The organism is Streptomyces sp. NPDC007971, from assembly GCF_042958635.1.
Classification (GTDB): domain Bacteria; phylum Actinomycetota; class Actinomycetes; order Streptomycetales; family Streptomycetaceae; genus Streptomyces.
Genome location: NZ_JBIBJK010000032.1, coordinates 1 through 88,248, shown reverse-complemented (window position 1 = coordinate 88,248; position 88,248 = coordinate 1). Strand labels below are relative to the sequence as shown.

The following is an 88,248-nucleotide window of genomic DNA, read 5'->3' as shown; positions in this document are numbered from 1 at the left end:
AAGCCCGAGCTGCCCATGAAGCCCGAGCGTCCGGTGAAGCCGGAGTACCCGAGGAAGCCGATGAGGCCTGAGCTTCCGATGAAGCCGGTGAAGCCGGAGTACCCGATGAAGCCGGTGAAGCCCGAGCTGCCCATGAAGCCCGAGCGTCCGGTGAAGCCGGAGTACCCGAGGAAGCCGATGAGGCCTGAGCTTCCGATGAAGCCGGTGAAGCCCGAGTACCCGATGAAGCCGGTGAAGCCCGAGTACCCGATGAAGCCGGTCAAGCCCGAGCACCCGATGAAGCCCGAGTATCCGATGAAGCCCGAGCACCCCATGAAGCCGGAGTACCCGGAGCACCCGATGAAGCCCCACCACCAGGGGTACGAGAAGCCGGAGCACGGGCGCGAGGAGGGATAGTTGCCTTCACGCACGTCGTCGGTGGCGACAAGGTGATGCCGAGCCTGGGAGTGTGCCCTTCAGTGGCGCTCCCAGGCCGGCCCCGAAGCCCGCCCCGGCCCCGGACGCGGGTCGGAAGGCTTCGAACTCTTCCCCTGACGAGCTGTCAGGTCATTGGCCATGTGGGAGGCGCAGCGCTTTGGGGGCAGCCGTTGCGCCGTCCCGGTGGGGGCACGGTCGCCCGGTGCGTGAACGGCCGGTGAAGAAATCGCCACGGATAATTCTTGACCATCTCTTGGTGATTCAACCAGGGCGACAGGCTGCACGTTTGCAGTCGGGTTGCTTCGTGTGTGCGCAAATCCTGTGGAGATCGCGAGTCTGCGAGGCCGCGTCCCCCCAGGTAGGGGATTGATCTGCCCGCGACAAGTCGGCACGCTCCTGAGCGCGAGCAGATCACTGCCGCTTGAACGCAAATCCCCCCACACGACGAGGAGACCCCTCTTGACGGCGCATCACAAACGCATAGGCAAGGCCAGGACCGTCACCGCGGTCGCGGCCGTTGCAACCGTCGTCGGCACCGCCCTGTACGTGTCCCCTGCCGCCCAGGCCAAGCCGCCTGCGGAAGGGACGGTCTACGGCCTGAACGCCGAGGGAGCCGTGGCCGGCAGCTATGTCGTCCTCATGGACCAGAAGGCTTCCCAGACCGAGAAGAAGGACCTCGCCGCGGAGTACGGCGGCCGGCTCGGCCGCACCTACGGCTCGGCGGTCAACGGCTTCTCCGCCAGCGGACTTTCCGAGACGGAGGCCAAGCGCCTGGCGGCCGACCCCGCGGTCGCCAAGGTGGTGCAGAACAAGAAGTTCCACATCGACGCCACCCAGGACAAACCGCCGTCCTGGGGCCTGGACCGCATCGACCAGGCGGACACCGCCGGAGACGGCAAGTACGCCTACCCGGACAAGGCCGGGGAGGGGGTGACCGCGTACGTCATCGACACCGGCGTACGCATCAGTCACAAGGACTTCGCGGGACGGGCCGCCTACGGGTTCGACGCCATCGACAACGACAGCAACGCCGACGACGGCAACGGCCACGGCACCCACGTGGCCGGCACCATCGCCGGAACCGCCCACGGTGTGGCCAAGAAGGCCAAGATCGTCGCGGTCAGGGTGCTCGACAACGAGGGCTCGGGAACCACCGAGCAGGTCGTCGCGGGTATCGACTGGGTGACCAAGAACCACAAGGGTCCGTCGGTGGCCAACATGAGCCTCGGCGGAGGCGCCGACCCCGCGCTGGACGCAGCGGTCGGCAAGGCCATCGCGTCGGGGGTCACGTTCGCGGTCGCCGCCGGCAACGAGTCGGCGGACGCGGGGCAGTCGTCACCGGCCCGGGTGCCCGAGGCCATCACCGTCGCGTCCAGCACCAAGGACGACGCCCAGTCGGACTTCTCCAACTTCGGCTCGGTGGTGGATCTGTACGCGCCGGGTTCGGACATCACCTCCGACTGGAACGACAGTGACGCGGGGACCAAGACGATCTCCGGCACCTCCATGGCCACGCCTCACGTCACCGGAGCCGCGGCCGTCTATCTGGCCGGACACCCGGACGCCACTCCCGCGCAGGTCGCCTCCGCGCTGACCGGCGCCGCAACCAGTGGCAAGATCACCGACCCGAGCGGCGGAACGCCCAACAAGCTGCTGAAGGTGACTGAGTAGGAATTCCCCCGTGCTCGTGCCCTGCACGAGAACACCGCGGCCCGGCCGTGCCGTCAGCGCTTGCAGCAGCGGCACGGCCGGGCCGCCGGTTCCTGCTCCCAGGAGGGCCGGTACGGCGGACGGCAGTCCCGGCGACGGCCTCGTCGAGCGATGCCCAGGCGTATCGCGGTGCGCGTCCCCCCCCCAGTGCGCGTCCCCCAGTGCACGCCCCGCGATGCGTGTCCCGCAGTGCGCATCCCCCAGGGCGTGTCCCGCAGTGCGCATCCCGCGGTACGCGTGTCGCGGTGCGAGTGCCGTATCGGCGGCGGGCGGAGCCGAAGTGCTCCGTGAGGTCGGCCGCGACGGCAGACCGGTGGTGGGCCGGTCCTACGTCGTCTTCTCGGGCTTCGCCGGGATGCAGAGCCATGCCAGGCCCGCGGCGGTCAGATAGGCGAGCGCGCCGATGGCCATGCTGGTGCGCAGCCCGACGCTGTAGCTGGCTGCTGTGGCGAGCAGGCTGCCGCCGAGTGCCACGCCGATGGCGCTGCCGAGCTGGCGGGTGGTGTTGAACAGCGCGGAGGAGGTTCCCGAGAACTGCGGGGGTGCGGCGGACATCATGGTGGCCGTCGAGCCGGTGAGGGCGAAGGACGTGCCGAAACCCGCGGCCATCATGGGTGCCACCAGCAGCGCGTAGGCGGGATCGGCTCCGGCGGCGGCCCAGGCGGCGAGGCCCAGGGCGGCCAGGAGCATGCCGGAGATCACCAGTGGACGATGGCCGGTGCGGCGGCTCAGGCGGCCGGACAGGACGGAGGCGAACGTCGTCATCGCCACCGCCGGGAACAGAGCCACCCCGGTGCGCAGAGCGCTGAAACCACGCTGGTGCTGGAATTCCAGGCTGGCGGTGAACACCATGCCGTAGAAGCCGAGATTGAACAGCATGCCGATGACCGCGCCGCCGCTCATCGCACGCGAACGCAACAGGCCCAGCGGCAGGGCGGGAGACCGGGCCAGCCGCTCGCGCAGTGCGAACGCCGCGACGGCCAGCAGTGCCAGGCCCGCTCCGGCGAGGACGGCCGGATCGGACCAGCCCCGCCGTCCGGCCTCGTTGAACGCGGCCGTCAGCAGCGCCACCGCCGCCACGACCGCGCACTGCGCCGGCCAGTCCACGGCCCGGTCGCCGTGCCTCGGGGAGCGTGCCACATGCCGCAGCGTCAGCACGAGGCAGGCGACACCGACGGGCAGATTGATGAGGAACACCCATCGCCAGCCCACCGTGGAGACCAGCAGCCCGCCCAGCAGTGGACCGGAGGAGGCGGCGATGCCCGCCATCGAGCCCCACAGCCCGAAAGCCCGCGACCGCGCGGCCGGCGCCGGGTAGGCCTGCTGGAGCAGTGCCAGCGAACCAGGGACGATCAGGGCCGCGCCGAGCCCCTCCGCCAACCGCGCTCCCACCAGGAAGGGGGCGGTCGGTGCGAGGGCGCACGCGGCCGACGCCACCGTGAACACCGCCACGCCCGAGCAGAAGACCCGCCGGTTGCCCAGCCGGTCGCCCAGCGCGCCGGCGGTCAGCAGAAATCCGGCGAAGACCAGGGTGTACCCGTCGGTGATCCACTGGATACCGGTGAGGGAGGCCCGGAACTCCCGGCCGATCACCGGGACGGCGACATTGATGACCGTCACGTCCAGGATCACCATGAAATACCCGGCGCACACTGCCAGCAGCGGTGCGAAGGGCGGCTGATCGGACCCCGTGCCCGAGACCGGAGGGGGCGGGGCCTCACCGGCACCGCCCGACCCTGCGAACGCCACGTCCCCCACTCCATCCCGTCCACAAGGCTTCTGTGCAGAACGTCACAATAGGGGACGTATGATCTGCGGAGCGGGAACGGGGCTGAGGGTCATCTCCTCCGGGCTCGCCCCACCGTGCAGGAGCCGGACCTGGACGACCATGGTGTGGATACGGTCGGCACGCCGGAACTCCCCGGACAGCTGCTGTTTCTCGTCTCCGCCGAGGCGGAAGCCACAGCCGTGTGGGACGCCGCCCGCAGTGGCAGCGGGAACCTGCCGGGGAACGCGGTGCGAGATACGACCGCACCGCGGCGCCGGGGAAGGGCGCTCGATCACCGGCCGGTACGGGTGGCCCGTGGCGAAGGCGGTGGTCCCATCCGCGCGTGGGATCCCGGCGAACGCGCACCTCTCACGGAGTTCGGCACCGAGATGGAAAGCGGCGCCGGTGAGGAGACACTGACGCCGTGCGCCCCGCCGAACGTGAGCGGCCGTCGTCGCGTGGCCGCCGCCGGCGGCTGCGGCAGTCTCGCCCTGGGGGACATCGACCGCGGCGCGTGGAGCCGTCCGTTCGCCGGGAACGAACCGCCCGACGAGACCGACCCCATGGTGGCCGTCGGCGCCGCGGACGGCGTGCCGATCGCCGTCACCGGTACCGGCGGCCCCCGCCCCGCCCCCGCTTCACCCGCCCGCGCGCCCGCGCGCCCGAGCAACCGATGCCTGCCTGCGGACACTCTTACCGGCTGGGCCGGCACCGGGCAGGCCCCGCTTCGGAGGCAGACGGGCCGACGCCCCCAGGTCGGCGCACAGGAAGGCCTCAGGGCCGCTGTCAGTCCGTGTGCCCATAGTCGAAGAGCGTCGGGCGAACGTGCGCAAAAGGGGTGGGCATGACGGGGGTTCGCGGGGAGCTGGTCCGTCCGCTGGCCGAAACGGTACGGGCACATGCGGCACGGATGGGGGAGAGGACCGCCTTCCGGGACGGGCGCAGGGCCGTGACCTGGACGGAGCTGGACGACCGGACGGCGCGCATCGCGGGGCACCTTGCGCGACAGGGGGTGCGTCGCGGGGACCGGGTGGCGTTGTGGCTGTCCAACCGTGTGGAGGTGGTGGAGAGCTGCCTGGCGGCCGTGCGCGCGGGCGCGGTGGGAGTGCCGCTCGACGCGGCGGCGACCGATGCCGAGGTGTCCCAGGCCCTCCGCGACAGCGGGGCGGCGGCGGTCGTCGTCGAAGCCTCGCTGCTGGAGCGGGCGGTACGGGCCCTGGCCGGGCAGCCGACGCCGTTCATGGTGGTCGTGGGTGCGCAGGCACTGCTGTCCGGTGTGCCCGCGGGCGCGGTGTCGTACGAGGAAGTGGCCCGGACCGATCCCGGCCGTCCGCCGCGTGACGATCTCGGCCTGGACGAACCGGCCTGGATTCTCTACACCTCCGGGACCACCGGCGAGCGCAAAGGCGTCGTGGCGAGCCAGAGGGCCATGCTGTGGTCCACCGCCGCCGCCTATGCACCGCTGTTCGGCCTGTCCGAGGACGACCGGCTGCTGTGGCCGCTGCCGATGCACCACGCCTACGCCTACTCGCTGTGCGTCGTCGCAGTGGTGGCCGCGGGTGCGAGCGCCCACCTCCTGGACAGGGGAGTGGACGTCGCGGAGGCACTGCAACAGCACCCGTTGCAGGAGCCGTTCACCGTGCTCGGCGGGGTGCCGGCCACCTACCACCTGCTGGTCGGCGCGTTGCGCGATGCCCCGCGTCCGCCGGGCGGGCTTCGGCTGTGCGTCAGTGCGGGGGCACCCTGTCCGGCGGAACTGCGCCTGGACGTCGAGGCGTTGCTGGGCGCACCCCTGCTGGACGGCTACGGCGCCACCGAGACCTGCGGCAAGATCGCGGTCGACCGGCTCGGTGTGCCGGCGCCGGAGCGTGTGCCGCGGCCGGTGCCCGGAGTCGAGGTCCGGGTGAGAGACCCGGCCTCCGCAGACAGCGCAGCGGACGGTGACGAGGGCGAGATCTGGGTCCGCGGCCCCGGCCTGATGCTCGGCTACCACAACCGCCCCGAGGACACGGCGCGCGCCCTTCGGGACGGCTGGTACCGCACGGGTGACCTCGGCCGCCGCGAACCGGACGGCGGGCTGCGCGTCACCGGCCGGGTGAGCGACCTGATCATCCGCGGCGGGCAGAACGTCAACCCCGTCGAGGTGGAGCAGGTGCTGCTGTCCTGCCCCGGTGTCGCGGACGCGGCGGTCGTGGGCAGGCCGCACGACATCCTCGGAGAGGTCCCGGTCGCGTTCGTCGTCCCCGGGCCGGACGGCGTCGACCCGGCCAGGCCGCGGGCCACGTGCCGGGAGCGGCTGTCCGCCTTCAAGGTGCCGGACGAGATCCTGCTGGGCACCTCCGTGCCCCGTACCTCCTCCGGCAAGATCCAACGGGGCGTTCTTGCCCGGCAGTTGAACGAGGCCGTCGTCGATGCTCGCAGGGAGGCCTCCGCCGGGCTGCGGGCCCGGCTCCTGGCGCTGCCCGCCCCGGAGCGACGTCACGTCCTGCTGAGTCTCGTCCTCGACGCCACGGCCGAGGCGTGCGGCGGCGAGGACACCGCACCGGACCCGGTCAGGGCCTTCACCGAGCTGGGGGTCGGCTCCCTGCACGGCGTGCTGCTGCGCGACCGGCTCGGGGCGCTGACCGGCCTGGAGCTGCCCGCGACCCTCGTGTTCGACCGCCCCACGCCGGACGCGGTCGCCGAATTCCTGTACGGCGCGCTGCTCGGCGCCCCGACCCGGCCGGCCCCCGGAGCCCGGCCCGGCACGCGCGACGGTACGCCGGCGCCCGACGAACCGCTGGCCATCGTGGCCATGGCCTGCCGCTATCCGGGACTCGTGGACGACGTCTCCTCACCCGAGGAGCTGTGGCGGCTGATCGCACAGGGCACGGACGCCACCTCCGCCTTCCCCACGGACCGCGGCTGGGATCTGACGGAACTGTTCGACCCCGACCCGGACCGGCCGGGCACCTCGGTCACCCGGCGGGGCGGCTTCCTGCGCCGTGCCGCCGACTTCGACGCCGACTTCTTCGGCATGTCCCCGCGTGAGGCACTGGCCACCGACCCGCAGCAGCGGCTGCTGCTGGAAACCGCCTGGGAGGTCGCGGAACGGGCGGGCATCGCCCCGGCCGCCCTGCGCGGCAGCGACACGGGAGTCTTCGTCGGCATCATGCACGGCGACTACGCGGGCCGACTGCTGCACCGCGGAGGCCACCCCTACGAGGCTCACCTCGCGCTCGGTTCCGCGGGCAGCGTGGCCTCCGGGCGCATCGCCTACACCCTGGGGCTGGAGGGGCCCGCGGTGACGGTGGACACGGCCTGCTCCTCGTCGCTGGTGGCACTGGACTGGGCGGCGCGGGCACTGCGCTCCGGCCAGTGCTCCCTGGCCATCGCCGGCGGGGCCACCGTCATGGCCGGCCCGGTGCCGTTCGTCGCCTTCAGCAGGCTGCGGGGCCTGGCACCCGACGGGCGGTGCAAGCCGTTCTCCGCCGCGGCCGACGGCACCGCCTGGGGCGAGGGGACCGGCCTTGTGCTGCTGGAGCGGCTCGCCGACGCCCGGCGTCACGGCCATCCGGTACTGGCCGTGCTCCGGGGCTCCGCGGTCAACGGCGACGGCGCGTCCAACGGTCTGACCGCGCCCAGCGGCCCCGCACAGGAGCGGGTGATCGCCGACGCCCTGGCCTCGGCCGGGCTCACCCCCGCCGACATCGACGCCGTCGAGGCCCACGGCACCGGCACCCCGCTGGGCGATCCCATCGAGGCCCGGGCCCTCCTCGCCGCGTACGGGCACGACCGCCCCGCCGAACGGCCGCTGTGGCTGGGCTCGCTGAAGTCGAACATCGGCCACACCCAGGCCGCGGCCGGCATCGCCGGCGTCATCAAGACCGTACAGGCGATGCGGCACGGACTGCTCCCGCGCACCCTGCACGCCGACGAGCCGTCACCGGGGGTCGACTGGTCCTCGGGCGCCGTACGCCTGCTCACCCGGGAGCAGCCGTGGACCCCTGCTCCCGGGAGCCCCCGTCGCGCTGCCGTGTCCGCCTTCGGCATCGGCGGAACCAACGCCCATGTGATCCTCGAAGAAGCGGTCCCGGCGCGGGAAGACCCCGACCGCGGGACCGCCCGGGCCGCTCCGCAGCCGCCGATCCTGCTGTCCGGCGCGAGCCCCGAGGCGCTGCGCGCCCAGGCGCGGCGCACGGCCAAGTTCCTGCGTGAACGGCCCGAACTGCCTCTCCAGGACGTGTCGTTCACGCTGGCGACCTCCCGCGCGGTGCTCCGCCACCGGGCGGCGGTACCCGTCCAGGACCGCGCCGCCCTGCTGAGCGACCTGGACCGGCTCTCGGCCGGGGCGACGACCGTCATGCCGTCCCCGGCCCGGACGGGCGGACGGCTGGCGCTGCTCTTCACCGGTCAGGGCGCCGGATGGGCGGGGCTGGGCAGGGACCTGCACGCCGCGTATCCCGTCTTCGCCGACGCCTTCGAGGGGCTGTGCGACCGGTTCGACTCCGTCGGCGTCGGGGACCGGTCCCTGCGCGAGGCCCTGTGGGCCGCGCCGGACACCGAGGCCGCCGATCTGCACAGCCGTACCGATGTCGCACAGGCCGGCTTGTTCGCGTTCGAGGTCGCCCTGTTCCGGCTGCTCGCATCGTGGGGGCTGCGACCGGACGTCCTGGCCGGCCACTCCGTCGGCGAGCTGGCCGCGGCGCACGTCGCCGGGATCCTCTCCGAAGAGGACGCCGTCGAACTGGTCGCCGCACGGGGGCGGTTGATGCAGCAACTCCCGGCAGGCGGCGCCATGGTGTCGCTGGACGCCACCGAGGAGGAGACCAGAGCGGCGCTGACGGAACGGACGCAGGAGGCCGGACCGGTGGCGATCGCGGCCGTGAACGCGCCACGGTCGGTCGTCGTCTCCGGGGCCGAACAGGCGGTGCTGGCGGTGGCCGCGTACTTCGAGGCCCGGGGGCGACGCGCCGTACGACTGCGTACCGGCCACGCCTTCCACTCGCCGCTGGTCGAGCCGGCGCTCGCGGAGTTCGGCCGGGCAGCATCGCGCGCCACCTACCGCGAGCCCCGCATCCCGGTCGTCCCGGCGACGACCGGGCGTCCGGCCGGCGGAGAGGACCTGCGTTCGGCGGCCTACTGGGTGCGCCATGCCCGCGCAACGGTGCGGTTCGCGGACGTCGTACGACACCTGGTGCGCGAGGCGGGGGTGACCGCCTTCGCCGAAGTCGGCCCCGGCGCGCACCTCACCTCGGCCGCAATGGCCACCGTCGGGGAGCCCGCGGACCTGGTCCTCACCCCGACGGTACGGCCCGGCCGGCCGGAGCCCGCAACGGTCCTGTCGGCACTCGCGCGGCTGCACGAGCACGGCACGCAGATCGACTGGGAGGCCGTGCACCGGGCGCCCACGGGAAGGCGCGCCCGGCGGGTGGACCTGCCCACCTATCCCTTCCAACGCGATCGCTACTGGCTGGCCGAGCCTCCCCGGGCCACGCCCGCCGCACCGCAGACCACCGCACCGCGCACCACTGGACCACGGACCACCGTCGGCCATCCGGTGCTGACCTCCTCGACCAGCCTCCCGGACACGGACCGCCTGCTCTGCACCGGCCACCTGTCGGACGCGGACCAGCCCTGGCTGCAAGACCACGTCGTCGACGGACGACTGCTCGTGCCCGCCGCCGCCCTCGCCGAGCTGGCGCTCCACGCCGGCGGCACCTGCGGGCTGGACCTCCTGGAGGAGCTGACACTGCTGCTCCCCCTGCAACTGCCCGGCTCCGGCGGGCGAGTCGAGGTGCAGGTGGCGCTCGGCGAGCCGGACCCGTCCGGCCGCCGCAGCGTCGACATCCACGCACGCCCCGAGGACTTGGGCCCGGTCGGTCCGTGGACCCGGCACGCGACCGGACGGCTGGGAGAAGGACCGGCCGCCGACCGCGGCCCACAGGAATCCTGGCTGCCCCCGGACGCGGTCCCGGTCGACCTGACAGACGCCTACGACCGGCTCGCCGACGCGGGCTACGCCTACGGCCCGGCCTTCCGGTGTGTGCAGGCCGTGTGGCGGCAGGGCGACGACCTGCTCGCCGACGTGCGGCTCCCCGACACGGCCCTGGGAGAGGCCCAGCACTACGGCATCCATCCCGCGCTGCTCGACGCCGCCGTACACGTCCCGCTGCTGGTCGCGGAGGGCACGGGTGAGCGTGCACGCCCCGCCACGACCCGGCTGCCGTTCTCCTGGCGGGGCGTCGGCCGCTGGACCACGGGCGTCGGTGCGCTGCGCGTCCGGGTGCGCTCCACCGGTGCGGACACGCTTACCGCCGACCTCACGGACCCGGCCGGCAGGCCGGTGCTGCGAGTGGAGGCGCTGACCACCCGAGTGGTCCCGGGCGTCGCCGGTGCCGCCGAACAGGCGGCGAGGCCACGGCCGTTGTACCGCCCGGAGTGGATCGCCGCAGCCCCGGCCGGCCCGTCCACGCCCGCGCTCACCGTGATCCACCCGGACGACCTCGGCCTGGCGGCAGCGTTCGCGGGTTCCGTGGGGGCCGGGACACCCGCCACCGCTTCCGCGCTCGGGGCGGCGGCTCAGCGAGCTACGACACCCGCCTCTTCGCCCCCCGCCCCACGCATCGCAGGTCCCGCGGCAGCCGGCACCCCGGCCCTCATCGCCTCCCTGAACGCACCGGCCCCGTCCACCGCCCCGGCCGCCGACACCCGAGACCTGGTCACGCGTTCCCTGGAACTGCTGCACCACCGGCTGCCCACCCTGGCCGTGGGATCGCGCCTGATCCTGGTGACCCGTGGTGCCACCGGTCCGGACCCGGACCTGCCCGCCGCAGCGGTCTGGGGGCTGGTGCGCAGCGCACAGGCCGAGTACCCCGGCCGCATCACCCTCGTCGACGTCGACGCAAGCCCGGAGTCACTGCACCGTCTGACGGCAGCACTGGCGACGGACGAGCCCCAACTCGCCCTCCGCGCAGGCGAAGTACTCGTCCCCCGGCTGGGCCGGCCGGCCACCGCACCTGCCCTCCCGGCCGCGTTCGCACAGGACGGCACCGTGCTGATCACCGGTGGTACGGGAGCTCTCGGCGCGCTGCTGGCCGTTCACCTGACGGAGCGGCACAAGGTCCGTCGGCTGGTGCTCACCAGCCGAACCGGCCCGAATGCACCCGGCGCACGGCGTCTGCGGGAGGAGATCGAGCGGGCCGGTGGCCGGGTGGAGATGCTCACCTGCGACGCCGCCGACCGGGCCGCACTGGCCGCGGTGATCGACCGGTACGCGGGCGAACTGACCGGCGTGGTGCATGCGGCAGGTGTCCTCGACGACGGTGTGCTGGAGGCACAGACACCCGAACGGCTCGCGGCCGTCCTGCGACCGAAGGCGGACGCGGCCTGGCACCTCCACGAGCTGACGAAGGACCTGCCCCTGTCGCAGTTCGTGCTCTTCTCGTCGGCAGCCGGTCTGCTCGGCAACCCCGGCCAGGCGGGCTATGCCGCGGCGAACGCGTTCCTGGACGCCCTCGCGCTGCACAGGACCGCCCTGGGGATGCCCGCGCTCTCCCTGGCGTGGGGACCGTGGGCAGGAGCCCACGGGATGGCGGCCCGGACGGGCCGCACCAGTGACGGCGTGCTGCGCGCCGTCACCCCTGCCGAAGGCCTGGCGTTGTTCGACGCCGCGCTGGAAACGGGCGAGCCGGTCCTCGCCCCGCTGCCTCTGGATCCGGGGACCGGTCCGGCGCGACGACGGGTTCCGCCACCGCTGCAAGGGCTGCTGCCCCCGCCCGGTCCTGTGGCGGGCCCGGAGGGCGCCCTCGGCCACGGCGGGTCCGGGTCCGGCACAGGCCGGGCGTCAGAGCCTGACTCGCCGGGCGCGTGGCGCGAACGGCTGGCGCAGCTGCCCGCCGCCGAACGCGCTCCCGCGCTGCTCATGCTCGTCCGGGAAACGGTGGCCGACGTGTTCGGCCATCCCGACGCGGCCGCGGTGAGGGCCGACCGTGACTTCACGGAACTGGGCGTCGACTCCCTCACCGCCGTTCTGCTGCGCAACCGCCTGAGTCTGCTCACCGGCCTGGAACTGCCCGCCACCCTCACCTTCGACCTGCCCACCACCGAGCGTGTCGCCGCCCACCTGCTCGAAGAACTGCGCGGGACGCTGCCCCACCCGGAGGGTGCCGTCGGCTCACCGTCACGCCCCACGACAGCGCGTTCCCCCCAGACGCTGGCCTCTCTCTACCGCCGAGTCTGCGGCACGGGTGACGTCGTATCGGCGATGCACCTGCTCGTGACCGCTTCGCTGGCCGTCCCCGGCTTCGGTCCCGAGGACGCCGCGGTGCACGCCCTGCCCCCACTTCACCTGGCCACGGGTCCGGACGACCGGCCGCCCCTGGTGTGCTTTCCCGGGTTTTCCCCCGCCTTCGGCAGACCCTGGTACGCCGAGCTGGCGCGTCACTTCGACGGGGACCGGGACGTGGTGGAGATGCGGCATCCCGGAGTCACCTCCGGTGCCGTGCTGCCGAACGACTGGCAGACGCTGGTGGATCTGCATGCGGCGACGCTGAGGGAGCAACTCGGCGATCGCCGGCCCGTCCTGCTGGGCTGGTCGATGGGCGGCTGCCCGGCGCACGCCGTGGCGGCGCGGCTGGCGGCGACCGGCACCCCGCCCGCGGGCCTGGTCCTCGTCGACACCTACCACGTGACACCCGAGCGGGAGGCCGAGCCATGGCTGCTCGCCCTGCCCGCCCGCGCGGCCCTGGCCATGGGGGAGGGGTTCGACACCGCGGTGGACGACATGGCGCTGGCCGCGCTCGGGGCCTACACCCGGCTGCTCCGGGGCTGGCGTCCCGAACCGGCGGACCTACCGGCCCTTCTCGTCCGCGCCACCGAGCGGCTCCCGGAGATGCTCACCCACGGCGACGGAGGGCCGGAGCCGCTCGCACACCGCGACAAGGAGCCGGAGACGCTCGGTGTCGGCAGCCGAGAGCCGCAGACGCTCACCCTCGGCGGCCGAGAGCCGAACATGTCGGCTCACGGCGACGGCAGACCGGAGGCGTCGGCCGGCGGCGGCCGAGGGACGGGGCGTCACGACTGGCGGGCCTCCTGGCCACAGCCGTCCGACATCGTGGACGTCCCGGGCGACCACTGGACCATGACCGAGGAGCACGCACCCACCACGGCACAGGCGATCCGCGCCTGGCTCAACGGCCTTGAGGGGCAATCCGGTTGAGCTACTCCTCGCGAGGACCGGCTGAGGTTCTCCTCGCGAGAACCGCGTGAGCAGACCGCGCCCCGCGATCCGTGAGGACATCGCCCCCCTCCGCACCGCCTCTCCGCACGGCCCCTGCGTACCGCCCTCCACCTCCCCTCAGCCCCTCATGGCGGAGCACCACGTCACGAGGGCGGTGCGGAGGGATCGTCGGACTCGGAGTCGAGTGCCGCGGTGCTGAGGGCTGCCGCCACACGGGTGACCTGCTCGCTGGGCGGCTGGGGAGGACGGGCCAGGAGCAGGCGCCGCTGCTCCTGGGGCCCGCCGCGGACGGGAAGGATGCGTACACCCGGTGGCGCTGCGGGCGGAGCGCGGCGGGCACGGTGGTCAGCCCGAGCCCGGCGGCGACGAGGTGCAGCTTGGCCAGCCAGTCACGAGTGGTGTGAGCGATCTCGGGCCGCTCGTCCAGGCCCGGCCACACACCCATCAGCCGGTCCTCCCCGGACGAGGAGCCGGCGATCCAGCGCTGCCCGCGCAGGTCGGCCACGTCGATGCAGTCGCCGCGGGCGAGGGGGTGAGCGGCGGGCGCCGCGAGGCACAGGGCGCGCTCGGTGAGCGTCTGCAGCGCGAGCGCGGGCGACTCCGTGTCCGGCGGGCGGAACGGCGGCGCCGACGCGAGCAGAGCACGTCGAGACTGCCGGCTCGCAGGGCGCGCACCAGCGCCGGGGTGCCGCCCTCCCGGCCGACCACGGTCAGGCCGGGAGGGACACGTCGTGGACGTGACGGACACCGACTCCGTCGCGCACCTGGCCGAGGACCTCTGGTCCCGGCACGGCGGCGTCCACATCGTCATCTCCAACGCCGTCGCCCGGCTGGTGCCGGGCGAGTCCCAGGCCGCGCGCGCCGACGAATTCATCGACGTCTCCAACTCCGCCGCCCACGCGGTCCTGCGCTCCTTCGGCCCGGTCCTGCGCCCGCGCGGCCTGCTGATCGTCGTGGCCAGCAGCCTGGGCACCCTCGGCCATCTCGACCCGCGGCTGCACCACCTCTTCGACGGGGCGAGCCTCGACCAGGTGGAATACGCCGTCGAGTCCTGGCGCAGCGCCGTCCACCACGGGACCGCCGAAGAAGCGGGCCGGCCGCGCTGGCTGAACGTGCCCTCGAAGGTGGCCCAGGTCGCCGCCGTCCGGGCGGTCGCGGCGGAACGCCGTGAGCACGATCTCGCCGACGGCACCCTGATCGCCTCCGTGTGCCCGGGCATGGTCGACACCGCCACCTCGCGTCCCTGGTTCAGCGACCACAGCGGGGCCCGGCCGCCCGCCGAGGCCGTGCTCGACCTGGTCCTCGCCAACCACGTCGATCCCGCCCTCTACGGCGAACTGGTCCGCTTCGGCAAGGTCCTGCCCTGGCACGACGGCACGCCCCGGTGGAACAGGACCGGATCCTCACGCCCTGACGTACGGCCGTCACACAGCCATCAGCACACCGCAAGGAGTTCACCCATGAATGCCCTCACCACCCCGTTCGGTTTCTCCAGCACGGCCGCCGAGGTCGCCGACGGGATCGACCTCTCCGGCCGCCGCGCGGTGGTCACCGGCGCCTCCTCGGGCCTCGGGGCCGAGACGGCCCGCGCCCTGGCCGGTACCGGAGCGGCCGTCACCCTCGCCGTACGGGACGTGGAGGCGGGCGAACGCGCCGCCAAGGACATCGCCGGGTCGACCGGAAACCAGGAGGTGCACGTCGCACATCTGGACCTGACCGACCTCGCGTCCGTCACCGCCTTCACCACCGCATGGCAGGGCCCCCTTGCACATCCTGGTGAACAACGCCGGCGTCATGGCCTGTCCCGAGCGGTACACCGCACAGGGCCGGGAGTGGCAGTTCGCCACCAACCACCTCGGCCACTTCGCCCTCTCCCAAGGCCTGCACCACGCCCTGGCCGCCGACGGCGCCGCGCGCATCGTCGTCGTGAGTTCCACGGGCCACCAGCGGTCCCCGATCGTCTGGGACGACGTCGACTTCGCCTTCCGCCCGTACGACCCCTGGCTCGCCTGCGCCCAGTCCAAGACCGCCAGCGTCCTCTTCGCGGTGGAGGCGAACCGCCGCTGGGCCGGGGACGGCATCACCGCCAACGCCCTGATGCCCGGCGCCATCTACACCTGTCGGAGGAACTGCTCGCCCACGCCGGCTGAAGCGCGCGGCCGCACTCCTGCCCCTCGGGCCGCACTCCTGCCGCTCGGGCGGTCGGTTGCGCCGGAGCGGCAGGAGTGCGGCGTTCGCCGGAGGTCAGTGAGATGTCGAGTGATCGGCCGCCGTCGGTGACAGGACCTTCAACGCCACGGCGGGATGGAACAGCAGGGCCGGAGAGGCCACCATGTTCACCACCCGTACGAACCGGGCCCACACGGCCGGGTCCTTCACCGCCACGCGGAACAGACGCCTGTTGTACCAGTGGGCGAAGCGCGCGGCGAGAGGCCTGCGGCCGGGGTCCCACATGAGGTCCGAGTTGGTCGACAGCGTCCAGGGGGCCAGCAGAAGGCGGCCCATCCTCTTCTGGAAGTCACCCGACAGGCCGTCCAGTCGCGCGGAAGCCCTGTACCGGGCCAGCATCCCCTGCAGCAGTTCCGCCTCCATCGCGGCCACGGTCAGACCCTGGCCGTAGACGGGGTTGAAGACGCAGACGGCGTCGCCGAGGGCGATGAGCCGGTCCGGCCAGTTCCTGATGGTGTGGTAGGGCTGCCACCGGTTCTCGACGTTGGTGTAGCTGTGGGTCGGCTCCTGGACGGTGCGCCGGCCGATCTGCTCGGCCAGGTGCGGGTTGTTCAGGCTCTCGGCGAAGGCCAGGTAGCCCTTGTCGTCCGTCGGCGGCCGGTCCTGGTGGGCGAAGAGCGAGCACGTCCACCGGTTGCGTTCCACGGCCAGCAGGACCCCGGCCCGGGACACGTGGGGAGCGAACGGCATCTGGTAGGCGATGTAGTAGTCCGGATGGGCGGGGTGGTCCTCCTCGGGCCGGTCGAAGTTCATCGACGTGTACGTGACCTTGGCCTTCACGGTCCGCTTCGGTGGCACGGCGACGCCCATCCCGCCCAGCCAGTCCGCCAGGGAACTGGACCGCCCGGAGGCGTCGACGACCAGATCCGCGGCCAGCTCGACGGGTTCCGTGTCCTGCGGGCGGCAGGTCACTCCGCTCACCCGGCCCGAGGCATCCCGGGTCAGACCCGTGCACCGGGTGGACGGCATGAGCGTGACCTGGGGAAGCGCGAGCACCTTGCGCCGCAGCCGGCGTTCCAGTTCGTCCCGGGTGAAGGTCTGGATGCGCACGCCGGTGCGCTTGCGGGGCGCGAGCCCGACGGGCAGCAGGAAGTCGATGCCTTCCCCGTAGTCGAAGACCGGAGCCCCCGCGGCCCTCAACTCCTCGCGCAGGCCCGGGAACAGCCGCTCCAGGATCTCCCCGCCCTTGGCCAGCATCGCGTGTGCGTGGTAGCCCTGCGGGGCGCCCGGATGAACGCCGGTGTCCTCGTCGACGTCGTCCCGTTCCACGAGGACGACCTGTGTGAAGAAGTCGCTCAGTACCCTCGCAGTCACCAGTCCCGCGTAGCTGCCACCGATGACAACGGCCTTGCCCCAAGGGCGATCTGCACTCAAGTCGTCTCCCATGTGTGATCGGACCAGCGCGTTCAAGCAGGTCAACGACCCCGCCGTGAGGCGGGACACGGGGCTCGGGAAGCACTCGGGGAGCGCGATGCGACTCTGCGATCCTCCCTCCGCTTCGGCCCGTCGGGCCGTGTTCCGTTGCGTACCCGCGTCGACGTACGCGGCCGGACCGGCGCCCGCAAGGCTGTGCCACGGTGGCATGGGCAGGAGGCGCGGGCAGGAACAGAGCCCGGCGCCCGGCCGTGGCCGGGGTACGTCGGACAGCCGTACGCCCGCCGTCGACGGGCAGGACGGCGCCCTGCACGAAGCTCGCCCTGTCCCCCGCCAGGCAGGCGATCGCCTCCGCGATCTTTCTGGCACGGCCGGGGTGACCGGCTTGATCTCGGCCCCGGCGTCAGCGAGCTGCTGCACTCGGCCACCGTCGCGGTAGCGGGCGAGGTACCGCTCAAGCGGCTCAGGCACGCGATCGCCTGCTTCCCGACCGTCAACGAGATCTGGCTCTTCCTCCTTGCCGCCTGCCGGCGGGCTCGGGAGACCCCGCGGACCACCTCGGCGTAGCGCCCTCACCCCGCGGCGACGCAGCCCGGCCACGGCCCGGCGACGGTACCGGTTGCGCCTACGACACCGACGAATCGGGTGCACCCGACAGGGACCGTGGCCTTGGCGCCTCGACGTCCTGCCCTGCCGTGACGACCGGTCGAGGGCACCGACTAGGCTCGTGACCTCGGCCGAGAGCTTGGGGGGAGACGCGTGGGCAGGTGGGAGCGGGCGCTGGACGCGGCGGCGGTGCACACGCCGGAGCTACGGGCGGACTACAGCCGACAGCGCCGGCAGGTCGTCCGGTACAAGCGGGAAGTGGCGGTGGCGGCCGGACTGCTGCTTCCGCCGGCCATGGTCCCGCATGTGATGGCCGCCGCAGCCTTCATGCACCGCACCGACGACCTGCTCGACAGCGGCCCCCTGGCGGACCGCCGGGCGGCGTCCGCCCGTTGGGAGCGCGAGGTCGCCGAGAGCCTCGCCGCAGGCCGTACCGACCACCCCGAACTGCGCCCCCTCCTCCACAGCATCGATGCGCATCCCGTCCTGCACGACCGCGTCCTCGACTACCTCCGCGCGGCGGCCTCGGACCTCGACTTCACCGGGTTCGCCACCGAGGACGACTACCAGGACTACGTGGACGGATACTCGCTGCCCGGCTTCATGGTCGTCGCCGCGCTGCTCGGCCCCGAGGACCAGACGGCGTACCGGGCCGCCTGCCGCACCTACATCGACGCCGGCCAGCGCCTCGACTTCGTCAACGACCTGGCGGAGGACCTGGCGGACGGCCGTCTGACCATCCCCGAGCAGACCCTCAAGGAGCACGGAGTCGCCCGTGCCGACCTGGAACAGGCCCGTGATCTGCCGGCCGTGCGCTCGTTGATCGACGCCCTGCTCGACCGGGTGGACCTCACCCTCGCCGAAGGCAGGGCCGTCGTCGGCCTCGTGCCCGAGGAGCACCGGCCCATGGTTCGGTGCATCATCGCGGTGGACGAGCTGACCAGCCGCGCCGCGCGTGCCGACCGAGGCGCTCTGCTGCGCCGCTCGGCGAGCCCCGGCAAGATCGCTGCACTGCGGCTGCTCGGCCGCGAGTACGTCCGGGCCCGCCGGCTCCGCCGCTGACGACCGCGGGTACGGGAACGGCGTTACAGCGAGGCCAGGTTGTCGGCCAGGTCGGCCAGGCCGAGTGAGCCCTGGGCCAGCGCGTTTCCGTGCCAGGCCCGCAGGTCGAAGCCGGCCCCGAGGCGGCGACGGGAGGCTTCACGGCCCTGCAGCCAGGCGCGCTCTCCGAGCTTGTAGCCGATGGCCTGGCCGGGCCAGCCGAGGTAACGGTCGATCTCGCTGTTGCGGCGGGCGGTCTCACATCCGTGGTGGGTGGCCATGAACGCGGTGGCGAGGTCCGGGGTCCAGCGCTCGCCGGGGTGGAAGCCGGAGCCGGCGGGGATGGCGAGCTCCAGATGCATGCCGAGGTCGACGATCACGCGGATGATCCGGAGCATCTGCTTGTCCAGGTAGCCGAGGCGGCGGGCGGGGTCCGTGAGGAAGCCCCATTCGTCCATCAGCCGCTCGGCGTACAGGGCCCAGCCCTCCTTGTCGGCGCTGACCGCGCCGAGGGTGATCTGGTAGCGGCTCAGGCGGTCGACGGCGGCGGTCCACCGGGCGGTCTGCAAGTGGTGCCCGGGCACGCCCTCGTGGTACCAGGTGCTGACGATCTCCCAGGTGGGGAACGTCTGTTGGCCCAGGGTCGGCAGGTAGGTGCGCCCGGGACGGCCGAAGTCGAGACTGGGACCGGTGTAGTAGGGGGCGCCCGAACTGCCGGGAGGGGCGATCCTCGACTCGACCCGGCGGAGCGGGCCCGAGATGTCGAAGTGGGTGCCGTCCAGGGCGTCGATCGCCTCGTCCATGATGTCCTGGAGCCAGGCGCGGATGTTCTCCTCGCCCGTGATGGCGTGGCCGTGGCGGTTCAGGTGGTCCATGGTCTCCCGGACGCCGGCGCCCGGGAGGATCCGGCCGGCCTCGGCGTGCATCTCGGCAACCGTGCGGTGGAACTCCTCCCACGCCCAGGCGTAGGCCTCGGCGGGGTCCAGGGCGGCGCCGTTCGCCCAGCGGGCCGAGCGCAGGTAGCGTTCGCGGCCGACGGCGTCCGGAGTGCCGTCCACAGCGGGCAGGTAGGTGGCGGCGAGCCAGGAGCGGAACCCGGTCACCGCGGCCGCGGCCCGGTCGGCGGCGGCGTCCAGATCGGGCCTGAGCCGGTCCGGAGCGTCGGCCACGAACGCGGCGAACCAGCTCGCGCCGCCCGTGTCCTGGCCGGTCCAGGCGGCGAGCTGCCCGATCACGGCCCGGGCCTGGCGGGGTGCGCACACCAGCCCGCGGGCGATGCCCTCGGCAAGGGTCGCCCGGTAGCCGTCGAGCGCGCCCGGCAGGTTGCGCAGCCGCCCGCCCACCGTTGCCCAGTTCTCGTCGGTGTCGGTGGGCATCAGGGTGAGGCTGCTGAGCAGCCGGTGCACGGGCGAGCCGACGTTGCGCAGCTCACGGAAGTGGTCACCCGCCTCGTGCACGGCGAGTTCCGCGGTGAGCCGTTCCCGCAGCAGGCGGGCGCAGTTCCGGTCGGCGTCCTCCCACACCACGCCGTCCTTCTCGGCGTCCCGCTCGGCGGTGTCCAGCGCGCAGAGCGTCCGCCGGGCCAGTTCGGCGTGCGCCTCGAAGCCGTCCGGGGACAGATCCGGCTGGCGGTCGTCCCCGGGGTGCAGGCCGAGCCGGGTGGAGGTCAGGGGGTCGAGGGCTGCGACCCGGTCGACATGGTCGTCGGCGATCCGGCGCGGGGTGCTCGGCTTCTCAGGCATGGGCGCCATGCTGACGTACCGTCGCCGACGGTGTCAGGAACGCCCTGTCGGCTTTCGGCCGCTTGTGATCACTCGTCACCGGCTTGCTCACGGATCTCATACGTGCGGAATTCCGAGCGAGCCGGCCTGCCCATGCAACCCATACGTGCGCAATTCCGAGGCGGCTTGCGCATGGACCTGACACGTGAGGAATATCCGAGTCGGCGTGCTCACGGATCCCCTGCGTGCGGAATTCCGACCGGGCCGGTCTGCTGACGCACCTCGTGCGGAATTCCGAAGCGGGTTCACGACGGCACAACCGCCGGTATCGGCCGATGAGCCCCACCCCGAGCGCGGCGCCGAGGAACACCGTGGCGCACCGGCCCCGCGGCAGCGGTCCAGGACGGCGGACGGCGGGTTCAGGGGGTGGGGATGCCGGCCGGAGCGCGGGGCGGGCGTGCGAAACGGACCGGAACCCCGGGGGAGTAGAGCACACTGGCCGGGTCCCCGGCAGGATTGGGCAGCCCCGCGGCGGCCACCAGGTCCTCGTCGCAGCGGAGCAGTTCCGCGCGGTGCAGGGGCCAGCGCGGGTGGGCGTTCGGGAGATACAGGGGCCGGCCGAAGAAGGCACTGTGCATGCCCCAGCGGGCGGTCAGGAAGTGTTCCATCTCGCTCGGGTTCTCGACGCGTTCGCCGATCCGTATCGCGAGGCTGCTGTGCGCACCGCGGGGTCCGGGCCAGCGTCTGCTGCTGGTGTAGGAGATCGTCGTGCCCTCCTGACGAACCTTCATCCGCGACCACACGTAGGGGAGTCGGAACGCGGCCCGCCCGACGACGACCGGGACGAGGCGGGACGCGTCGAGGGAGCGGAAGACCACGCCCCGGCGGCCCCGGGCGTCCACGGAGTACAGACGGACGTTGGTCTCCGGGAAGGAACCGAGGTACGGGACACCGGGCAGGCGGAACCAGCCGACGCGGTGCATCCGGAAGGCCACGAGGCCGACGTAGGTGACGCCGTCCAGGGTGTCCGGGCGGGTACCGGCCGGCAGGAGCGGGGCGACGTCCGCCGGATCGGCGGCCCAGTGGAGGAAGGCCAGGTCGAGCCAGGACTGAGTGAGCAGAGGCGGGTTCGCGGCGTGGGGCGGGTCGGCCGATATCGGTTCGGGTTCCGCCTGGAGCGGTGACTGCGGCATCCAGCCAGTATCGCGAGGCACGTGTCCCGACGGAACGCGGCCCCACGGTGCCAGCGCCCCGCCCGGTGACCGCGCCGAGATGACAGGCCGGGCACCCGACCCGGTAGTGTTCAAGCAGCGCGACTTCCTGCTGAACCGGCGACGACCTGGGAAAACGCGGATGCCACTGACAGACAGTCATTTCTTTGGACCTGTGGTACCAGCCGATCTTCGGCCTCTGACGAGCTATCTCTTCGACAGGTCCCGCTCGGACGCTCCGGCGTTCACCTTCCTCGACCACGCCTCCGACCGCGACGGCATCGAGCACACGATGTCGTGGGCAGAGCTCGCGGACCAGGTCCGTGCGGTCGCCGCCGAACTGAGCAGACTCACCGGGCGCGGCGGGCGGGTGGCGATTCTCGCGCCTCAGCATCCGGCCTATGTGGTCGCCTTCCTCGGCGCCCTGCACGCGGGAACCGTCGCGGTGCCCCTGTTCGCGCCGGAGGCGAGCCGGCACGGCGGACGGCTGGTCCACATCCTGTCCGACTGCGCACCCGAGGTGTGGCTCACCTCGACCGACGTCGTCGACCAGGTACGCGCGCTCGCTCGGGACGACGCGGTCCCCGCACCGAAGCACATCGTCACGGTGGAAGAACTGGCAGCGCGGGGCGGTGACTTCACGGCCCCCGAGATCGCCCTCGACGAACCCGCCTACCTTCAGTACACCTCGGGATCCACCCGGGATCCGGCCGGTGCGGTGATCACGCACCGCGCCGTGGTCGCCAACTCGTGGCAGGCCGCGACCGCGTACCGGGCGGGCGCGCGGTGGACCGTCGTCGGATGGCTCCCGTTCTTCCACGACATGGGGCTGATCCAGTTGCTGGCCGCCCCGGTGTTCGCGGGGTGCCGCTCGGTGTTCATGGCCCCCTACGACTTCGTGAAGCGCCCGGTGCGCTGGCTGCGCGCCATGTCGGGAAGAACCGACGTCATGTCGTCCGCCCCGAACTTCGCCTTCGAGTACGCCGCCCGCAAGACCGCCGAGGCCGACCGCGCCGGGCTGGACCTGACCGGGGTCCGGGTGCTCATCACCGGGAGCGAACCGGTCCGGGCGGACACGATCGCCGAGTTCCAGCGGACGTTCGCTCCGCACGGTCTGGGAGCCAACGTGCTTCGCCCGTCCTACGGCCTGGCCGAGGCCACCGTGTTCGTCACGGCCACCGGCGAAGAAGGCCCCGTGGTGACCGCGTTCGACCGGGCCGCGCTCGCCGGCGACCGCGGAGTGCCGGCCGTGCCGGGATCGCCAGGAGCAGTGGACGTGGTGGCCGCCGGACGGCCGGTCAGCCAGAGAGTCCACATCGTCCACCCGGAACGGCTCGTCGCCCTCCCGGACGGGACGGTCGGTGAGATCTGGGTCGACGGCCCCAATGTGGCGGCCGGCTACTGGCAGCAGCCCGAACGCAGCGAGGAGACCTTCGGCGGGCGACGCGACGACGTCCCCGGGCGCTGGCTGCGCACCGGCGACCTCGGCATGATCCACGACGGGCTGCTCTACATCACCGGCCGGATGAAGGACCTCATCATCATCGACGGCAGGAACCACTACCCGCAGGACATCGAGGCCACCGTGTCCGACGCCCACCCCGCGATCCGGCGCGACGGCGTGGCCGCATTCCCCGTGCACGACGAGTCCGGCGCGGAGGGCGCCGCCGTCGTCGCCGAGTACCGACGCGGCGGCACCGCCGACGAGACCGAGATCGGCAGAGCGGTGCGGCGGGCGGTCTCCACCACGCACGACCTCAGACTGCGCCACCTCAAACTGGTCCAGGTCGGCGCGGTGGCGCGCACGTCCAGCGGAAAGGTGGCCCGGTCCGCCACCAAGCAGCGTCACTGGGAGCAGCCGTGAGCGGCGCCGACCGGCTGCGGCGACGGCTCATCGAGCGGATCGCCGAAGCCTGTTACCTGGACGAGGACGAGATCGACCCGAGCCGCCCGCTGCAGGAGTTCGGACTGTCCTCGCGCGACGCCGTGGAACTGTCCGGGGAACTTGAGGAGTTGCTCGGACGCCCCCTGCCCACGACCCTCCTGTGGGACCACCCGACCGTCGACCGGCTCGTCGACGCACTGAGCGATCCGGCCGCACCGGCGGGCGCAGGAACGGCCGGACCGGCAGGTCCTGAGGCGGCCGGACGGGCGGTCGGACAAGCGGGCACGGAAGCAGTCGGGCACGCGGGCGCAGGAGCGGTCGGACCGGCTGGCGCGGAAGCGGTCGGAGCCGCGGCCGCCAAGGCGGATGCTCCGGCAGGCGTACGGGCACAGGTACAGGTCCATGCGCAGGACGAGACGACCGCTGCTCCCGATCGGTCCGGGGGGCCGGATACCGATGTGCCCCCGGAGCCGATCGCCGTGGTCGGCCTCGGCTGCCGGCTGCCCGGCGGGGTGCACGGGCCTGAGCAGTTCTGGCGCCTGCTCACCGAGGGCCGGGACGCCGTGGCGCAGGTTCCGGACGGCCGTTGGGCCGAGTACGGCGCGGTGCCCGACCGTGTGACGCGCAGGGGCGGATTCCTGGACGACATCGCGGGATTCGACGCGGAGTTCTTCGATGTCACGCCGGACGAGGCGGCCCGCATGGACCCGCAGCAGCGCATGCTGCTGGAGGTCACCTGGGAGGCGCTGGAGCACGCCGGTGTCGCACCCCGGTCGCTGAGCGGCACCGGGGGCGGAGTGTTCGTCGGCATCAGCGGCACCGAGTACGGCGCGCGGTCGATCGGCGACGTCCGCGCCGCCGATCCCCGGGTGGCCACCGGCGCGGCGCTGTCGATCGCGGCGAACCGCCTGTCCTATGCGCTCGACCTGCGCGGACCCAGTCTCGCCGTGGACACGGCGTGTTCCTCCTCGCTGGTCGCGGTGCACCTCGCCGTCCAGAGCCTTCGCTCCGGTGAGTGCGGCCTTGCCCTGGTCGGCGGAGCGAACCTGCTGCTCGGACCGGGCGTGACGGCGTGCTTCGACGAGATGGGCGTCAGCTCGGCGGACGGGCGGTGCAAGCCGTTCGCGGCCGACGCCGACGGGATCGTACGCGCGGAGGGCGTGGGTGTCGTCGTACTCAAGCGGCTCTCGGACGCACAGGCGGCCGGCGATCGCGTGCTGGCACGGATCCGCGGGACCGCGGTCAACTCCGACGGCCGGTCCAACGGGCTGACCGCGCCCAACGGTGAGGCACAGCAGGCGCTTCTGCGTGCGGCCCACCGACAGGCCGGGGTCGATCCGTCCGCGGTGGACCATGTCGAGGCGCACGGTACGGGCACGCTGCTCGGCGACCCGATCGAGGCGCGCGCCCTCGGAGCCGTGCTGGGCGCCCGGCGCCGCCGGCCCCTCCTGATCGGATCGGTCAAGGGCAACCTCGGACACCTGGAGGCCGCCGCCGGCATCGTCGGGCTGATCAAGACGGTACTGGCGCTGCACCACGGACTGATCCCACCGAGCATCCACTGCTCGGCCCCCAACCCGCACATTCCGTTCGGCGACCTCGGCCTGTCCGTGGCGGACACGGTCCGGCCCTGGCCGACCGCCGGCCGTCCGGCGCTCGCCGGTGTCTCCGGCTTCGGCTTCGGCGGCACCAACGCCCACGCGGTCCTGGAACAGGAGAGCCGCGCAAAAGCCCCGGAAGGTGTCCGGCCGCCCCACACCCCGCGCAGGTTTCTGCTGGGCGCAGCCAGTGAGGGCCGGCTGCGCGAGAAGGCGACGGCGCTGGCCGGCTGGGTCGAGCACACCCAGGTCGACCTGGCGGACCTTGAGCACACCCTGGCCCGCCGGGCAGACGGACGGTGCAAGGAGGCGGTCGTGGCGAGGACCCGGGAGGAACTCGCCGCCCGGCTTCGCCGGCAGGACCCGGCGAACGTGCCCGTCCCGGCGCCCACGAACGTGTCCGTCCCGGACTGCGAGAACATCTCCGTGCCGTCTTCCGGGAACGTGTCCGTCCCGGCCCCCGCGCATGTGCCAGTCTCCCCGGTCCCAGGGCACCTGGATGCCCCGGCCTCAGGGAACCTGCATGTCCCGGCCCCAGGGAATCTGCATGTCCCGGCCCCCGGACCGGTGTTCGTGTTCTCCGGGCACGGATCGCAGTGGGCGGGCATGGCCCGGCGGCTGCTCGCGGACGAACCCGTGTTCGCCGCGGCCGTCGACCGGCTCGACCCGGTCATCCGGGCCGAAGCCGGCTTCTCCCTGCGGGAGGATCTGCTCGCCGCGGCAGACGCGACCACGATGGACCACGTCCAGCCGATGGTGTTCGGCATCCAGGTGGCGCTGGCCGAGCTGTGGCAGCACTACGGTGTCCGCCCGGCTGCGGTCATCGGCCACTCCTTCGGCGAGGTCGCGGCGGCGGTCGTCGCCCGGGCACTCACGGAGGCGGACGGAGCCAGGGTCGTCGCGCTGCGTTCAAGACTGCTGGCCTCGCTCGCCGGCGACGGCGCCATGGCGCTGCTGGAGGCCGACGCCCGGGAGGCGGCCGCCCTCCTGGCGGGCGAACCCGGCGTGAGCATCGCCGTCCTGTCCTCACCGGGACAGACCGTCATCGCGGGCAGCGCCGCACCGGTACGCCGCATCGTGTCCGCGGCAGAGGCCGGCGGAAGGCTCGCGCACCTGGTCAGGCTCGACGTCGCCGCCCACTCTCCCGCCGTCGACACGGTGACGCCCGCGCTGGTCGACGGCCTGGCAGGGCTCACCCCGCAGAACGCCGAGACGCCCGTGTACAGCACCGTGGCCGACGGCAGGCCCGCCTTCGACCCCGGATACTGGGCCCAGAACCTGCGCAGCCCCGTGCAGTTCGCGTCCGCCGTGGCAGCGGCCGTCCAGGACGGCTTCGGCACCTTCGTCGAGCTGTCACCGCATCCGGTGCTGCGGCACGCCTTGTCCGAGAACCTCGCCGGCCGTTCCGGCACGCTGGTGCTGTCGAGCCTGCGCAACTGCCCCGACGAGACAGCACACTTCCACTCCCAGCTCGCCACCCTCGAACTCGTGGGCCAGGCGCGGCCGCCGCGCGACGGTCGCATCGCCGACGTTCCCACGACCCCCTGGCGCCACACCCGGCACTGGTTCCCCGCCCCCGCGGCGCACCCGCCCGCGGACGACCGTGCGCTGCCCGGGGACCACCCCCTTCTCGGCGCCCACACCGAACTGCCCGACGACGGCGGGCACGTGTGGCGGGCGGACCTCGGCACGGCCGCGCACCCCTGGCTCGCGGACCATCGGCTCGACGACCGCCCCGCCCTGCCCGGCGCGGTCTTTCTGGAGACAGCGGCCGCGGCGGCGAGCGTGGCCTTCGGCGTCCCGGTCGAACGGATCGCGCTGCGCGCGGTCACCCTGCCCCGGCCGCTGGCCCTGGACGACCACACCACCGTCACGACGACCTGCACCGACGGCATGATCCGGATGCACACCCGGGCGAAGGACGGCACGTGGCGGCTGCACGCGAGCGCCGAGGCGGCCGTCGCCGGGCCCGAGCGGCCCGAGCCGCTGCCGCCGCTGGACGAGAGCGAGTTCGTGCCCCTCCCGGTCACCGATGTGCACCGCCGGCTTCGCCTCCTCGGTCTGAGTCATGGGCCTGCGTTCCGGGGCCTGCGCCGTCCACGGGTCCGCTCGCACGATCTCCGTGCCGTCGCCGAACTCGCCCCGCCGCAGGACGGCCCCCGGCACCGTGCCGCGCTGGTCGAGTCGTGCCTGCAACTCCTCGCCGCCGCACTGTACGACCCGGACGCCACGGTCCTGCGCATGCCCGTCGAGTTCGGCACCGTCCGGTTCCACGGCGACCTCACCCGCGGTGCACGGGCGCACGCCAGGATCGCGCAGGACGACCGCAGCGGCGGCCGGATCGCCGAACTGCTCCTTGCCGACGAGCAGGGACGGATCCTGCTGGACCTCACCGGCGTCGTCGTGCGCGCCGTCCCCTACGCCGAGTTCGCCGCCCCGCTGACGGCAGGGCTCCTGCAGGCCGTCTGGCGGCCGGCGCCGCTCCCCGTGCACGGCACGGAGCCGGGGCCGATCCTCGTGGTGAGCGAGCGGCCGACTCCGCTCGCCTCCGCGCTCGGGGCACGGCAGGGCGGCTGCGACACCATGCCGGACGCCGGTGCGGTGCTCTTCGTGCTGCCGTCCCAGGGCGGTCTGGCCGACGCCGAGAAGGCCGTGCTCGCCGTAGCGGACACGGTCCGTACGCTGGCCGAGTCGAGTCGCCCCCCGCGGCTGCTGCTGGTGACCACGGGCGCGTTCGCCGTCGGGCCGGACGAGCCGGGGAACCCGGCGTTCGCGTCGCTGCGCGGGCTGGTACGCGTCCTGGCCTGCGAACACCCGGAACTGCGCCCGGGGATCGTCGACCTGGATCCCCTGTGGTCCGCCGCTGAAGCGGCCACCGCTGTGCGGGGAGAGCTGTCCGCCGGAACCGACGACGAGGTGGCCTGGCGGTCGGGTGTGCGACATGCCGCCCGGCTGGACCGGCTGCCCGAACCAGGCCCGGCCGCTTCCCCGGTTGCCTCTGCTGCTGTGTCCCCGAGTGCTTCCCCGGTCGCCTCTTCGGGCGTGTCCCCGGCTGCTTCCCCGGCCGCCTCCGCTGCCGTCTCCCCGGCCTCTTCACCGGTCGTGCGCCCCAACGGCGGGTACGTCATCACCGGTGGTCTCGGCGGACTCGGCATCTTCCTCGCCGGCCGGCTCGCCCGCCAGGGCGCGAGCCGGATCATCCTCAACGGACGGTCCCCGGCAGGGCCGGCCGCGGCCGAGGCGATCGACGGGATCGTCGCATCCGGCACCGAGGTCGAGGTGGTCCTGGGGGACATCGCCGAACCCGGCGTCGCCGAACGGCTGGTGGCCGCCGCGGGCCGGGTGCGCGGCGTGATCCACGCGGCCGCGGTGTTCGACGACCACCCCACGATCCGCCTGGACCCCGAGACCCTGCACCGCTCCTGGCTGCCCAAGGCATACGGCGCGTGGCGGCTGCACGAGGTGACGCGCGGCCTCGAACTCGACTGGTGGGTCGGCTTCTCGTCCGTCGCCGCGCTGCACGGCATGCCCGGCCAGCCCGCCTACGCGACCGCCAACGCCTGCCTCGACGCGCTGGTCGCGATGCGCCGGGCGCAGGGCCTGCCCGGCACGTCCATCGCCTGGGGCGCGTGGGCGGAGATCGGAGCCGTGGCCGGCGTGGACATCCCGTGGCTGCACCCGATCAGCCCGGCCGAGGGCATGGACGTGCTCGCCGCGGCAGTGGGCCACGGCCCGGCACAGATCGGTGCGCTGCGCCTGAACACCCCCGCGCTGGTCAGCGCCTTCCCGCAGCTCGTGCAGCTGCCCTTCTTCGAGCCGCTGCTGGGCGCCCTCGCCGGCTCCGCGGACGACTGGGCGGGCGTCGACTGGCTGCGGAGGCTCTCCCCGCACCGGGCACGGGCGGCCGCCTCGGCGCAGCTGAGGTCGCGCATCGCGTCCGTCCTGGGGCTTTCCCCGGACCGGCTGGACCTCGGCGCACCGCTGACCCGGCTGGGGGTCGACTCGCTGCTGGCGGTGCGCATCCGGCACGCCGTCCAGCACGACTTCGGCCTGACGCTGCCGCTGTCCCTGCTCCTGCGCGGTGCGAGCGCGGCCGGGACCGAGCGGTGGCTGCTTAAGGCGTTGCGCCTGCACGACGACGGCGCACCGGCCGCCACGCTGATCCGGCCGCGGGACTCCGCCGAGTGGCTCGTCGACGCCGTCTGGCGCGACGTGCTCGGCGTGGATGCCGGTGTCACGAAGGACTTCTACGACGCCGGCGGTGACCGCAGTCAGGCCGAACGGGTCACTGTCCTGCTGGGCGAACGCACCGGCCGAGAGCTGACCGTCTCGGAACTCTTCGAGCATCCGACCATCGAGCGGATGGCCGCGTACGTGCGTGACGAGGAGCACCTCGGGACACGACCGCGGGTGCTGCGCGGCGAGGGAACGAGGACGCCGCTGTTCCTCTTCCACCCCGGCGGCGGCGACACGGGTGTCTACCGGCAGTTGACGCACCTGCTCGACCCGGCGATCCCGGTGTACGGGTTCGACCGGATCGACGGCGTCGCGACCGTGGAGGACCGGGTCCGGCAGTACCTGCCCGAGCTGCGGGCGGTGCAGCCCGCCGGCCCGTACCGGCTGGCGGGCTGGTCGTTCGGCGGATCCCTCGCCTTCGAAACGGCGCAACAGCTGCGGCGGGCCGGCGAGCGGGTCGACGCGCTGACTCTGATTGATTCGATCATCCCGCTGCCGGACGACACCGGGCTGTCCGAAAGGGACGCCGCCGAAAGGCGGTTCGCGCGCTTCGTCGAGCACCTGGAAGTCACCTACGCGCGCAGGATCGTGCTGCCCTACGAGCGGCTCGCCGGCCTGGACGACGAGGCACAGGCACAGCTGGTCGTCGATGCCATGCGGGCCTCGGGAATGGTCGACGGCGCCGTCAGCGACGCCATTCTGAAGCACCAGCGGACTTCTCTGCTGGACGCCCGCGCACTGGAGCGCTACACACCGCGCCCCTACGACGGGCCGGTGTCGTTCCTCAGCGCGGCCGACCCCACCCCGGGCGGCCTGCGCGACCCCCGGTTCGACCGGCGGGACCCGGCCCGCGGCTGGGACGCGGTGTGCGCGGACCTCGACGTGACCACCGTGCCCGGACACCACCTGGCGCTGCTGGACCCGCCGTACGTGGATGCCGTGGCCCGGCGGCTCGGCGCCGTCCTGGCGGGCGCGGTCCCGGGACGGCTCCGATGAAGGCTCCGCCACGGTGCCCCGCGCGACGGGAGGTGCGCGGGGCACAGGGACGTACGCGCTCTCAGGGCGTCGCGGCCGGATTGTTCACGCGCTCCACCGCCCGGCGGATCGCCGCGTCGATCTCCGGTGTCGCCAGGCCGATGTCCGTGTAGTGGACGAACTCGACCGTGGCGACGGAGCCCAGACCGCGCACGAGGAAGCCGTACTCCTCCTGCCTGCCCGCCTCCAGCAGCAGCACGACCGGTTTGTCGAAGGCGCTCGCCCAGCCGATCTCGACATGCGTGCCGGGGGAGGGCGGGATGCCCGGGATGGCGACGAAGACGTCCGCCTTGCGGATCTCCAGCTGGTCCAGGGGCGTGCACTCGTCGGGAGCCAGCACCTGGGCGCCCCAGGCCTCCCGGCGATGGGCGTTGTAGACCTCCAGACCCTGTTTCTCGAAGTGCTCGATGAGGGTGAGGAACGGTAACTGTTCGGCGGTCGGCATGCTGTTGGTCTCCGGATTGACCAGGCCCATGAAGGGGCCGGCGAGAAACACGCTGCGCACACCGTCGAGGACGGGTTCGGACGTACTGCTGATCAGGGTCACGAGGTTTCCTTCAGTCCTTGTAGAAGCACTGGATGTAGGCGTTGCCGCTGGTGCCGTAGGTGTATTCGGTGCTGTCGTAGGCCTGGTACGGATGCCGTTCCACATGGATCCGGCGGAAGTGCTCGACGTACTGCCAGCGCAGCTCGGGCTTGGTGCTGAAGAACGGGATGAAGACGCCTCCGGGCCGCAGCACCCGCACCACCTCGGGCACCGTCCTCGCCCACAGCTCCTGGTCCGTCCACACCTCCATGTCCAGGGCCGGGTCGAAGAACATGCCGTCGAAGCTCTCGCTCGGCAGTTCCTTGATCCGCTCGAAGAAGTCGCCGCGCTCGATGGAGAGGGACGGCGGCAACTCGGGGTTGGCGGCGCGGAACAACTCCTCGACCTCGCCGAAGAGTTCCAGGACGGTGTGGCTCCGGGTGGCCGGGTTGCCCGCGATCCGCAGCGCCGACAGACCGAGGCCGAGCCCGACCTCGTAGAAGTCCTGCCCGTGCCGGCACAGCAGGTCGGCGCTGGCCCACATAAGGTCGCGTTCCCACGCCTGCATGGCCTGCTCGCCGCCGATGCTGAGTGTCACCTCGCCGTCCTTCTCGATCAGCTCGATCTCGGGCCGGGCGCTGTGCGCGGCGGTCGAGCCGGTGCTCTGCTGCATTGCTGTCCTCCTGGGGAAGGAAAGAAGGCCGACGGCTGTCAGCCTCGCCGGGGAACGACTCCGAAGTGCCGCCGGGCGGTGGACACCGCCAGGTCCTGCACTGCGAAGACGGTGAAGTAGTAGGCCTGCGGAGCCGTCTGCTCGGCGAACCGCACCCGGAACGTCACGTCCCTGGTGCTCCGGTCGGTTCCCCTGACCTTGACGATCCCCGGTTCGACGACGGTGTCCTCGCGCAGGTACGTCGGCACGAACAGGCCGAGCCGCACCGGCCCCGGACGGGCCGCGGTCAGCTCGGCCCGCACCTCCAGCACCCCGCCCGCCGGGACCTCGTCCGCGGCGAAGGCGAGCAGCTGCGGCGAGTCGGGCACCCGGAAGGTGACGTCGCCGCAGCGCAGACACACCACGCACACCGTGTCCAGTACGTGGGGCAGCAGACCGCGTTTGGTGAACCGCTGCGCGGGCCGGCCGCAGTGACAGGTCACCTCGTCGAACCGGTCGTCCAGCCGGCTGCGGTCGCCGAAGTGGGCGGGATAGTTCATCAGCTCGGTCTCCGGGTTGTCGGCGACCTGCTCGGCGATGACGTGGTCCAGGGACTGCAGATCGGCTTCCAGCGAGGCACGGATCTCGCTGTTCGACCGGTCCGCGAAGTGGGTGGGACGGGCGACCCACAGGTCCACCTTGCGGGCGAGCTTGGCCAGCCGGGGACGCAGGGAGTGGTTGTGCGGCAGCAGCTCCCCGCTGAGCAGCGCGGTCAGTCGTGTTCCCGCCGTGAGGAGCAACGCGTCGGGATGGTGGTCCGACGGCTCGGGCGGGGCGCCCTCCTGCCGCCCGGGCAGCCCGAAACGCATGAAGGCGGGGTAGGGGTGCGAGCCGGCCAGGCTGGCGTTGAGGACGTCGACGGAATCGGCTCCGGTGGCGGCCGCCCGCATCCAGGCCGCGTTCTCGGGCCGGTCGGAGTCGTGCACGGAGACGGCCGACACCACGGTGCGGGCCGGCCCGTCCAGGGCGTTGAGCAGGACCTGGTACCGCGGGTCGTACAGCGCGAGGTCGGACAGCGGCCCGCTGTTGCAGGCGCTGAGGACGACTTCGGCGGCCGTCACCTCGTTCATGGGAACGAGCTTGTCCTCCGGCTTGTAGCAGGGCAGGCCGTAGGCGCAGCGCGGGCCGAGGAGCCCTGCGTCCCTGGGAGCGGTGCCGTTGAGCCCGCAGATGGTGAACTCGCCCAGGTTGATGCTGTCGTCCTTGCCGTGCCCCTGGAAGACGACCTTGCGCCAGGCACTGCCGAGGATCTCCGCCTGGATGTCGACGCGCTCGAAGTCCCGGTCGTCGTAGACGCGTACCCGGTCGGTGGAGGCGGGCCGGTCGGTGTCGGTGAACAGCCCGAGACGGGTCAGGGACTTCCGCGTCCGCGCATACTGCTTGGCCGTGTTCCACAGCAGGGAGAGAGGGTCGCGGCCGCTCAGGAAGGACAGGCCGAGTCCCGCGGCCCGGTACGTGCTCTGCAGCAGATCACGCACCGGGTCGAGACACAGCCGGTCGTAGGTGCCGACGACGAGGAGGGTGCCGCGCAGGTCGCGTCCGAACCTGCGCAGGTCCTGCGGGGCCAGCCAGGTCCGGGCCAGCGGCGCGACCAGGTCGGCGAGACCCTCCGGCAGGTCGTCAGCGCCCAGCACGACTCCGTGGTCGAGCGGCGCGGGCAGGCCCGTACCGTCGTACAGGCGGTCCGCCAGCTCGACGGAGCGCACCAGGTCGGCGCGGCCGTCGGTGAGAACGGGCACCGGTGTGCCGACGGGGGCCGCGAGGAACTCCTTCACCGCGGCGCTGAGATGGCTCGGCGGCACCGGCCGGAAGAGCGGCGCACGTGGGGACGCGCTCTGCTCGGTGGTACGCGCATCGGTGTGGGCGGACTGCATCTGGGTCGACCTCTGTCCTTGGTTTCACTTGCTGGGTGTGCGAACGGGCTGTGGGAGGCAGTGGGCGGTCGGGTGCGGGGGCGTCGTCCCGTCGGGCGTGCGGCGGGGTCAGCCGGTGCCCGCCGCGCCGGCGGTGGCGGGTACGGCCGTCGTCCGGGCGAACAGGCCCCGGCCGGCGAACGCCCCCACCGCGGCGAGCAGCGCCGCGCCCACCGCGACGGCGAAGACACCGTGCGGGCCGAGCGGGCCGGCCAGCAGGCCGCCCGTCTGCTGGCCGATCGCCTCTCCCAGCACGGTGGCCAGGGACGCCCAGGTGAACGCCTCGGTCAGCAGGCGCTCGTCGGCGAGTGAGCCGACCAGGGTCATCTCGGCGGCGGAGACGAGCGCGATGGGTGCGCCGCCCACCGCCAGCGCGACGCCGAGAGTGATCTCCGAAGTGGCCAGTAGCGGCACGGCCGTACCTGCCGCGAAGGCGAGCACCAGCCAGGGGAAGCGGCGGTGGACGGGCCGCTCGGTCTGTGTGTCCCCGAGCCACAGCGCCCCGACCGCGCTGCCGATGCCCCAGCAGGCGTAGACGAATCCGGTCCGCCCGGCCGTGCCATGGGCGTCGACGAAGGCCGGGATGGCGAGCGTCATCAGGCCGATCGGCACGGCCGAGGCGGCCATCACCGCGAGCAGTGCGAGCAGGCCCCGATGGTGCAGCGGACCCAGCAGACCACCGGGTGAGCCGGCCTGCCCGGCTGCCGCCCGGTCCTTCGCGGCCGTCGCCCGGTCCTTCTCGGTCACTTCGGGCGGCAGCGGGGTGAGCGCCAGCCCGACCGCGCCGATGCCGCCGAGCACGGCGACCGCGGTCAGGGCTGAGGCGGCAGAGCCGGTGGCCATCAGGGCCGCGAGCATGACGGGGGTGCCGATGACGAGGAGTTCGGTGAGCAGTGCCTCCCACAGATAGGCGGTGGCCCGCTCGTCCTCGGCGAGCGGCAGCCGCGCCCACAGGCCGCGCATGCAGGCGTTGGCCGGGGGCAGGGCGGCACCGGCGAGTACCGCCAGCACGAGCTGTGCCGGGTCGGCCGGTCCCGTGGCCCACACCAGGAGGATGAGCGCGGCCGGGAACGTCAGTCCCGTCGCGAGCAGCACGGTCCGCCGCCCGACCCGGTCGACCCGGCGGGCGACGAGCGGGCTGCCCAGAGCCATGCCCACGGTGTAGAGAGCGGAGACCAGGCCCGCCTGCGGGTAACCGCCGCCCTGCTCGCGCACCACGAGGACCATGGCGAGCGACATCAGGTAGACGGGCAGCCGGGAGACCACGCTCCACCCGGCGAGCCCGGCGATGTGCGGGCGCGCCAGCAGGCGCAGGAACCTCCGTGGCATCCCTGTCATCGTGGGTCGTTCCTCCGTGGGTCGTGGGTCGTGGGTCGTGGGTCGGGTGGGGGCGGAGCCGGGTCGGGTTCGGGGCGCCGGGCGGCGTCGGCGGCGCGCGGGTCAGGGGGAGGGCGCCGGTGCCGCCTCGGCATGTGTGGCGACCTCGATGCGGAAGACGTCCAGCACATGTCTCATACGGCGTTCCACCTCGGCGGAGGTCGCGCCCTCGACGTGGACGTGTCCGCAGGAGTTGTGCGAGGCCCGGCGGGCGGCGACCCGCTCGCCGGGCGAGGTGCGCAGGGCGGCCGCGATCACGCCGGGCAGGCGCAGCAGTTCCTCCTCGGAGGTGAGCGCGGTGACCGTGCCGGTTACGGGCAGCGGCAGCAGCAGATCGCCGACGCAACGGCGCTCGCCGTACTCCAGGGCCGGGCGCCGGCCGGCGTACACGTCGAGGGTCGCGCCGAAGACGTCGAACCCGTAGGCGTGCCCGTGGTTGGCGGCGATCTCGCAGCCTGCCATCCGGACCCCGACCTCACCGGCGTACATCCGGCCGTCGATCTCGAAGAACTCCATGTGCAGATATCCGTGGTCCAGGCCCATCCCACGGACGATCCGCCGGACCGCGCCGCGCACGTCGCAGGCCGGTCCGGGGCCGGAGGCGACGCTGATGTTCGCGTTCATGGCCCCCTCGACGATGTCCAGGGGCCGGCACGGCATGGCACTGGGCCAGACGTCCAGCACCTCGCCGTCCAGGATCAGCGCGCACGCCTCCCACTCGGTGCCGCCGAGGTGTTCCTCCACCATCCAGTGGCGCGCGGCGAGATCGACCCGGCCGAAGTCGGAGGGCTCGCGCAGGAGATAGGTGTCCACGCAGGCGAAGGAGTCGACGGGCTTGAGCACCACCGGCCAGCCGTGGGCGGCGGCGAAACGGGTCACGTCGCCGGCGGCCCTGACATGGGCGTAGGCGGCGGTGCGCAGCCCCAGCTCCCGGAACTTGTCCTTCATGTCGGCCTTGTTGCGCACCCACCGCACCTGCCAGGGCGCGAGGTGGGGCAGGCCCACGAGTCCCGCGAAGCGCTGCGCGATCTCCTGGCGGGGCTCGGACGGGTTGCAGAAGCGGGTCGGCCGGAGCGGCTGCCGGTGGATCCAGTCGAGATAGCGGCGGGCCTCGGCCCGCAGCGGCGCGCCGCGGCGGATCCAGAAGGCCGGCAGGTGCGCGGTCTCGTTCAGGTACTGCGCCGACATGTCGGCACGCGCGTCCTCGAACCGCAGCAGGACCAGGCCGTCGGCGCGGTTGCGGGCGGCGTGGCGGGTGAAGGAGGAGGCCCGGTCGTCCGCCAGCAGCACGGCCTCCGCAGCCCCGGTCACAGCAACTCCAGCGTCTGCCGGAGCGTCTTGGCGGCAACCCGCTGTTCCGCCTCCGGCAGCTCGGGGGACAACGGCACGCACAGGGTGCGGTCGAGCAGCGAGCGGGTACGGGCGAAGCCGTCCCTGCTGAGCGCGTGGGGGATCCCGTCGGCGAGGTTCCAGGGGAAGCCGTCCGCGTACAGGGAGTTGCGCGAGGTGAGCACGGGGTGCTCCGGCAGGAGGTACTTGCCGAGCGTCCAGTGGGCGATGCCCCGGGCGCTGAGCAGGTCCACCGCCGCGTCCCGCAGTTCCCGGCTCTCCAGCTGCAGCCGCAGGCTGGTCTTCGCGTCGCCGGCCGACCGCGGCAGCAGCGCGATGTCCGCCCGGGCGGGCAGTTCCTGCGTCGTGATGGCGTAGTGGCGCTCCAGGCCCGCCAGGACGTCGTCGAGGTGCCGGAACTGCTGCAACTGGATGGCGGCGACCTCCTCGCTGGTGACGAAGTTCTCGCCGTAGTAGGCCCCTTCGTTCCAGGTGGGATAGCGGCCGGGCACCCGTGCGGAACCGTGGTCGTGGTAGCAGCGCATCACCTGCCAGGCGGCCGGGTCGTTGGTGACCAGGAGTCCGCCCTCGCCGGAGGTCAGGATCTTGTTGTGGTGGAAGCTGAAGGCACCGGCGTACCCGCGGGTGCCGGCGCGCCGGCCGTCGGGGAAGGCGGCGCCGAGCGCCTGGGCCGCGTCCTCGATGACATACGGGACGCCCTCGGGCAGCGGGGCGACGGCACCCTCCATGTGCGCGACGACGACCCGCTGTGCGTCCGGCGGCAGCAGGGACGCGTCCAGCGAGAACGACTCGTCGACGTCGACCGGCACCGGGATCAGCCCCGTCGACAGCACCGCACCGGCCACCGCCACGAAGGTGACGGCCGGGATGTACACGACGTCGCCCGTCCGCGGCCGGGTGGACACCAGGGCGAGCCGCAGCGCCTCGGTGCAGTTGTGCACGGCGAGGGCGTGGTCCGCGCCGAGCTGTTCGGTGACCCGGCGCTCCAGCCGGTCGGCCATGCTCTCCGTCTCGGTCTGGTAGCGGAACAGCACGCCCTGGTCGATGGCGTGGCGCAGTTCGCTCATGTCCGACCAGTCGAGGTAGTTGGCACCGTACGGCAGGAATCGCTGTCCCAGCCTCTTCTCGAGTGTCATCGTGCACCCTCTCCGGTGGCCGTCGTCCGGTTTTCGGTCATGCCGGGCGCGTGGCGGAAGGCGTGCGCCGCGGCGGATTCGGTGAGGGGGCAGATGCTGTCGTCGACGAGCATCTCCTCGCCCCGGAAGTTGCGCAGGGCCAGCCCGTCGGGCGTTTCACGGTAGTACGGGCGGGCCATGGGGATTTTCCCGAGGCGGGTGGTGAGGACGTACTGCGGTACGCCGAAGCCGGTGATGTGGCCCTGCAGGCCCTCCATGATCTCCCAGCCCTTCTCGATCGAGGTCATGAAGTGGGAGACACCGGTGACGTTGTCGCAGTGGTAGAGGTAGTAGGGGCGCACGCGGATCCGCAGCAGCTCGGTCATGAGGCGGCGCATGGTGGACAGGTCGTCGTTGATCCCGCGCAGGAGAACGGTCTGGTTGCCGACCGGGATGCCATGGCGCAGCAGCCGGTCGACGGCCCGCTCGGACTCCGGGGTGATCTCCTTGGGATGGTTGAAATGGGTGTTCAGCCAGACGGGGTGGTAGCGCGCGAGCATCTCGCACAGCTCCGGCGTGATGCGCTGCGGAAGCAGCACCGGGAACCGGCTCCCGATCCGGATGATCTCCACGCTCGGGATGGCCCTGAGGCCGGAGATGATCTCCTCCAGCTTTCCGTCCCGGTACGACAACGGGTCGCCGCCGGTGAGCAGGACGTCCCGGATCTCGGGATGCTCGGCGATGTAGCGCAGGTCCTCGCTGAAGTCCTCGCCCTCGTTGCGCTCGAAGTAGGTGCCGTCGACGTCGGTGGTGTGGAACTTGCGGGTGCAGTGCCGGCAATAGACCGGGCACGCCTCCGTGATCAGCATGATCACCCGGTCGGGGTACTTGTGCACGACGCGGTTGGTCCTGCGGTAGTACATGTCGCCGACCGGATCGACCTCCGCGCCGCTGAACTCCATCAGCTCGCCGAGCGCGGGCACGGCCTGCTGGCGCACCGGGCAGCCGGGGTCGTACGGATCCATCAGCGAGGCGTAGTACGGCGTGACGGACCACCGGTACTTGCCCGCCGTCTCCGCTATCGCCTTCTCCTCCAGGGGAGTGGGCCGGATCCACTCCCGGGCCTTGTCGAGATTGGTGATGCGCTTGCGCATGTGCCAGCGCCAGTCGTTCCACTGTTCGTCGGGGATGTCTTGGCGACGGGTGAGGGAAGGCTCGATCCCGTCGGGGTCCGTGCTCATGTGGGACATCGCAACTCCGGTTAGGCGACTCGGGTCGGGAGTACACCTGCGTGGGTCGAATGCACCACCCGGCAGGGCCGGGCGTGCGGCTGCCCTGCGGACAGCGCGGTGGGTGGGTGCGGTCAGAAGGCGATCGGGGCCAGGGCGAGCTGACGGAGCGTCCGGGCGATCCGCTGGGCGCCGCGCAGGTCGTCCGGGCCCAGCCCCGACCATGCCGAGTGCGCGTCGGTGTCCGACGGGGCCCACAGGGCCGGGTCGGCGGGGTCGGTCACCGTCGTCAGCCGCACGGCCTGACCGGCGCGGCGGGCCAGGTCGTCCTGGTCGTGGTCGAGGGGCGGGAGGAGGGTGAGCGGGGCGCGGCGGGACTGCGCCAGGGTCAGGGACGTCAGCGTCGGGGAGGCGATGAACACCCGGGCCGCCGCGTGCAGGGCGTCCACGTCGGCCGTGCGGGCGTCGTGGACCTGGACACCGGTGGTGTGTGCCAGAGCGGCGGCCGTGATCGCCGCCTCGCCGTCGCACACCACGTCGCACCGGCCGGTGCGACGGACCGCCTCCTCGGCCACGGTGCGCAGCAGGCCTTCGGCGAAGGCGGCGAGGTCATGGCCGGGCGCCCGGTGTCCGGAGACGAGCAGCAGGCAGCCCGTCCGGGTTCTGTCGCGCGCCAGCCGGGACGGTGCGATCAGGCCCGCGGAACGGGCGCCGTCCGGACCCGTGGCCCGGGGTCCCGGCAGCCAAGCGGGGGCGTGCGCGCGCACGGCGGCGGCCGTGACGGCCGGCAGCCCCCGGGTCCGGTACCCGGAGTGCAGATACACCACCGGCACCGATCGCTCGGTCAGTTCCCGCGCCACGGCGGGAAGGTCGCACACCAGAGCGGCGTCCGGACGGTCCGCGTCCTTGCGGATCCACTTCCGTCCGTCCGTCCCCCCGGTGTCCTCGACCAGGTCCATCTCGCGCAGTTGGGCGGCGATCCGGCGACGGGCGGTCACCGAGTCGAGCCGGCGGGGGGCGGCCACCAGCAGCAGGCGTCGCCGTACCGGTGCCGGCCCGTGCGCCGGGAACTCTCCTTCGCCGTTGGCGGGCATCTCTCTCCTGTCGCCTGGACCGATGCGGACCCGGGCCGGCCGGGGTGGGTCAGTACTGCCACGGCCGCGCGCCGCCGAGCCGGGCGACGTCGTCGCTGTACCCGGCCGCCGTCGCCGAACAGCCGTTGCACATGCGGGGCCCTTCGGTGCGGAAGAAATCCGCATGGGCATGGAAGGCCGGTGTGTCCAGCCGGATGACACCGTCCTCGCGCAGCGGAGCACCGCCCGGTTCGCCGTCCTCCTCGCGGTGCGGCAGGCAGCTGCAGGCGTACGCCCGGCCGTACTTGCCGTCGAGATAGATCACGTCGTCGACGACGTGGCACAGCGGTTCGCTCGCCCGCGGAGTGACCGAGTCCGAGAAGTACCGCTCCTGTTCCTCGGGGGTGTCCCCGTAGAACCGCTTGCCGAGGGGGACCAGCATCCGCTCGGGGTCCGCGTCGTAGATCGGGTCGCACAGCGTCCGCACATGGCCGGGATCGGGGTAGCGGATGGCGCGGTCGAGCTTCAGGGCGGACAGTTCCCACTGCTGCACGCCGGCCTCGGTGAGGACCTTCTGCAACGGGGGCATCTCGGTGTAGTTGTGCGGTCCCACCACGCTGTTGACACGCGGCAGCACGCCGAGCCGGGCGGCGGCGCGCAGCCCGCGCAGCCCGTTGTCGAACATGCCCGGGGAACGGCGGTAGACGTCGTGGGTCGCGGCCGAACCGCCGTCGAGGCTGACAATGACCTGGGCGAGGCCCGCGTCGGCCAGCCGCTCGACCTGCCGGGGCAGCATCATGCCGTTGGTGATGACCGACATCTTCATGCCCGCGTCGGTGCCACGGCGCACCAGCTCCGCGACGTCCGCGTGCATCAGCGGCTCGCCGCCCGTGAAGCGGATGTAGCCGACCCCGGCCTCCACGGCCCGCGGCAGCAACTCGTCGAAGTCCTCGACGGAGAACCGGAACGTGTCCCGGGAGAGGGCGAACTCGCACATGAAGCAGTCCGCGTTGCAGGCTTCCAGCAGGCGGATGAAGAGGTATCTCTCCCGCGTGCCGGCGCGTCGCTGCGGCCCGCTGGACCGGGGAACCGGGTGCAAGGTCATGGCGGAACCTTCCTGTGGTCCGATGACGGCCGATGGGTGGTCGTCCGCTCAGCCGCGGGCCGCGGTGGCCGTGCGCAGGGCCAGGTCCAGGACGTGGTCGGCAACCTGGGCGGCGCCGTTGCGGCCGACCGTGTCGGCGAGCGCGGTCCAGCCGGCCCCGGCCCCTGCGCGGCGCAGCGCGGCGAGGATGCCGTCGCGCACCTCGGCCCGGGTCCGTACGGCGTCCTCGTCGGCCGCGGTGGCGATGCCCGAGTAGATCAGCCTCAGAGCCGCTTCCTCGGCGGTCGTACGGTCGCGCAGGACGTCGGCCTCGGAGAAGACCCGGTCGGGCCAGGCGACCCGGACGTCCGCGCCGACCGCCCGGCTGTGGAAGCGGCCGTTGAAGATCTGGCTGAGGTTCTGCGGCGGGAGGCACACGGTGGGTGTGGCCCGCGCACCGGCCTCCAGCAAGGTGGTGAGCCCCGGCGAGGTGAGCAGGACGTCGGTGTCCGCCAGCCGCTGCAGAAAGGCCTGGTGCCCGAGAGGGCCGTAGGTGACGTGCATCGGCGAGGCATGGTCCGCGTCGGCGGAGTACTCGGCCGGGAGGTTGCCCGCGACGTGGACCTCCTGCACGCCGAGGGACTCCAGCGCCCTCAGCGCCGCGGGTACGACGAGGCGCGGGTAGGAGGTCCAGTCGGTGAGGGTCGGTGAACGCAGTCCGCCGACGCTGACCAGCGCACGGCGTGCGGGCCTGCCGTGGACGGGACCGGCCGGTGCATCGGCCGCCCGTACCCGGTCCGGCACCGCCGTGACCGCCTCCACCCAGCGCAGGTTCGTGATCGAGGCGAGCACGTCCCGGCACTCGTCGGGCAGATCCACACACCGCTGGGCGCAGTACACGGACACGTCCGTCGGGAGTGCGTCCCTATCGCCCTTGGTCCACAGGAAGGGCAGGCTGTCGACGAAGACCGTGGGGACCCCGGCGGCCTCCAGCGCGACGGCCGCCGGGCCTTCCAGCACGACCAGTCCGGCACGGACGTCCTCGCGGCGCGCCACGTCCGCGACCGCCTGCCGGTCGTCGGCGGACGCGTCGTACCAACGGTCGATCCCGTGCGCCGACAGGAGCGAACGACTCAGTGCGGAGGCGATGCCGACGAACCGCAACGGAACAGGTGACCGGTCACGGAGAGTTGCGATCAGGGCGCTGAGCTTGCCGGTGCTGCCCCAGCCGAACTCGGCACCCGTGAGGGCGATGGTGGGGGTGGGATGCGGTGACTGCGTCTGCATCAAGCGTGGGAGCCCTTCCTCGCGCACGGCCGAGTGTTCCGACCGATCACGGATTTCCGGACGACCCTCATGCTCAGCGAGGCCGGAAGCGGCACGCAAGGGCGTCGTGTCGACTTCTGGCCAACCCTTGGCAGTTACAACTCATGTGCATTACCGGGTGGTTGGCCTGCTTCTCCGGCCGCGTCGCCATGGACGGTCCACGACACCCCACGGCGACTGTGCGTGACCGAAGCCGAGCCATCGGCCTTGGCGTCACGGGCCTTCACGGCCCGGGCGCCACGCCGTGCGCAGCCCGGGTCCGCCGTTCCCCGGGGCCGGCGAACCTTGCCCGGACCGCCCCGGCTCGTGCGCGCCGCTGTACTTGAAGAGCGTAGAAGCGGGTGTGAGGTTGGCTCATATACCCGCACAGGATTCATCGTTGTGAGTGACACGTGCATGCTCGGCCGCGCCATCGGGCCGCCGGTGCGCTCACCGGTGCGCCCGCCGGGCCGCCGACGTGGCCGAGTTCGCCGAGGTCCTGGCCATGGTCGCGGCGGGCGGCACCGCAAAGGACAGGGCAGCCGCCCGGCCGGCCTGACGCAGGGATCCGGGCCGATCACGGGGACTTCTGGATCACCGGACCTCCCGATCACAGACCCTCACAGGCCCTCACCGATCACCGGAGGCCTCTGATCACCGGGTCCTCGCCCCGGAACCCCCGATCAGAGGGCTTTCCCGATCAGGAGGATTCTCCCGATCCCCTCACGCCGCATGCTCGCCGCACAGACATGCCACGCCGGTGTCGATCCACTCCCGGCCCGTCCACTCGGGGTGCCGCTCGATCAGGACCGCGCGGACCTCCTCGACGATCGTCTCCCGGCTCATTGCCGAGTCACGGCGTGCCCACGTCTCGTCGCGCAGTTCCCGCAGGTAGCCGAGGACGTCCTCGAGCACCTCGGTTCCGCCGATCCGGCCATGGCCGGGAACCACGGTCCGTGGCCCGGCCTCCGCGAGCCGGGCCATGACCTCGATCCACCGCAGGCCGCTCACATCGGTGTCGTGCGGCGGGAACCACGGGAAGATGGCGAACTGCCCGGTCTCGGCCAGGTCGCCGGTGAACAGCACATCGGCATCGGGAACGGTGATCACCTGGTCACCCCTGCTGTGCGCGCGGCCGACGGCCTGCAGGCGCACCACCCGGCCGCCGAGGTCGAGGTCGTGGGACTCCTCGTAGACGACGTCCGGCGTGGGCACCCGGGCGGCTTCCAGCCGTTGTGCGACGGTCGTGCTCAGAGCGCGGAACATCGAGAGGTACCCGGCGCCCTTGACGGCAAGGTCCTCGGCCTGCGCCCTGTTGACCAGGAACGTCGCCTCGTCGGCGAAGACGTCCGCGCCGAAGGCGTGCTCGGGGTGGAAGTGGGTCGACGTCAGATACAGCCTGCGTCCCTCGGCGTAGTCACGGGCGAACGCCAGTACGGCCCCGGCGTTCTCCGGCCCCAGGCCCGTGTCGACCACCAGTACCGAGTGCGTCCCGCCGATGACGCCGACGTTCGGGACCAACTGCACGCCCCGGTCGGGGACGACCACCAGGTCGCGGGCGACCTCCTGTGCGCCGGTGGTCCGCACCTCGGGGTCGGGCAGCTCAAAGTCGGCCATGACACATACTCCTCGCCTTGCCGGACGGGCCGGGATCCGAGATCCGGGATTCAGCGATCCGGGATCCGGGACTCAGGGGTCCTGGATTCAGGAATCCGGTCCGGGTCCGATGTCGATTGCCCTTCCACCCCACCTCCGCGCCGACACAGCGTCCAATACCTGTTGAGCAGGCATGATGCCGGTCGGGTATCACGGCTGGTGAGGGTGTTGCGGCGCCGCGCGCGGCTGACGCACACCGGGGAAGGCCGGCTGCTCGGCCGGCCTTAAATCGGGGGCCTGACGGGCCGCGGCCTCCGTGTCGTCACGCCCGTCGCTGCTGCCTGATCGGCTCTCCCACCCGGTGCATGTGCGCCAGGGCTTCGCGGTAGGACTGGATCAGTCCGGTCTCGTGGTACGGCACGTTGGTCTCCGCGCAGTACTCCCGCACGATCACCTGGGCCCGGCGCAGGTGGGGCGTGGGCATGCTCGGGAACAGATGGTGCTCGATCTGGTAGTTGAGCCCGCCGAGCATCACGTCGGTGAGCAGGCCGCCGCGCACGTTGCGGGACGTCAGGACCTGGCGCCGCAGGAAGTCGAGGTGCTGTGCGCCGGTGACCGTGGGCATCCCCTTGTGGTTGGGAGCGAAGGTGCAGCCCAGATAGACGCCGAACAGGCACTGGTTCACGGCGAGGAACGCCACCGCCTTGCCCGGCGAGAGCACCAGGAACAGGGCGGACAGGAGCCCCACGATGTGCACCAGGAGCAGAGCGGCCTCCAGCAGCCGGTTCTTCATGGACGGCGAGCGCAGCGCACGCAGACCGGCGACGTGCAGGTTGAAGCCTTCCAGGGTCAGCAACGGGAAGAACAGCAGCGCCTGGTGACCGCCTATGAGGCGGGCCGGACCGCTGCTCGCTCGGGCCTGTTCGGTGGACCACACGAGGATGTCCGGAGCGACGTCGGGATCGAGCTCCTCGTGGTTGGGATGGGCGTGGTGGCGGGTGTGCTTGTTCATCCACCAGCCGTAGCTCATGCCGACGCCGAGGTTGCCGAACAGCAGCCCTCCTATCTCGCTGTGCCGACGGCGCCGGAAGACCTGACCGTGGGCCAGGTCGTGCGCCACCAGGGCGATCTGTCCGAACACGAAGGCCAGGAAGGCGGCGACGGCCAGTTGCCACCAGGTGTCGCCGAGTGCGAGGAAGGCACCCCAGCCCGCCGTGAAGAGCGTGACCACCAGACCGAGCCGCGCCGTGTAGTAGCCGGGCCGCCGCTTGAGCAGCCCGGCCTCGGTGATGCGCTGGGACAGTCTTGCGAAGTCGCTTCCGGCGCGGCGGCCGGACGTGTCCGCGCCTACGGCCGGGGGACGGGTTGCCACAGAGGCATCGGGGGAAATCGTCATGCCCGAAATTCTCGGGAGGCGGGCCGTCCCGAAACAGCGTGCCAGCCACCGTGTGTGCCCGAGGGCTGGCCCGTGCACCGTCCGGGGGTTTTCCCCCGGTCGGGCCCCGCATCCGGCTCTGCCCGCCCCGGGCGCCACCGCCGCCGGGACCGGGGGAGTGGGGCGGCCCGGGGAGGGCGCGCGCGTCACCGTCCGTGGGCACGGTGCGCTCGCCCTGGTCGATCACCCGTTGCCGAGCAGTCGTGCCGCGGTCTGGGCAGGCGTCTCGTCCAGGGTGTAGACCGTCCGCGTCGCGACCGTGCGGGTGCCGGGGTCGTCGACCCAGCCGGCGAGGAAGTCGCGTCCGTCGATGATCCAGGACCGGCCCTTGCTCGCGGTGCAGCGCCGGCGCAGGACGGCCAGTGAGATGTCGCGGTCGGGATGAGGGAGGATCCGGATCACCTCCCGGCACGGTTCCAGGGCGGTGCGGACCGTGGCCAGGTGCTGGTGGTCCGAGTAGCTGGTGTGGCCTGCGCCCAGCGCGATCACGGCGCCCGGGTGGTCGATGACGACGCATGCCACGGCGTGCGCTCGGGCCGGCTCCCACTCGGCCTCGGCCGTCGGCCGCCCGACGGCGCCGATCCGCCCGCGAAGTCTTGCGATGCTCCATCCCACCTGCGCGTAGTACGAGTCCGCGGCAGCGTCCAGATCGACGAACGGTCTGTGCGCTCTCGCCGCGATCTCCCGGCCGAGGCTGGTCTTCCCGGCGCCGGCCGGGCCCACCAGAACCATCCACGGTGCCTCGGCGGCGGTGGACCGGCTCATGACGCGGTCGCCTCGTCCTGTTCGGCGAAGGTGCCGAGTCCGAAGCGGGTCGCGGCGCGGACGAGAGCGACCGGGCGGGAGCCGCCGGCCGCGCTGGCGCCGGAGGCGACTGCACTGAGCACGAGCACACCTTTCCGACCGGTGTCGCGAACACCGGCCCCCTCTCCTGTCTGTTCAACGACCACCTGTGAAGGTACGCCCTCGCACATCTTCCGGGCGATGATCCCGCCCCCGGCTGGCGCCCGCCGCCCGCCGGCCGGCGACCGGGCGATGGCCACCACGCCACCGTGCTCGGCGTTGCCCACCGGCCGGCACCCGCCGCACCGCAACACCGGGAGCGGATCCTCCGCCGGACGACGGCGGTTCCTTGCCCAGGGGCGTGTTCTCAACTCCGTTCGAGGGTTGCCAGGTTGGGGCACGCGACTCCGTGACCACGTGGCGGTGGGGCGGTATTGACGCGGGATCGCCCCGTGGCTACGTTGCGACAGTGCTCCGAGCCGGTGTGGCGTACGGCATCGGGAGAGGCGAGTGGGATTCCGAGCGTCCGGCGGCGCCCGCTCGATGGACAGACCCCAGCGGTGCCCGCTCGATGGAAAGAAATTCGGTCAAGGGTTGGACAACGTTGTCACCAGTGATCCAAAAATGCCATGCGACAACGTTGTCGCCATCCGCCTGCGTCCGTACGGCTCGGTGTGCTCCCCGACGCATCCCCCTCAGGAGGCAGATCGCGATGTTCTCGACTCCGGCCGGTGGCCACCGGCTTGGTACGCGCAGAAGACCGCCTCGCGGCCATCGGACCCGTACGGTCCTGGGTGTTGCCGCCGGCGCCACCCTTCTGGGCGCGTACGCCCTGCCCGCTCCCGTTGCCTGGGCGGCGCCCGCGCGGGCGGTCCACCTCGTGTCGTCACCGGCGGACCTGGTGAACCCCTTCATCGGCACGTCCAACGACGCCAACGACTTTCCCGGCGCGGACGTCCCCTTCGGCATGGTGCAGTGGAGCCCCGACACCTCCTCGCGCCCGCCCGGCGGCGGGTACGAGTACAAGGACTCCTCGATCACCGGCTTCAGCCTCACCCACATCGCGGGGCCGGGCTGCGGCGCCGCGGGTGATGTTCCCGTGCTGCCCACGGTCGGCGCCGTCAACAACGCGGCGACGGACTCCTTCTCGCACGCCGGCGAGTCCGCCTCGGCCGGCTCCTACAAGGTCGCCCTCGACAACAAGGTGACCACCGAGCTCACCACCACCCCGCGCAGCGGCATGGCCCGTTTCACCTTTCCCGCCACCTCCCAGGCCAACCTGATCCTCAAGCTGGCCGGCAGCCAGAACGGCGGGAGTTCCACACAGTTCAACGTCGTCTCCGGCACCGAGGTCAGCGGCCAGGTCACCAGCGGGAAGTTCTGCGGCGCCGGGAACACCTACACCGTCTACTTCGACATGGTCTTCGACCGGCCGTTCACCACCAGCGGCAGCACGCTCGCCCCTCGCAGGAAGCCGTCGTCGCCGCCCTCCGCGCACGCCGGCAAGAACGACCCGGACAAGCCGAACAAGCCGCGCCTGCACGGCACCATGCCCCAGCAGGGCGCCGACAAGGCCGTGGCCCACGGTGCGACCCCGGCCGCCGCGGCGTCGAACGCGCACGTCACGTTCGACACGACCACGAACCCGGTGGTCCAGGCCAAGGTGGGCATCTCCTACGTGTCCGGGGCGAACGCGGTCGCCAACCGGAGCGCCGAGAACGCCGGATGGAACTTCGACGACGTCCGCACCGCGGCCCACGCGGCCTGGGACGACGCGCTGGGCAAGGTGCGGATCGGCGGGGGCACGGCGGACCAGCAGAAGATCTTCTACACGGCGCTGTACCACTCGCTGCTGCACCCGAACGTCATCAGCGACAGCAACGGCCAGTACTACGGGTTCGACGGCAGGACCCACACCGTCGATGCCGGGCACAACGCCGCCTACGCGAACTACTCGGGCTGGGACATCTACCGGTCCCAGGCCCAGCTGGAAGCACTGGTGAGTCCTCAGGTCGCCTCCGACACCGCCCAGTCGATGACCGACGACTACGCCCAGACCGGGCTCTTCCCCAAGTGGTCGGAGAACAACGGCGAGTCCTACGTCATGGTCGGCGACCCGGCGGCGGCGATCATCGCCGACTACCACGCCTTCGGCGCACGCAACTTCGACACCGCAAAAGCGCTGGCCGGCCTGCTGAAACAGGCGAGCACGGCCAACAACGACCGGCCGGGCCTGAACTACCTCGACAACCCGGGCTACGAACCCCACAACGGCACGTACGGCTGCTGCAACTTCTACGGCCCGGTGGCCACGACCCTGGAGTACGACACCGCCGACTTCGCCCTGTCCGCCTTCGCCGGCGCCCTCGGCGACACCCGGAGCCGGCAGACGTACGCCCATCGCGCTCAGGACTGGCGCAATGTGCTCAACCCGGCCTCCGGCTTCGTCCAGCCGCGCAACGCCGACGGTTCCTGGACCGGCGGCTTCGGCCCCACCAGCGGCACCGACATGGTGGAGGCCGACTCGTGGATCTACTCCGGCATGGTGCCCTTCAACGTGGCCGGGCTCGCCGCCGCCAAGGGCGGCAACAAGGTGATGAGCGACTATCTCGACACGGTGCTCCGCAGCTACACCGGCGCCGACGGCTACGCCTGGGTCGGCAACGAACCGAGCATCGAACTGCCCTGGGAGTACGACTACATCGGTGAGCCCTACAAGACACAGGGAACGGTGCGCTCGGTCCAGGACCAGATCTGGTCGAACACCCCTGCCGGCCTCGCCGACGGCAACGACGACCTCGGGGCGATGAGCGCCTGGTACGTCTGGTCCGCACTGGGCATGTACCCCATGACGCCCGGCACGTCGGACCTCGCCCTGGGCTCACCCCTGTTCACCCAGGCCGTCGTCACCCTGCCCTCCGGGAAGACCCTGACGATCAACGGCGACGGCGCTGCGGACGACGCACCCTACGTGCAGTCCGCGACGTTCAACGGGTCCCCGTGGAACAGCGCCTACGCACCCACGAGCGCGATCACCTCCGGAGGAACGCTCGGCTACACGCTCGGCACGAGCCCGAACACCGGCTGGGCCACGAGTGCGTCGGCGGCCCCGCCCTCCTACCCCGGCGACACCACCGCGCCGACGAAACCACGGGTGGGTCCGGTCAAGTCCGGGGTCAACTCCGCGCTGTGCGTCGACGACGCCAACTCGGGCACCGACGACCGCACCGCGATCCGCCTGTGGACCTGCAACGGCACCTACGCCCAGGACTGGACGGTCGCCACCGACGGCACCCTGCGCACGCTGGGCAAATGCCTCGACGTGGCCGCCAGTGGGACGACCAACGGCACGCTCGTCCAGCTGTACACCTGCAACGGCACCGGAGCCCAGCAGTGGACGGCGGGCGCCGACGGCTCCCTGACGAACCCTCATTCCGGACTCTGCCTCGACGATCCCGGCTCGTCCGGCACGGAGGGCACCCGCCTGCAGATCTACACCTGCAACGGGACCGCGGCGCAGAAGTGGACCCTGCCGGCGGCCTGAGGTCCGCGGTTTCCCGCGCGCCCTCGGGCGCACACCACCAGTGGGCTCGCGGTCCCGTGCACCGCCGGGACCGCGAGCCCACTGGCGTCCTGTGCACCGCCGGGTCCCACTGGCTCCCGCGGTTCCCATGCCCGCGCTTCCCGTCCGCTGTGTGTCCCTGCCCTGTGCATCCGGGAGGGCTCCCACGTGTCCTGGAAGGTCCCCCACCCGTGACACGGCACGCGCCACGTTCCGGATGAGGGGAGGCGCGGGATCTTAAGGTGCGCATATGCCTCCATATCACCCTCATCCGGGCGCAGAGAGTACGGCCCGGGCCGGGTCCGCCAGGTTGTGGCGTGCGCCCCTGCGGCAGGGGTGGCTCTGGTGGCTGCCGTTGGTCGCCGTGGCGGCCGACATCGTCGTGGAGCTGGCCATCCACGGCAAGGAGCCCGTGAGCTTTCTGCTCATCGCCGTACCGCCGATCACCGCGGCGACACGCGGGCCGCGGGGCACCGCCCTGTCGACGGTGGTGTGTCTGGGCCTGCAGTTCTGGATGGCCGCACGGCGTCCCGGGCACTTCGCGGAGCAGCACCACATCGCGCTGTACGTGTCGACGCTGCTCATCGGGATCGCCAGTACGGTCCAGGCCTGGCAGCGGGAGCGGACGGAGCAGCACCTGACGCGTGCTCATTCGGTGGCCGCGGCCATGCAGCGCGCCCTGCTGCGACCGGTGCCGTACCGGCTGGGGCGGGTTCGGGCCGTCGGCTACTACGAGGCGGGCGAGGGAGGAACACTGGTCGGCGGAGACCTCTACGACGTGTGCGAGACCCCGTTCGGCGTACGGGCGATCATCGGCGACGTACGAGGCAAGGGACTGGACGCGGTGCAGACGGTGGCCGCGGTCCTGGGGAACTTCCGGGTGTCCGCGCACGAGTGGTCGAGCCTGGGGAGGCTGACGCAACGGCTGGAGCTGAGCATCACCCGCAACAGTCCGTCCGGGAACGTGGAGGACCCGGAACTCTTCGTGACCGCCCTGGTCGTGGAGATCCCCGACTCGGGTGACGTGGTGGAGATCGTGGACCGTGGACATCCGCCTCCGCTGGTCATCGGCCCGGGAGGCGTCCGGCAGCTGGCCACCGTCCCCGCGCTGCCCCTCGGGCTCGGAGCGCTGTGTCCGCAGAGCATCCGGACCACCGTCCACCCCCTGTCTCCCGGTGAGGTGCTCGTCGTGCACACCGATGGTCTCAGCGAGGCCCGCGATGCGAGCGGCGCCTTCTATCCCATCGCCGACCGCCTGGAGGACCGTTTCCGTGGCCATGGCCGGCCGGAGCCCGAGGCCGTGGTGTCCTTCCTCCGCGCCGACGTGGCACGCTGGTCTGCGGCCCCGGACGACGACGACCAGGCGGTGCTGGCCATCGCGCTGGGGCGAGCGGACAGCACGAGCTGAGGCGCCCCGGTGGGGAGATCCCGCCGACCGGCGCGCCGCGCCCGACGGCGTGCGGGACCGTACGACGACCCCGCCCGCCGCCTGCGTCTCACAGCCCCTTGGGGCACAGACGCCGGACCTTGCCGCCGTCGACGACCGCGTCGCTGCACCCGGCGGGCAGACCCTTGTAGGACGTCGTGGAGAAGTTGGCCGTCACGGTCAGCGCCCCGTCACCGAACGTCGTCCGCTGCACCAGGTGGTCCGGGGTCAGCCATCGGAAGCCGGTCATCGGCCGCGTCGCCGCGGCCTTGTGCAACGGCCCGAAGTACTTCTGGAGTTCGGCGATCTGCGCGCCGTGCCGGTCGAGTTCGGACTTGTCGAGCACCAGGTTGAGCGGCACGTTGTACAGCATCGCCAGCAGAGCGCGCGTGCGGCTCTGGTCGGGCAGCTTCGACCACGACAGCTCCCAGCGCTCGGTGCTGATGACCGAGTCGTGCAGCACCGTCTGGTAGAGCGGCACCCGGTACCTGGGGTCGTACATCGCCTTGGCGACGTCGGCCGGGAGACGGACCGGCTTGAAGAAGATCGCGGGTGCGCCGGCGGGCGCGTAGCCGCCCCAGGCCGTCCGGTCCCGCTCCAGCTTCCACAGCCGGTCGTCGACCGGTGTTCCGGATCCGTGGCTGAAGGACAGCACACCGTTCGCCCAGGAACCGGCGCTCTCCGAACCGAGGACCAGCTTGCGGTCGCCGGACAGCCACCCCATGCGGGCCAGCCGGTTGCGGCGGTCCTGCGCCTGGGTCATGGGGTGCGCGGGAGAGCGGTCGGTGAACAGCTCGCCGGCGGCGTCGACGTCGAGGAAGTAGCTGGTGGCGCCGTTCGCGGTCATCTCCCGGGTGCGGTCGGCCAGGTAGTGCCGGGAGGGCTCGGCCCGCCGGAGCGCCTCGGAGCTGACGTAGCAGCCGCGCCCGCCGAAGCCGGTGACGATCTTGCCGTCGGCCCCGTGCACGCACGCGTCCTGCCACACGGGGGCAGGCCACTTCGAGACCGAGGTGTCGGCCGACGCGGGGTCCTGCGCGTTCGCCCAGGAGTCGTACGGCCCGACGAGATAGCCGGACCGCTCGGCCAGGCTCACCGCCGCGCGGTCCATGGGGGAGTCGTCGGCGTCGTAGCCGATCCACATGCGGTCGACGCCGAGCTGCCGCAGCCGGCGTACGCCCTCGGAGGTGCGGGCCTGGCCCCATGTGTAGGCGTGGAAGGCGCCCACCAGCTTGCCGACTTCGGGATTCCGGGCGATCTTCTCGCGCAGGGTGGTGATGCCGCCGTGGTCCTGCAGCCAGGCGCGGTAGTCACGTGCCGCGGCCACCGGCGATCCGTCGGTGAGGGCGAAGGCCACCGTGTAGTCGGTCGTGGACTCCTGCGGCGAGAACCGGTGCTCGGTCTCGGTGTGCAGACGACCGCGGGCGGAGACGAACTTCAGTGTGGTCCCGATGTCGGACGGGACGAGGTAACTCGCGCCGTGCTCCGCCGACATGCTCGTGCCCCAGAACGGCATGGTCAGACCGTCGGACATGCCCGCCTCCGTGCCCGCGAGCCCTGCGGACGCCGAGTTCCACCACTGGTCGGCGACCGGTACGGACAGGCCTTCTCCCCGCGGTATCTGCAGTTCCCTGGTGGCCGGATCGGTGCCGGTGACCGGCCAGTTCAGCGTCGTCCGCCGGTCGGAGTGCACGGACACCACCAGCCGCCCGCCGCTCGTGGACGCGGTGACCGTGAGCCCCTGCCGCGCGTACCCCCATGTGGCCCTGCCCCCGTGCACCGAGACCCTTCCGGCAGGGCCGAGGCTGCCGGTCGCGGGGGCGGAGAGCTGCCAGCTGCGGCCGTCGTCGGCCCGGGCCCGCACGGCCAGTGACGTGAGGTCGACCACCGCACGTCCACCGGAGACGGGTACGGTCAGCCGGTCTTTGCTCGCTTCGATGCGCGGGCGGTCCTGTGCGCCCGTCCCGAATGCGGCGGCCGTGCCGATCACGCCGCCGACCACCGCGAGGGCACCGCTGAGCGCGATGACCTTCTTCCTGGTCTTCCTGATCTTCCGTGTTCCCATGGGCGGTCACTGTCGTGACGCCGTATAAGAACTTTGTGAGAAGTGAGAAGTGAGAACTGAGAAGTCAGCAGTCAGAACACTTCCATGCCGTCGTCGGCATCGCCGCGGCCCTCATCCGCTCCTGCAGTGTCACCGGATGACGACATCTCAGGACGGCTGATGCATCTCGGTGACGATGGTGTAGAGCTCGATGATGACGCCGTCCTTGATGCGAGCGACCGGCTCGCTGCGGTCGCCGACGTCGTCAGTGCCGTTCCGGAGAGCCGATCCCGCGCAGGATCCCGAGAGCCTGTTGCAAGGGTGCCGGGCCGGTGTCCGTGATGCCGGCCGCGCGGCGGGCCCGGCGCGTCCGCAGGACCGCGCGCACCGCGGACAGGGCCGCGCACGCGATGACGGCCGCCCTGAGGTCGGCGTCGGGCGTGTCGGGGGGCAGCCTGCGCCGGACCAGGGCGGTGAGCCGTTCCTCGAAGTCGGAGAAGGCCTGCACGAGGCGGGACGTGATGACGTTCTCGAGGTCCCCGACCGGATGGCTGAGGGCGGTCAGGGTGGAGGCCGAGAACGGCTTGGCCGCCGCCAGCAGCGCGTTGCACACCGCGTCCAGGGGCTCCTCGTCCGCAGGACGCTCGGACAGGGCCTTCTCGACGTAGGCGAAGATCTCGACGCCGTCCGGCAGCAGCAGGGCTTCCTTGCTCTCGAAGTACCTGAAGAACGTGCGGACGGAGACGTTCGCGTGTGCGGCGATGTCGGCGACGGTGGTGGCTTCGAAGCCCCGCTCCTTGAACAGGCGCGCGGCCCCTTCCAGTAGGAGGCGCCGCGTCTCCTCCTTCTTGCGTTCGCGCAGTCCAGCAGGGGTGATCTCACTCGGCATGGGGCGAAGCCTCCGCCATGGTGTCCTGAGTGTCAATTGGCACACATGTCACGCGGAGGGTCGCAGCCATGAATCTGTCAGGAGTGCCAATTGTCATTCGTGCCACTTTCGCTCTAGGGTTCCTGTCACTCGTGACACTTTTCCATGGGAGACCACGGTGCCCCGATCCACGCAGCAGCCTCCAGCGCCGAACGAGGCGCACAACGACACGCATCCCCCGTCCGCCCCCACCCGGGTGCACGGCGGACTCGGCCGCCTCGGCGCCTTCTGTGCCCGGCATCCGGCGGCGGTGATCGCCGTCTGGCTGCTGATCCTCGTCGCCGCTCTGGCCGGGCGGCACATCGCCGCGCCCACGTTCAGCGACCAGATCAGCCTGCCCGGCACCGCCTCGCACACCGGCTCCGGCCTGCTCGATGCCTCGATGCCCCAGGCGGGGCGGCCCAGCGGCAAGGTCGTCTTCCACACCGGCTCCGGCACCGTGGCCGGCCAGGGGCCCGCACTCGACCGGACCCTGGCCGACCTGCGCGGCCTGCCGCACGTCACCGCCGCCTCCGCGCTCGTGACCAGCGACGACGGACGCACCGCCTACACCACCGTCTCCTTCGACGAACAGCTGAAGAACCTCGGCCACGACTACACCACGCGACTCGACACGGCGACGGAGCCCGCCCGGGCCGCGGGGCTCGGCGTCGCCTACGGCGGCGACCTGGAACAGGTGGTCAGGCCGCCCGCCAACGACAAGCTGAGCGAGAGCGTCGGCGTCGTCACCGCCCTCCTCATCCTGCTGCTGGCCTTCGGCAGCGTCCTGGCCGCGTTGCTGCCCCTGGTCACCGCGCTGATCAGCGTCGGAGTCGGCCTCGGCATCGTGGGCATCGTGGCCGCCACCCTCTCCTTCGCGACCTCCGCCACGACCCTGGCAGGCATGATCGGCCTGGGCGTGGGCATCGACTACGCCCTGTTCCTGACCACACGCTTCCGGCAGGACCTCATCGACGGGCGCGATCCGATCGAGGCCGCCGCCCGCACGACACGCACCAGCGGACGCGCCGTCCTCATCGCCGCCCTCACCGTGGCCGTCGCCATGCTCAGCCTCTACGCGTGCGGACTGAGCTTCATCGGCAAGATCGGCCTGGCGGCCACCCTCGCCGTCGTCGTCACCGCGGCTGCGGCCCTCACCCTGGTGCCGGCAGCCCTGGGCCTGGTGGGCAGGCGCATCGACCGGCTGCGACTGCGCCGCCCCGTCGCCGAGAGCACGGGGGAGCGGGACGGCTGGCACCGCTACGCCGCACTCGTCGCCCGGCGCCCCTGGGCGTTCCTGGCCCTCGGCGTGACCGTCCTCGTCGTGTGCTCCGTACCGCTGCTGTCCATGCGCCTCGGCCACGTCGACGCCGGTGCGGACCGGCCCGGCAGCAGCACCCGCACCGCGTACGACTGGATCGCGGACGCCGACGGCCCGGGCTTCGGTACGGGGGCGAACGGCCCGGTCGTCACCGTGGTCGACGTGAGCCGTGCGCACACCTCCGCCGAGCGGATCTCCGACGACGTGAGCACAGCGCTGAAGAGCACCCACGGCATCGCTTCCTTCACCCCCGTCAAGCCGAGCCCCGACGGCCGGATCCTCGTCACCACGATCACCCCGACCACGGGCCCGCAGGACGCCGCCACCGGTGCCCTGCTCGACACCCTGTCCGGGCAGACGCTGCCGAAAGCCCTCGGCGGCACGGGCGCCGAGGCCTACCTCACCGGCAGCGTGGCCGGACAGTCCGACTTCCGTGCCACGGTCGGCGAGCGGCTGCCGATCGTCATCGGCATCGTCCTGGTGCTCGCCTTCCTGCTGCTCATGACCGTCTTCCGCAGCGTGGTGATCCCGCTCAAGGCCGTCGTCCTCAATCTGTTCACGACGGCCGCGTCCTACGGCGTGCTCGTCGCCGTCTTCCAGTGGGGCTGGGGCGACTCACTGCTCGGGCTGTCGGAGCCCGTGCCCATCGAGTCGTACGTCCCGATGATGATGTTCGCGATCGTCTTCGGACTGTCCATGGACTACGAGATCTTCCTGCTGTCCCGGATCGCCGAAGCCTGGCACCGCACCGGGGACAACCGGATCGCCGTGGGAGAGGGGCTGTCCGCGACGGCCCGGGTGATCTCCGCCGCGGCCTTCATCATGACCGCGGTCTTCCTGTCCTTCACCGCCTCGCCCACCGTGGTCGTGAAGATGCTCGCCCTGGGACTGGCGATCAGCGTGATCGTCGACGCCACGGTGGTCCGCCTGATCCTCGTGCCCTCCGCCATGTTCCTCCTGGGCAAAGCGAACTGGTGGATACCCCGCAGGCTCGACCGCGTCCTCCCGCACCTGCATGCCTGACCGGCACACCTCCATGGTTGACCCCCGCGCCTGTATGCCCGCCCCCCGCGCCTGCATGCTTGACCCCGGCACACCGCCCCCGACCCGACCGATCCGGAGTGAGTGACCACGTGACATCGAACCGGCGGACCATGATCCGCATCCTGGCCGGGGTGACCGTCGCCCTGGCCGGCCTAGCCTGCGGCGCCGACCTCCTCGTCGAGCACAGGACCGAGGCGCAGGTCGCCGCCCGCGCGTCTCACAGCCTGAAAGCACGGGGACCGGTGCACGTCGACCTCACCACCCCGCTCGCAGGGCTGCGCACCCTCGGCGGGGAGGTCGGCGACATCGACGTCAGCGCCGAGGGAGTGCGCCACCAGGACACCACGGCGGATGTGTCCGTCCGGCTGAAGGACGTCACGACGGACGGGGACAGCGCCGGCGGCACCGCGACCGCGACCGTCGGTTACGACCAGGTGACCCGGCGTCTGGATGCACTCGGCGACGGCCTGACGGCAGGCGCGGACAACGGCGACCTGATCCTGCGCGGCAGCGTCGGGCAGCTGGGACTGCCGGTCACCGTCCGGGCGAAGGTGTCCACGACCGCGCACGCGTTCACCATCACGCCCACGACCCTGGACATCCTCGGCCGCAGCATGTCGGTCGACGACCTCGCCTCCCTGCCGGCCGCCTCCGGGCTGCGGGACGAACTGGCGCCCCGGACCGTACCCGTCACCGGACTGCCCCAGGGAGTCGCCTTCACCTCGGCTCGGGCCGGCGACCACGGACTCGTCCTCGCCTTCTCGATAGCCGCAGGCCCCACTCCGGGACGGGACGGGGGAGCCGTGTGACCGCCGGGGCCGCGGGGCCGGCCCCGGACGCCCCGAAGGAATACCCGGGGGCGGTCATACGCTGATCACCGTGAGAACCGGCACGTCAGCAACCGTGCCGGACCACGGCCCGAGCACGAGGGAGCGACCGATGACAGCGGGAACCGAGCGAGCCGTACTGGCGGGCGGGTGTTTCTGGGGTATGCAGGACCTGATCCGCAAGCAGCCGGGTGTGGTGAGCACGCGCGTCGGTTACAGCGGCGGGGACACCCCGAACGCCACGTACCGCAACCACGGCGACCACGCCGAGGCCATCGAGATCCTCTTCGATCCCACGGCCACGAGCTACCGGGACGTCCTGGAGTTCTTCTTCCAGATCCACGACCCGACCACGAGGGACCGCCAGGGCAACGACATCGGGCGCAGCTACCGGTCCGCCATCTACTACACCGACGAGGAGCAGCACCGCATCGCCGTGGACACGATCGCGGACGTCGAGGCGAGCGGACTGTGGCCGGGGAAGGTCGTCACGGAGGTCGAGCCCGTGAGCGACTTCTGGGAGGCGGAGCCGGAGCACCAGGACTACCTGGAGCGCTACCCGAACGGCTACACCTGCCACTTCCCGCGCCCGAACTGGAAGCTGCCGCGCCGAGCCTCGTCCACGACGAATTAGTCGGCTCGCCGGCGACGAACTCGCTCGTCGCCGGCGAACTCGCTCGTCCGCGACGAAGCGCTCCTCCGTGGCGGACAGCAGGGCGGCTGAGTGCAGGACGACGAAGCGCTCGTCGGCGAATGACAGCAGGGCGAGGAAGCGGCTCGTCCGTGACTGCCCGCGGGGCGTGGCGGGGCGCAGCGCTTCGATGTACCTACCGACGGCCGGTCGGCGGCCCGCCGAATACGTGTGGCCCGCCGACCGGCCCGCTCAGTACGGTGAAATGGTGTGCCTCTACGCCATGACCTGCTACGAGCTGCACTACGCGTGCGCGTCGTGTCGGTTTCAAGCGGCATCCGCGCGGGAGCCGGCCGGCCGCTCGTGGAGCCCATCTGCCCTCTCCTGCACGGCGAGTTGAACGGCGGAGACCTGGCAGCGACGGTGCTCGCACCGTTGACTCCGCCGTCAGCTACTGGTTGAGTGGCTCATCCACTGAGCCACTGGGAGGACGGCGTGGAGGCACTGCCCCGCGAATCCATCGTCGATGTGCTGGAAAGCCGTCTGCGTGAGGACATTCTCGACGGAAGGCATCCGGCGGGCAGTTACCTGCCGCCCGAGCGCACGCTCGCCGACGGCTACGGCGTCACCCGCACCACCCTCAAGCATGCCTTCGGCCGCCTCATGCAGGCCGGACTGCTGGAGACCCGGCACGGCGTCGGCACTCGTGTGCGGGACTACCTGCGCCTGGGCGGCGCCGACCTGCTGCCCATGCTCGTACGGCACAGCCCCGACTGGATCGGCGAGGTCTTCGAAGTGCGGCGCAGCATCGGAGCGCTGATCGCCGAGCGCGCCGCGGCCCGAGCAACCGTCCGGCAACGGGCCGAGCTGCGCGTCCTGCTGGCAGCCGTCGGTGACGCGGCGGACGCCGACGCCGTACAGCTCGCGGACATCGAGGTCCACCGCGCTCTCGCCCGCGCCACCGGCAACAGGGTCTACGTCCTGCTGACCAACACCCTCTTCAACGCCTACCTGCCGGTGCGCGCCGCGCTCAGGGAGCCGTTCACCGACGCCCGGGTGGCCCGCGGGCGGCTGGAGCCGGTGGTCGACGCGGTGGAGGCCGGCGACGAGGCCGCGGCGCGGCGGGCGGCCGAGGAGTATCTGACGGCGACGGAGCGGATCATGCTGGAGGGCCTCGCATGACCGCGCCGACGAGCGCACACGACGCCACGCGCCCTGCCGCGCCCGCTCGCGGCACCGTCTTCCGCGAGACGATGCTCGGCACCCTGCGACGCGACGACGAGGACCATGCCCGCAGGGTCCGCATGGATCTCCGGGTGACGGCTGAGCGCCGTCTACGGGTCCTCGGTACCACCGAGGCCCGCGCCACCGGCCGGATACGGATCGCAGGGTGGGCCGACGACCCCGGTGCCGAGGGCGAGCTGGAGATCTCGCCGCTCGCACGGCACCGGATCCGCTACCGCATCACGTTCAGGGCCGACGGCCGCCGACTGACCCTCGACGGCTGGAAGTCCGTCACCCCGCGTCGGCCCGTGGCCTCGATGACAGTGCTGCCGTACACCCTCTACGAGGACGGCACACGGATCGGCACCGGAAGCCTTCGCTTCCCCCTCGCCACGCAACTCCTCCCGTTCCTCACGAGTTTCCGGTTCCCGCGACGCGAGGATCCCGGCACACTCCTCGCGCCGCGCTGGCGCGGCGAGCCGGGCCGCACCGAGGTCTGGTACACCACGCTCACCGACCCGGCCACCGGCAGCGGGCTGTGGCTGCACCACGAACTGACCGCGCCGTCCGACGGATCCGCCCCCTACGCCCACGGCTGGGCCGCGGTCTTCCCCAAGGACGGCGCCGTGCGGCACGCACGCTTCGGCCCCGCCGGGTGGACGCCCGACGGGCACGGCTTCACGGCCGACGGGGTCGAGGCCGGCCCCGGACGTCTGTCGGGGTCGGCCGAGGGCGGGGCCCTGCGCTGGGACCTGACCGAACGGCCCGTGGACGAACCCCTGTTCACCTTCCCCCGCTGGTCCTGGCGCAGGCCCCTGCTGCCCGCCGCCCAGCTGCTTCCGGCGGCCCGTGCCTGCTACGACGGCACCTTCAGCCATGACGACACGACACTGACCCTCGCCTCGGCCCCGGGCGCCTCCGCCCGGATCTACGGGCACGGCAACGCCCGCCGCTGGGCCTGGCTGCACGCCGACCTCGGCGGCGGAGACGTCCTGGAGATCGTCGCCGCCGTCTCCATGCGCCCGGGCCTGCGCAGGCTTCCCCCCTTGGTCTTCCTCCGGCTGCGCCGGCAGGGCCGCACCTGGCCCCGCCGCGCCGAGCGGACCGCGGTCGGCTGGGCCGGAGCGGGGCGCTTCCGCGCCGGGATCGCCCTGCCCACCTGGACGGTCACCGGCCGCGCCGGCCTGCGCCGCATCCGCGTGGAGGTCACCCAGCACACCGACCGCACCCTCGCGCTCGACTACACCGACCCCGACGGCAGCCACGCGACCTGCCGCAACAGCGAACGCGCCGACGCGCACGTCCTGCTGGAGCGGTGGTGGCCCGGCGGCTGGCGCACCGAGGCCGAATGGACGCTGGAGGGCACCGCACACGCGGAGGTGGGCACCCGATGAGCCTCACCGGCCTCGTGGCCGCCCTCGTCGCCGACGACGGCACCACCGACTGGCCCCGGCGGGTTCCGGCCCGGCTGGAGGCGGTTCTCGCCGGGATGCCGCTCGCCGCCCGGGCAGGCCTGCGGGCAGCGGCGCACGGCATGGACGCCTACGCCCTGGCACGCACCGGACGCACCCTGGGCGCACTCACCGTGCCCGAACGCGACCGTGTACTGGGCGAACTCGGCGCACGCCGCACACTCCTGCCACTCCTGGACGTGCTCAAGGTGCCCGTCCTCCTGGCGGCCGGAACAGAGCGGATGCTCCAGGCGGGCCCCGCATCGCACACCCTCGCCCGACAGGACCCGCCCCTCGCCGTCACGCCCGCACATGCCTGGCCCGCACGCACCACCGCGGACGTCGTGGTCATCGGCTCCGGCGCGGGCGGGGCCATGGCGGCACGGACCCTGGCCCGGGCCGGGCTCGACGTCGTCGTCCTCGAAGAAGGGCAGCACCACCGCACCGCCTCGTTCGGCCGGCGCACGCCCCTGGACCGGTTCACCGAGCTGTACCGGGACGGCGGGGCGACCCTCGCCGCCGGCAACCCACCGGTGCTGCTGCCGACCGGCCGGGCCGTCGGCGGGACGACGGTCGTCAACTCCGGCACCTGCTACCGCACTCCGGACCACGTCCTCGACCACTGGAGCAAGGACCTCGGGTTCACGCCCGCCGACGGCCTCGACAGGCATCTGGACGAGGTCGAGCGCACCCTGCGCGTGGCCACCCAGCCCCTCGACGTCCTCGGCACCAACGGCCGCATCGCGCTCGCCGGCGCCCGCGAACTGGGCTGGCGGGCAGCACCCCTGCGCCGCAACGCGCCCGGCTGCAAAGGCTCCTGCCAGTGTGTGGTGGGCTGCCCGACCGGCGCCAAACAGAGCGTGCAGCTCTCCGTGCTGCCCGACGCCTGCGCGGCGGGCGCACGCATCGTCACCGGTGCACGGGCCGAACGCATCCTCGTCGACACGGACCACCCGGGAGGCCCGCGCGCCTGCGGCGTGCGCGTCCTGCGGCACGCCGGCGAGCCCGGAGCCGGGTCCGGACCCGACGGTGCGTTCGAGATCCTCGCGCCTCTGGTCGTGGTGGCGGCGGGCGCACTGCAGTCCCCGCCTCTGCTGCGCCGCTCCGGCCTGGGCCGCCACCCCGGACTCGGCCGCAATCTCAGCATCCACCCGGCCACGAGCGTCGCCGGACGCTTCCCCGAACCGGTCACCGCGTGGAAGGGCGTGCTGCAGAGCGTCGGAGTGGAGGAGCACCACACCGAGGGCGTCCTCATCGAAGCCACCGCAACCCCGCCCGGAATGGGCTCGTTCATCCTTCCCGGACTGGGCGGTGAACTGCGCCGCGAACTGGAGAGCGCCGACCGGCTCGCCACCCTGGGCGCCGTGATCGCCGACCGTCCCTCCGGCCGCGTCCTCGGCCGCGGGCGGACCCTGATCCGGTACGACCTCGATCGCCGCGACGCCGGTCGTCTCCTGCGCGCCGTGCGCGCCATGGGCGAGATGCTGTTCGCCGCGGGCGCCGAGGAAGTCCTCACCGGCATCCCGAGCACGCCTCGGGTGCGCACCCTCGCGGAACTGGACGCCGTCCTCGCCGGCACGAGCGCACGGCGGCTCCATCTGTCGGCCTACCACCCCACCGGCACGGTCGCCGCGGGCGCGGACCCCGAGCGCTTCCCGGCCGATCCCTGGGGCCGGCTGCGCGGCGTTCACGGAGTGCTGGTCGCCGATGCCGGGGTGCTCCCCAGCTGCCCGCAGGTCAATCCCCAGCTGAGCATCATGGCGGCGGCCCTGGCCATCGCGGAGGCGACCGTCCGTACGTGAGGCGCAGGACGCGCATGCGCCACAGGGCCCGGTGCTCGCTGCCCGCGCCCGCTTCCGGTGCCGCTGTCCGTGCAGGGCGGTTGCGGCTCCGGTCGGCCGCCCAGGGCGCCGCGGCACCCGCGGCGCCCGCCGTGCAAGGGCCGCAGCGTACCGAGCGTATTTCTACTCCAGTAGCTTTCACGCGGTGCAGTAGCTTTCCAACTCCGCCCGGAATCACCGGCTGCCGCACCAGAGAGCAACAGGAGAGTCGCACATGCCCCGAGAGGCGCCGTACCTCGCAGTGGCCGACCTGCTGCGCACGCGGATTCTCGCGGGGGAGTGGCGGATCGGGGATCGCCTGCCCTCCCGGGCACACCTCGCAGAGGAATACGGGGTCGGGCGCAACGTCATGAAGCGGGCCGTGGATCGTCTGATCATCGAGGGACTCCTCGAGGGACGCGCGGGTTCGGGCACCTACCTACGCATGCCGCGCGAGCGCCTGCGCATGGTCCGCTCGCGCCACCGCGAGCGCTGGGGCTCCCCGTCCCGCGTCGGCATGATGGAGCGAGGCCGGGCCAACGCCTGGGAATCCCACAGCCAGATGCGGGTCCCTGCCCCTGAGGGCATCGCCGACCGGCTCGCCATCAGGCCCGGAGACCTCTGCGTCCACACGCACTACGAGTTTCTCGCCGACGGGCACCCCGTCCAGCTCTCCGCATCGTGGGAGCCGATGGCCATCACGGACGGCACGCCGGTCGTCCTGCCCGAGACGGGCCCGCTCGCGGGCAAGGGGGTGGTCGAGCGCATGCGCTCGATCGGCGTGTTCGTCGAGACGGTGGTCGAGCTGCCGCGCCCGGCTCGTGCCGCCCGGGACCAGGCGAACCTGCTGGGGACATCCCTCGGGGACCTGGTGCTCCAGATCGAGCGGACCATGTACGACACCGACGGCCGCCCGGTGGAAACGGCCGACATCGTCATTCCGGACGCGCGACGCGAAGTGGTCTACGAGTTCGGGATCGACCAGCCGTAATCGCCGGCGCAGGCGGAGCGACATGTCCTAGCGGAGCGACAGGGCAAAGCCGACAGTGGGGTATTCGCATGCCAAAATCCTTGCGCCTCGGACTCCTGCGCGATCCGGACTTCGGGCCTCTGTTCGCCGCCACGGCAGTCGGGCAGCTGGGCGACCGCATCCTTTTCCTGGCGTTGCCGCTCGTCGCCATCGTGGCGCTGAACGCCGACGAGTTCCAGGTGGGCCTGCTGACCGCGACGACCACGGCAGGATCGCTCCTCGTCGGGCTGCCCGCCGGCGCATGGGTGGACCGCATGCGGAAGCGCTCGGTGATGATCGCCACCGATCTCGTCAGGGCGCTGGTCCTGCTGACGATACCGATGGCGTGGTGGGCCGGCCTTCTGACGATCCGGTGGCTCTACGCGGTCGCACTGGTGCATGGAGTGCTGACGGTCTTCTTCGATGTCGCGTACGTCAGCTTTCTGCCGCACCTGGTGGGACGGGACCACCTCGTCGAAGGGAACGCGAAGCTCTCGGCCGTGCGCTCGGTGACCAGCATCAGCGGGCCGGCGCTGGCCGGCCCCCTGGTCGGCTGGGCCGGAGCCCCTGCAACGCTCCTGGCCGGTTCGGCCGGGATGGCCCTGTCGGGTGCGCTCGCGATCCGCATCCGCGCACGCGAACGGGGCCCGGAGCCGGGTGTGCGCCCCCGATGGGGCCGAGACGTCAAGGAGGGACTGAAGTTCGTCCTCAAGCATCCCGTCCTGCGCGCAACCATCATGGGCGATGCGACGTTCAACCTCTTCCTGATCATGTATCAGACCATGTTGCTGGTCCACCTGAAGAGGGAGACGGGCCTCGGCCCCTTCGGTACCGGCCTCGTGTTGTCGGGAATGGGCTGTGGGGCACTGTGGGGCGCACTGCTGGCGAGTCGGGCCTCGAAGCGGATCGGACAGGGGCCGGTCATCTGGATCGCGCCCCTCGTCACCCGCCCCCGACCGTCTTGATGGCATGGGCGCGGCCCGGCTGGAGCCTGGGTGCGGCGGCGATCGGACTCGCGGCCCTTTCGCTGGGCGGAGTCGTACGCGTCGTGGCCCAGTCGAGCTTCCAGCAGGCGCTCACACCCGACCGGCTGCTGGGCCGGATGAGCGCAACGGCCCGGTTCGTGTCCTGGGGCGGCATTCCGCTGGGCGGTGTCCTGGGCGGAGTCTCGGGCTCCGCCTTCGGCGCGCCCGCCACATTGTGGATCGGTGCGGTCGGCATGACGGCGAGCTTCCTCCCGAACTTCCTCTCACCGCTGCGCACCATGCGCACCGTGCCCGAGGCGGAAGACCCCGAAGGCGTCGGCGGCCGGGCCGGCTCTGCGGCGTCGCGCCCGGACTCACCGCGGCCGGGAGCCGTGCGCCGCTCCAGTGCCCAGGGAGCGTCCCGTCGTGACGCCTGAGGCGGCAGTCCGCCATGCGTTCACCCACACGGTATGTTCGCCGCATGGGCCCCGACCGTTCGCCGGGCGCGACCTCACAGTCCCCCAGGAAGGAGACCGACCCGTGGAGTTCGCCTTTTCCGGCCAGGTGATCGAGTGGCGCGGGCCGTCGCCCTACTACTTCGTTCCCGTACCGGACGACGAGTCCGCAGACATCCGCGAGGTCGCGGCCATGGCCAGCTACGGCTGGGGCGTGATCCCGGTCCGGGCCCGGATCGGTGAGGTCGTCTTTTGGACATCGCTCTTCCCCAAGGACGGCAGCTACCTTCTGCCTCTCAAAGCGGCTGTCCGCAAGCCCCATGACCTCACGGCCGGGGACGACGTGACGGTGGAGATGACCGTCCAGCTCCAGTCCTGAAGCGGCGGAGGCCTTGGGCCGACCGCTCCTGAAGCGGTGGATGCCCCGGGTCGGCCGGGCCTGACGCAGTGCGGCCTCGGGCCGACCGGTGATCGACGACAATGACACGGTGATCCGTACCACAGAAGCCCCGTCGTCCGATCTCGCCGAGGCCGTCGCGGGCATCGGCCGCTTCGCCCGCCCGACGGTGCGCCTGCATCCCCGGCCCGGTGCCCCCACCACCGCAGACAGTCATATCGGAGGCCCCTTGCTGTGGCCGGCCTCGGAACCGTGGCCGCGCTGCGCAGCCCCGGACTGCGACCAGTACGAGGGCATCCCGATGGTCGTGGTGGCCCAGCTGAAGGCGACGGACTTTCCGGAGATCACGTTTCCGGCCGGGGCCGACCTGCTCCAGATCCTGTGGTGCGTCGGCTACCACTGCTGCCCGCGGCACGCCCCGTGCCATGTGGTCTGGCGCCGTGCCGCGGACGTGGCGTCGACTCTGGACGATGCGCCCGAGCCGGACCTGGAAGGCGAACTGCCCGGCTTCTACGGGAGCTCGATACCGCGTCCGTGCGTTCTGCACCCGGAGCGGATCATCGAGTACCCCTGGCACGAGGAACTTCCCGGGGATCTCTGGGCGCGGCTACAGGCCTGCGACGAGAGCAGGGACCTCTACGAAGAGGTCGCGACGGCGCCCGGCTTCAAGGTCGGCGGCAGCATGGACTGGTCGGTGGGTGACATGCCGGCGCTGGAGTGCGTCACCTGCGGCACGCGCACCGGCCTCCTCCTCCAGGTCGACAGCTTCGAGGGCGACGGGCGCTGGTGCCCGCTCGAAGACCGGCACCTGGTGTACGGGACACCCGGATACGAGGAGCGCATCGAGCCGACCGGGATGGACATCGGCCGGGGCGGCAGTCACGGCGGATTCTTCGTCTGTTCCTCCGATCCGCGGCACCCGGTGCTCTTCCACAGCCAATGAACGCGCCCCCGTGGTGATCAGTCCTGCTTCCCGCTCCGCGGGAGACATCAGCCCACGCCGACGGGCCCGCTCGCGCGTCCAACCGTCGGCCATTCCCTTGGAGATCCCAGCCGTGTGGACCGAACTCGTCAGCGCCCAGCCCGGTCAGGCGGACTTCCTGCCGCCGGTCTCCGAAGCGGCCCTGGCCGGATGTGCCACCGCTCTCGGGCATCCGCTGCCCGCGGACCTGGAGGCGCTCCTGCGAGAGACCAACGGCATCGAGGGCGAGTACGGAGAGGGCCTCGTATGGCCTGCCGAACAGATCGCCGCCGAGAACAGCATGCTGCGCAGCGGCGAGGAACTGGCCACGCTCTACATGCCTTTCGATCCGCTGCTCTTCTTCGGGGACGCCGGAAACGGGGACCTCTTCGCGCTTCTTCCCGGGCTGGACCGACCCGATGTCTTCGTCTGGAACCACGAGGACGACAGCCGTACCTGGGTCGCTCCGAACCTGGCCACCTACCTCGAATGGTGGCTGACCGGACGGATCACCGTGTAGCCCCGCCGAGGGGCACCCCCGGCCGGGCAGGTCGGTCGCCCTGCATCACTCCCTCGACCGACCACCCGTCGTGGGCGCGCGGTCCCGGACCCCGGGCGGGCCCCAGGGGGCTTCGGCGGCGGCTGGGCTCACCTGGGGTTGTCGGCGTGGGGCAGGGTCTCCCAGGCCACGAAGCAGCCGTCCGTGCTGGAGGAGCGATGCGTCTCGGTGAGGCGACGGGGCGCGTTGCTGGTGGTGTGCGCCTTGATGGTGGCCGACCAGGCGTCCATGACCTTGATCGCTTTCCTGGCGTACCGGGCGTACCGGCCGGCAGTGTCATGGGGCAGGGGCCAGTGCCTCGACGGCGCGCAGCCTGACCGTGAACGCCAGTTTCTGCCCGTCCGGTGCGGTGCATCGCACGACCGCACGGCCGTCCGCCGCTGCGAGGGCGGGAGGCTCCCAGTCATCCGGAGGTACGCCGCCGTCGGAGCCGAATGCTTCCGCTACGCGGGTGTCGGGAGCCCACGTCGCGACGGTCTCCCCGGTCCTCGCGAAGCCCTGTTCGAGGACCCACCGGGCGGCCGTGCCGAGTGGGCCGGAGGCTACGACCTCGGCGCGGACGAACGTGGTGCCCGCGGCGAGGGGCATCGCACCCAGCTCGACGGTGCCACCCGCCGGGACCGAACCCGTGGCCTGGGACTCGTGCTCACGGGCCTGGAACAGGCCGGTCGCCGCGTCGTAGGCGAAGATCCAGTCCCTGGTGCCCTGCCACTGCGTCAGCCCGGTGTCCGTGGTGGAGACGGCGCCCCCGAGGAAGGACACCAACGAGGCTTGGTGCGGCAGCGTCCAGGGGATCTCGCGGCCGCCGTCCAGCGGGGTCTTCCTGCTGCCGATGATCCGGACCGGATGGGGGAGGGTCCTGCCGGACAGTTCGAGGATCGAGTGCGAGTCCGGGCTGGGCTGGAAGTCGCAGTTGATGAACGTGTAGTTGCTCGCCCCCGGGCCGTTGTCGGAGCTGTCGAGGATGACACAGGGGCACTGGGTGGTGTCGCTGAAGGCGGGTTGCAGAACGGAGCTCTCCAGCAGCAGGCTCGTCAGGCTCGACGCCATCACCGCCGCCTGCCACTTTCGCCCCTCGGGCGGCATGTTCTGGACGTCCTCCGAGCTGATGGCGACGCCCGTGCCGTGGAAGAAGCCGTAGTTCGCGCCCGAGGACAGCATGACGGGCACGACCGAACGCCCGGTGCCGATGAGCCAGTCCCGGGCGAAGACACCGATCGCGCCCGTGGCCACGAAGTCGTACTGGGCACCGGCGACCTTCAGCCGCTTGACGTTCACCAGTGCGGTGTCGCCGGCCAGTACCAGCCCCAGACGGCCGACCGCGATGACGATGTCCTCGAACCCGGAGCGCAGGGAGACGTCACGGAACCGGATCCCGTCCCGCGCGGCCGTCACGTTCACCTGGTCGATCACGGTCTCGGCCGCCAGCTGTGCCTGGATGCCCGCGCCGCCGGAGGACTGGAAGGTGAGCCGCCGGACGATCGGAGAGGTGACGTCGTTGGGCGGCCCCTCCCGGTAGTGAAGGCAGTGGACCAGGATCGGTGACGACCCGGGCCGGTCCTTCCACGTGCGGCCGACGGTGAAGACGTCCACGTCGAGGTCGAAGTTGACCAGCAGCAGCGTGTGGAGATTACTGGCGTTGTCCGTCGGGAACTTGGCGGTCGGCGCGGTGAACGGCGCGGTCTGCATCGCCCGGTCGGACAGGCGGATGGAGTCGATCCGGCCGGGGAACTGCTTGGTGACCGGGTGGTACTCCGGCCAGGAGCCCCCGCTGTACACGCCGAGGTAGACGCCCTCCTCCAGAGCCTGGCTCAGTTTCCCGGCGGCCGGCACCTCCCGCACGTCCGTCTGCGCGCCCGGGCTTCCGGCGAACAGCCTGAGCCGGGAGCCGTCGTAGGTGAGCGCGATGTGCGTGGTGACGCCCGTCGGCACCCGCAGAGGCTGGGCCGGGGGCGGCACGCTGACGTCCCGGCCGCCGACACGGACGGTGGCGGAGAGAGCGAGGCCCCCTCCGGTCCCGTCGGCGGTCAGGAACACACCGAAAGCGGAGTTCTGCGGGTCCCGCGCGTTCCGCCTTCCGGAGCTGGTGATGACCGCCGTCGTCCCGGTGACAGGCACCTGATCGACCTGGATGGTGCACTCGACGGAGAAGGCGTCCAGGCCGTCCACGTCGAGCGCGGGGCTGTCACGGAAGTCGACCGTGTTGCCGCCGTTCAGCCTGAACACACCGGCTTTGCCCGGCCCCGACAGCAGGGCGTCGCCCGTGGGGAAGTGCCCGACGGTGTCGGGGGTGATGCACAGCGTCGGACCGAAGTTGCCCAGAAGCCGGATCGCGGTGCTCTGCTGGCTCTCGCCGAGCAGCTCGATCCCGGGGTAGTTGTTGACGACGATCGGGCGGCTGATCCGGTAGGCGCCCGCCGGGAAGTAGACCGTACCCGTACCGGTGCCGGGGGTGAGCGACTGCATCGCGGCGTTGATGGCGGCCCAGTCGTTCTCGCTGTCGTCCCCCTTCGCGCCGAAGTCCATGACATTGGCGAACTCGTGCCGCGGCGCCAGGCTCAGGACGCCTTGCGCGTCGCACGGTCCGAGGACCCAGGCGTCGGGTGTGAGCGGAAAGCGGCGCTCGGCCCGCGCCGCCCCGTCGACCACGACGGCGGTTGCCGGCCCGGGACCCAGCCCGGTCGTCGCCGCGGGCACCGTCTCGGACGCTGCGAAGTAGGTCACGGTGGCGCCCGTCGCGGCCGGCTCGGCCGCAATGCCCGTCACCGTCACTCCCGTGGCGAGCGCCGCGGGCGTGGCCTTCGTCAGTTTCTGCGGGTTGCTGGTGTCCTTGACCGGACACAGGACGTCTCCGGCAGAGACGTTCACCGCGACGACTGCTGTGGGCATCGCATGCTCCTGCTCTCACGGGCACGACTGCGGGCACGGAGACGAGCCGGACCGTAGGTGCCCGGCGCCGTCGCTCTCACTCCAGTCAGACGATCCCCCGGAAGAGGGGACTCTACGTAGAAAGTCACTCAAGTGAGTGTCGAGCGAGCCGAGTTCGCGCAAGCTGGCCCCCAACCGGCCTTGGCTCACCCGACCGGAGGGCAACGGCCGACCGGCGGGGCGTGGCCGTAGCGGGTGCCTAGGGGTGGTAGAGAGAGCGGGCGCGCGGCATGTCGGCAGGGCCGTCCTGGCCGAGGCCGAGGCCGAAGAAGTAGTTCACCTGCCAGGCCTGCGTGCTGCGGGCCTGCCGACTGGTCGTGGTCACCCACGGCGGATAGACGCGGAATCCGCGCTTACCGCCGGAGCCGTTGCGGGAGACGACGTCACGCTCGCACAACACCTCGCGCGGGAACACGAACTGTCCGAAGCCGTCGTCGTCGCGGCTGCTGATGACGAAGAGGTCCACCCCGTCGTCGGCGTCGAACGGCCGGATCGGCCCTTCCTCGGACCGCTGCCACACGGTGACGAACTGGCCCACCTTCGTCGGGGTGGTCTTGGCGACGCGGAACCGGACCGAGCGGCCGTCGAGCGTGAACGCGCATGCCGCGTACTCGGCGCTCTCCGGTTCGGGTACCGGCACTGAGCATGCGAAACCGCTCGGGTCGTACACCGACTCCTTGGCGGCGAGCAGGTCACTGTGAAGCCCTGCCCACGGCTGATGCGTCACCATGGTCTCATCCTGCCATCACGCCCGCCCGCGCTGCCGACACCTCCTCTGCCGCCGACGGCGCGACCGCCACCCCTACCCCCCGGTAGAGCTCGGTGCGAGCAACTCAACTCCCGGACGGGACAAGGGTGTCGGCGGTGAACGGAGACCGGCCGGAAATGTCTGGCCCCACGTTCCCGGACAGCTGCCTACCCGCCGAGCCGGACGCCGTGGGGAGGCCGGTATGAGGCAGGTCGTCCAGGCCTCGCCGCCGCTGCCCACCCGCCGAGGTTGCTCCGGACGCGTACGGCATCATGACGGAAACGCAAGGGGCCCCGGCCCCCGTCCCAGTGAGGGGTTCGCCCGTGAGTGCCGTCCCGCCGCCCGAAGGACCCGATGGGGGAGCAGACGAGCAGCCCTCCATATCCGACGAGCAGTGGGCGGCGTTCCTGCGGGAGGCCGCCGAGGGCGATGGCGCTGCCGCGCCGAAGGAGCCGTCGGCGCGGGCGAGGATGGTGGAGCGCAGGCTCCGGGACCGGTTCGAGGCGGAGCAGGCGGAGCCGAAGGCCCGGAAGCCGAAAAGGCGTCCGTTCGGCGAGAGGGCGCGTGCGGCGATCCCCTGGACGGCCGCCGCGGCCGTCGTGCTCGTGGGCGCCTACCAGCAGAACCTGCTTTCGTGGGGCGGTCCGCCCGCGTCGGGCCCGGCGAAGGCCGTGGCGCTGCCGGGAGGCGGAGTCACCGACGGCGATCAGTGCGGAGTCAAGGGCTACCACCACTTCCCGCTCCCGGCCGCCGCCTCCTCTCCTGCGCCGAAGTCCACGGGCGTACCTACCGGCCCGCAGCTCGCCCTCGGCTCCTACGGCTATGCGCAGCTTTCCCCGCGCACCCCCGGACGTTTCACCATCGAGCTGCTCTTCGCACCGGGTCTGAAGGGATCGCTCAAGGTGTCCCGGACCCTGGGCGGGGAGGGAGCCGCGGTGGAGATCGAAGGCCCGCACGGACTGGTCGGCGGCGCCCACGGCCTCCCTGCCACCTGGACTCCCGCCGCGAAGGCCGACGCCGAGGACAAGACACGCATCGAGCTGAACGGCGGTCCCGGCGCCGAGGTCTCACTGCCGGTACAGGCCCTGTGCCCCGGCTATGACGGCAACGCCGTGATGAAGAACCTCCAGGCGCCGATCGACTCCTCGAACACCATCACCGGACAGCCGGCCTACACCCTGACGGTCTCCGTCCGTGATCCGGCCATCGGGGAGCTGCGCACATCGGTCGGCCTTCCAGCAGGCGGCAACCTGCTCAGTGTGAACAACCTGGAGCCCGACGGCCCCTGAGCGTGGAGCCGGCAATCGCCGGTTGCGGGAGTGGGCCGATTGCGGCAGCGGGCACCGTCGCAACCGGCACGGGCAGATTCCGGCGGAAACCCCCGCCACGGGCCGAGTGGTGCCGCGAGGCCGCGCCCACCGCATCCCCCACGCCGGGGAGCGCGGCAACCTCGGTCGGCCCTGCACGCAGCACCCCGATGGTGATCAACGGGAACGCGCCGAAGGCAAGCCACGTGCCGGTCAACCCGGTCCCGTACGCCATCCTGGCCCGTACGCTTCCCAGGCCCCCCGAACTGACGCCCTGGCCGCTGCCCGCTCCTCATGCCCGGCGCCTCTCACTCCTCGCTTCGCACAACCAATTGGCGATCAGCTGCGTCCTGCGAGAGTCATGTACCAGGAATCGGGCAACTGCTGAGCCACCGGCCACAACCAATGGTTGTGGCCATAGAGTGTCGGTATGGACCTCGATACCGTCCGGACCTTCGTCGCCGCTGCCGACGCGGGGCAGTTCCAGGAGGCCGCCGCCGAGCTGGCGGTCACCCAGCAGGCTGTCTCCAAGCGCATCGCCGCACTGGAGCGCCATCTCGGGGTGCGGCTGTTCACCCGCACCGCGCGCGGCGTCGAGCTCACCATCGACGGGCAGGCCTTCCTGTCCCACGCGCGCGAGCTCCTGCGCGTGGCCGAGCGCGCCGTGGCGTCCGTGCGCCCCGACCGCCGTCCGCTACGCGTCGACGTGATCGCCTCGCGCGTCGCGCCGTCGGGCCTGATGCGCGGCTTCCACCGCGCGCACCCCGAGATCGACCTCGACGTGGTGATGCTGTTCGACGTGGAGGCGGCCGTCGCCGCCATCCGGTCCGGCGCGATCGACGCGTCCTTCCGTGCCGTCGCCGCGCCCGGCCGGCCCCTTCCCGAGGACATCGAGTCCGTCCGGGTGCTCGACGAGACGCTCCAACTCCTCACCGGCCCCGCCCACGCGCTGGCGGGCGCCCGGTCGGTGACTCTCGCCCAGCTCGCCGAGCACCGGATCTGGATGCCCGGCATCGTCCCCGGTACCGAGTGGGCCGCCTACTACGACGATCTCGTCGCCGAGTTCGGCCTCACCATCGAGGCGACCGGCCCCAACTTCGGCTCCGACGCGCTCCTCGACACCGTCGCCGACACCCCGGCCCTGGCCACCTTCATGGGTGAGCAGACGCGCCTCGTCTGGCCCGCGGGCCACGGCCTGCGCCGCATCCCGGTGACCGACCCGACGCCGGTCTACCCGCACTCGCTCCTCTGGCACCGCGACAACCCCCACCCGGCGCTGGCCACCCTCCGAGCCCACCTAGCTGCCACGACGGCCGGCCACGACGCCGCCGGGACCTGGGCGCCGGGCTGGGTGATTCCGCACTGAGCGCCGCCACGCCCGCCCCCCCCCGAGTCGCCGGCCGGATCGAGTGATCTCGCCCGGACCCCTGGCCGACCTGGCTCGCCGCCAGCGCGGATGCCTGCGGCTGAAGCGGTCCCGCCAGGCCCCCGGCTGGGCCGAGCCGAAGCCCCCTCGTCCGCGACCGCAGACGAGGGGGCTTCGGACCGAGAGCGGCGTCACCCCATGTTCACGACAGCGGGAGAGTTCTGATAAGCCGCAAGCAGCCACTTGCCGTCCTGCCGGGTGAGTACCCAGGTCGCGATCGCCAGCCGGTCGTCCGGCGCCTCGGCTTCGCCCGGGAAGAGGATGTTCGTCTCGCTGACGACCACGGCGGCGTCGTCGTTGAGGAAGCGGATGTTCAGCACCTTGTTGGTGGTGGTCGAGCCCTTGAGGAAGCTGCTGAAGCCGGCCTCCATGCTCTCGCGGATTTCCTCGCGGGACTTCCGGTAGGACCCGGGCAGGATGGCGCTGGCGTCCTCGGTGTAGTCGGCCACGAACGCGTCGGCGTCGTGTGCGTCCCATGCGTCATAGACGCCCTTGAGCACCGTGAGGATGGCGGTCTCATCCGCCGCATGCGTCTGGTTCGCGGTCAAGGTTTCCCTCGCTTCGTCGTGCTGTGCGGACCGCCGCGGTCTGCGGCGCACCGGGAGTCAAGTGCGGCTCCACGGATACGTACCGGCGGCAGGGCCGGAACTCATCGCTGCCCGGGGAGACTTTTCCGGAGGGCGGCGGCAGCGCCCGGACCAGCGCCGATGCGTTTCGAGCTCCTCCGGACCAGGATCCTCACCCGGTCATGAGCGTCACGGAACCGCGGACGGCGCCGTTTGCAGGATCTCCGTCAGCGGCACAGTGCCGGCCCGGCAGGTCGTCATGCGGGTGGTCATGTCGCTGGTCGTGTGGGTGGTGCTTCGGTACTGCCGCCCGCGGTGGTCGGTTGCCCGGCCGGCGGGCCGGGGCATGAAGTGCGCGACCTCCGGCCCGGGGGCGTCAGGCCCGCGACCCCCGGCACGGGCACTGGCGCCCGTGACCTCGAGCCCTGGTCGGCGCCCTTTATGCTGGGCCTGTGACACCGAGGAGCGATCAGGGGCCGGCGCTGCGGGCGGACGCCGCGCGCAACCGCGCCCGGGTGTTGCAGGTCGCCCGCGAACAATTGGCCACCGGTGACGACTCGCTCCAGCTGAACGCCATCGCCCGGCTCGCCGGCGTCGGCGTGGGAACCGTGTACCGGCACTTCCCCAACCGCCATGCGCTGCGCGAGGCACTGTCGGCCGAGCGCTTCCAGGAACTGGTCGACGAGGCCCAGGCCGCGGCTGCCGACGAGGATGCCCTGGCGGGCCTGCACCGCCTGCTGCGGTTCGCTCTCATGCACGCGCTGGACGACACCGGGTTCGCCGCCGTACTCGAATCCGCCAGCGACACGGATGCGCAGACCTCGGCGCTGAAGGCCGAGCTCGACGGGACCGTGGCGCACTTGCTCGACCGCGCCCGCCGGACGGGCGTCATCCGACGTGACGTCGAGGCCGACGACATGCGCCGCCTGCTCTGTGGCGTCGAGCACGCCGTGCGCTCCGGTGACAGCGACCCGGCACGCATCGCGATCTACCTCGACGTCCTCCTCGAAGGACTGCGCCCCCGCCGCTGAACTCGGCCCGGCAGACCTGCACGAGCGACGCCGGTCGTTCACGTCCTCACTCCTCACTCCTCACTCCTCACTGCTCACTGCTCACTGCTCACCTGCTCACTTCCTCACGCTCACGCCTGCGCCTCCACGCACCCTGACGTCCTCACCGCCTGACGTCCTTGCCCGCCCCCCTCGTCTCGCGTCGTTTCGCCCGTCGGTAAGCGGACAGCTAACCGGATGGCTATCCGCTTGTGTTAGCGTTCCCTCGCCGAATCGGATAGCTATCCGGTTGTGGCGAGACGGAATGACGGACCGACGAAGGGCAGACGTTATGGAGCAGCGGGCGGTAGTGACGGCCGGGACCGGAGGGATCGGCCTGGAGACCGCGATGGGGCTGGCGGCGCACGGCCTCGCCGTCACCGTGGTGGGCCGGGACGCCGAGCGCGGCGCCCGCGCGGTCGAGCGCATCGCCGCGGTCGCGACCGGGGGCGGACCGCGGTTCGTGTCGGCCGACCTCGCGTCGCTCGGCAACGTCCGGGCGCTCGCCGCGCAGCTGGCGGCCGAAGGACCGCTGACGGTTCTGGTCAACAACGTGGGCGCCATGTTCGCGGACCGTCAGCAGACCGTCGACGGGATCGAGGCGACGTTCGCCGTCAACCACCTCTCGCCGTACCTGCTGACCGAGCTGCTGCTCGACCAGCTCCGGGAGGGTGCACCGAGCCGGATCGTGAACGTCAGCTCCGGGGCGATCCGGGTCGCCAAGCGCACCTTCGACGCCGTCGAACCCCCGGGCGGCTACTACGGCTTCCACTGGTACGGCCGGGCCAAGCTCGCCAACCTCGTCTACACCCTGGACCTGGCAGATCGCCTGCGTGACAGCGGGGTCGCTGTCATCGCGGCCGACCCCGGCGGCGCCGCGACCGACATGACCAACGGCACCATGACCTCACCGAAGATCGTCTCCCCGGCGCTTCGCCTGCTGTGGCCGCTGGTCCGGCGCACCTTCGAACGGTCCACCGCCGGCCCCGCCTCCGTGGCCGCCCGGTCGTCCGTGGTCGCCGCCACCGACTCCTCACTCGACGGGCAGACCGGGGTGCTCATCGGTCCCGAGGCCCGTCCCGTGCCCGTCTTCCGTGGAAGCACCGACCCCGGGACCCTCAGCGACGTGCTCAGGCTCAGTCGGCGGCTGGCACCGCTGGGAGAGGAGCGGACAACCGTCTGAGCCGCGCCCCCGCGCCGGCCAAGTCTCGGGGCGGCGGGCTCGCCTTCCCAGCAGGGGGCGAGCCCGCGCAGGACTGCCAGGATCTCCAAGTCCTGGGCGCCCGTAGGAGATTGCGCCGCCGCCCCCGGCGATGTCCTGAGGCCTTGCCATCGGGGGGCATCAGCCGTCCGGCCGGGGCATCCCGGTTGTGCGCAAGGCGCGGCGTGTCTGTGCCTGCGCCTGTGCCTTTCGCACCGGCTACTGGGCGCTTGCCGCGGGCCGGACGACGACTTCATTGACGTCGACCTGCGCGGGCTGGGAAACGGCGTACGCGATGGCCTCTGCGATGGCGGAGGCGGGCAGTGCCACGGCGCGGTAGGCCTTCATGGCCTCGCGGGCGGCCGGGTCGGAGATGCTGTCGGCGAGTTCGGACTCGGTCACGCCGGGGGAGACGAGAGTGACCCGGACGGTGCCGTCGGATTCCTGGCGCAGTCCTTCGGAGATCGCCCGGACGGCGAACTTCGTGGCGCAGTACACCGCGGCGGTGGGGGAGACCTCGTACGCGCCCACCGAGGCGATGTTCACGAAGTGCCCGCTGCCCTGAGCCCGCATCACAGGCAGCGCCGCGGCGATCCCGTGCAGGACTCCCCGCACGTTCACGTCGATCATGCGGTCCCACTCCTCGGTCCTGAGCGCCTCCAGCGGAGAGAGCGGCATCACTCCGGCGTTGTTGACCATCACGTCCAGGCGGCCGTTGCGCTCGCGGACGGCAGACACAAAAGCCCGCACGTCGTCGGCGTCCGTGACATCCAGCCGCTGGAAGTCGGCCGTGCCGCCGGCGGCAGTGAGCTCGGCGGTCAACTCCTCGAGGCGATCGGTGCGCCGGGCACCGAGGAAGAGCCGGTGGCCGTCGGCGGCGAGCCGACGGGCTGTCGCCTCGCCGATCCCGCTGCTCGCCCCGGTGATCGCCACGACCTTCGCGGTGTTCGTCATGCCTGCTGTCCTTCCCGGTGGAGCACGAGGTGTTCGTGATGGAGCACCCCGTCGCGGATGTCGCCGGTCGCGGTGAACCCGGTGTCGTCGACGTAGTCGATATGGGTCCCCGTCACCGTGTAGGGGCCCGTGTATGCACTGGGGCGGTCACCGCGGGCCTCGTCGTAACGGCCGTCCGCCCGCAGCTCCTGGCGTATGTGACCGTCCGCGGTCTCCCACATACCGACCACGTCGGCGTGGCCTTCCTCCGCCTGTCCCGTCATGCCGCACGCTCCTTCTCGACTGCTGCCCTCTGTGCTGCGGGTCGGTCCCGCGACACCGAGTCTGCGCAGGTCCCGGGCATCCCTCCAGGGCGTGTGCTGCCTGGGTGCGGTGCACCCAGGCAGCACCGCTCCCCAGCGGCCTAGCCTGGATGCATGATCGACAACCACCTGGGAGAGTTCCTGCGCGCACGCAGGGCGGGCCTGCAGCCGCAGGACGTCGGCATCGCGAGCCACGGCGTACGCAAGGTGAGCGGGCTGCGCCGCGAAGAGGTCGCCGTCCTGGCCGGGATGAACGCGGACTACTACACCCGCCTGGAACAGGGACGCGAACGCCACCCCTCGGCCCAGGTCCTCGACGCACTCGGCCGCGCCCTGCGCCTGGACCCCGACGCCCTCGCCCACCTGCACCAGCTGGCCGGCACGGCACCGGGCACCCGGTCCACCCACACCACGGACCAGGTCTCCGCGGCCCTGCGCCGGCTGATGGACGCACATGCCGACACACCCGCCTACGTCATCAACCCGGCCCTCGACATCCTCGCCGCCAACCACCTGGCCCAGGCCCTGCACTCACCCTTCCAAGCGGCGGACAACCTGGCTCGCATGACCTTCCTCGACCCGGCCGGCCGGCAGTTCTACACACGGTGGAACGGGACCGCCCAGGCCGTCGTCGGGCACCTGCGCCAGGCAGCGGGCCTCGACCCGAACGCCCCGCGCCTGCTCGAACTCGTCCGCTCCCTCACCGAGCACAGCGTGGACTTCACCCGCCTGTGGAACACCCACGCCGTGCGCGGCAAGACCCAGGACGCCAAACACTTCCGTCACCCCGACGTCGGCCCGGTGACCCTCACCTACCAGGCCTTCGACGTACGCGACGCCCCGGGCCAGCAACTCGTCGTCTACCAGGCCGACCCCGGCAGCCCCAGCGCCCAGGCCCTGGCCCTGCTCGGCTCCATCCACGCCTCGACCCCGAAATCCGCCCGCTGGAGCTGAACGGCTTGCGTGTGTCAGCTGCCTTCAACTGCTTGCGGCGGCAGTGGGGCGGGTCCAGAGGGTGATGTCGCTGCTCGTGGCGACCGCCAGGGTGCGACCGGACGGTGAGAAGCCCGCGGTCCGCAGCTCCGAGTAGTTGGAGTCGAAGATGTGCCACCAGTGCTCGCCATGCGGTCCTCTGTGGGGCATTCCTCCGCCCCGGGAGAGCAGAACCCGGTGGTGCGGCCACTCGGGGCTGACGACGTCCAGGCTCCAGCCGTCGCCCGACGTGGTGTGGAGGCCGCCCCCGAAAAGTCCGGCGATGCTTACCGGGGTCCCGGCGATCGGCCCGAGACCGGGACACGAGAGAACGCGCACCCCGTCCGGGGTGCAGTCGTCGGCATCGGGGTCGCGGTCCCTGGCCATCCGCTCGCCGGTGACGGCGTCGAAGAGTCCGTGCCCCTGGGACGAGACCACCATGACCAGGTCGTGGCCGGTGTCGGGAGCGACGGCGAATCCGATGCCCTGGAGGCCGCCGATGGGTGTCCGTCCCTTCAGGACCGGCTCCCAGGGGGCGGGCGGGGCAGTCTCCGGGACGGAGAGGAACCGGTGTCGCAATTGCTGCTGGTACTCCGAGATCAACGTGCTTCCTTGCGTTCAGAGGGTTCCCTGGCCGGCTCCGGGCTCGGCCGGATTCCGGGCCGGATCGTCCTGAAAGTATCCTGCGCGATCTTGAGGGCTCCGTGCGGCTCCGCCTCCCCCCTCGAACCGCTTTCCGCGTGGATGCGGGCTTCCCCTTGCAGCTCAGCTGATGTTCGGCGCCGGTGAGCCGTGCGGGCTCGGCCCCGCGACCGAGTCCGCACGGCCGACACCGGCACGGACAACGACGACCGCACAGCGGAACCTCTTCGGGCAGCCATGCATCTCACTGTCCGGAAAGGCAGAAGCGGCGGCACTCGGCCCTCGCAGGGGGTGTCTTCACCTGGGGGATACGCATGGCAAGCCGGACAGCAGCAGTCTCCGTGGTCGGTCTGGCGATGCTTCTGGCCGCCACCGCCTGCGGGCGGAACGAGACCGTCTCCACCCAGCCGGTCCCGGGAGCGTCAGGGACGACCGCTCCCACCGCGGGCGCCACTGGGCCGAGCGCGTCCGCGTCCCCTTCGGGGTCGTCCCGGGCCACGGGGACCACCGCGTGCACGACGAAGCACCTGCGCTGGACACTGACGCGTGCGGACAGCAGGTCGCACGGGGCACCGACGGCCCTGCTCAGCGCCAGGAACACCGGCTCCCGGCCGTGCGCCTTCGACGGTTATCCGGAACTCGACGTGTACGTGGGCAAGGGGCCCAGCGTCTCGTCGACGCCGAAGAGTACAAAGCCGGTCCGGGTGGTGCTGAACGGAGCCCGTGCCGTCGAGTTCCCGGTCTTCTACGTTCCGACCGCCACCCAGCACGGGAGCTGCTTCATTCCGGGGCGCGACAGCCCCCGTATCTCCGTGCGTCCACCGCACGCCGCTGCTCGTGACTACGGCGCCTTCGTGCGGCTGACCGACGCCGGCGGCCGCCGTCTGCGGGCACAGGTGTGCGGGACCACCATGCAGCTGGGTTCGCCCCGTCCGCGCTAGGCGCCGTGTCTATTTATCGTGTGCATGCCCATCGGTCCGTGTCATCATGGCGGCTGCGACCGCTGATCACGGTCGACCGGAAACCGCCTCTTGCAGGCACGGGGGAAACACAACGGGGGGCGCTCTTATGTGCGGTGAGCGTGCGCAGTGAGCTGTACGCGGGCGTCTGTGCCTGCCCGCAGTACGTCCATGCCTGCCCGCAGTACGGAAGCGCCGTGCCGTCTCGCGCGGTGCGCGGGCCTGTGGTGTGCGCGCCTGCGGCGCTTCCTGCCGCAGGCGGACAGCGGGACATCACCCGCAGTGCCGCCTAGCAGCGAATCGCCGTGCGCAGCGACGAGGACCACGCCGACCGGAGTCTTCGACCTGCCGGCCGCCGACCGCGCGGCCCACGACACCACGGTCACCGACCGCACAGTCGTCGGCCGCGCGGTCGGCGCCCCACCGTGCCTGCCTGACCTGGAGAAAGCCATCTTGCACAAGAAGCGAATACGCCTCGGGGCCGTGGGCGTGCTGAGCACCACCGTGATGCTGGGCAGCACCGCGGCAGCCCAGGGCACCACACAGCCCCCGGCCGCCGAAGACCCGGCGCCGCCCACGCCCGCAAAGCCGCTCGGGGCCGTGTCCGAACCGGGCACGTCGGCGTCCGCCACCCGGTCGCCGTCCGCCGACGGCAACTGGACGGTCGAGAAGGCCGTCCGGTTCTGGACGCCTGAGCGCATGGCCTCGGCCACCGACTCCTCGGGCCGCGTGGCCCAGCCGAAGGGCTGGACGGCTCCGCGGACGAACGCTCTCACCGGCACCGCCCTCACCGGTCAGCACTTCGCCGGTATCAAGTCCGTGGGCATGCTCTTCCACACGGACAGAGGGATGCGGGCCCACTACTGCTCGGCCAGTGTGGTGCGCAGTTCGGGGCACAACCTCATCCTCACCGCCGGACACTGTCTCGGCAGCAACGCCGCGTTCGTTCCCAAGTACGACCACACCAAGTCGGCGGCGAAGCAGCCGTACGGGATCTGGCCGGTCAAGGAGTGGTTCCGCGACAAGCGGTACGCATCCGACAAGAGTGTCAACTCCGACCTCGACTTCGCCTTCGCCAGCATGAAGCCCAATGGCAGCCGCAAGCTCCAGGACGTCGTCGGCGCCAACTCCCTGGCCCGTACGCCCGGCTTCGCGAACAAGGTGACGGTCATCGGCTACCCGTCGATCGGGCACAACCCCCAGGACCAGGCGTTCCGTTGCCCCGACGTACGGACGAAGGCACTGCGGTCCTACAACCAGATGCAGATCGACTGCGGCGGCATGTGGGGCGGGGTCTCCGGAGGGCCGTGGTTCTCCAAGTTCGACGCCTCGGGCAACACCGGCCAGATCATCGGCAACGTGGGCGGCTTCAACGGGGGCGGACCCGATGTGAATCCCCGTGACCCGCTCTACAACCGGATCACCTACAGCCCGCTCCACGGAGACCGCTTCTTCCAGCTCTACACCGACGCCCAGAAGGGCCTCCACACCGACCACGGCCCCTACCACCAACCCCCTCTGCCCGTCACGACGGGCACGGTGCGCCCCGGAGGCGCGCGGCGCTGAAAACCGCCGGTCCGTGGTGAGAGCGCAGACACCCGCCGGCCGGTACCCCGTCCGGGCCGGCGGCTGACGCACACAAGTAAGTCAAGCCTTACTTTCTCGGAATTTTGCCTGCATAGTGGGGGCGGTTTGCGAGAGGGGCGAAGTGTTGTCAGTGGTCAAGAGCGGTGCCGCACGCCAGGTCGAGGCGGAGCAGGAGCATGTGTCCGCGACGTACGCCCTGCTGGACGAACGGCTTGCGGACGCGCGGGCGCAGCTGGCAGGCGTGCTGAAGGCGCCGGCCGACGGTCCCACGGAGAGGTATGCGCGAGAGGTGGAGGCCGGGCGCCTGACGGGCCTGCTGCGCCGGCTGGAGGGGGCTGAGCAGGGACTGGTCTTCGGCCGGGTCGACAGGGGCGACGGAACAGCGCTGCACGTCGGCCGACTCGGGCTGCGCCCGGACGACGGCGACCTGCCGCTGCTGGTGGACTGGCGCGCGGACGCGGCACGGTCCTTCTACGCGGCGACACCGCTGCATCCGATGGGTCTGCGACGCCGTCGTCACCTGCGCGTCCAGGATCGTGTGGTGCACGCGGTCAGCGACGAGCTCCTCGACGGCTGTGCCCCTGGCGACGACGACGTGGTGGGCGACAGCCCGCTGGTGCAAGCGCTGGAGGCGGGGCGCACGGGACGCATGGGCGCGGCGGTCTCCACCTTGCAGGCGGAGCAGGACGCCGTCGTGCGGTCGGCGCACCGGGGAGTGACGGTCGTCCAGGGCGGTCCCGGTACGGGCAAGACCGTGGTGGCGCTGCACCGGGCGGCGTACGTGCTGTACGCGTTTGCGCGGGCCGCCGAGAACGGCATCCTCATCCTCGGGCCGAACACGCGCTTCCTCGACTACGTCTCCGCCGTGCTTCCCTCGCTCGGGGAGAACGACGCGGTCCTTGCGACCTGCCAGGAGCTGGCCGGAGTGCGGCCGGCCCACAGGGAGCCGTTCGACTCGGCACGCCTGAAGGGCGACCTCGTCATGGCGGACGCGCTGGCGGGGCTCGTGCGTTCCCTGCAGGCGCCCGGCGGTGACTTCGCGGTACGGGTGGGCCAGGAACTGATCCGCCTGCCGGACGGCGCCGTGGCCCGGGCGCGGGACGCGGCCGTGGCCGGCGGGTTGCCGCACAACCAGGCCCGGGAGCTGTTCAAGGAGCACCTGATCGATGCGGTCACCTCACAGCTGCAACGCACGATGGCCGAGGCCTTGACGCGCATCGACGCCGAGGCGTCGCAGAGCACCGGGATGGACCTCGACGAGGCCGTCGCGGCGGATCTGCTCGCCCTCGGGCTGGACGGCACACCACCCGCGGATCCGGCCGAGGACTTCGACGCGGAAGCGACACGGGCGGCGCTGCTGGAGGATGCCCGGGCCGACCGGGCCGTGGAGGTCCTGTGGCCCCGCCTCGCCCCCGAGCAGCTCGTACGGATGCTCCTGACCGACCCCAGCCTTCGGGGGACGCATCTGCCGGCCCTCACTGCCGGGGAACGTTCCCGATTGCTGGACGCCCCCGGCACCGGATGGAGCGGGGCGGACGCGGCACTGCTGGACGAGGCGGCGGCACTGGTCGACGGACCGCCGGACCGCGTCTTCGGCCACGTGGTCGTCGACGAGGCGCAGGATCTCACTGCCATGCAGTGGCGCATGGTCCTACGGCGCTGCCCGGCGAGGTCGATGACGTTGGTGGGTGACTTCGCCCAGGCAGGATCCGCGCCCACCGCACGCGACTGGCACGAGGCGCTCGGCCCGCACCTGGGCACCCGATTCAGCGTCCACACCCTGACCGTCAACTACCGCACCACGGAAGAGATCCTGAACCACACCCAGGACCTCCGCGCGCGCATCGCCCCCGGCCGGACCGCGAGCCGGTCGATCCGCCACGGCGAGATCCCCCGCCACCTCACGGCGGGCGCCGACACACTGACCGCAGACATCGTGCGCGAGCTCCAGACCCTGACCGCGGCGTACCCCGACGAACTGTGTGCCGTGATCTGCCCGGACGCGAGAATCCCCGGACTGGCCACGACCGCGATCACCGACCTGGCACGGCTGATCCCCGCCTCCGAGAGCCGAGGCCTGGAGTTCGACTCCGTGATCGTCGTCCTGCCCGACGAGATCGCCACGGCCACACCCAGCAGCGAAAGGGACCTGTACGTCGCCCTCACCCGCGCCACCAAGAGGCTGCGCACCATCAGCGTCCGGGCGGCATGGCGGCCGCCGATGCCTGGGTAGGTCTGCCCGGGCCAGTCTGCCCGGGTGAGTCCGCCTGGGTCAGCACGGCGGGGTCTGCGCCGTCACGATGAGCGTGCCGGCTGCGCCCGGCTCGGGGCTGGGGTGCACCCGGGCGTGGACGGCGGTGAAACCGTGACGCTCGAGGATGCCGGTCCACTGCTCGGCGCTGTACTGCCAGCGGTGCACGCTCAGTTCGCTCTCGCGGCCCTCCAGCCACTTGCCGCCCATGCGCTGAGCCCCGTACCGGCCGGTGACAGGCTCGCGGTGCGAGAAGGCAAAGGTGCCGGCAGGGGCGAGGCGGCGGACGACGCGGGGGAACAGTTCGTCGGGGTCGGTGAACCAGACCGCGCCCCACGACGAGTAGATCGCGTCGAACTCTCTTGGGCAGCCGTCCAGATAGGAACACACCTCGTCGTGCACGAAGGTCAGGTCGGGCAGATGGGACCAGAACCGGCGGGCGCGTTCGACCTGGACGGCGGAGAAGTCGACGGCGGTGACGTCACAGCCGTGGCCGGCCAGGTAGGCGGCGTTCTCGCCCTCGGCCGGGCCCAGGTCCAGGACGGTGGCGGGAGAGCGGAGCAGTTCCGCGCCCGGACCGCCGTCGTCCAGGCCGGTCCAGTCGAACCGGGCTGCTGCGGGCCGCTCCTGGACCCGGGGCCGGTACTTGTCCCAGTACTCGGCGGCGGTGGTGGGCGCTGTGCCGGACAAGAGGGCCTCCGAAGCCGTACATGTCGGGTGAGTCATGAGTGTCGGGAGCCATGACTATCGGGAGTCATGATTGTCGGTAGCCATGAGTGTCAGGAGCTGTGGTGTCGGGAGCCGTGATGTCGGGATCCTTGCGGGTCAACCGCCGGCTTTTCAAGAGGCTATGACGGGGTGTGAGTGGGCGGAATCCGGCCAGGTGGGGGCCTGTCCGCGCACCGGAGTACCACTGAGGAACCAGGTGGCCGAGAAGACCTCTACTAGCTGGTAACTTCACTGGATGATCCTTTCGTTGCGCCTCAACCGGCCCGTGCGCGCCGCGCTGATATCCGCCCTCGCCCTGGCCGCAATGCCCGCTGCACCCGCGACCGCCGACGACGGCTCGACCCCCCATCTCGACGCCGTGGAGCGGACCTTGCGCGAGGTCTCGCCCGGCCTCGAAGGGGACGTGTGGGAGCGCACGAGCGGCAACAGGCTCGACGCGCAGGGCGACGACCCCTCCGGCTGGCTGCTCCAGACCCCCGGCTGCTGGGGCGACGCCGACTGCAAGGACCGCGCAGGCACCAGGCGACTGCTGGCCAAGATGACCGAGAACATCTCGCGGGCGACGCGGACCGTCGACATCTCCAGCCTCGCGCCCTTCCCGGACGGCGCCTTCCAGGACGCCATCGTCGCGGGCCTGAAGTCCGCCGTGGCCTCCGGTCATCAGCTCAAGGTCCGGGTTCTCGTCGGGGCCGCGCCCCTCTACCACATGAACGTGCTGCCCTCGAAGTACCGGGACGACCTGCTCGGCAAGCTCGGCCCGGCGGCCGACGCGATCACGCTCGACGTCGCCTCGATGACCACGTCGAAGACCGCCTTCTCCTGGAACCACTCCAAGCTCCTGGTCGTCGACGGGGAGACCGCGGTCACGGGCGGCATCAACAACTGGAAGGGCGACTACCTCGACACGACCCACCCGGTCACCGACGTCGACCTCGCCCTGACCGGCCCCGCCGCCGGCACGGCCGGACGGTACCTGGACCGGCTGTGGGCGTGGACGTGCACCAACAAGAGCAACATCGCCAGCGTCTGGTACGCAGCCTCGCGCGGAGCGGACTGCATGGCCGCCATGGAGCGGGACACCAACCCCCGTGCCGTCCCGGCCACCGGCGACGTACCGGTGATCGCCGTCGGAGGCCTCGGCGTGGGCATCGAGGACTCCGACCCCGCCTCCTCCTGGCATCCGTCCCTGCCGGACACGTCCGCCACCCGGTGCGTGGTCGGACTGCACGACAACACCAACGGGGACCGCGACTACGACACGGTCAACCCCGAGGAGAGCGCGCTGCGTTCACTGATCTCCAGTGCGTCCAAGCACATCGAGATCTCGCAGCAGGACCTCAACGCGACCTGCCCGCCGCTGCCCCGCTACGACACCCGCGTCTACGACGCCCTCGCCGCCAAGCTCGCCTCCGGCGTCAAGGTGCGCATCGTCGTCAGCGACCCGGCCAACCGCGGGGCCGTCGGCAGCGGAGGCTACTCGCAGATCAAGTCCCTCTCCGAGATCAGCGACGCGCTGCGCAGCCGGCTCGCCCGGGTCACCGGGGACGAAGGCAGCGCCAAGGCGGCGCTCTGCTCCAACCTCCAGCTCGCGGCCTTCCGCAGCTCCTCCAGCGCGAAGTGGGCCGACGGACATCCCTATGCCCAGCACCACAAGCTGGTCTCGGTGGACGGCTCCGCGTTCTACATCGGCTCGAAGAACCTCTACCCGGCGTGGTTGCAGGACTTCGGGTACATCGTGGAGAGCCCCGGCGCCGCCCGGCAGCTCGACGCCCAGCTGCTGAGCCCGCAGTGGGTCAACTCCAAGGCCTCCGCCACGGTCGACTACGAGCGGGGGCTCTGCGAGATCTGAAGCCCGGCAGATCTGGAGTCCGGCAGACCTGTTGCCCGGCGGATCTGAAGTCGGCCGGATCTGAAGTCCGGCCGTCCGCGGGGGAGCCCGCGGGCAGGCGGTGCCGTGACCGTCAGAGGTCGTCCCCCTGGCCAGCGGTTTGTTCCTCGGCTTCCTCATGGGACGTGGTGCGGTACCTGCCGTTGGGCGGCTCACCCCCCGAACGGCAGGTACGGCAGGTACGGCGGGTCACCCGGCCGCCTTGCCGAGGATTACTACGATCTCGTAGTATCCGAAATCGTGAAGTCCGAATCCGTAGTACCTGAACGGTCGGTGCTGCTGACCCTGCAGCGCGCGACCCATGCCACCCTGCAACTGATAGCCGCCGAACTCGTCGATCTCGACCTGACCGCCTCCGAGATCAACGCACTGGCCAACCTGGCCGACGGCCAGGGCCGCACCGTCTCCCAGCTGGGAGCCGCCGTCGGCAGTCGCCCCACCACGCTCACCAGCGTCCTGGACCGGTTGGAGCGACGCGGACACATCACCCGCGGTACGCGCGCCGGTGACCGCCGCTCGGTACTCATCGAGCTCACCGAGTCCGGGCGTGCGACGGCAGCCCTGATCAGACAGGCGCTGGCCGATCTGGAAAACCGCGCGCTGGCCGGCCTGAGTGCCGAGGCGGTCGCCGGCTTCCACGCCGTTATGGACGCGCTGATCGAGGAGGGCGCGTGATGGACGAGGTGCACGGCACGCCGGAGGGATCTCCCCTGTTCGCAGAGCTGATGGCAGAGGTGATGGCCGCTGCCGAGCGGTTCGGGCACCGCCAGCACATCCACCTGACCTGGCTGGCCGTCCGGCGCTATGGAACCGACGCTGCCGTGGAGCTGGTCAGCGACGGTATCCGGCGCACCGCTCGTTACGCAGGGGCCCCGCAGAAGTACAACTCCACCGTCAGCCGGGCCTGGGTCGAGCTGGTGGGCCACCATGAGGGCGAGTCGGACGCCGCCGACTTCGACGCTTTCGCCGACCGGCACCCCGCCCTCCTCGACAAGACACTGCTCACTCGCTTCTACCGCCCCTCGACGCTGGCCGGCGTCCCGGCCAGGACCGGCTGGGTCGAGCCCGACCGTGCCCCCTTTCCTTGGCAGCACACCGTCCGGTGACGCTGAGCCGGACCGTGCAGCAGCAGCGGTCCCGCGGCAAGCCGCCGCGTGACCCGAAGAACGCCGGCCGGTGGTGACCGAGGTGAGCGAGCCGCTTGCCAGTGGGAACCGTCGGGCAGGGCGTGCGCCTCGGGGTTGAGTCGAGCCCACCGGGCACCGGTTACTCGGAGCCGCTCGGCTGTTACAAGACGGCGACACAGCGCCGATAAACGCCCGCCTCTTTCGTGACGTCGTTTCTAGTGACTGCGCCAATCGACACGTAGGTCGCCTTTAGCGCGAAAAGCTGTTCTCACCTCAGAAAGGGACAGATCTGTGATGGTCTCGAAGCGGCACTCCCTGCGCACAGTCGTCGTCGGCGCCCTCGCCGCGGCCTCCCTCGCCCTCGCGGGAACCGCGATGGCGGCCACCCCGGCCGCACACAGCACGTCTCCCGTCGTCGTCGCGCACAAGGCCCAGGCCCCCAAGGCCGGCATCACGGCGACGCCGTCGGCGACCTCCGTCCGCGCCTGGCAGTTGTTCCGGGTGACGGGCCAGAGCACCGGCCTCAAGGCGGGCAGCAAGGTGACCCTTCAGCAGAAGCAGCACGGCAAGTGGGTGAGCCTGCCCGCGTCAGCGCCCATCTCGCGCAACGGCTCCTACTCGCTGGGCGTCAAGCTCGGCCTGAAGGGCAAGAACGACCTGCGCATCGTCAGCGGCACCACGGCTTCGCCGGTCTTCAGCGTGACGGTCCGCTGAGTCGTGCCGCCACGGCGGTCCGGCCGACCGCCACTTCCACTGCCACCGGGGCGATCTCGCCCGCTCCGGTGGCATCGCTGTCCGTACGGTTTCTTGGGGCCACCGGCCCGCCCGTCAGGGGTGCCTGCCCCGCGGACGGCTCGTTCAGGACTGGGCGGGACTGTCGAGGCGTTCCGTCGGCCCACCGTAAGGCAGAACGAGGGTCCGGCTCGCCAGCAGCCAGATGCCGTCGACTCTGCGGAAAGTGTCCTCGTAGTGGCCGATGTTGGCCGGCAGGCGGGGTGCCACCAGCGAGCCCTCGGTGTAACCGTCCACGTGGTACGTCGCGAAGCAGGTCGTCGCTCTGGCGGTGTCCGGCGAGTCGACCGTCACCAGGCGGCCCTGCCCCGTTGTGTGCCGCGCTCTTCGGTGGCAGGACCGGTCGCATCTCATCGACGTCTTCCGGCTCTCCGAATGCCGAGTGCTGTGCGCATCCATCGGCGTGGGGCAGGTTGTTACCGCTTCCGCTTCCGCTTCCGTTCCGGTTCCTGTTCCCGCTTCGGCTTCCGCTTCCGAAGGCTGGCGGGTTCTGGTCACCGACACGGGGGACTTGTTGCCGACCGCCCTCGTCACAGCCGCGGGTGTCCGAAGCCGCGGCAGGCCGAGGAAGGCTGGCCAGGTGTGTCAGTAGGCGGAGTTGACGTTGTCGATGGAGCCGTAGCGGTGGGCGGCGTAGTTGGCTGCGGCGGTGATGTTGGCGACGGGGTCGG

The 88,248-nt window shown here is 71.8% G+C and carries 62 protein-coding genes and 4 pseudogenes; 35 read left to right on the top strand and 31 right to left on the bottom strand.

Features of this window, described 5'->3' with window-relative positions; genetic code table 11:
• Window positions 1–263 (bottom strand): annotated as a pseudogene (locus ACFZCP_RS42185) (FHA domain-containing protein); the annotation flags it as partial.
• Here ACFZCP_RS42185 and ACFZCP_RS42180 point away from each other — a divergent pair.
• Complete coding sequence (locus ACFZCP_RS42180; protein ID WP_391441846.1) at window positions 250–396, top strand: hypothetical protein; 147 nt, start codon at window positions 250–252, stop codon at window positions 394–396. The pseudogene ACFZCP_RS42185 and the gene ACFZCP_RS42180 sit on opposite strands and share 14 nt — an antisense overlap.
• Window positions 397–876: 480 nt before the next feature.
• Window positions 877–2,088 carry a S8 family serine peptidase gene (locus ACFZCP_RS42175; protein ID WP_391441843.1) on the top strand — a complete coding sequence of 404 codons (1,212 nt, stop codon included), beginning with the start codon at window positions 877–879 and terminating at the stop codon, window positions 2,086–2,088.
• Window positions 2,089–2,454: 366 nt separating this feature from the next.
• On the opposite strand, the gene ACFZCP_RS42170 is transcribed toward ACFZCP_RS42175, so the two are convergent.
• The gene (locus ACFZCP_RS42170) at window positions 2,455–3,876 is read right to left on the bottom strand and encodes a DHA2 family efflux MFS transporter permease subunit (RefSeq protein ID WP_391441840.1); all 1,422 of its coding nucleotides are present in this window, start codon (window positions 3,874–3,876) and stop codon (window positions 2,455–2,457) included.
• A gap of 114 nt (window positions 3,877–3,990) precedes the next feature.
• Between ACFZCP_RS42170 and ACFZCP_RS42165 the strand changes: the two genes are divergently transcribed.
• Together ACFZCP_RS42165 and ACFZCP_RS42160 are read left to right on the top strand one after the other, a co-directional pair.
• Window positions 3,991–4,743, top strand: coding sequence for a hypothetical protein (locus ACFZCP_RS42165; RefSeq protein ID WP_391441836.1), 753 nt, complete (start codon window positions 3,991–3,993; stop codon window positions 4,741–4,743).
• Window positions 4,740–13,094 carry an alpha/beta fold hydrolase gene (locus ACFZCP_RS42160; RefSeq protein ID WP_391441834.1) on the top strand — a complete coding sequence of 2,785 codons (8,355 nt, stop codon included), beginning with the start codon at window positions 4,740–4,742 and terminating at the stop codon, window positions 13,092–13,094. Before ACFZCP_RS42165 ends, ACFZCP_RS42160 begins: the two co-directional genes overlap by 4 nt.
• Before the next feature lie 164 nt (window positions 13,095–13,258).
• On the opposite strand, the pseudogene ACFZCP_RS42155 reads toward ACFZCP_RS42160, so the two are convergent.
• Window positions 13,259–13,847 (bottom strand): annotated as a pseudogene (locus tag ACFZCP_RS42155) (LysR substrate-binding domain-containing protein); the annotation flags it as partial.
• On the opposite strand from ACFZCP_RS42155, the pseudogene ACFZCP_RS42150 reads away from it, so the two are divergent.
• Together ACFZCP_RS42150 and ACFZCP_RS42145 are read left to right on the top strand one after the other, a co-directional pair.
• Window positions 13,823–14,529: pseudogene (locus ACFZCP_RS42150) on the top strand (carbonyl reductase); the annotation flags it as partial. The pseudogenes ACFZCP_RS42155 and ACFZCP_RS42150 sit on opposite strands and share 25 nt — an antisense overlap.
• A 46-nt stretch (window positions 14,530–14,575) precedes the next feature.
• Window positions 14,576–15,287 (top strand): annotated as a pseudogene (locus tag ACFZCP_RS42145) (SDR family NAD(P)-dependent oxidoreductase); the annotation flags it as partial.
• A 72-nt stretch (window positions 15,288–15,359) separates the two neighbouring features.
• Here the strand turns inward: ACFZCP_RS42145 and ACFZCP_RS42140 are convergent.
• Complete coding sequence (locus ACFZCP_RS42140; protein WP_391441831.1) at window positions 15,360–16,730, bottom strand: FAD-dependent monooxygenase; 1,371 nt, start codon at window positions 16,728–16,730, stop codon at window positions 15,360–15,362.
• 747 nt (window positions 16,731–17,477) lie between these two features.
• On the opposite strand from ACFZCP_RS42140, the gene ACFZCP_RS42135 reads away from it, so the two are divergent.
• A complete protein-coding gene (locus tag ACFZCP_RS42135; protein WP_391441828.1) occupies window positions 17,478–18,386 on the top strand; it encodes a squalene/phytoene synthase family protein in 909 nt (302 codons plus the stop codon).
• A 23-nt stretch (window positions 18,387–18,409) separates the two neighbouring features.
• Here ACFZCP_RS42135 and ACFZCP_RS42130 read toward each other — a convergent pair whose 3' ends face one another.
• Window positions 18,410–20,107, bottom strand: coding sequence for a DUF885 family protein (locus tag ACFZCP_RS42130; RefSeq protein WP_391441825.1), 1,698 nt, complete (start codon window positions 20,105–20,107; stop codon window positions 18,410–18,412).
• Between the two features lie 398 nt (window positions 20,108–20,505).
• Window positions 20,506–21,279 (bottom strand): DUF2071 domain-containing protein, encoded by a 774-nt coding sequence (locus ACFZCP_RS42125; protein WP_391441822.1) that lies wholly within the window; start codon window positions 21,277–21,279, stop codon window positions 20,506–20,508.
• 193 nt (window positions 21,280–21,472) lie between these two features.
• On the opposite strand from ACFZCP_RS42125, the gene ACFZCP_RS42120 reads away from it, so the two are divergent.
• Both ACFZCP_RS42120 and ACFZCP_RS42115 read left to right on the top strand, forming a co-directional pair.
• A complete protein-coding gene (locus ACFZCP_RS42120; RefSeq protein WP_391441820.1) occupies window positions 21,473–23,161 on the top strand; it encodes an AMP-binding protein in 1,689 nt (562 codons plus the stop codon).
• Window positions 23,158–30,012 carry a beta-ketoacyl synthase N-terminal-like domain-containing protein gene (locus ACFZCP_RS42115; protein ID WP_391441818.1) on the top strand — a complete coding sequence of 2,285 codons (6,855 nt, stop codon included), beginning with the start codon at window positions 23,158–23,160 and terminating at the stop codon, window positions 30,010–30,012. Before ACFZCP_RS42120 ends, ACFZCP_RS42115 begins: the two co-directional genes overlap by 4 nt.
• 61 nt (window positions 30,013–30,073) lie before the next feature.
• On the opposite strand, the gene ACFZCP_RS42110 is transcribed toward ACFZCP_RS42115, so the two are convergent.
• The 14 genes from ACFZCP_RS42110 to ACFZCP_RS42045 form a co-directional block, all read right to left on the bottom strand.
• A complete protein-coding gene (locus ACFZCP_RS42110) occupies window positions 30,074–30,598 on the bottom strand; it encodes a hypothetical protein (RefSeq protein WP_391441816.1) in 525 nt (174 codons plus the stop codon).
• A gap of 10 nt (window positions 30,599–30,608) precedes the next feature.
• On the bottom strand, window positions 30,609–31,250 hold the full coding sequence (gene blsL / locus ACFZCP_RS42105) for an L-leucyldemethyl-blasticidin S guanidino methyltransferase BlsL (protein WP_391441813.1): 642 nt from the start codon (window positions 31,248–31,250) through the stop codon (window positions 30,609–30,611).
• Between the two features lie 38 nt (window positions 31,251–31,288).
• Window positions 31,289–33,163, bottom strand: a complete 1,875-nt coding sequence (locus ACFZCP_RS42100) for a hypothetical protein (protein WP_391441810.1) — start codon at window positions 33,161–33,163, stop codon at window positions 31,289–31,291.
• 108 nt (window positions 33,164–33,271) lie between these two features.
• On the bottom strand, window positions 33,272–34,531 hold the full coding sequence (locus tag ACFZCP_RS42095; RefSeq protein ID WP_391441808.1) for an MFS transporter: 1,260 nt from the start codon (window positions 34,529–34,531) through the stop codon (window positions 33,272–33,274).
• 111 nt (window positions 34,532–34,642) lie between these two features.
• A complete protein-coding gene (locus ACFZCP_RS42090) occupies window positions 34,643–35,890 on the bottom strand; it encodes an ATP-dependent carboxylate-amine ligase (protein WP_391441804.1) in 1,248 nt (415 codons plus the stop codon).
• The gene (locus tag ACFZCP_RS42085) at window positions 35,887–37,065 is read right to left on the bottom strand and encodes a DegT/DnrJ/EryC1/StrS family aminotransferase (protein WP_391441802.1); all 1,179 of its coding nucleotides are present in this window, start codon (window positions 37,063–37,065) and stop codon (window positions 35,887–35,889) included. The genes ACFZCP_RS42090 and ACFZCP_RS42085 overlap by 4 nt, the downstream gene beginning before the upstream one ends.
• A complete protein-coding gene (gene blsG, locus ACFZCP_RS42080) occupies window positions 37,062–38,285 on the bottom strand; it encodes an arginine 2,3-aminomutase (RefSeq protein ID WP_391441798.1) in 1,224 nt (407 codons plus the stop codon). The genes ACFZCP_RS42085 and blsG overlap by 4 nt, the downstream gene beginning before the upstream one ends.
• A 122-nt stretch (window positions 38,286–38,407) precedes the next feature.
• Entirely contained in the window at window positions 38,408–39,367 is a 960-nt protein-coding gene (gene blsF, locus ACFZCP_RS42075) for a CGA synthase-related protein (RefSeq protein ID WP_391441795.1), read from the bottom strand.
• 49 nt (window positions 39,368–39,416) lie between these two features.
• Window positions 39,417–40,451, bottom strand: a complete 1,035-nt coding sequence (gene blsE, locus ACFZCP_RS42070) for a cytosylglucuronate decarboxylase (RefSeq protein WP_391441792.1) — start codon at window positions 40,449–40,451, stop codon at window positions 39,417–39,419.
• A gap of 48 nt (window positions 40,452–40,499) precedes the next feature.
• Window positions 40,500–41,717 carry a hydroxymethylcytosylglucuronate/cytosylglucuronate synthase gene (locus tag ACFZCP_RS42065; protein WP_391441788.1) on the bottom strand — a complete coding sequence of 406 codons (1,218 nt, stop codon included), beginning with the start codon at window positions 41,715–41,717 and terminating at the stop codon, window positions 40,500–40,502.
• Window positions 41,718–42,458: 741 nt separating this feature from the next.
• Window positions 42,459–43,352, bottom strand: coding sequence for an MBL fold metallo-hydrolase (locus ACFZCP_RS42060; RefSeq protein ID WP_391441785.1), 894 nt, complete (start codon window positions 43,350–43,352; stop codon window positions 42,459–42,461).
• 301 nt (window positions 43,353–43,653) lie between these two features.
• Entirely contained in the window at window positions 43,654–44,727 is a 1,074-nt protein-coding gene (locus ACFZCP_RS42055; protein WP_391441781.1) for a fatty acid desaturase, read from the bottom strand.
• A gap of 222 nt (window positions 44,728–44,949) precedes the next feature.
• Complete coding sequence (locus tag ACFZCP_RS42050; protein ID WP_391441778.1) at window positions 44,950–45,531, bottom strand: shikimate kinase; 582 nt, start codon at window positions 45,529–45,531, stop codon at window positions 44,950–44,952.
• Entirely contained in the window at window positions 45,528–45,653 is a 126-nt protein-coding gene (locus ACFZCP_RS42045; protein WP_391441776.1) for a hypothetical protein, read from the bottom strand. The genes ACFZCP_RS42050 and ACFZCP_RS42045 overlap by 4 nt, the downstream gene beginning before the upstream one ends.
• Window positions 45,654–46,261: 608 nt before the next feature.
• Here ACFZCP_RS42045 and ACFZCP_RS42040 point away from each other — a divergent pair.
• Window positions 46,262–49,093, top strand: a complete 2,832-nt coding sequence (locus tag ACFZCP_RS42040) for a lectin (RefSeq protein WP_391441774.1) — start codon at window positions 46,262–46,264, stop codon at window positions 49,091–49,093.
• 382 nt (window positions 49,094–49,475) lie between these two features.
• Window positions 49,476–50,519 (top strand): SpoIIE family protein phosphatase, encoded by a 1,044-nt coding sequence (locus ACFZCP_RS42035; protein WP_391441771.1) that lies wholly within the window; start codon window positions 49,476–49,478, stop codon window positions 50,517–50,519.
• A gap of 88 nt (window positions 50,520–50,607) precedes the next feature.
• Here the strand turns inward: ACFZCP_RS42035 and ACFZCP_RS42030 are convergent, their stop codons facing one another.
• Together ACFZCP_RS42030 and ACFZCP_RS42025 are read right to left on the bottom strand one after the other, a co-directional pair.
• Entirely contained in the window at window positions 50,608–52,599 is a 1,992-nt protein-coding gene (locus tag ACFZCP_RS42030) for a glycoside hydrolase (protein WP_391441766.1), read from the bottom strand.
• 244 nt (window positions 52,600–52,843) lie between these two features.
• A complete protein-coding gene (locus ACFZCP_RS42025; RefSeq protein ID WP_362695509.1) occupies window positions 52,844–53,467 on the bottom strand; it encodes a TetR family transcriptional regulator in 624 nt (207 codons plus the stop codon).
• A gap of 157 nt (window positions 53,468–53,624) precedes the next feature.
• Here ACFZCP_RS42025 and ACFZCP_RS42020 point away from each other — a divergent pair, with 157 nt between their 5' ends.
• The 12 genes from ACFZCP_RS42020 to ACFZCP_RS41965 all read left to right on the top strand — a co-directional run bounded on the left by ACFZCP_RS42020 (window position 53,625) and on the right by ACFZCP_RS41965 (window position 66,110).
• A complete protein-coding gene (locus tag ACFZCP_RS42020) occupies window positions 53,625–55,829 on the top strand; it encodes an MMPL family transporter (protein WP_391441763.1) in 2,205 nt (734 codons plus the stop codon).
• A 110-nt stretch (window positions 55,830–55,939) separates the two neighbouring features.
• Window positions 55,940–56,659, top strand: coding sequence for an LmeA family phospholipid-binding protein (locus tag ACFZCP_RS42015; RefSeq protein WP_391441760.1), 720 nt, complete (start codon window positions 55,940–55,942; stop codon window positions 56,657–56,659).
• Between the two features lie 130 nt (window positions 56,660–56,789).
• Window positions 56,790–57,311, top strand: a complete 522-nt coding sequence (gene msrA / locus ACFZCP_RS42010) for a peptide-methionine (S)-S-oxide reductase MsrA (protein ID WP_391441757.1) — start codon at window positions 56,790–56,792, stop codon at window positions 57,309–57,311.
• A 492-nt stretch (window positions 57,312–57,803) separates the two neighbouring features.
• Complete coding sequence (locus ACFZCP_RS42005; protein WP_362695579.1) at window positions 57,804–58,490, top strand: FCD domain-containing protein; 687 nt, start codon at window positions 57,804–57,806, stop codon at window positions 58,488–58,490.
• Window positions 58,487–59,926: a hypothetical protein gene (locus ACFZCP_RS42000; protein ID WP_391441753.1), complete on the top strand. Its 1,440-nt coding sequence runs from the start codon at window positions 58,487–58,489 to the stop codon at window positions 59,924–59,926. Before ACFZCP_RS42005 ends, ACFZCP_RS42000 begins: the two co-directional genes overlap by 4 nt.
• A complete protein-coding gene (locus ACFZCP_RS41995; protein WP_391441751.1) occupies window positions 59,923–61,785 on the top strand; it encodes a GMC family oxidoreductase N-terminal domain-containing protein in 1,863 nt (620 codons plus the stop codon). Before ACFZCP_RS42000 ends, ACFZCP_RS41995 begins: the two co-directional genes overlap by 4 nt.
• 253 nt (window positions 61,786–62,038) lie before the next feature.
• Window positions 62,039–62,794, top strand: a complete 756-nt coding sequence (locus ACFZCP_RS41990; protein ID WP_391441748.1) for a GntR family transcriptional regulator — start codon at window positions 62,039–62,041, stop codon at window positions 62,792–62,794.
• Window positions 62,795–62,862: 68 nt separating this feature from the next.
• Complete coding sequence (locus ACFZCP_RS41985; RefSeq protein ID WP_391441745.1) at window positions 62,863–63,777, top strand: MFS transporter; 915 nt, start codon at window positions 62,863–62,865, stop codon at window positions 63,775–63,777.
• Window positions 63,777–64,214: a hypothetical protein gene (locus tag ACFZCP_RS41980; protein WP_391441742.1), complete on the top strand. Its 438-nt coding sequence runs from the start codon at window positions 63,777–63,779 to the stop codon at window positions 64,212–64,214. The genes ACFZCP_RS41985 and ACFZCP_RS41980 overlap by 1 nt, the downstream gene beginning before the upstream one ends.
• A 103-nt stretch (window positions 64,215–64,317) precedes the next feature.
• Window positions 64,318–64,611 carry a DUF1905 domain-containing protein gene (locus ACFZCP_RS41975; RefSeq protein ID WP_391441739.1) on the top strand — a complete coding sequence of 98 codons (294 nt, stop codon included), beginning with the start codon at window positions 64,318–64,320 and terminating at the stop codon, window positions 64,609–64,611.
• 109 nt (window positions 64,612–64,720) lie between these two features.
• Window positions 64,721–65,572 (top strand): hypothetical protein, encoded by an 852-nt coding sequence (locus ACFZCP_RS41970; RefSeq protein ID WP_391441737.1) that lies wholly within the window; start codon window positions 64,721–64,723, stop codon window positions 65,570–65,572.
• 112 nt (window positions 65,573–65,684) lie between these two features.
• Complete coding sequence (locus tag ACFZCP_RS41965; RefSeq protein ID WP_391441734.1) at window positions 65,685–66,110, top strand: SMI1/KNR4 family protein; 426 nt, start codon at window positions 65,685–65,687, stop codon at window positions 66,108–66,110.
• 128 nt (window positions 66,111–66,238) lie between these two features.
• Here the strand turns inward: ACFZCP_RS41965 and ACFZCP_RS41960 are convergent, their stop codons facing one another.
• The 3 genes from ACFZCP_RS41960 to ACFZCP_RS41950 all read right to left on the bottom strand — a co-directional run bounded on the left by ACFZCP_RS41960 (window position 66,239) and on the right by ACFZCP_RS41950 (window position 69,807).
• The gene (locus tag ACFZCP_RS41960) at window positions 66,239–66,379 is read right to left on the bottom strand and encodes a hypothetical protein (protein ID WP_391441853.1); all 141 of its coding nucleotides are present in this window, start codon (window positions 66,377–66,379) and stop codon (window positions 66,239–66,241) included.
• Window positions 66,380–66,425: 46 nt separating this feature from the next.
• The gene (locus tag ACFZCP_RS41955; RefSeq protein WP_391441730.1) at window positions 66,426–69,038 is read right to left on the bottom strand and encodes a glycosyl hydrolase family 28-related protein; all 2,613 of its coding nucleotides are present in this window, start codon (window positions 69,036–69,038) and stop codon (window positions 66,426–66,428) included.
• A 238-nt stretch (window positions 69,039–69,276) separates the two neighbouring features.
• The gene (locus tag ACFZCP_RS41950) at window positions 69,277–69,807 is read right to left on the bottom strand and encodes a MepB family protein (RefSeq protein ID WP_391441727.1); all 531 of its coding nucleotides are present in this window, start codon (window positions 69,805–69,807) and stop codon (window positions 69,277–69,279) included.
• Between the two features lie 341 nt (window positions 69,808–70,148).
• Between ACFZCP_RS41950 and ACFZCP_RS41945 the strand changes: the two genes are divergently transcribed.
• Both ACFZCP_RS41945 and ACFZCP_RS41940 read left to right on the top strand, forming a co-directional pair.
• A complete protein-coding gene (locus tag ACFZCP_RS41945; RefSeq protein ID WP_391441725.1) occupies window positions 70,149–71,114 on the top strand; it encodes a hypothetical protein in 966 nt (321 codons plus the stop codon).
• A gap of 448 nt (window positions 71,115–71,562) precedes the next feature.
• The gene (locus ACFZCP_RS41940; RefSeq protein ID WP_391441722.1) at window positions 71,563–72,498 is read left to right on the top strand and encodes a LysR family transcriptional regulator; all 936 of its coding nucleotides are present in this window, start codon (window positions 71,563–71,565) and stop codon (window positions 72,496–72,498) included.
• 191 nt (window positions 72,499–72,689) lie between these two features.
• Here the strand turns inward: ACFZCP_RS41940 and ACFZCP_RS41935 are convergent, their stop codons facing one another.
• Window positions 72,690–73,106, bottom strand: a complete 417-nt coding sequence (locus ACFZCP_RS41935; protein ID WP_391441716.1) for an SgcJ/EcaC family oxidoreductase — start codon at window positions 73,104–73,106, stop codon at window positions 72,690–72,692.
• 470 nt (window positions 73,107–73,576) lie between these two features.
• On the opposite strand from ACFZCP_RS41935, the gene ACFZCP_RS41930 reads away from it, so the two are divergent.
• Window positions 73,577–74,155, top strand: a complete 579-nt coding sequence (locus tag ACFZCP_RS41930) for a helix-turn-helix domain-containing protein (RefSeq protein WP_362695543.1) — start codon at window positions 73,577–73,579, stop codon at window positions 74,153–74,155.
• 310 nt (window positions 74,156–74,465) lie between these two features.
• A complete protein-coding gene (locus ACFZCP_RS41925; protein WP_391441708.1) occupies window positions 74,466–75,356 on the top strand; it encodes an SDR family NAD(P)-dependent oxidoreductase in 891 nt (296 codons plus the stop codon).
• Window positions 75,357–75,593: 237 nt separating this feature from the next.
• Here ACFZCP_RS41925 and ACFZCP_RS41920 read toward each other — a convergent pair whose 3' ends face one another.
• Both ACFZCP_RS41920 and ACFZCP_RS41915 read right to left on the bottom strand, forming a co-directional pair.
• Window positions 75,594–76,328: an SDR family NAD(P)-dependent oxidoreductase gene (locus ACFZCP_RS41920; protein WP_391441706.1), complete on the bottom strand. Its 735-nt coding sequence runs from the start codon at window positions 76,326–76,328 to the stop codon at window positions 75,594–75,596.
• Complete coding sequence (locus ACFZCP_RS41915) at window positions 76,325–76,591, bottom strand: Atu4866 domain-containing protein (RefSeq protein ID WP_391441703.1); 267 nt, start codon at window positions 76,589–76,591, stop codon at window positions 76,325–76,327. The genes ACFZCP_RS41920 and ACFZCP_RS41915 overlap by 4 nt, the downstream gene beginning before the upstream one ends.
• 153 nt (window positions 76,592–76,744) lie before the next feature.
• On the opposite strand from ACFZCP_RS41915, the gene ACFZCP_RS41910 reads away from it, so the two are divergent.
• Window positions 76,745–77,584, top strand: coding sequence for a helix-turn-helix domain-containing protein (locus ACFZCP_RS41910; protein ID WP_391441701.1), 840 nt, complete (start codon window positions 76,745–76,747; stop codon window positions 77,582–77,584).
• 24 nt (window positions 77,585–77,608) lie between these two features.
• Here the strand turns inward: ACFZCP_RS41910 and ACFZCP_RS41905 are convergent, their stop codons facing one another.
• Window positions 77,609–78,205, bottom strand: coding sequence for a hypothetical protein (locus ACFZCP_RS41905; RefSeq protein WP_391441697.1), 597 nt, complete (start codon window positions 78,203–78,205; stop codon window positions 77,609–77,611).
• 353 nt (window positions 78,206–78,558) lie between these two features.
• Between ACFZCP_RS41905 and ACFZCP_RS41900 the strand changes: the two genes are divergently transcribed.
• The 3 genes from ACFZCP_RS41900 to ACFZCP_RS41890 all read left to right on the top strand — a co-directional run bounded on the left by ACFZCP_RS41900 (window position 78,559) and on the right by ACFZCP_RS41890 (window position 83,023).
• Window positions 78,559–79,185: a DUF4232 domain-containing protein gene (locus tag ACFZCP_RS41900; RefSeq protein WP_391441694.1), complete on the top strand. Its 627-nt coding sequence runs from the start codon at window positions 78,559–78,561 to the stop codon at window positions 79,183–79,185.
• 471 nt (window positions 79,186–79,656) lie between these two features.
• A complete protein-coding gene (locus tag ACFZCP_RS41895; RefSeq protein WP_391441692.1) occupies window positions 79,657–80,769 on the top strand; it encodes a trypsin-like peptidase domain-containing protein in 1,113 nt (370 codons plus the stop codon).
• A 145-nt stretch (window positions 80,770–80,914) separates the two neighbouring features.
• Complete coding sequence (locus tag ACFZCP_RS41890) at window positions 80,915–83,023, top strand: HelD family protein (protein ID WP_391441690.1); 2,109 nt, start codon at window positions 80,915–80,917, stop codon at window positions 83,021–83,023.
• Window positions 83,024–83,062: 39 nt separating this feature from the next.
• Here ACFZCP_RS41890 and ACFZCP_RS41885 read toward each other — a convergent pair whose 3' ends face one another.
• A complete protein-coding gene (locus ACFZCP_RS41885; protein ID WP_391441688.1) occupies window positions 83,063–83,731 on the bottom strand; it encodes a methyltransferase domain-containing protein in 669 nt (222 codons plus the stop codon).
• Between the two features lie 274 nt (window positions 83,732–84,005).
• Here ACFZCP_RS41885 and ACFZCP_RS41880 point away from each other — a divergent pair, with 274 nt between their 5' ends.
• The 4 genes from ACFZCP_RS41880 to ACFZCP_RS41865 all read left to right on the top strand — a co-directional run bounded on the left by ACFZCP_RS41880 (window position 84,006) and on the right by ACFZCP_RS41865 (window position 87,499).
• Complete coding sequence (locus ACFZCP_RS41880) at window positions 84,006–85,619, top strand: phospholipase D-like domain-containing protein (protein ID WP_391441684.1); 1,614 nt, start codon at window positions 84,006–84,008, stop codon at window positions 85,617–85,619.
• Window positions 85,620–85,898: 279 nt separating this feature from the next.
• Window positions 85,899–86,333, top strand: a complete 435-nt coding sequence (locus tag ACFZCP_RS41875) for a MarR family transcriptional regulator (protein WP_391441681.1) — start codon at window positions 85,899–85,901, stop codon at window positions 86,331–86,333.
• Complete coding sequence (locus ACFZCP_RS41870) at window positions 86,333–86,764, top strand: hypothetical protein (RefSeq protein WP_391441678.1); 432 nt, start codon at window positions 86,333–86,335, stop codon at window positions 86,762–86,764. The genes ACFZCP_RS41875 and ACFZCP_RS41870 overlap by 1 nt, the downstream gene beginning before the upstream one ends.
• Window positions 86,765–87,079: 315 nt before the next feature.
• Window positions 87,080–87,499 carry a hypothetical protein gene (locus ACFZCP_RS41865; protein ID WP_391441848.1) on the top strand — a complete coding sequence of 140 codons (420 nt, stop codon included), beginning with the start codon at window positions 87,080–87,082 and terminating at the stop codon, window positions 87,497–87,499.
• Window positions 87,500–87,643: 144 nt separating this feature from the next.
• Here ACFZCP_RS41865 and ACFZCP_RS41860 read toward each other — a convergent pair whose 3' ends face one another.
• Window positions 87,644–87,931, bottom strand: coding sequence for a nuclear transport factor 2 family protein (locus tag ACFZCP_RS41860; RefSeq protein WP_391441677.1), 288 nt, complete (start codon window positions 87,929–87,931; stop codon window positions 87,644–87,646).
• Window positions 87,932–88,248: the final 317 nt, after the last annotated feature.

Excerpts from the sequence above, each read along its gene's own strand:
- ACFZCP_RS41915 (WP_391441703.1), bottom strand. The coding sequence starts at position 76,591 with ATGACGGGACAGGCGGAGGAAGGCCACGCCGACGTGGTCGGTATGTGG.
- msrA (WP_391441757.1), top strand. The coding sequence starts at position 56,790 with ATGACAGCGGGAACCGAGCGAGCCGTACTGGCGGGCGGGTGTTTCTGG.
- blsF (WP_391441795.1), bottom strand. The coding sequence starts at position 39,367 with ATGCCCGCCAACGGCGAAGGAGAGTTCCCGGCGCACGGGCCGGCACCG.
- blsE (WP_391441792.1), bottom strand. The coding sequence starts at position 40,451 with ATGACCTTGCACCCGGTTCCCCGGTCCAGCGGGCCGCAGCGACGCGCC.
- ACFZCP_RS41950 (WP_391441727.1), bottom strand. The coding sequence starts at position 69,807 with ATGGTGACGCATCAGCCGTGGGCAGGGCTTCACAGTGACCTGCTCGCC.
- ACFZCP_RS41925 (WP_391441708.1), top strand. The coding sequence starts at position 74,466 with ATGGAGCAGCGGGCGGTAGTGACGGCCGGGACCGGAGGGATCGGCCTG.
- ACFZCP_RS42085 (WP_391441802.1), bottom strand. The coding sequence starts at position 37,065 with ATGACACTCGAGAAGAGGCTGGGACAGCGATTCCTGCCGTACGGTGCC.
- ACFZCP_RS41955 (WP_391441730.1), bottom strand. The coding sequence starts at position 69,038 with ATGCCCACAGCAGTCGTCGCGGTGAACGTCTCTGCCGGAGACGTCCTG.
- ACFZCP_RS42060 (WP_391441785.1), bottom strand. The coding sequence starts at position 43,352 with ATGGCCGACTTTGAGCTGCCCGACCCCGAGGTGCGGACCACCGGCGCA.
- ACFZCP_RS41870 (WP_391441678.1), top strand. The coding sequence starts at position 86,333 with ATGGACGAGGTGCACGGCACGCCGGAGGGATCTCCCCTGTTCGCAGAG.
- blsG (WP_391441798.1), bottom strand. The coding sequence starts at position 38,285 with ATGAGCACGGACCCCGACGGGATCGAGCCTTCCCTCACCCGTCGCCAA.
- ACFZCP_RS41980 (WP_391441742.1), top strand. The coding sequence starts at position 63,777 with ATGGCATGGGCGCGGCCCGGCTGGAGCCTGGGTGCGGCGGCGATCGGA.
- ACFZCP_RS42140 (WP_391441831.1), bottom strand. The coding sequence starts at position 16,730 with ATGGGAGACGACTTGAGTGCAGATCGCCCTTGGGGCAAGGCCGTTGTC.
- ACFZCP_RS42065 (WP_391441788.1), bottom strand. The coding sequence starts at position 41,717 with ATGCAGACGCAGTCACCGCATCCCACCCCCACCATCGCCCTCACGGGT.
- ACFZCP_RS42100 (WP_391441810.1), bottom strand. The coding sequence starts at position 33,163 with ATGCAGTCCGCCCACACCGATGCGCGTACCACCGAGCAGAGCGCGTCC.
- blsL (WP_391441813.1), bottom strand. The coding sequence starts at position 31,250 with ATGCAGCAGAGCACCGGCTCGACCGCCGCGCACAGCGCCCGGCCCGAG.
- ACFZCP_RS41910 (WP_391441701.1), top strand. The coding sequence starts at position 76,745 with ATGATCGACAACCACCTGGGAGAGTTCCTGCGCGCACGCAGGGCGGGC.
- ACFZCP_RS42095 (WP_391441808.1), bottom strand. The coding sequence starts at position 34,531 with ATGCCACGGAGGTTCCTGCGCCTGCTGGCGCGCCCGCACATCGCCGGG.
- ACFZCP_RS42160 (WP_391441834.1), top strand. The coding sequence starts at position 4,740 with ATGACGGGGGTTCGCGGGGAGCTGGTCCGTCCGCTGGCCGAAACGGTA.
- ACFZCP_RS41860 (WP_391441677.1), bottom strand. The coding sequence starts at position 87,931 with ATGAGATGCGACCGGTCCTGCCACCGAAGAGCGCGGCACACAACGGGG.
- ACFZCP_RS42130 (WP_391441825.1), bottom strand. The coding sequence starts at position 20,107 with ATGCCTGAGAAGCCGAGCACCCCGCGCCGGATCGCCGACGACCATGTC.
- ACFZCP_RS41940 (WP_391441722.1), top strand. The coding sequence starts at position 71,563 with ATGGACCTCGATACCGTCCGGACCTTCGTCGCCGCTGCCGACGCGGGG.
- ACFZCP_RS41865 (WP_391441848.1), top strand. The coding sequence starts at position 87,080 with ATGGTCTCGAAGCGGCACTCCCTGCGCACAGTCGTCGTCGGCGCCCTC.
- ACFZCP_RS42040 (WP_391441774.1), top strand. The coding sequence starts at position 46,262 with ATGTTCTCGACTCCGGCCGGTGGCCACCGGCTTGGTACGCGCAGAAGA.
- ACFZCP_RS41920 (WP_391441706.1), bottom strand. The coding sequence starts at position 76,328 with ATGACGAACACCGCGAAGGTCGTGGCGATCACCGGGGCGAGCAGCGGG.
- ACFZCP_RS41960 (WP_391441853.1), bottom strand. The coding sequence starts at position 66,379 with ATGGACGCCTGGTCGGCCACCATCAAGGCGCACACCACCAGCAACGCG.
- ACFZCP_RS42050 (WP_391441778.1), bottom strand. The coding sequence starts at position 45,531 with ATGAGCCGGTCCACCGCCGCCGAGGCACCGTGGATGGTTCTGGTGGGC.
- ACFZCP_RS41880 (WP_391441684.1), top strand. The coding sequence starts at position 84,006 with ATGATCCTTTCGTTGCGCCTCAACCGGCCCGTGCGCGCCGCGCTGATA.
- ACFZCP_RS42125 (WP_391441822.1), bottom strand. The coding sequence starts at position 21,279 with ATGCCGCAGTCACCGCTCCAGGCGGAACCCGAACCGATATCGGCCGAC.
- ACFZCP_RS41995 (WP_391441751.1), top strand. The coding sequence starts at position 59,923 with ATGAGCCTCACCGGCCTCGTGGCCGCCCTCGTCGCCGACGACGGCACC.
- ACFZCP_RS42030 (WP_391441766.1), bottom strand. The coding sequence starts at position 52,599 with ATGGGAACACGGAAGATCAGGAAGACCAGGAAGAAGGTCATCGCGCTC.
- ACFZCP_RS42055 (WP_391441781.1), bottom strand. The coding sequence starts at position 44,727 with ATGACGATTTCCCCCGATGCCTCTGTGGCAACCCGTCCCCCGGCCGTA.
- ACFZCP_RS42000 (WP_391441753.1), top strand. The coding sequence starts at position 58,487 with ATGACCGCGCCGACGAGCGCACACGACGCCACGCGCCCTGCCGCGCCC.
- ACFZCP_RS42180 (WP_391441846.1), top strand. The coding sequence starts at position 250 with ATGAAGCCGGTCAAGCCCGAGCACCCGATGAAGCCCGAGTATCCGATG.
- ACFZCP_RS42025 (WP_362695509.1), bottom strand. The coding sequence starts at position 53,467 with ATGCCGAGTGAGATCACCCCTGCTGGACTGCGCGAACGCAAGAAGGAG.
- ACFZCP_RS41990 (WP_391441748.1), top strand. The coding sequence starts at position 62,039 with ATGCCCCGAGAGGCGCCGTACCTCGCAGTGGCCGACCTGCTGCGCACG.
- ACFZCP_RS41900 (WP_391441694.1), top strand. The coding sequence starts at position 78,559 with ATGGCAAGCCGGACAGCAGCAGTCTCCGTGGTCGGTCTGGCGATGCTT.
- ACFZCP_RS41985 (WP_391441745.1), top strand. The coding sequence starts at position 62,863 with ATGCCAAAATCCTTGCGCCTCGGACTCCTGCGCGATCCGGACTTCGGG.